Genomic DNA, 110420 nt, shown 5'->3' on the forward strand with positions numbered 1-110420 from the left:
CATTATTAAGACCATTATATATCTTGTTTAATGTTTTTTTGAGATAGTCATTGGCTTCAGCAATAGTTAGTCCGTTCAGGTTGACAGGACCTATTTTCTGAATGTTGATCGTGCCGTCAGGAGAAATCTGTTGGCGGATAGTATTCTGGCTGGCTCCCCAGATATCAATAATCACTTCATCACCGGGACCCAGACGATAGTTCAAGGGAGTGGCGATGTTGACGCTGGGTTCAAAAGTCAGGTTACGGGTGTTGAAGATATTTCGTCCGAAAACCTGATTGCCACGTGCGAGGTCTTGAGTGCTCGGGTGGTCTTCCAGCATATCGGAAGTGTTTTCTTTCATTTCCTCACGAAGTCGTGATTCATTGACATCGGTACCCGTTGCATTGGAAGCATTGACATTGTTTTGTTGTTCATATAGTTGCTTCACACGAGTTGCCTGTTCTTTGGTCACACCTCTACGTGCCAGTTCAGAAGCTAGTTGTTTCTGTTCTTTACCCTGGCGGATGCCATCCTTTACATATTCAAGAACTTGGAAGTCACTCATATTTTGAGCCATTAAGGGAGAAAAAACTCCCAGCACAAAGAATATAAGAAAAGTACGAAAAAGCGTTTGTATTTTCATCGATCAATTCAAATTTGAAAAATTAGCCCACATGAATGTCTGCAGATTCAACATATCCAATAGGCATATCTACACAGGCACAACCGAGCATATTCAACCGGACTGCAATTTTACTTTTACCATCGACATTGACCAGTTCACCAACCAGTCCGGTCAAAGGTCCTTTCACCACACGAACTTTTTCGCCACGTGCCAAAGGAGAGCTGTTCATACAAATAGCGTCTTCTGAATAGTCAAGCATAAAACGGAAACGAGCCATTTGTTCATCAGGAATCACTGCCGGAGAGCTTTCTCCACGCATCACCATATAACGGCTCACTGTAGAAAAGGTTAAGACCTCTTTACGTTCAGAAGGATCAGCATGAACAAATACCATCATTGGAAGAAGAACGGATTCAACCATCTTACGACGGTCACTCCATTGATGAATTTCCTGCTGAACGGGAACGAAATTTTCGATTCCCATTTTGTCTAAACGCTCGGCTACTTTCTTCTCGTGGTGCATTCGAACGAGTGCTACATACCAGCGTTTTGAGTGTGCTACGCCTTCCCCTGTCCCATTGCTAGGCCCAGCACTAATTGATTTTGGTTTCGTTAAAATCATGTTTTTTTACCCCATGTTTATCCGTTACTTCTTAGGTAACGGACAATACATACACGAAACATACACTACTGGAAAAATAGAAATCACACACATGACAAAGGCGTAAAATATGGAAAAGCCTAATACTCAACAGGAAAAAGTTGAGATCAGGCAATAAAAAGCATAGAGCATGAAAATAAAATTATTTCATGTTCGGATAGTTTTTTGCCCTATGTTTCAGATAAAACGAAAAAAAGTGGAGGAATATTTGTTTTCTATTTGTGTTTTTGTCTATCTTTGCGTCAAATTTAAATCCGTTACCTAAGAAGTAACACACATACTTTACTTCTAATTATCAATACTTTAAATACAAATCAGTTACTAATATAGCAGTTTCTTACGTAAGATAAATTCCCTTTATTTACCTCTGTACGTTCTTTAAGCCCGAAGCCTTTCAAATAGATTTGTGTAGTTTTTATAGATTTGTGTCCCAATGATTCACTAATCATTTCAATCGATACTCCCCGATACTTCGCTGTCGTTGCCCAAGAATGGCGAAGTGTGTAAGAAGTGACAGGAGACTTCAAACGTAAAGCTCTCGCTAAGTCCTTTAAACGGTTGTTGAATCGACGAAGGGCAGACTGGTATTCCCGATAAGCCCTTTCATCCGTCCGTTTCTTATCACTACGAAGAATATCAAACAGATAATCCGGAGAATCAGGATGAGAATTCTGGTTACTACGAAGCCGGTTAATCATTTCCTTTGCAGTATCAAGTATTTCCACACTCATCGGAGTTTTAGTCTTGATACGGTTATATCGCAACACATTCTGATCTAAAGCTGATTTCTCCAGATGAGCTAAATCCGCGAATGACATTCCACAGAATTGAAACATCAGGGCAGCAATAGCCTGCGTACGACGCAAACGCTCCGATTTGGGATCCTCATACAGAAGTCTACGTAATTCACCGATAGGCAAAGCTTTCTTTTGGCGAACATCTACTCCCGTATAAACATCATGAAACAACCGAGGCACATAAGGTGCACTACCTGCTTCCACTCCTCGATTATAAATACAACGAAGCATACGCATATACGTAGAAATCGTATTAGGCTTCAAACCACACTCATAAAGATACTGCCCGTAACGTCGTAAACGCTCGCGGGTGACCTGTCTGAACGACACATGGGACGTGCCACAAAATTTGCTAAAAGAAAAAATAGCATTCTTATAGACATGCGCTGTAGAATGCCTCCCTTCCTTCCGCAAACGACCGATGTAGAACTCTGCACACCGGCTAAATCCATTTTTGTTCATCATTTGCATCACTAGTTATTTTATATATATACCATTTGGCAAGCGGCAAAAAAACAAATCTTTTTGCATACCTGGCACACGCTTACCAAATGTAGACTTATTTTTCAGTATTATTAACTTTATTAAAATTAGCAAATCATGGCTAGTAAAAAAACAACTCACAGAGAGTCTAAAACACAAGTAGAAAACAGTGCTCAAAAGCTAAAAAAAGAGGGAAGAGCACATCAGAAAGGGGAAATCATCAGTAGGGATGAACTGGAAAAAAGAGGCGGGCTCACCGGAGACCCAACAGCTTTACTGGCGGTATACCTACACAAGTTTGAGGAAGGAGAAGCTCATGTCAACTACTCCAAAAAGCTCAAAGATTTAGCTGAACATATCTATGAGAAAGAAATACTATACATACCCAAGCACGGAGGTTATAAGCTAATGGAAATCAGCAGTATAGAAACAGAATTATCTGTTATCAGAAGAGCCAAACGGGAACAGTTGGAAGAGGAAGAAAGACAGGAGAAAGAGAAAGTATCAAACAGGTATTGACAAAAATAATTGTGCAGGTAAAATGCAAGCTCTACTTTTGACGCCGTTTTAAACCGGCTAAAAACAGAGAATTATATCCCAGAAAAATAGTGACGCTATCCGGTTGAGATGGCGTCACTATAAGCAGAGGATAGCGTCACTATATCCCCCATATAGCGTCACTATCTTTCAGGGAGTATTCTCGCTTCACTAAACACGCATTTTTAATTTTAATTATTTTTCAATGAAAAGAAAAATCGACAAAAGCAAGATCGCATCTTGCAAATTAGTATGGAAAAAACGTATTGTATCCGAAAAAGGATTCTCGGAAAAATATGCTGAAAGAATAGTGCAAAAGTGCATAGAATTGATAGAACGCATGCAGTATGGAAATGCCATGATAGCTTTTTATAAACAAGACGGCACATTCTGCATGGAACAAGGCACGTTGGTAGGATACGAAAAATTCTTTCATCGAGAGTATCAAAACACGCCAAGACAAGAGTCCATCGTCTATTGGAGTACAGAACAACATGCATGGAGAAGATTTATGATTGGAAACCTGCTCGAATGGAAAGCGATTGTGTAATTTACAATAAAAAAGATTGAATAATGAGTATGATTAACAAAGGTATACCTTATTTCCCGACACCTGCAAACTTTTTCGATGAAGAAGTCATGGAATTATTAGAAGCCAAATATGGAATGTTAGCCTCTTACATCGTATTGAGATTACTTTGCAAAATCTATAAAGAAGGGTATTATATCTCTTGGGGAAAAGAACAAAGTCTGATTTTTATCCGTAAAATTGGTGGAGGAATTAAAGAGGATACGATGGAAAAAATTGTTGAACTATTGCTGGAAAAAGGATTCTTTCATAAAGAGACTTACGACCGATATGGAGTTTTGACCTCGAAACAAATTCAAAAAGTCTGGCTGGAAGCTACGGTACGCAGGAAAATTGATTTCTCTCAATTACCTTATTTATTAGATAGCAAACCCAAAAACGGGAAACAAAAAGAGGATACGAACCCGGAAAATGTAGACATTTTATCGACTCAAGAAGAGTTGAGTTCAGAAAATGCAGACATTTCCCGACAAACTAAACTAAACCAAACTAAACTAAATCATGAAGAAGAAGAAAACAACGTTGTTTCGATTGAAATTCCGGGGTATGCCTACAATCTGGCTACACACAACATAGCAGGATTGATGGAGAGCCTGGACAACCATAAAGTGACTGACCAGAAAGAGAAACAAACGATTCTCCGGCTATCGGATTATGGCAGAAAAGGCACGCAGATATGGAAACTACTTTCAAATACATCATGGAGTAAAATTGGAGCACCAGGAAAGTATATCATTGCTGCGCTGACAAATAAACGGTAAAAGAACTAAAAAAATATCCGGATGCTCACAAAAAGAACATCCGGATATCACTCTCTTTTTATCTTCTGACTAATTACCTTTCTGAATAGTTTGTCAGATTGTAACATACCGGCTTAGTGCTATTACCTACACGGTAAATACCGAACTTGAAGTAATAACCATCATCGTCGTTACGTCCAATCATGATTTTTTCATTGTCTACAATGTGTTTACTAACCTTTTTCCCCTTTTCCTGATAGTCCATCTGCACATCGAGCATACCCGGTTTTACAATCGTTTCCGCCTCTTTGCCATAGACTGTCCAGTCGATATGAATGCGGAATGTAATCCAGCAGTCTTTCGGAAAATCGGCATAAGGCATTTTGTAAGCAATGGTCGATGCTTTATAGTCTGATGTTACAGGTTTCATAATCGGTGTTTTTTCGGGATTTGCGTTGCAACGGTCGTCTTTATCCGTCAGCCACTTACGATCGGAATTTGCTTTGATATAGAACCATCCGCCAGAGAACCCGAACGCCAATGGAGGATAGCCTCCTTGTTCCACGAGCCATCCGTTGGCCTTTCCGGCCTGATATACAGGATTTCCTTGTTTGTCTTTCACCGGATTACCTTGTTTATCCAGTTTGGCTACTTTCTCGTGCCCTTCATTCTTTTTAAAGATCGTAGTCTTTTCCAGTTCAACGAACTCGTCAATCGTCAGTTTCTTCACTTCGCCCTGTGGAGTTTGTACCAATGTACGATCCGGCATCCCATGCCATTGGGCAAAAATTGTCGAGACATCGCTACCCAATGAAGAAGGAATATATACGGAAAACTCATAGTCGCGGGAAGCTCCTTGCGGACAAATACCTTTCCCATGATGATATACAGTTTTGGTAATCTGCGCTTTCTGATAAACATCGGCAGGCAGGCCTTTGAAATCATCGGAAGTTGCATAACAATAAGAAAATTCCGCACGCCCTTTTGTTTCCCCTTTGGCATATCCTGACAGGGTGTTATCATCTTCCTTCAATTCAAAACGATAGGAAGGCTTACCGTTGAACATACGTGTGAAGTCGCGTTGAATTGCATGAGGCTTTTTAGTCCCTACTGCTACCCAGCAATCGTCTATAATTTGATTGACGCGTGCCGAATCCGCCTGCACGTTTACCCGTTCCGTAAGCGGAACCAACGTTTGTGTATCTTGGGTTTGAGCGGTCAGTGCCGTACATCCTACTGCTACCACACAGATAGCAAAAATGTTTTTCTTCATTCTATTCGGTATTAAGTTTGTTGACGGTGCAAAAATACGAAAGGCAACCTCATTGGCTGCCTTTCTTTTGTCTCAAATGTTTTCACATTTGTGTAATTTTACTGTCAACACCCGCCTACAAGCTTAATTGGGTGCTTCATCGTCATAATCTTCTTCAAGCATATCCACTTTCTGTATGCTCATTTTTCCATCAGCGGTAATCGTTATGGAAAGCGGCATATACAAATCTGTCTGCGGATAACAAACACTCGCTGCATACACAATTCCCTGCGGAGTAGTCTTGTCATATACAATGCCTTCCAATATAGACTTAGATAGGAAGTTCGCATCGACTACCGATGAAAAATCATTCTTGGTAAAGGTCTTGTTCAACACGGTTTCGTTACCACGCGTCAGGTGCAACACTATTTTATTGTCGACATAGGTATCTCCCATCTCGTTTGTCACATGGGGCAGATTTTCATCCGGAGTACGCGAAACGAGGGAATGGTAATCTTTCCCCTTAAACTTAAAGTCGGTTTCGCTCTTAGACGTCTGCATACGCTGCAATCCGTGAGCATCCACACTGTCTATCATCGCCAATGTCGACGTATTATCTGAAGATCCTTTTTTACCGCCACATGCACTCACAGCCACTGCCAACGGCAATAAAAGCCAATAAATTAGTTTTCTCATACGTAAGTTTTCTGTTTATAAATAGATAGCAAAGGAACAAAAAGAGCGGGATATTTACAAGTGTAACCGACATTTTTCCTACATTTGCAGGAAAGAAGGAATACTTTTACAACAATTACAGATTTAGAAACCTGCAAACCTAACACCATGCGCGAACGAATGACAACAATTCTTTTTCTCATCCTTGCCTACTGTAGCAGTGGCAATGTGTATGGGCAAAAAGTAAATTATCAGCAATTCGACAACATCTATCTCGGAGCCGAAGCTTCGGTGATTAGTTGCTTCCTGCAAGATAGCGAGGGACTGATATGGGTAGGTTCCAACAAGGGTTTATTCAGTTATGACGGTTATTCCACACAACAGCATTTCACGTATGGAGAACGTACTAACACACGTATCTACTGCGGTATTATAGCAGATAACACTTATTTATATCTGGGAACAGATAACGGGATTCTTGTTTATAACTATCGAACAGACAAATATGAGCAACCGGATACTGATTTCCCAACGGATGTCCGTACCATGGCACTCCAGGGAGATACATTGTGGATAGGTTCGTTGAACGGATTATATATTTATCAGTTAAAAAGTCGTCAACTGAATCATTTCGATAGCAAACAGACCGGATTGCCTCATAACACCATCTATTCCATCATTCATACAAAAGATAATCAAATTTATATAGGTACTTACAACGGATTATGCCGCTATGTACAGGCAAGTGGAAAATTTGAAAACATCCTTTTGCCAGTTAACCGGGGAGGCAGCAATTTGTTTGTCAATTCTCTGTTGGAAGATACCGCCCGACAATGTATCTGGATCGGGATGGAAGGTTATCTCTTCCAATACAATCCCACTACAGGAGAGATGAAGGCGATAGAGGTATTTCATAACAACTCCATCAAATCACTGGCACTGGACGGAGATGAAAATTTGCTGGCAGGTACAGACAACGGGCTTTATGTGTACCAGAATGACAAAGAACCTTTGCAGCATATCATTCACGATTCACGCAATATCCAGTCACTAACCAACAATATTATCTGGAACATATTCTCGGATCAGGAACATAATATCTGGCTGGGAACAGATTATGGCATTTCCCTGTCACGCTATAACAGTGCGCTGCAATTTGTACCGATTTCTCAAATCACAGGCACAGGAGACGGAAATCAGTTCTATTCCCTGTTCCGGGATTCCAAAGGATTCTATTGGTTCGGAGGTACAAACGGAGTGATCCGGTTCACCCATCCGGCAGGCAATAAACACGATGCTATCTGGTATAGAATGGGGGATAAAAAACATCCGTTATCCCACAACCGGATACGGCACATCTACGAGGATAGAGAACAGCAGTTATGGATAGCCACAGACGGAAGTATCAACCGCTATGACTATAATACCCATCAATTTGTACACTACAACATCGTAGACAGTACAGGAACTTATAATACCAACTGGGCTTATTACCTGTTTGAAGATACTGACGGGAAGCTTTGGATCGCCACCTGTCTCGGAGGTATCTTTGTTGTGGACAAACATAAACTGATACAATCTGCCGGAAGATCGTATGTGGCCGATCAAAATTATTCCATTCATAATGGGCTGTCGGGGATGTTCATTAATCAGATTGTCCCTGATGCGGAAGGTAATGTATGGGTATTGTTATACAACAGCAAAGGGATAGACAAAATCAATGCCCGTACGCGACAAGTGACAAAGCTGTTTGCCGATGAATTAAGTGGCGAGAAGAGCCCGAACTACCTTTTACGGGATGAAGACGGCATGCTTTGGGTAGGATTTCACGGAGGAGTGATGCGTATCAATCCCAAAGACTCGAGTCAGCAAAGTATCTCTTTCGGCAATTTCAGCAATAACGAGATTCTGTCTATGACCTCTGTAAAAGAACATATCTGGGTTTCCACCACTAACGGACTTTGGATCATCGACCGGAGAACAATGGATGCCCGCCAGCAAAGCCTGACGGATAAACGTTTCACCAGTCTCATGTTTGATTCGGAAGATGGAAATATCTATCTGGGAGGTGCAGACGGGTTCGGCATATCCCGTCCCGAAATACAAGCCATGAATCAGCCGGAGCACTCCATTTTACTGACTGCCTTATATATCAACAATCAACTGATGTCTCCGCATACCGGAGAGAATATTCCCAACATCCGCTATACCGATGCTATCGAACTAAAATACGACCAGAACAACCTGGCTTTCGAACTTTCAGACCTCCCCTACTCGCTAGAAGAAAAACATGAATTCGTCTACCGGCTGGAAGGTATGGACAAAGAATGGAATTTCCTGCAATCCAACACGAATCGCATTACGTACAGTAATCTGGGTTATGGGGATTATCAGCTGGTAATCAGCAAAGTAGAAAAGAGCGGTTCTCCTTCCGAGCATCCATATATCCTGAATATTAAAATTCTCCCTCCATGGTATTACACACTTTGGGCAAAGATAGTCTACATTCTTTTATTCTTGAGCCTCATTGCCTGGGTTATCAACTTTTTCCGTGTCAAGAACCGTCTGAAAATGGAACGGATGGAAAAAGAGAAGATTCTGGAGCAATCACGCCAGAAAATGGCTTTCTTTACCAATTTGTCTAATGAATTAAAGACACCGCTTAGCCGGATTATCGCTCCTGTCAGTCAATTGCTCCCCGTTGCAGAAGAAGTGCATGAGAAACAGACACTGGAGGAGGTGCAACGTAATGCAATGAAAATAAACTCATTGATTCATCAGGTATTAAACTTCAACCGGATAGAGGATAATAAAGATTCACTGCTGATTTTGTCGCGCATCGAACTTGTGTCATTCAGCCGTAGCCTGTTTTCTGTCTATGAGGAAAACAAACAGATCACATTCCATTTCGAGACAAATAAAGCCAAGATTTATGCTGATATGGATGCCATCAAACTTGGAGTGATTTTAGATAATCTGCTTTCAAATGCCGTCAAATTCACCCCGGATGGCGGAAGCGTCCGTCTGTCTCTTTTCTATCGTGAAGAAACGGGATTGTTGGATATCTGTGTTTCAGATACAGGAAGCGGAATCCCGCAACAAGATATTCCATATATCTTCCAGCGCTTTTTCCAGTCTCCACATTCCGGCAATAAGGAAGGTACGGGTATCGGACTTTATCTGGTCAAGACTTATACGGAACTTCATGGCGGTCACATCAACGGAGTCACCTCGAACGAAGGAAAAGGAACTTCCATTGGCCTGAATATCCCTGTCATCGCCGTAGAGAAAGAAGAGATTCCGGCGACACAGGTGAAAAAGCAGTTGGAATCGTTGCCTGTTCTTAAACCAATCGAAGCAGAATCTCAAGATGAGAAATTTCTGTCGAACATTATCCGCCTGATTGAGGACCATCTTTCTGAATCGGAATTGAATGTAAATGCACTTTGTGAATTATCCGGTATCAGCAATAAGCAGATTTACCGGAAAATCAAACAGCTGACCGGAATGTCTCCAGTGGAATATATCAAATCGATCCGGATGAAAAAGGCGGCCATGTTGTTGCAACAAAAGAAATTTACCGTTGCCGAAGTGATGTACATGGTAGGCTTTTCCAATCATTCTTACTTCTCCAAATGTTTTCAGGCAGAATTCGGAAAAACGCCACGTCAGTACCTTAATGAAGACCTGTAGAGGCATTTTGGGGCATTTCGTCCTATTTTTATCCTTATATGTCCAATCTGTGCTTTTATTGAAATGACCAATAAATTACTTTTGTTGCTGTCAATAAACCGATAAATTTGATAGCATGAAAAGACTGTTGATCCTTACCTTTATTTGTTTGATATCTGCCTTTGTCAAAGTGCAGGGCAAATCATCCTCTACACCTATTATATATATAGATGGAAATGGGGTGATGCGTTGGAGTGACACCCGCCGGGAGGCTTCCTTTTTCGGTGTTAATTATACGCTGCCTTTCGCCCATGCTTACCGTGCCATTGGATATTTGGGACTGGACCTCAAAGCTGCCATAGATAAAGATGTATATCATATCTCCCGTCTGGGACTGAATGCTTACCGTATTCATTTATGGGATGTGGAACTGACAGACGGACAGGGAAATCTCCTCGAAAACGAGCATCTCGACTTGATGGACTACCTGATTGCCAAACTCAAAGAACGCAATATTCATATTGTGATTACCGCACAGACCAACTTCGGGAACGGATATCCCGAACGAAACATACAGACGGGCGGCTTCTCCTATAAATATGATAAATGCGATATGCACTCCCACCCGGAAGCTATCGCTGCACAAGAAACCTATCTTCATGGTTTGGTGAAGCACGTCAATCCATATACGGGGTTAGCTTATAAAGATGATCCCTCCGTTGTTGGGTTCGAAATCAATAATGAACCTTGTCATTCCGGTACGAAGAAAGAGGTGAAAGCCTATATCAACCGGATGCTGAAAGCGATCAATAAAACAGGAAACCGCAAACCTGTATTCTATAATGTAAGCCACAACGGATATGTAGTAGAGGCTTATTACGAAACTGCCATTCAGGGAACTACTTATCAATGGTATCCCATCGGACTGGTATCCGGACAGACACAGCAGGGAAATTTCCTTCCCTATATAGACCGCTATGATATTCCCTTTTCCGATAAAGTGAAAGGATTCGATAAGAAAACACGGATGGTATATGAGTTCGATCCGGCAGATATCATGTATTCTTATATGTATCCGGCCATGGTACGTACTTTCCGTACAGCAGGTTTTCAATGGATTACCCAGTTTGCGTATGATCCGATGGATATTGCTTATGCCAATACGGAATATCAGACTCATTTCTTGAATCTTGCCTATACGCCTCATAAAGCTATCAGTATGAAGATAGCCGCCGAAGCTGCACGCAGTCTGAAAAGAGGTGAATCATACGGCAGTTATCCACAGGACACTTTATTTGGTGACGGTTTTCGTGTCAGTTATACAGAGGACTTGAGCGAATTAAATAATGGAAAGAAATTCTATTATTCCAATCATACCAACACCCAGCCCAAAGATGCGTCACAACTTGTTTCCATTGCCGGTTGTGGCAGTTCTCCGATTATTCGTTATGAGGGAACAGGTACTTATTTCATGGATTGCCTCGAACCGGGAGTCTGGAGACTGGAAGTGATGCCGGACGCGGTAGTGGTGAACGATCCGTTTGCCAAACCGTCACTCGATAAAGAAGTGGTTACCATTGCTTATGGTGCTTGGGACATGGCTCTGCAAATACCTGATTTAGGGATGGAATTTACCTTTACGGCCCTCAATCAAGGAAATCAGCAGAAAGGAGATGTGACAGACGGGATTATCCGCGGACTTCGTCCGGGTACCTATCTGCTGAAACGTAAAAACTGTACGCCCAAACAGAACTGGCAGGCAGACTCTCAATGGAATTCCATCCGCATCGGAGAATATGTGGCTCCTGCTCCACGTGTGACGGATTATAAAGTCGTTCATACTCCATCGGCAACCACTGAAGCAAATAAGGATTTAACGATTAGTGCACAGGTGGTAGGAACCGAATTCCCGGATTCAGTGATTATCTACACCGATAAGATATCTTTTTGGAATGAGCATAATCCATATATTAAGATGAAACGTACAAGCGGATATACCTATCAGGCAACGATACCCGCTACAGAAATAAAGGATGATTGTTTCAGGTATAACATCATCGTATGCCGGGGCAACAGCACTCGCACTTATCCCACAGGAAATTCCGGTTACAGGAATTCATCATCGGGAATAAAGGGAAATCCACTGGAGTGGAATTATACTTCCGGAACCTATTGGACTACTCGTGTTGTTGCCCCAGACAGTGCGATACCACTATTGACTATTACGGACGCAGATAGCCGGATAGAAGCATACACGCTTCCCGAATGGAATGATCTCCAACGTACTTTGGTTGATTCTTCTCCGGTGGAAAAACCTTTGCTCCGGTTCCGGTTTACTCCTAAAGGAGAAAATCCGCACTATTTCCTCCGCACGTTCGTAAAGAACCTGATTGAAGAAAGAAAAGAAAGAGTAAAGGATTGTAGCGTTCTCTGTATCCGGGTAAATCGCACGAAAGCACTTCCGGAAGGATTCAGTGCCGGTTTCGTAACTTCAGACGGATATACTTATAAAAGCCCTTGTCCTGCTCCATCATCGGAGGGAATCATACGGATACCGTTGAAAGATTTACGCCAGACAGACACGGCACTGCTGCCGATAGCTTATCCGACATTCTTGAAACAGTATTTCCATCCGGAAACGGAAATCGCATTTTTACCGGAAAAGATTGAAAAGCTGGAGTTATCAATGTCAGGTCATTCGCAATCAACTGTCGAGATTGAATTAGGGGAAATCTGGCTGGAATAAACAGGAACAAATAAAAAGTAAAAATAAATCTATTATCAATAACACAGTAATTATGAACAGGAATATCTTAAATCTACGCCATCTGACTGTACTACTTATGTTGTGTACAGCCTTTTTAGGAGGCATCATTCCTGCCTTCGCCCAACAAGGAGGCAAGAAAATCACCGGACAAGTGATTGACGAGAACAAGGAACCGATGATCGGAGTAAGTATCCTCATTGTCGGTACTTCTACCGGAACAGTGACCGATTTCGACGGTAATTATACACTCAATGTGCCACAGGGCAGCAAAGAGTTGCAATTCTCTTATGTAGGATATGAAACAAAGGTAGTACCTGTTCCTGCCAACAGTACTACTTTGAATGTCCAGTTGAAAAGTGATTCACAGGTGTTGAGCGACGTTGTAGTAATCGGCTATGGTACGCAGCGTAAAAGTGACCTGACAGGTTCGGTAACTAACGTCAGCAGCAAGGACTTCAACATGGGATTGGTCAGCTCTCCCGAGCAACTGATTAATGGTAAGATTTCCGGTGTGCAAATCATGTCCAACAGTGGTTCTCCCACTGCGGGAAGCACGATCCGTGTGCGTGGTGGTGCTTCACTGAACGCTAGTAATGACCCTCTGATCGTACTGGACGGCGTTCCTTTGGAACAGGGAGGCATCAGCGGTAATGACGGAAATTTCCTTAGCCTCATCAACCCGAACGATATTGAAAGTATGACCATTCTGAAAGATGCTTCTTCGACTGCCATTTACGGTTCGCGTGCATCCAACGGGGTTATTCTGATTACTACCAAGAAAGGAAGTTCGGATAAACTGAAATTTACTTTCAGTACGACAAATTCCATCCAGACACGTACCAAGCTGGCTGATATGCTAAGTTATGACCAATTTGTCAACACCATCCGTACGCAAGGAACGACTGCCCAACAATCTCTACTCGGCACAGCCCATACGGACTGGAATGATGAAATCTATCAGAATGCTTTCGGTACGGATAATAATCTTAGTATTTCCGGAAAAATTGCTAAAAACTGGCCATTTCGTATATCAGTAGGTTATTACAATCAAAGTGGTTTGTTACGCACAGACAACGCGGAACGCTACACGGGAAGCATCATGGTGACCCCCTCTTTCTTCAAAGACCACTTGAAACTGAATATTAATGCGAAAGGGTCTATTAATAACAATACATTTGGTAACACAAATGCTATCTGGGCAGCTTCTACAATGAACCCAACCATCCCCGTTTATTCAGGACTGGATACTTTTGGAGGATACACGGAAGCAATAGACAATACAGGTGCACCAGCCAACGGTGCTGTAATGAACCCGGTGGGACTTATCAAAATGAATGATTCCCAAAGTAACGTAAGACGTTTCATCGGAAATATCGATGCAGACTATCGTGTTCATTTCTTCCCCGATTTAAAACTGCACGCTACATTAGGTTACGACTATGCACAAGGTAAGGGAAGTGTATATGTTCCGGCAGAAGCTGCACAGAATTACACCACTTCCGGTCTGGATTACAGCTACGGCCCACAGAAGAAAGAAAATCGCCTGCTGACTTTGTATGCCAACTACAACAAATTGGTAGAATCGATTAAAAGTAGTTTTGACGTAACAGCCGGTTACGATTATCAGTATTGGAAAGCTACGACTCCGCTTTACTACGAAATGAACACGCTGGGAGAAATACAAAAGACTTCAAAGGCTAAAGACGAACGCCATGTACTACTTTCATACTACGGTCGTCTGAATTATTCGTTCGATTCACGTTATATGCTAACTACCACCATCCGCCGGGACGCTACTTCACGCTTTGCCAAGAATGTACGTTGGGGTACGTTCCCGTCAGTGGCATTAGGATGGAGAGTGACAGAAGAATCATTCCTGAAAGATAATAAAGTATTGAGCAATCTGAAAATTCGTGCCAGTTACGGTGTGACCGGACAACAGGACGGTATTGGTAACTACAATTATCTACCTATCTATACTCAAAGCCAAAATGGTGCGGAAGGTATCATGGGAAATGAATATATTCATACCTACCGTCCCAGCTCTTACGTCCCTGACTTGAAATGGGAAACCACTACTTCATGGAATATAGGATTCGACTTCGGCTTTCTGGAAGACCGTATTACCGGTAGCTTTGACTACTACACTCGCCAAACTAAAGATTTGATTGCAACAGTTCCCGCCGCAGCAGGTACCACCTTCGACCGTAACATCACCACCAATGTGGGAAATGTGGACAGTCAGGGTATTGAATTCAGCGTGAATGCAACTCCTATCCAGACAGAAGACTGGAACTGGGATGTCAGCTTCAACATGACTTGGCAAAAGATGAAGGTAAAAAATCTGTCTTTATCTGCCGGAACTGTCGCTACAAATACCTCAGTAGGTCCATATATCGACAGTTACCAAGTACAAACGTTAAGTGAGGGATACGCCCCTTATATGTTCTACGTTTATCATCAACTCTATGATGAAAAAACAGGAAAACCGGTAGAAGGTGCCTATCTTGATGTGAATGGAGACGGACAAATCAACTCTTCCGATTTATATCGTTACCACTCTCCCGCTCCGGATTACATTCTCGGTTTCAGTACTTCACTGCGCTGGAAAAAATGGACTTTGAGTACAAGCTTGCGTGCAAACATCGGCAACTATGTCTATAATGCCATGGCTATGAATGCCGGAGCCTGGGAAACAGTAAGCTACAACTCCTATCAATTGAATAACCTGTCTACAAGTTATCTGAAAACTGGATTCCAGACCCGTCAGTACTTGTCCGACTATTATGTAGAAAATGCTTCTTTCCTGAAAATGGATAATCTATCGTTGAACTATAATTTCGGTCAAATCTGCAAAGGATGTAGCCTGAATGTGAGTGCTATGGTTCAGAACGTATTCTGTATCACCAAGTACAGCGGTGTCGACCCGGAGGTTCCTAATGGTGTGGATAATTCCTTCTATCCACGTCCGCGCACCTTCTCACTGAATGTAGGTTTCAACTTCTAACTATTTAAAAACAAGCGAATCATGAAAAAGATATTATATACAGCCTTCTATTTTTGCAGTGCATTATTGCTGAACTCCTGCATAGGCGACTTAGACCAATATCCGCATGAAGACGAAACATCTTCTACGATATATACCAATGCTGAAAACTATAAAGCCGTTTTAGGTAAGATATATGCTGCCATGGTGACCACCGGACAGGAAAAAGGGGGTGATCCAGACTTGAGCAGTAATAGTGGACAGGATTACATGCGTTGCTTCTTCAACCTGCAGGAATGTGGAACAGACGAGGTGGCCTCTACCTGGTTGTCAGGTGATAATGTGAGTGGATTGACTTATTTAAGTTGGGATACTAATGATCCTTGGGTATCGGACATGTACTATCGGATTTATTATAACATAGCATTGTGCAATGAATTTCTCCGTAACGCAACCGATGAAAAGCTGGCAGAATTTAGCGAACAGGATCAAGCTGAAATCCGCCATTACCGGGCTGAAGCTCGTTTCATGCGTGCTTTATTCTACTACCATGCAATGGACTTATTCCGCAACATCCCGTTCATAACAGAGAATGACCCGACTGTCGGCTATCTGCCTCCACGTTATACGTCTGCACAAATTTTCAGTTATATAGAATCTGAATTAAATGCCATTACAAATGATATGCTTAGCAAAGGTGATTGTCCTTATGGACGTGCTTCACAAGGAGCCGCCTATACATTGCTTGCCAAACTTTATCTGAACGCAGAGGTGTATATTGAAACGTCGAAGTATACAGAATGTATCGCTGCCTGTCAACAGGCCATCGCACAGGGATATTCATTGGAAGATGACTACAGCAAACTATTCAATGCGGATAATGATAAGCGTACTGCCAACGAAATTATATTCACCTTACCTGTGGACGCTACACATACCGTATCTTGGGGTTCTTCCACCTACATCGTCTGTGGTGCCGTAAGTAATACTTCCGACAAACAGATTCCTGAAAATTATGGTGTGAAAAGCGGTTGGGGAATGTTCCGTGTACGTGGAGAAATTCCGGCCTTATTTAGTGGAACTGATGATAAGCGCTATATGTTCTTCACTGACGGACAAACACAATATCTGGATGTGATAGATAACCAGTCAAACGGATATTTTGTAGAAAAATGGACTAACCTGACAGATGCCGGAGCAACTGCTTCCAACACTGCAGATGGTGGTGTAAATACAGATTATCCTTTATTCCGTTTGGCAGACGTATATCTGATGATGGCGGAAGCTGTGGTACGTGGCGGAACGGGTAGTGATAAAGGAACCGTATTGGGATATATCAATAAACTGCAAGAACGTGCTTATGGCGACGACTCTCATAATAAAGCGGAAGCCGACCTGACACTGGACTTTATCCTGAAAGAACGTGCCCGTGAACTTTATTGGGAAGGGTACCGTCGTACCGACTTAATCCGTTTCGGAATGTTCACTACCGACAAATATCTGTGGCAATGGAAAGGTGGTGAAAAAGGTGGCGTAGCTGTAAATAGCAAGTATAATATCTATCCGATACCGGCTACCGAACTGACGGCTAATCCCAATTTATATAATGAAAATTATTAATCATCCTCTAATACAAACGATATATGAAAACAATAAATAGTCTGTTCCTTTCATTGGCGGCTCTCTTTATATTGAGTGCCTGTGAAGATGACGCAGATAAATATTATTTATCGAGCCTGACAGAAAATGAATTGATAGCTTCTACAAACAACATTGTATTGACGGAAGATATCGCACAAAAGAATGTTCTATCACTGGCATGGACCGACCGGACACTGGCTATCAGCAATCCGGATTTCAAACCGACCAACTTATTGAAAACAAGTATACAGGTTGCATTAAACGAAGATTTCTCCGGAACGATCGTAGAGTCTACCGAAACCTCTCTTTCCAAGACTTACAATGGAGCCGAATTGAATATTGTTACCAATAATCTGGGGGTTGAAGCCAATGTAGCCACTAAATTCTATTTCAGACTGAAAGGAACAACGGGGAACAACATCGAACCGGCATATAGCAATGTGGAAGTAATCACCATCACTCCTTATGAACTGGATATGCGTTTCGCCAGCATGCTGGATCAAAACGGCACAGACACCGGTATGAGTTTATTTTCAGTAAATACAGATGGTGTATACAAAGGATTTGTAGGAGTAAATGCCTGGTACAACTTCCTGATTAAAGAAGCCAACGGAACGATCTGGAGAAATGACAACGAAACCGGAATGCCGTTCTTACTAACTACAGCAGGGGATTGGAAATGCTGGTTCCCAGGAGTTGGAGGTTGCTATTATATCACATTTGACACAAATAATAAGCAATGGAACGGAATACAAATACCAACATTGAACGTCAGTGGAGATATCGATGCAACAATGGAATTTAACCAAACAAACAGAAAATGGACAGCTACATTCAATGCTAATGCAGCCGGAAGTATGACTATCCAAATCAGTGGAACGGGTAAATTATATGACCATACATGTGCCAATCCGAATGATAATGGGGGATACGACATTGATGACACGAAAGCTAAAGATACTCCTATGGCATTCAGCGGCAGTAGCACAGCGTTAAATCTCGGAGAAACAGCTGGAAACATAACAGTTAATGTGCCACAGGCAGGAGAGTGTACGCTTTCTATCGATCTAAGTAACCCTCAACAATGGACTGTATCAGTAGAAGAAGGTTCTATAGAACCGGAGCCGGAACCGGAAGAGGGACAATATTTGTATTTGCCGGGAATCGGCCAAGGTAGCGACTGGACATACGATCATAAAATTGAAGTGTACTATAAGGAAGAACAAAAATATGCAGGTATAGTGGATGTCAACTCACAATACGGAAATTATGCGATGACCCTGTTCTCATCAGGAGATGCATGGGACACCGGCAAAATGTACACCATTGCCAATGATGACTCGGAAAGTACGGCAGAAGCTGGAACTCTTGTAAATGGACAAGCAAAGAATATTCCTGCACCTGCTGCCGGTCTTTATCTGTTTGACGTTTCATTAAAAGAGTTGACCTATAAAACTTATGCAGTTGGAAATAACATCTATTGTTATTATGGAATAGAGGGGGATAACAATTTATACCCTATCGCCACAACAGGAACTACCGGAGAATATTCGGGAACGATTACGTTATCACAAGATTCTAACTGGGGAATCAAATTTTATATAAAAGATGACTGGACCGGAGCGTATGGAGGAAGCAATGGAAAACTATATTATAACAGTAACGACGGTATTCCATTGACTGCCGGAACTTATACTATCACAGTCAATCTGATAGACGGTACTTATTCCGCTTCTAATAAATAACCTTTAGATAACAGTATATAATTATGAAACGATTCAAAAATATATTGATGGCTTCCGCACTACTGTGCGGAGCCTTCTTCACAGCCTGTGACGACAATGATGATAAACCGGTATTTCCGGAAAATCAAGATCAAGCCTATGACATGTCTGGTTTTGCCAAAGGAGCCGATGTCAGTTGGTTGACAGAAATGGAAAAGGAAGGTTACAAATTCTATGATGCTGAAGGAAACGGACATGAATGTATGTCACTACTCCGGAATTTGGGCATGAATGCCATCCGTCTACGTGTATGGGTAAATCCCGATCAGGGATGGTCGGAAGAGGAAGGTTTCTTTAATCCGGAAGGATGGTGTGATAAAGACGATGTAGTGACCAAGGCGTGGCGCGCTCACAACTTAGGCTACCGTATTATGATTGATTTCCATTATAGTGATATTTGGGCGGATCCGGGACGGCAAGAGAAACCGGCAGCTTGGGCCGACCTATCCTTTGATGAATTAAAACAAGCAGTAGCCGACCATACCACTGAAGTATTAAGTGCAATCAAAGCAAGAGGTATCGATGTGGAATGGGTGCAGGTAGGTAATGAGACACGTACAGGCATGTTAAAACCAGACGGAGCTGCTAGCAGCGGAAAAACCGCCAACTTCGCTCAACTGGTAACAGCGGGATACGATGCCGTTAAAACAATCTACCCGGAAGCTAAAGTTATCGTACATATCGATCAGGGCAATAATCCCAATCGATATATCTGGCTGTTTGACGGTCTGAAAGCTGATGGGGGAAAATGGGATGTAATCGGCATGTCTCTTTATCCGGAACCGGATACCCAAGACTGGAGACAATTAAACAATGATTGTATTGCCAATATGAAAAGTCTGATTGAACGATATAATACACCTGTCATGATGTGTGAGCTTGGTATTTACTGGAATTATGAAGAAGCAGAAGAGTTTTTTACCGATTTCATGACTAAAGCTAAAGAAATAGATCAATGCCTCGGTGTTTTCACTTGGGAACCTCAAAGTTACGGTGGTTGGAAAGGCTATCACAAAGGCTTGTTTGACGATACTGGTAAACCTACTAACGCATTTAATGCTTTCAAGAGATAAGATTATTGAATCATTTTTTATAACTTTACCCCAAATCCAAAATATTTTATACCTGAAAAGCAAAAATGAACATGAAACACCCAAAACAGTTATTAGCTGTACTTTTGATGGGCGCCGCTTGCACATTGCAAGCGCAACGCAGTGAGACGCTGCTCGAGAAAAACTGGAAATTCAGTAAAGGAGATTTTAAAGAGGCTAGCCAGCCGGAGTTTAATGACACTAAATGGGAATCGGTTGTTATTCCGCACGACTGGGCGATTTTCGGTCCATTCGATATGAATAACGACCTGCAGAATGTAGCTGTAACACAGAACTTCGAGAAAAAGGCTTCCTTGAAAACAGGACGTACCGGTGGGCTCCCTTATGTAGGCACCGGATGGTATCGAACCAGTTTTGATGCTCCTGCCGATAAGGAGGTGACGCTGCTCTTTGATGGCGCCATGAGTGAGGCACGTGTCTATGTAAATGGAAAAGAAGCTTGTTTCTGGCCTTTCGGCTACAACTCTTTCCACTGTAACGTGACGTCTTTATTAAACAAAGACGGAAAGAATAATACGCTGGCCGTACGTTTGGAAAATCGTCCGCAGTCCTCGCGTTGGTATCCGGGAGCAGGTTTGTATCGTAATGTGCATCTGATCGTGACTGATAAAGTGCACGTGCCTGTATGGGGAACACAAATCACAACTCCTCATGTCAGCAAGGACTTTGCAGCCGTACGTCTTCAAACGAAGATTGATAATGCCGGTGAGAAAACACAAATCCGTATAGAGACAGAGATTCTTTCTCCGAACGGAAAAGTGGTTACCAGCAAAGAGAATACGAGCCGCATTAATCACGGACAACCATTCGAACAAAACTTTATTGTAAATGCGCCCGAACTCTGGTCACCGGAAAGTCCGTCGCTCTACAAGGCTGTTTCCAAAATTTACGCAGATGATAAACTGGTGGATACTTACACGACCCGTTTCGGTATCCGCAGCATTGAATATATCGCTGATAAGGGTTTCTATCTAAACGGAAAACATCGCAAATTCCAAGGGGTATGTAATCATCATGATTTAGGTCCGCTGGGTGCCGCTATTAATGTGGCAGCGCTTCGCCATCAACTTACATTGCTGAAAGATATGGGATGTGACGCTATCCGTACTTCTCATAATATGCCGACTCCCGAACTCGTAGCATTGTGTGACGAAATGGGATTCATGATGATGATTGAACCGTTCGATGAATGGGACATCGCCAAGTGCGAAAACGGTTATCACCGTTATTTCAATGAATGGGCGGAACGTGATATGGTAAATATGCTCCATAATTATCGGAATAACCCGTGTGTGATTATGTGGAGTATCGGTAATGAAGTGCCAACCCAATGTAGCCCTGTCGGCTATAAAGTGGCTAAATTCCTACAAGATATTTGCCACCGAGAAGATCCGACACGTCCTGTCACCTGCGGAATGGATCAGGTTACTTGTGTACTTGCGAACGGATTTGCAGCCATGATTGACATTCCGGGACTTAATTACCGTACCCAACGCTATAAAGAATCTTATGACCAACTCCCGCAGAATCTGATTCTGGGTAGTGAGACTGCTTCTACTGTCAGTTCACGTGGGGTATACAAATTCCCGGTAGAGGATAAGAAAAGTACCAAATATGAAGACCATCAATGTTCCTCTTATGATGTGGAAGCCTGTTCATGGTCAAATATTCCGGATGAGGACTTTGCACTGGCCGATGATAACCATTGGACAATCGGACAATTTGTATGGACAGGATTTGACTATCTGGGTGAACCATCACCTTATGATACGGATGCATGGCCCAATCACAGTTCCATGTTTGGTATTATCGACCTTGCCAGTCTGCCTAAAGACCGCTATTACTTGTATCGCAGTGTATGGAATAAGGATGCAGAAACCTTGCATATTCTGCCTCACTGGACATGGCCGGGACGTGAAGGCGAAGTGACTCCTATATTTGTATATACCAACTATCCTACAGCCGAACTGTTTATCAACGGTAAAAGTTATGGTAAACAAAGCAAAAATAATAGTTCGTTGAAGAACCGCTATCGTCTGATGTGGATGAATGCTGTATATGAACCGGGAGAAGTAAAAGTAGTAGCCTATAACAAAGATGGAAAAGCTGTAGCGGAAAAAGTGGTTCGCACTGCCGGAAAACCTCATCACATCGAATTGGTCAGCAACCGTAACGAATTGACTGCAGACGGAAAAGACTTAGCGTATGTGACTGTGAAAGTTGTAGACAAAGATGGTAACCTATGCCCTACTGATAATCGTCAGATAAACTTCTCTGCAAAGGGAGCCGGTAAATATCGTGCTGCTGCCAATGGCGATCCGACGAACCTGGAACAATTCCATCTTCCGAAGATGCATGCTTTCAACGGAATGTTGACAGCTATCATACAAGCTGGTGAAACTGCCGGAGAAATTGTATTTACAGCCAAAGCAAATGGAGTGAAAGCCGGAAATATTCGTATTCAAACGAAATAAGGCATACGCTTTATAAAATCTGATAAGCCACCGGATTTCTTAACTAAAGAGAAGTCCGGTGGTTTTCATATATAATATACTGGACTTTTCACTTTTACGAGAAAAGAAGCAGGTAAATACAGGTTAATATCTATCTTTGCCAAAGAAAACGTTACAGATATGTCGCACAGGATTCACTTCCTTATTTTTACAGGTCTTTTACTGATGTTCTGTTCATGCCGGAAAGAAAACAGGTTTGAATGGCAAGTAAATCAAAGACACATGGAAGTATCTCTGAACAAAGAATCTGATTCGCTCTATGTCATTCATTTGAATACAGACCAACCCTCCCACTCTGTTTGGAAATTGCCTTACCCTGTCTATCAATTTGATTATGGAGATGTTACAGGAGACGGGATGCCGGAAATTATTGTGGGGGTTATCAAACCTACCCGATTCGATCCCAAACCTGACAAGCGGTTATTCATTTACCGGATTGCAGATGAAGCGTATATCCGCCCACTTTGGTTAGGTTCGAGGGTAGCACAACCTTTGGAAGATTTTAAAGTGATTCGTGAACATACTCCTGTATTGATACGCACCATGGAACGGGAACGAAGTGGAAAATTTCTGATAGCGGAATATGCATGGAGAGGTTTTGGTCTGGATTTTAAGGGATATCTGAAACGCGAGACAGAAGAAAAGGAGGCCAAACGCATTCTTGAACGTTAACGTTAGATACTATCATTTATATATGGCAATTTATAGAATAATGAAAAACATGAGACGACTATTATTACTGTCCTGTACACTAATTCTTATTCTCTGCGGATGCAAGAACAAGAACAAAAACACCTCAACGGCATCGGCACAAGATACTGTTATGACTGCCACCTCATTATTGACCGATACTGTTCTACCTCAATCTATTGATTTGAAGCAGGATATCAGTCGTTACTCTTTTCAGGAGTTGCGTTTATTACGTAGTTATCCATACGCTATACATGGTTATCATTTTATGGAAGCGGACATCAATGCTTTCTTCTCGGCCAATACGAAATGGTATAATGATCTTGTCTGGAAGTTATGGGATGAATCGGAGGCAGACGGAGAGAATAAATTTCCGGAAAACTATGATGAAGTCAAACTGACGGCTGAAGAGAAGGCTTTCGTAGAACGCATCGATGCTCGCATGGCAGAAATGCGTCAGCAACAGTTTACTCAACGAGACTCTTATTATTTAGGAAATGCAAATAATATAGTCAACCTGTTCCAATTCAAAGATATAGACGAGGCATTACTAGCCAAGTTGCAACAGAACAACTTTGCCATTACAGAAGGAAGTAACTTACAGTTGTTTCATGCTTACGAAGAAAATGATTATCGCCAAGTGCCCAATTTCATCACCACTGACTTATATTTACAGGCATTTCACATGTATTTCTCTTATGTACTGAAAAGTCTGGAGAAACAACACATCATTCCTACTTTGGAAAGACTATGTCTATCACTCAACGCAACTTGCATAAGCATCTCCCGCCAGACAGAAGACGAATCTCTGAAAGATATAGCAGAATATGCCGCTACTTTTTATGCTATCCCTTATTATTTGCTGACAAAGGAAACACCCAATCTCCCTGCTAAGTATCAAAAAGCATATCAACAGGAAATAGAACATATCAATGCACAAGAAGATGATTTCTCGGAATTTCTTTCATACAAAGATGCATACTTCCCATACAGTCTTTTCAAGCCACGCGGACATTATACCCGTGAACCCCAATTACAGGCATACTTTCAGGCTATGATGTGGCTTCAAACTGCCTGTTTTTGCAGAGAACAACAAGAACAGCTCAAACAAGCAATCTTTCAGGCTACCCTACTATCTACTTATAAGGATATGACCAGGACACCACTAATGGAACTATACCAACGCGTCTATACACCACTTACTTTCCTGATGGGTGAGACTGATAATCTTTCTCTTCTCGATATTGCACAGATTCTGAAGAAAAATAAAGCAGAATATACTGAAGATGCATTGACTCCGGTTCAAATAGAAAAGGTGAATCAAGCGCTCATTGAACTGGCAAAAAGCAAGAACAGGATCAAACCTAAAATAGAAATCTCCTGCCGGGACAAAATCAATTTTATGCCACAAAGATATCTGGCAGATAATGAAGTACTTCAGGAATTGGTAGATGTCACCCCAAACAGCAAACGTGCTTATCCGAAAGGATTGGATGTCTTTGCCGCTTTCGGAGTAAACTCCGCCGAGACTTTACTGACTGATTTTTACAAAGAAGCGGACAACTGGAACCAGTATACCGGAGAATTACAAAAACTGAAAGATAAATTCAAAGCTTCCCAGCCTGCACAAGTATCTGTCTACGAATTATGGATGAAAAGTCTGTTCACCATGCAGAAAACGGACAAGAGCCAGCCGGGATTTATGCAAACACCCGAATGGGGATACAAGAACCTGAATACAGCTCTGGCATCTTGGGCTGAATTAAAGCATGACGCGATCCTTTACGGAGAACAGCCCATGGCTGCAGAATGTGGAGGTGCCGGACCTCCTGATCCGATCGTAGTGGGATATGTAGAACCGAATCTTCCTTTCTGGAAGAAAATGTCAGGGATTCTGCAAGCCACCCAACTGGTTCTGCAACAAAGCAATTGCCTGACGGATGACTTGAAAGGAAAGACAGAGCAGTTGCAGGACTATGTCAGCTTTCTGATTCAAGTAACAGAAAAGGAACTGCGGGGAGAAAAACTGACCGAACAGGAATATCGCACTCTTGAGTATATGGGAAGTAGTATAGAATATTTCACTCTGTCTGTGCTCGATCCTGATTTACATCTGGATAACTGGTCATTAGTGCAAGGTCCGGACAAGTCGATAGCTGTAGTGGCTGATATTTATACCCGCAACGTGAGTGGATGTGATAAGAATGGAGTACTGCATGTGGCAACAGGAAATGCCAACAATATCTATGTGGTAGTAGAAATAGAGGGTAATCTCTATCTTACCCGTGGTGCCACATTTAGTTACTACGAGTTTGTCCAGCCACTGGATACCCGGCTCACGGACGAAGAGTGGCAGAAAATGCTGGAAGAAAAGAAAGCACCTGCCGTCCCGGAATGGATGAAAAATATCCTACTGGAGAAAGAACCTAAAGTAGATGACAGAGTTTTTTATAGTTCAGGATGCTAATATCCTTTTCCCGAATTAACCGGATTATAGGTAGTATAGGTCTGTTATTGCTTACTGCCTGCCAGCACCCGTCAGAAGAATGTCTCTCTATCGCTTTCACCGGAGATGTTCTTCTGGACAGAGGGGTACGCCAACAGATTCAACGGGGAGGTGTCGAAGATTTATTTGCGTCGGTAGCTCCTCTCTTTCATCAAATGGACGCTACGGTAATCAACCTGGAATGTCCCGTCACTTCGGTTCGTTCGCCACTACACAAGAAATATATCTTTCGCGCGGAACCGATATGGATGGAAGAATTGGTTAAAGCCGGCATCAGTCATGCGGCTTTAGCGAATAATCATACTATGGATCAGGGACGAAGCGGATTGACAGATACTTATCAGCATCTCTTATCGGCAGGAATCACTCCGATAGGATATGGTAATACTTCTTCCGAGAGTTGCCAACCCGTAGTGATAAAGAAAGGAAAAATTAAAGTAGCACTCTTCAATTCAGTTACACTTCCTTTGGAGAATTGGGTATATTTAGAAAATGATCCCGGTATTTGCCAGCAAACCACGGAAGAAATAGATGAGGAAATCAGGAACTTCAAGCAAGAGAATCCCGAAAGTTATGTGGTCGTTATTCTCCATTGGGGAATTGAGTACCAATCCTCTCCTACTCTAAACCAAAGAAAGGGAGCACACCGACTCGTTCGTGCAGGTGCGGATGCTATCATCGGACATCATCCGCACGTCATTCAGAAAGAGGAATATTTCAATGGTAAGCCCATCTTTTATAGTCTGGGCAACTTTGTATTCGACCAACGAAAACCGGAAACATCACAAAGCCAGATTGTGCAGCTTGATTTCACATCTACGGCATGCAAAGTTAAAGTACATCCCGTAACGATCCATCAATGCAAACCGGAAATGCAATAAATCCGGTATGCATTCTTCTGCTGAAATCGGATTATTTACTTCCAAAAGTCACCAACAATCCTTTATGATCCGTAGGCCATACATCAAGCGGTAACAAGAACTTATCCTTAGATGTTTCCTGCACACGCTGCGCGCGTACGATAGAGCCTTTCGGACCGAATATGATTGCCTTCTTTGCATCCAGACCATCACCTTTATAGAAAACAAAATCAATCCGGTCACGCTCGTCGGCTTTTGGAGCCCATGTTATTTTCTCTGGAATTTTTGCCGGATTATCCGATGGATAAGTAAAACCGGGATGCGTCAAAGGGTTGGGATAAATCTTACGATAGCTATCTACAAATCCTGCTTCTTCGAGCAAGGTTGTCACCGTCCAAGGTACGACAAAGCCGTTATGGTCATATAAGTTCTTATTTTTTTCTATCCAGTCACGATGAGAGGGTTCATTAAAATCTCCGCCAACAATTACTGCATAACCATTAGCCAGGTCTTTCTCTGCCTGGGTGATAAACAAACGAATTGCGTCGTCCCGTTGAGAAGCGACATTGATTTTGAGAATTTCCTCCACTGAAGTGGGCAAAGGGATTTCTTTCCAAGTGGAGCCATCATATCCACGAGCATTGTAATATGCACAATCCAGATAATCCAGATGCGCTGTATAAACCGCTACTTTACGTCCATTCACAGAGCTAGTTAATCGGTAGATACTTCCATGGTCCCCATTTTCCGGGAAAACTGTCAAAGAATCTGTGATAGGATATTTACTTAGCAAACCGGTATCATAGCTGTAAAAAGAGTAATATTGAAGTCCCTTTTCCTGAAGTGAAACACAGACACGGGCAGTGAAGTTAGTGTGATTATAATTTCTCACTTCACTGAAAGTTACAAAATCTGGTTTCAAACGAACAATCTCATTGACAATGGCATTATAACCTCCCGGTATCATTGTTCCCTCCTGCCATACATTCCATTGCAATACTGTAAATTCGTTGCCTTTCTGGCTTTTTGCACAAACAGAGACCAGTAGTAAAAGTGTTATCAATAGTAATTTGGTTAATCGCATTTTATTTAGTTTTAAGTTCAACTGTTACATTTTAAATAGCTTTCCAGAAAGTTTGGAAATCTCGGTATCTGCCGTAACAAACCAGTTCATCTCCTTCTTCCACTTTCTCATTCCCCGGTAATTCATTCTTCACATGAAGTTCAGTCAAAGAAATACCCAGGCAATTGGTTATCTTATTTGCCCGTTTCAAGCCTATCATTTTTAAATGAAACTCTTCATCCAGATTTAACTCATTCACAAAATACCCTACAAATTTCTTCGGAACCGTGAACTTCACAACATAATAATCCTGATCGATGCGGAACCCTTCCATGTTTGTGCCGAAGTCGAGCAGTTGCACCAGACTACGGGCTGCGTCTTCTTCCGGAGTCAGGATTCTTTCAAGATCAAAGGCCTCAAGCACCGCTTTATGCACGGCATCAATAGCACGGGCAAAGATGCGGGGAACCTTTTTCTGCTTCAACAAAGCAACAACACGTATCGATGCACCAAAATTCTCACCAATCGCTACAATTACTATATCCACACTATTTAATGGCAACACTGATAATGATTGTTCGTCAGTGGCATCAATGACAAAAGCCGTAGCAACCTTATCTTTGATTGAATCTACACGACTTTCACTAATATCCGCACCAATAATCTCGTGTCCTAACGCAGACAATTCCTCGGCCAGCACATGACCGTAATTTCCTAAACCGATAATAATATACTTCATATCTTTAGTTTATTATAATGTTATCACTCGGATAACGGTATTTTGTATTCTTTTTCTGTTTGACAATTCCCAACATCAATGTTATCAATCCCACACGTCCGATAAACATCAACAAGGATACCAACAACTTACTGGCATCACACAAATGAGGAGTCAGATTCAAACTGGATCCCACAGTACTAAGTGCAGAGACACATTCGAAAGTCAATGCCATGATGGAAACACCCGGTTCGAGTATGCTCAATGTGAAAATAAAAATGAATAACACTCCCAATGACATGACTACTGTTGCATTGGAACGCCGGATTGAATCGTAAGACAATTCTCTGCCGAACACTTCTACCCGTTCAGTACCACGCAATACGGCTACAAGATTCAGAACCACGACCGCAAAAGCATTCACTTTCACACCACCTGCCGTAGACTGTGAACCACCACCAATCCACATCAAGAATAGATAAACCAATAAAGTCTGCACGCTCAACGATGCCAGATCGACACTACTGAAACCGGCTGTTCGCGGACAAGTGGCATTAAAGAAGGCTTGAGTCCATTTGTCTGCCAAAGGCATACCGGCAAAAGAAGCATTCCACTCAAAAGCAGCAATAGCTAATGTACCGATTAATAAAAGCAGGAAAGTCATGATTAACACAATCTTCGTATTCAGGTTATAAAGATGCTGCATTTTGTGACGATCCAGTTTACGTGTACGGACCAATTTCCAGAAACGACGCAGGTGATATAATACAATATCCTTGAAATTGACAAGAATGGGGAAGCCGATACCACCGAAGATTATCAGCAAAGAAACAGAAATAAACAGTCCATTATGATTGGTCATCACCATCGGATTCCCTAAATTACCGGAAAGCGTAGAAAAACCCGCATTACAAAAAGCTGATATAGAATGGAAAGCTGCAAAACCTAGCTCACCTTCCAAAGTCATTCCCAGCGTACCGTGTATACTAAACCAAATCGCAATCATGCCAATCCCTTCAATGACTAAGGTAAAACCCAATATATATAATAAGGTGGACAGTAATGAACCTAACGAATTGGAACTAACCATATCACGCACAACAAGCTGATTATAAATGGAGGTGTTCCCCATGAAGAACATGGCAAAGAAACTGGTTAATGTCATCACTCCTAACCCTCCAATCTGAATCAATAGAATAATGACAACTAATCCGGAAGTGGTGAATGTAGTGGATACATCTACCGGAACCAAACCTGTAACACATACGGCACTGGTAGCCGTAAATAAAGAGTCTACCCAGGTAATACCATTCACCGTGCAGCGCGGAAGCATCAGCAAACCTGTACCAATCAGGATAATAGCCATAAAACTGACTGCCAATATCAAAGACGGATTGGTACGCCGTCCCAACAGGCGCACCAGCCCATTGGACAAGTTGAGGAAAGAAAGGACTAGTAATAACAGGAGATGATAAAACTTCCCATGCAGGAATTCCCAAATCTGCAAAATAGCTCCTTCTTCTTCCGGACGGTGAAAAATGACGGGTACTAGAGTAAGATATAATAACCCGCTTAATATCCAGGCTAATCGCCGGTATTGTTTTTTAGTATTCCGGTATTCCAGTGAAATATGTAAAGTAACATCAATCAGAAAGATAATCCAGACTGTTTTATACAATGTCTGCAAATTAGCCACTTCATCTACGGATAAGGGAAAACCGTGTTCATATACTACTCCGACAATCAACAACAGAGATGCCAGATAGGTGAGTGCTTCTACCAGTCCTAACAGGATACGTACATAGGGTTTTAGCAGTTTATTTTGATACAATAAAAACTTATGATAAATCTTCATATCATCTTTTTTAACAGGGTCGTGCAAACTTAAGTAAAATAACAATTAGAACCGATTCTTTGTTGACAAAATTTTCTGAATATTAAAAAATTGAGTACTTTTGGCAACAAGAAACTAAAAAACTACAATATTATGAGTGAAAAAAGAAAACGGTATATTTTACCCGAAGAAGAAATTCCACACTACTGGTACAACATTCAGGCTGATATGGTAAACAAACCTATGCCTCCGTTACATCCGGGAACCAAACAACCACTGAAAGCGGAAGACTTGTATCCGATTTTCGCTAAGGAACTGTGTCATCAGGAACTGAATCAGACCGATGCATGGATCGAAATACCGGAAGAAGTGCGCGAAATGTATAAGTACTATCGCAGTACTCCGCTGGTTCGTGCTTATGGATTGGAAAAAGCACTCGGTACTCCGGCTCATATCTATTTTAAGAATGAAAGTGTCAGCCCTATCGGTTCACATAAGTTGAACTCTGCATTGGCACAGGCTTATTATTGCAAAGAAGAAGGAGTTACCAACATCACCACTGAAACCGGTGCCGGACAATGGGGAGCCGCTCTTTCTTATGCAGCTAAGGTTTTCGGTTTGGAAGCTGCTGTTTATCAGGTAAAAATCAGCTATGAACAAAAGCCATACCGCCGCAGCATCATGCAGACTTTCGGAGCACAGGTGACCCCTTCTCCATCGATGTCTACCCGCGCCGGTAAGGATATTCTGACTAAACACCCTACTTACCAGGGTTCATTGGGAACAGCCATTTCTGAAGCTATCGAACTGGCACAAATGACTCCCAACTGCAAATATACGCTCGGTTCTGTACTTAGCCATGTTACTCTTCACCAGACTATTATCGGACTGGAAGCCGAAAAACAAATGGAAATGGCAGGCGAATACCCGGATATCGTAATCGGTTGTTTCGGAGGTGGTTCCAACTTCGGAGGTATCTCTTTCCCATTCATGCGTCACACGATACAGGAAGGAAAAAAGACTCGTTTCGTTGCTGCCGAACCTGCATCTTGTCCGAAACTGACACGTGGTAAGTTCCAGTATGACTTCGGTGATGAAGCCGGATATACTCCGTTGCTACCGATGTTTACTTTAGGACACAATTTTGCTCCGGCCCATATCCATGCCGGCGGTCTTCGCTATCATGGTGCAGGTGTCATCGTTTCACAGTTGCTCAAGGACAATCTGATGGAAGCAGTAGATATACAGCAATTGGAATCTTTCGAAGCAGGTTGTCTGTTTGCACAGTCTGAAGGTATTATTCCGGCTCCTGAATCCAGCCACGCTATTGCAGCAGCTATCCGCGAAGCTAACAAATGCAAGGAGACAGGAGAAGAAAAAGTGATTCTGTTCAACCTTTCCGGACATGGACTGATTGATATGACTTCTTATGATAAGTATTTGGCCGGTGACTTGGTAAACTATTCATTGACTGATGATGATATTCAGAAGAATTTAGACGAAATAGGAGATTTAGCTAAATAAATAACCTGTTAGTTTCAAGTTTCACCACAGATTACATAAAAGAAACATTGATTCTGCATTGATAATCTTTGAATTACAATCAAATCCGTGCTAATTCTATGATCTGTGGTGATTCTTTTCCCACACCCCTTATTAATTTTCTCTATTGAGCATCTCCATATATTCACTGGGAGACATTTTTTCCACACTCGCAAAATAACGGTAAAAACTGGAGCGGGAGGTAAAGCCGCTCAAAAACATTAATTCCTTTACTGTAAGCTCCCTTTTCAACTGTGCCTGTTCTTTAAAATACTGCAAACGGTAGAAATTAATATAATCCCTGAAACCGGAAAAACCATCATAATGAAGAGCTTTATTGAGCCTGTTTTCATTCGTATTCAAATCATTCAGAAATTCCTGCAAGGAATATTGAGGATTAGTAAACGATTTACTATGTTTCATGAGACTTTGCATCTGGTTGGATAGTTCAAGAACGACAGGCGAAACCGCAATTTCCCGGATGGCTTCTATTTCTTCCATCTCCAGCTCTTCTACAGGCTGGGGAGGTAAAGAAAGCGGATTCTCATTACGCAAATATAGTATATTCAAAAAAAGGACGGGAAGGATTACAATATAGCCGAATACGTTAAAACATAATCCACTAGTGCCCAGCATCAGCCAAATATAGCCGGACATGATGATAGCAAAACACATCATATAAATCGACATTGCCTGGCTCTGTTTACGCCGGACGGGAATCCATCGTCTCATATATGGAAAAAGGAAATTTACGGAAGGAGTAATTACACTGATTACAAACAGCATCAGCCTTACCCGTACATCCTGTTCACCAATATTCTCCCGAATGGAGGCAAAAGATTTTAGAGTAGTATAGTGACCGTTGAAAAACTCATAGCAACAAGCTATACATGTAATCAGCAAAATAGGGATACATAAACTGACGACTCTTGAAAAAGTCATCCATCCCGGCTTCAATGAAGCTATAGGAAAAATAGAAAAGAACTGAAAAAAGACAATCACCCGGACAATATGCCATATCGAAAGATGATTCATCGGAACTTCAGTAAAACGCGGAATCGTCTCCTCACCTCCTCTACTGAAAATCCACATCCATTCCAGATTATCACACAAAAGAAGAAGGGACAGAGTGATAGCCAATACTCCCCATGCTTTTGTCAGTCCATTATTATCTGAAGAACGTGAATAAACAAGTATTCCCAATACCAAGCCCACAATATCCAACAACAATTCAATGCAGAGAACAATTACGTTTACCATGTTTTTTTTGTTTTGAGCGACAAAAGTAGTCTTTTCGCGAAAAGAACGGGAGCATCCCACTCGTAAAAAGCGTCCCAATATAGGGATATTTGCTAAAATGGGAACCATTTGAGGGTAATATATTTCAGACTTTTCACCTTTACTAATACTTTTGTGGCAGCATTCACCCCAAACAAGAATAAATTATAATATGACGCGCTACTTAAAGAATATGGAAAAGGAAATCACTATCGAAAATCAGGTAGAGGAAATTGCAATAATTGCCCAATTCATCGAAGAATTAGGCATGTCATTACATTTACCTTCCGGCATAACAATGAGTCTCAATCTGGCTATTGAAGAAGCAATAAGCAATATTATCCATCACGGTTATCCTCAAAATCAAAAAGGTGAAATTACATTGAGAACTTCCGTGGCCCCCGGCCTACTGATTGCCCAGATTATTGACGATGGTATTTCATTCGATCCTACAAAATCTGAAAATGAAGCATCAGGAAATGCACTATCTTTGGAACAGCAACTGACACAAGGTTTGGGCCTCTTCCTGATTCGCCGAACAATGGATAAAGTAGAATATCATTCGACGGACAGCCAAAACGAACTAATCCTGACTAAAAATATAGAAATGGATTTCAAACCGGAAGCAACTCTTAAAACGAATTTATGTAAAATAGAGGAAGTAATCATACTCACTGTTGAAGGACGATTAGATACTGCCAATACTAATGAATTCAATGCTCTCATCCAACCTTTATTAAGCGTTCAAAATCCTAATATAATAATCAATTGCGAAGGATTGCTATATATCAGCAGTTCCGGTTTAAGAAGCCTGATAACCCTCCAAAAAAGTGTAAAACAACACAATGGACAACTTGTTTTGGAAGCTATGCGTGCGGAAATACGGAAAATATTCGATATGACAGGCTGTTCCGGCCTTTTTATCATTCGTTAATCCCATTGATAATGAGAAAAGCATCTATTATTTGCAGTATCTTGCTATCTCTGTTCTTTCTGACAGAACCGGTGAATGCACAATCCATTAATCTCACACCCAAATGGACGGCACAAGCACAATTTGCAGGCTATTACGTAGCCGACAAACTGGGATTCTACAAGGAAGAGGGACTTGACGTACATGTGGTACATCCTTCGCTTTCGGCAAGCTCTTTTTCTTTTCTGCAGAAAGGGTATTCGCAAGCGGTAGTTATGAACCTATCGTATGCCTTGACTGAATATTTTGCAGGTGCACAGGTAGTTAATATCTTGCAAACCTCACAGGAAAACAGTCTGATGCTTGTCAGTCGTTCGCCACTCAAGGGTATTTCATCTTTGCAACATAAGAAAATAGGGGTATGGAATCATCTTAGTCAAGAACTACTGGATCAAATAGCCAACAAATATCAACTCCAGGTGGAATGGATACGTTTCAATGGAGGAGTCAACATTTTCCTATCGAAAGCTGTAGATATTTGTCTCGTAGGAAGTTACAATGAGTTTCTACAACTGATTGAAGCCGGTGTAAAGACTGATTCAATTCATATCATGCATTTCTCAGATTATGGATACAATCTGCCAGAAGATGGGCTTTATGTTACCAGAGAATTCTATCAGAAATATCCTCAAGCAGTACAGAAACTAGCCCGTGCCAGCATACGTGGGTGGGAATGGGCAAACGAACACCGCGAACAAACATTGGACATTATAATGGAACAAGTGCATCAACACAACATAGGAACCAACAGATATCACCAGCGTAAAATGTTGGATGAAATCTTACGGCTACAAACAAACAAGAAGAGCGGGCAACGTCCCTATCGGCTAAGCCGAGAAGTATTTGATCTGGCAACTAGTATTTTGTTGCCAGATCAAATCAAAAACACCAGCGACATTCGTTATGAAAATTTCGTAAAATAATCACATTCATTCATGAAACACACTTTTTCCCGTTCCTTTGCAACCCGGCTAAGTATCTACGTACTTTCCTTTACGTTGATTATCTTTGCTACTATTATGGCGCTATTTTATTATTATAGCCACCAGAAAGTAACGGACTTTGCCATTGAACGTACTCATGGACTATTAAGTAACATTGCAACTGAAATCAGCGGTCAGCTATTGTCGGTAGAGACTACCATAGAGCAGTCCGTTTGGGTATTGGAAAAAAATATAGACCACCCGGATTCTTTACACAATATTATTGAATCCGTTGTTAGAAACAATCAGTTCATTGTAGGAAGTGGCATCGCTTTCGTTCCCGATTATTACAAAGAAAAAGGGAAATATTTCATGCCTTATGCTTCCTTCAAAGATGAAATAAACGGCGAGATCACTTACCAAGTATTGGGTAGCCAGAATTATGACTATCCATGCATGGACTGGTATCTCATCCCCCAACTGCTTAAACAACCTTACTGGAGCGAACCTTATTATGATGACGGAGGGGGAAATTTCATCATGAGTACTTATGCCAAACCGCTGTTTGACAGCGATGGGAAATTAGTCGCAGTCTTTACAGCCAATATATCTCTGACACAATTCACTGATACAATTAGCTTGCTGAAGCCATATCCTTCCAGCTACACCTATTTAATCAGTCGCAACGGAAGTTTCCTGACCCACATGGACAGGAATAAGATCATGAACGAAACGATATTCTCTGAAGCTTTTGCCAAAGAGAATCTTGCACAGGAACAGATCGGACATGAAATGCTGGCAGGACATACCGGAACCATGCGTTTCGATAACAAAGGAGTAGATTCGTATGCATTTTACACAACTATTCCCCAGATTGGATGGTCAGTATGTACCGTTTGTCCAAGCCAGATTATTCTTCAGGAACTAGACAGTACATCCCGAACAATCATCTATACTTTTATAGTGGGGATGATAGCCTTATTCCTGATTGTGTACAGCATCATCCGACGCCTTGTCCGCCCACTGGAGAAATTCTCCGAGTCAGCCCGCGAAATTGCGACCGGACGATTTGATGTTACCATACCAGAAGTGCATTCCAACGATGAAATCAGGGATCTATATGATTCGCTTATCTTCATGCAGCACTCTTTATCTACTTACGTAGTTGAACTAAAAGACACGACTGCCAGCAAAGAACGGATTGAAAGCGAGCTTTCTATAGCCCGGGAAATACAAATGGGAATGCTTCCCAAGATATTCCCTCCCTACCCCGAACGCAGTGATGTAGATTTGCACGCCATACTTCACCCTGCGAAAGAAGTAGGCGGAGATCTTTATGACTTCTATATGGATGGTAACCGCCTCTACTTCCTAATCGGCGATGTATCAGGAAAAGGCGTACCCGCTTCTCTGTTTATGGCAATCACCCGCAGTCTGTTCCGCACTTTATCTCAGCAGGTGCTTTCACCGGCCAAGATTGTGACGGATATGAACAATTCGATTTCTGATAATAATGAATCCAACATGTTTGTTACACTTATTGTCGGAATCCTTGATTTGGAAACGGGGAAACTGAAACTGTGTAATGCCGGACATAATCCTCCCATACTGATTTGTCCGGACGGCCAGGTTTCTTTCCTGGAATTCAAGACCCAGATATTTGTTGGCGTCATTGAAGAATTTGCCTATACCGAAGATGAAACGACATTGGAAAAAGGAAGTAAACTGTTCCTTTACACCGATGGAGTGACAGAAGCTGAAAATACAGAGAAAGAGCTATATGGAGACGAGAAATTATTGGAAACATTGTCTGATAATACCACGTCTGACGTACGTACCACTGTAAATGGTATAGTGGACTCTATAGCAGAGCATGTCAAGGAAGCCGAAGCCAGCGATGACTTGACTATTTTACTTATTCAATATGAACCCGGGACAACAAACAATTAAGCACATATCATTATGGAAAGAGAAATTAAGATCTCAAACGATTTAAATGAAATTTCAGTTTTAGCCAGTTTCATCGAAGAACTGGGAGAGGAACTTTCTTTGTCATTTGAAACGACAATGAATATCAATCTGGCATTGGAAGAGGCCGTAGCCAATATTATTATGTACGCCTATCCAACTCAAGAGCAACACACCATCCTATTAAGAGTAACTTACAGCGAAAAACAACTTGTTTTCCTATTAACGGACAAAGGAGCCTCTTTTGATCCGACACAAGTAGATGAAGTAGATGTTACACTTTCTTTGGAGGAACGTCCAATCGGAGGTCTGGGAATATTCCTCATACGAAGCATTATGAACGAAATATCTTACCAACGTATCGACAATGAGAATCACCTCATTATGAAAAAAGACATTTGACGCGGGGCGGAAAGATTGTATAGTTTTCCAGCCAATTCATGGGGTATATCAAAGATTTCACTATCTTTGATGCCATTATTAATCTTATGAACTAATAATGAGCAGCCTTAACAAAATAGCAATCTGTCTACTTTTTCTATGCACAGGGGTTAATTATGCTTTTTCTGATATTCCGGAGCAAATCAACTTCTCCTATATCTCTATTAATGAAGGATTGTCACAAAGTACTGTATTCTCTATCGATCAGGACCAACGAGGCAATATGTGGTTCGCAACTTATGACGGAGTTAACAAGTACGATGGGTATTCATTTACAGTTTATCAGCACAATGAAGATGATCCGAACAGCATCGCTAATGACATTTCGCGAATCGTAAAGACTGACAGTCAGGGACGGGTTTGGATCGGCACGCGGGATGGTTTGTCATATTATGATGAGGAGAAGGATAAGTTCAGAAATTTCTTCTACGAAAAGAAGGGGAAGAAGCTACAAATCAACGGTATTGCGGAGATCTCACCGGAACAACTGCTCATAAGTACACAGGAAGGTCTGACTATGTTCGATATTAAAGAATCACGATTCGTTGATGATTCTTTTAGTACGGCTATGCATAAGATAGTGGCTTCTGCTCTTTACAGGCAAGGCGATATTATCTATATCGGCACCCCGGTTGACGGGCTTTACAGCTACTCCATTCCTCAAAAGAAACTGGAAAGAATTACTCCGATAACGGGCACTAAACAGATTCAAGCCATTTTGCAACAATCTCCTACCCGCATCTGGATAGCTACCGAAGGAGCCGGTCTACTTCTATTTAACCCGAAAACACAAGAAGTCAAGGCCTATCATCATTCTTCTTCCAATCCTAAAAGTATCAGTTCCAATTATATCCGTTCTCTGGCATTGGATTCGCAAAATCGCCTATGGATAGGAACATTCAATGATCTAAACATTTATCATGAAGGAAACGATTCTTTCGTTTCTTACAGCAGTAGTCCGGTAGAAAGCGGCAGTCTGTCACAGCGTTCGGTCCGCAGTATCTTTATGGATTCGCAGGGCGGAATGTGGCTTGGAACATATTTCGGAGGACTAAACTATTATCATCCGATCCGCAACAGATTCAAGAATATCCAACGTATTCCATATAAGAATTCTTTAAGTGACAACGTAGTCAGTTGCATTACCGAAGATAAGAATAAGAACTTATGGATAGGAACAAATGATGGTGGATTGAATTTATATAATCCAAATACACAACAGTTTACACACTATATCCTGCAGGAAAACGAACGGGAAATCGGTATTGGTTCCAACAATATCAAAGCCGTATATGTAGACGAACAAAAATCATTAGTATATATAGGAACACATGCCGGTGGTCTGACTGTTCTCCACCGCAACAGTGGACAAATGGAAAGTTTCAATCAGCTGAATAGCCAGTTGGTCAATGAAAATGTGTATGCCATTCTTCCTGACAAGGAAGGTAGTATCTTATTAGGAACTTTAAGTGCACTGGTTAGTTTTAATCCGGAGAAACGGAGCTTCACCACCATAGATAAAGAAAAAGACGGTACGCCATTTACTTCACAACGAATCACAATCCTGTTCAGAGATTCTCGTAAACGTCTTTGGATTGGTGGTGAAGAAGGTATATCAGTCTTTCAGCAGGAAGGGATCGAAATAGAAAAAACTCCTATCCTTCCGGAATCATCTGTAACAAAGATGTTTACCAATTGCATTTATGAAGCTGCCAATGGCATCATTTGGGTAGGTACGCGTGAAGGTTTCTACAGTTTTAATGAAAAAGAAAAGAAAATCAAACGATATACAACAGCTAACGGTTTACCCAATAATGTGGTCTACGGTATTCTGGAAGATACTTTCGGACGTCTCTGGGTGAGCACCAACCGTGGTATCTCCTGTTTCAATCCGGAGACAGAGAAGTTCCGCAATTTTACAGAATCCGACGGGTTGCAAAGTAATCAGTTTAATACATCTTCATTCTGCCGCACCTCTAACGGGCAAATGTACTTCGGAGGTATCAACGGGATCACAACTTTCCGCCCGGAACTCCTACTGGACAACCCTTACACTCCTCCGGTAGTTATCACTAAACTTCAACTGTTTAACAAAACAGTCCGTCCGGATGATGAAACCGGTATCTTGACTAAGAATATCAATGAAACAAAAAGTATCACGCTAAAATCATGGCAAACGGCTTTTACACTTGAATTTGTGGTATCCAACTATATTTCAGGTCAACACAATACTTTCGCTTATAAATTGGAAGGATATGATAAAGAGTGGTATTATCTGACAGACAAACGTGCTGTCTCCTATTCCAACTTGCCGCAAGGCACTTATCATTTTCTGGTAAAAGCTGCTAATAGTGACGGGAAATGGAACACTGTACCTACGATGTTAGAAATCATTGTTCTCCCTATATGGTACAAGACCTGGTGGGCAATCGTGCTTTTCCTCGCTATTTTTATCGGCTTTATCACTTTCGTCTTCCGCTTCTTCTGGATGCGTAAAAGCATGGAGGCAGAGTTGGAGATTGAACGCAGGGATAAGGAACATCAAGAAGAAATCAACCAGATGAAGATGCGTTTCTTCATCAATATTTCCCATGAGCTTCGCACGCCGTTGACTCTTATCTTAGCTCCTCTACAAGAAATAATCAATAAGATCAGTGACCGCTGGACTCGTAATCAGTTGGAATATATCCAACGCAACGCTAATCGCCTGCTGCATCTTGTCAATCAATTGATGGATTATCGCCGTGCCGAATTGGGAGTTTTCGAGCTGAAAGTAAAGAAAGAGAATGCGCATCAACTAATACAAGATAACTTCTTGTTCTATGATAAACTGGCACGCCACAAAAAGATTACTTATACTCTCCATTCCGAATTGGAAGATAAAGAGGAACTTTTTGATCCTAATTATCTGGAACTGATTGTTAATAACCTGCTTTCAAATGCTTTCAAATATACGGAAAGCGGTCAAAGCATCACTGTGACATTGAAAGAGGAAAATAATTGGCTGGTACTGCAAGTTAGTGACACTGGTATTGGCATTCCTATCAACAAACAGGGAAAAATATTCGAACGTTTTTATCAGATAGAGAGTGAACACGTAGGAAGTGGTATCGGTCTTTCACTGGTACAACGTTTGGTAGAATTGCACCATGGTCGTATCGAACTGGATAGTGAAGAGGGTAAAGGCAGTACTTTCTCTGTCTATCTGCCACAAGACATAAATACCTATAAATCCTCCGAATTGGCTTCTAATGACACTCTGAATGAGGAAGGTCAGGTATATTCCACCAACTCGAAAGAAATGTATTTCATTGATACGGAAAAGGTCGAAAACGAAACGATCGAAGCCGGCGACAAGAAGCGTGGCACTATTCTTATTGTAGAAGACAATAATGAAATCCGCCATTATCTTAGTAGCGGACTTGCAGAACTCTTCAATACGCTGGAAGCCGGGAATGGTGAAGAAGCCTTGGAAAAACTGAAAGACAATGAAGTTGACATCATTGTAACTGATGTCATGATGCCTGTGATGGATGGTATCAAACTGTGTAAGAATGTGAAGCAAAATATCCGTACCTGTCATATTCCCGTGATTATCCTGTCTGCTAAAAGCGAAGTCAAAGACCAGATGGAAGGTCTGCAAATGGGTGCGGATGATTACATCCCGAAACCATTCTCACTTGCTATCCTGACTACGAAGATACAGAATATGATGCGTACCCGTAGACGTATGCTTGAACGGTATTCCAAATCCCTGGAAGTGGAACCGGAAAAGATTACGTTTAACGCCATGGATGAAGCTTTACTGAAACGTGCCGTAGCTATTGTAGAAAAAAACATGGATAATATTGAATTCTCTACTGACGAATTTGCCAGAGAAATGAATATGAGTCGTTCTAACCTGCATCTTAAATTGAAAGCTATCACAGGCGAATCGACTATCGATTTTATACGAAAGATCCGTTTCAACGAAGCAGCAAAGTTACTCAAGGATGGTCGCTACACGATAGCAGAGGTCAGCACAATGGTAGGATTCAATACACCATCTTATTTTGCTACGAGTTTCAAGAAGTATTTCGGATGTTTACCCACGGAGTATATTAAGAAAATAAAAGGATAAATCATTGAATTCCGAATATGAATCTGCTGACTTGAGATTTATGTTCATTTCGGTTCGGAAAAGAACATAAAATGCTATTACTGACAATAATACATTACTATGCAGCTTTCAATTTATTCTCTTATTAGCATTATTTATCTTATTACTAAGCGAGCTTTCGTTTGACAGTTGTTGAACGAACGCTTGACTTTAGTTAAACTATCGTTCGACTTAAGTCAAACGAAAACTCATTAGGCAATGAAATAAATATCAATAGGGAAGCTATTACTTAAAAGTAGCCAATAAGATCATTATTGTATCTAAAAGGAGTAATATTCTACATAACGAATACTGAAAGCTAATTCCCGAAAATCTTCAACCTTTAAAGAAGAAATACATTCTTTACCTCATACAAACAAAAACATTAGACAAAAATGAAAGACTATTCAACAATACCAATAGTCGTAAAATTGTCATACTCTATATATTTGCAGAGAGAGCATTATTAATTAATAGATGAAAAAGCATACTATGAATTCTTTAAACAAACTGTATTCTTACCTACTTTTATCATTAATCAGCATTCTTTTTGTGAATGCTCACCCGGCAACTATAAAACAAGATATTGACTGGCCCCAATTTATGAGTCAACAAGATATGATATGGGAAAAGTTACCCGAATATTGGTATGATTCCGCCTTTTTAGGTAACGGAAAGCTTGGGCTAATGATTTATAAAGAACCTGGAAAGAACTACTTGCGCTTAGAAACAGCCAACTGCGATGTACATGATCACCGCACTAAAAGAGATGTATTCGGAATCCCCAGACTACTTACCGGACATTTTGCCCTACATCCTAAGGGCAAAATAATCAATGGAACGATGCATCTTGACCTTTGGAATGCCGAAGTTTCAACAGATATTACGACAACTAAAGGAGTCATCCACTTGCGAAGTTTTGTCCATGCGGATGAAATGATGATAATAGTAAAAGCAACAACAGAAGGAGACGAACATGACTTCCAATGGGAATGGATAGCAGCTGAAGCTAATAGTCCTCGTTATTTGATTTTCAAAAGACAAGGAAAAGCCAATAAAATACCAAAAGATTACGAACTCAATCCGACAGCAAAAATCAGTAATGAGAAAGAAGTCAATCTATCTGTCCAGAAATTATTGGCAGGAGGAGAAACGAGCATTGGATGGCAAGAAACACATAATCCCGAAACAGAACGCACCTTATGGATAAACCTAACACATACATATCCTCAAAACAATTCGAGTGAAATATGCAAAGCTGAAATCCGAAAAGCTATACGTAAAGGTTATCAATCCATGCAAAAAACACATCGTAAATGGTGGAATACTTTTTATCCTAGTAGTTTCATAACACTGCCGGAAGCACAAAAAGAAAACTTCTACTGGATACAGATGTATAAATTAGCCTCTGCAACACGTGGTGATCGTGCTCTAATAGATAACACAGGCCCGTGGCTAACCGAAACCCCATGGCCGAATGTCTGGTGGAATCTCAATGTTCAACTTACCTATTGGGCACTGAATACTTCCGACCATCTAGATCTGGCAGCTTCTTTAGAAAATGCCCTCTACAATCATATAGATCAGTTACGCCTCAACATTCCCAAAGCTTACCGCCATAACTCATTAGGAATAGGGGTTGCTTCCAATTTGGAATGTATGACTACAGAAGTAGGAATTCCAGGAAAAGGCAAAGCTCAAGTAGGACTACTTCCATGGGCCTGTCACAACCTATGGCTTATCTACCGTCATAAAATGGATGATGATATTCTACGAAATAAATTATTTCCTTTATTAAAAGAATCAATCAACTACTATTTACATTTCCTGAAAGAAGGAGACGATGGAAAACTTCATCTCCCAGCAACTTACTCCCCCGAATATGACACCGTGGAAGATTGCAATTTCGACCTCGCTCTGCTACGTTGGGGATGCCAAACACTACTAGAATCAGCCCATCGTCTGAATATCCAAGATTCATTGATTGAGACATGGAAAAATGTGCTTCTTAAACTTACTCCTTACCCCACAGACGAGAATGGATTACTTATCGGAAAAGATATGCCGTATGCTTTCTCACACAGACATTATTCACATTTACTTGCTATTTATCCTCTATACTTAATTAATAAAGAACAACCGAATGATATTGAAATGATTGAGAAATCATTGTCTTTTTGGCAAAGCAAGCCCAAAGCTCTCCTAGGTTACTCATGCACAGGAGCATCTTCCATTTCCTCTGCTATCGGAAAGGGAGACGATGCACTAACCTATCTAAATAAATTATTTGGTAAATTTCTTAGTTCGACGACTATGTATAAAGAAAGTGGGCCAGTTATTGAGACACCTTTATCTGCCGCCCAAAGCATTCACGATATGTTATTACAGAGTTGGGGGGGAAAGATTCGCATTTTCCCAGCTATTCCCGCTACATGGAAAGACATTGCTTATTCAGGTCTGCGCACGGAAGGGGCATTTAAAGTATCTGCCAGTAGAAAGCAAGGAAAGACACAATTTATCCATATTAAAAGTCTGGCAGGAGAGCCTTGCATTATAACGACTGATATAGTTAACCCTATTTTTGAAGGAAAAAGAAACTTCACTATACAATCATTCCCTAACAACACCTTCCAAATTGATTTAAAGAAAGGAGAAGAGGTCTTCATTTCCCCCCAAGGAGAAAAGCCAGATTTTATCATTTCTCCGATTCCTCATACTTCTAAAAATCATTATGGATTAAAAATCATTCACCAGAGGAGGTAAAAATGTACAAAACCAACCTTGTAAACATTGGTAGATTAGATTACATTATGATACATAAAAAGCCTGCTATCAGATCCGTAACAGGCTTTTTAGACAGAAATAATATATGATTCAACAAATTTAATATCAAAAAAATCATTTTTGAACAAAGTGTGAACAAGCTAAGCCAGTTTCTATAATTTAATAATCTATTTTTGCAAACAGTAAAATATACTTTTAATAATTAAAAACCTAATAAAGTATGAAGAACATCTTCTTTATTTGTTTATGTGCGCTTTTCGCTTTTACAGGATGCGCAGACGATGACGACGATCTATTAACCGGAGGAAATGTAGATATAGATCTACTCCCCGATTCTAAGCCCAATGATGTTGTAAATACCAACGTATTCGACATTATCAACCTTAATTATCCCGGATTAGAAAAAGTGAAAGAATTCTATGAAACAGGGGAATATTATTACGCGGCCAATGCTTTATTGGAATACTACAGAACAAGAACCAATGTTACTAATCCCAATTTGTCCTTAATTAATGTAACAATCTCGGAAGCAGATCAAGCAAAAGCGGATTATGCATTGGAGGACTATCGCTTTCATGTAAACAATTTCTATGAAGATCAAGAAACATTGAAACCATATTCTTTAAAGAAAGATGGAACGATTAATTGGACATTTTCTCCAGAAGGCGCCTCTGATGAGTATCAGAAACAGCTCCATCGCCATCAATGGTTTATTCCACAGGCTAAAGCCTATCGAATTAGCGGAAATGAAAAATACATTCAATCATGGATTGAGGTATATAATAATTGGATAAACCAAAATCCTAAACCGGAAAGCGGTACAAACACAACGTCTTGGTGGCAATTGCAAGTAGCAACTCGTATCAATGATCAAGTACAATTACTGGAATATTTCAAAAACTCTATTAATTTCACACCAGAATGGCTTACTACTTTTTTAGTAGAGTTTGCAGAACAAGCGGACTTTCTTGTTGATTATCCTTATGAATCAGGAGGTAATATTCTGATATCACAAGCTAATGCACTGGCAACTGCTGGAACACTAATGCCGGAATTCAAAAATGCTGAAAAATGGATGGGAACTGGTTACCAAATACTTAGTGAAGAAGTGCAAAATCAGATAATGAGTGATGGATGGCATAAAGAAATGTCTCTTCATTATCATATAGGTATTGTAGCAGATTTCTATGAGGCTATGAAATTAGCAGAGGCAAACCAACTTTCCAGTAAGTTGCCTAGTAATTTTACAGAACCGCTTCGCAAAGCAGCTGAAGTAGTAATGCATTTCACTTATCCCAACTATTTTAGCAAAGGCTCTGATAATGTAGTCCCCATGTTTAATGATTCATGGAGCCGAACACGTAATGTACTTAAAAATACAAATTTCAAACAATATGTAGAAATGTTCCCTGACAGTGAGGAACTTAAATACATGCAAACTGCAGGTAACGGCGGTACTCCCCAAGGACATACGCCTAATAACGATATGAAATTATTTGACCAGGCAGGATATTACATATTACGTAACGGCTGGACATATGGCTCTACTGTCATGATTTTAAGTAATAATAAAAGTAATGACGCCTCCAATTCTATCAGTGCATACAGCCATAATCAACCTGATAATGGAACATTTGAACTTTATCACAATGGGCGTAATTTTTTCCCCGATTCAGGAGTATGCACCTATTACAGTACTGGTGGCGACAACACACTACGTTATTGGTTTCGCGGTATTGACAAGCATAATACATTATCATTAGGGAAGCAAAACATAAAAAAGGCCGAGGGCAAACTTTTAAAATCTGAAGAAGGTGCAACAGAACTTGTTGTATTTGAGAATCAAGGATATGACAACTTAAAACACCGTCGTGCTGTATTTTATGTAAATAAAGAATTTTTCGTACTGGTAGACGAAGGTATTGGGAGTGCTGAAGGTACTGTAAATCTAAGTTTTAATCTTTGCGAAGGTAGTAGTACCGAGGTAGTTATGGACAAGGAAGAAAACGGCGTTCACACAGCATTTAGCAATGACAATAATATCATTGTACGCACTTTTGCCAATAAGGAGATAACCTGTTCACCTTTTACAGGACGCATAGCATATCTTGTTGACGGTAACTTTAATGACCGGCAATCATATACTATAGATATGAATAAAGAATCTAATGAAACAGCACGTTATATCACAGTTATCATACCAGTTAAAAAAAGCACTGATATAAATAACATATCTGCTCATTTCACAGATAATGGATATAGTGAAAATAGCGTATCTATAGAAGTAAATGTAGGAGGAACTATATACCCATTATCATATACCTTATAAACTAATAACTCTTAAAATATGAGATCTAAATTACTAAACATTACTTCAAGATTACTAGGAACACTCATAGTAATCATATTGACAGTAGTCAATAGTTCTTGTACTGATACGGAAACCACTGACTTCACGAAGTTTACTATTTACTACACAGGCATGACTGATATCGGACCTTCCATGACAGGAATTATCAGTAGTCCGACTTACAAAGGTAGTACTCCATACGATTTTAGTATTACCAAAATAACACTTGATGGAGAAGCCTTTTCTGGCAATATCTTTACCATTGATTCAGAAACAGGAAAAATTACATTAAATAGTACAGGTAATACTCCAGTAGGCTTGTACAAATTATCTATCTCTTGCTATTCTAATGGTAACAGATACGAATATGCAGATATTGTAGAAATCAATATGATGAAACCTGTGCCAGATGGCATCAAAGCCATTCCTGAAAAACTTCAGGTAGAATATGCAGATATTATTGATACAGAAAGCAGTCAAGAATTACCGACCTCACAAATAACAACGGAAGGCAATCATATTTCCATTACAAACTACACAATTGCTTCCGTTGTATGGAATGAAACTATAATAGAAGACCCAGATACTTATTTTACAGTTTCGGAAACCGGCGAAATATCAATAATCAAAGGTAACCAGAATATCCAACCTGGCAAATACATCTTATCATTTAAATTAACAACAGCAGCGACTGGAGAAGATCCTGAAATGGGTATTTTTGAAAATGCATTGGAAATTAATATCACTTCCAGGCCCCTGTCTCTAACATATACTCCCAATGAAGGTAAAATAGAAGAAGAGGGAGAGCTTAGTCCGGAAACAACTTTCCAGAGCAACCCACCGGTACTGAAGGGTTCTACAGAAGGGTTGGTTTACAGCATCAGCTCAATAAGCCCAAGTACAGACAAAATTACTATAGATCCAACAACTGGAGTATTGTCTGTGGCTGCGCATCATGGTTTCAAAGATGGAGAAAAATACGAAATCAGTGTCAAAGTTATAAACGAATACTCTACAGAAGGGGTTGTATTTGAAAATGTACTCACATTAAATGCAGTCGAATTTATAGAGCCGATTGCCAATTTCGGATATACTAATGTAGAAGAAGTTCAAGCTGTAGAAATTGATATTCAGAAGAATGACAACTTCAAAGGTGATGAAGTGAAATATGAGTTCATAGACCTCGCAACTGAACTTCAAGGACAATTAAATCTTGATCTGGATGGCAACATCACTATAAAAAGAGGTAATACTATTCCTGTTGGACAGTATACTATTCAAGTGATGGCAACAAATACGAAAGGTTCAGAAATTGCGACATTTACATTGAAGATTATAGAAAATCCGAATTATTTCACCTTCTTCCGTTATGGAAACAATCTAAACTTACAGCCAATAGAAAACTATGCTGATCAATTTAGAATTGCAGCTGGTGCTAAACTCAACACAGTGAAGCCTACACCAGTCTCAACAGATGCATCGGGTGGATTAGAATCATTAAAATGGGAAGTAGAATTGAAACATAACCCCAAAAATACAAATGCTACTATTGATGCCACTACCGGACAAATCACTATCACAGGTTTAAAAGCCGGACAATGTGGTATGGTTATAGTTACAGCTACAGCTGGAGAGGGAAAAACTGCAGTTTCTGTGAGTCAACCAGTATTCTTTCATTTCTCTATTGTATCAGATAATAATGTACAATTAGAATATACTCCATTTGTCTTCCAAGTTAATCCGATGAAAGGTGGCGTATCTGAAGCTCCAAGTTTAGGAAGCGGTGTAGACAAATTAACCTTCAGATTAGACTATAGACGCGATTTCTTCTACTATAACATAGCAGGTCCTGATTCACACATAAGTGGTCAATTAGAACAAGGTGTTGACAATTTCTTATCTACATTATGGAATTCATATAGCATATCGGCAGGTGTATCCAGACAGCCAGTCTCATATTTCGAGAATATAGCAGATTTGAGCAAACCATTAGGATACATAGATCAGACCGACTTTAAGGTACATATTAATCCTAACATGTGGCGTACAAAAGATGGCAATGCTAATGGAGCAATGATTGGTCAGATGACTTACAGCGTCAAAGGAGAAGATCCTCAAGGAGCTACTAATGGAGCACGAGTTTCTCCTATGTTTATCTGGTTTGATACTAAATTCTAATAAATACATGCAAAAATAATCGTTATGTACAATATAAATTTTATAAAATCAATTAGCATAAGAGGGTGGTTCACCCTCTTGACACTGATCCTAACGATCAGCCTATATGCCCAAAATGCTACTTTAAAAGGTGTTATTGTAGACGAAACAGATACTCCTCTCATCGGAGCTACTGTACAAGTAAAAGGAACTTCAACAGGAAGTATAACTGACTTTGATGGTAATTATACAATTAAAGCCAATAAAGGTGCTGTTATTACATTCTCATATATTGGATACAAAACACAGGAAATCAAATTTACCGGCCAACCTACCGTCAACATTAAAATGGTTCCTGACAACCAAACTCTGGATGAAGTAGTTGTAGTTGGCTATGGCACAATGAAACGCAGTGACTTGACTGGTTCCGTAGCTTCTATAGCAGCCAAAGATGTAGAAGGATTTAAAACCAGTTCAGTGGCAGGCGCATTAGGAGGACAAATCGCAGGTGTGCAAATCACATCAACAGATGGTACTCCAGGTGCAGGTTTCAGTATTAATATCCGTGGTGTCGGAACTCTGACGGGAGATTCATCTCCACTCTATATTGTCGATGGCTTTGAAGTAGATGATATTGACTATCTGTCTAATTCTGACATTGAATCTATTGAAATTCTGAAAGATGCATCTTCTTCAGCTATTTATGGTGCACGTGCAGCAAATGGAGTCGTATTGATTAGCACTAAATCTGGAAAAGTAGGGAAACCTATTATTAACTATAATGGTTCAGCTAGTTATCGTAAAATATCAAAGAAATTAGATGTCCTGTCTCCATATGAATTCGTTAAATTACAAGGAGAGGTAAACTCTAAATACTCCGACAGTTACTTTAAAACAGGAAATGATGATGATGGAAACCCTTATCGTTATCAATCTCTAGATGACTATATTGGTGTAAACGGTGTAAACTGGCAAGATGAAACATTCAATCCGACGTGGTCACAAGATCATAGTTTATCAATCATGGGAGGTACGGAAGATACTAAATATAATGCATCATTCTCACGCTATATTGAAAATGGTATTTTCAAAAATAGTGGTTTTAATAAAACAACAGGTAAATTCCGTCTTGATCAGAAATTAAATAAAAGTCTTTCTTTTAATTTTACTGTCAACTATGCATTAACAAACCGTGAAGGTGTAGGTACATCCGGTGATTCTGGACGCTTCAATATGCTCGCACAAATTTTAAGTGCCCGTCCCACCGGTGGACTAAAACTGACAGACGAAGAACTCCTTGCTTCAGCCATTGACCCTGAGATGCTCGAATCTGGTGAAAGTTTAGCTCAAGTGAACCCAGTTAAGCAAACCGAGTCAGTAACAAATAACAAACGTGCAGAAATGTGGTCAGGAAATGCTTCGGCAACATGGCAAATTATTAAAGGACTGACATTCAAGACTTCAGGAACCTACAATACAACCAATAATCGCACAGACATATTCTACAAAGATGGTTCAAAAGAAGCATACCGTAACGGTCAAAAACCTTATGGACGCACACAAATGGGTCGTGACGTGCGATGGACAAACTCCAACAACCTTACTTGGAAACAGAAAGTAAAAAAGCACAACTATGACATTATGCTAGGTCATGAAGTTTCTTTTAAAAGCACAGAATATTTACTAGGTGAAGCAATGGATTTCCCTTTTGACAATTTAGGCAATGACTATCTGGGACTGGGAGCTACTCCGAGTAGAGTTGAAAGTAGTTACAGCGAAAAAACGCTTCTATCATTCTTTGCACGTGGAAACTACAACTATGATAATCGGTATTTATTTACAGCTACAGTACGTGCCGATGGTTCAACTGTATTCTCTAATAAAAATAAGTGGGGATTCTTCCCATCATTTTCAGCCGCATGGCGTGTTTCGGAAGAAGCTTTCATGAAAGATGTTGAATGGGTATCAAATTTTAAAGTCCGTCTAGGTTGGGGTATCGTAGGAAATGACCGTATTTCCAATTACCTTTCCATGGATTTATATGAAGCAAACAAATATGGGATTGGTAACAACACGGTTACTGTCCTGACTCCCAAACAATTGAAAAATGCTAATTTAAAATGGGAAGGTGCAAGCAGTGTTAACCTAGGAGTCGATTTAGGATTCTTTGACAACAGATTAAATGTTACAGCTGATTTCTTTATCAAAGATACAAAAGATCTACTATTAGCACAGTCATTAGCACATGTCACTGGATTCGATTCACAAATGCAAAATATTGGTAAAATCCAGAATAAAGGAATTGAGTTAAGTCTTAACTCTACTAATATCCAGACACGTAACTTTACTTGGCAGACCAACTTCAACATTTCATTTATCAAAAATACGTTGAAGGGATTAGCTTCAGGAGTAGAGTCGATGTATGCACGCTCCGGATTCGATAGTAACTTTACTGCATATGACTATATTGCCACAGTCGGACAGTCACTTGGTCTTATTTACGGATATGAATTTGACGGTATTTATCAAAGTTCTGATTTTTATACAACTCCTGATAATCAGTTGATTCTGAAAGAAGGAATCACGAATAATGCACGATATGGTACTGTTAAGCCAGGTGTTGTGAAATATAAAGATCAGGATGGCGACGGCATTATTACTACTAATGACCGTACCGTTATTGGTAATGCTATGCCTAAATGGTATGGTGGTATTACAAATACATTTAATTACAAAGGTATAGACTTCAGTTTCATGTTCCAGTTCAATTATGGAAATGACATATATAATGCTACCCGTTTGTATGCTACACAATCCAGAAGTGGTCGTAGAAATATGTTGGCTGAAGTTGCTGATCGTTGGAGCCCGACAAATGCATCAAATAAAGTTCCTTCACAGGATGGATATATTGTAAATGATGTATATTCCCGTTTTATAGAGGATGGCTCATTCCTACGCTTAAAAAATATAACTTTAGGATATACACTGCCACACAAATGGACTCGTAAATTCCATGCATCTAAGCTTCGCATATACGCAACAGGTCAGAATTTGTTCTGCATAAGCGGATACAGCGGTTATGATCCGGAAGTTAATAGTGCAAGCAGCAATCCTATGACTCCAGGACTAGACTGGGGTGCCTACCCGAAAAGTAGAGTATTTACATTTGGCATTGATCTTCAATTCTAATCCACAAAAAATATAATATGAAAAAGATAATATACTATATAGCCATATCAGTAATGTGTTTACTTCCTTTTTCTTGTTCATTGGAAGAAGAAACCAGAACTGAAGTAGAGAAGAAAAACTATATGAACAATGCGGATGAAGCAAAGGATGTATTACTTGGCGTATACCGTACAACTATTGAGGATGCTATGTATGGTTATCATTTATCCATACTATTCAATTTAGGAACAGACATCTCACAGGTAGAAGGAAGTGGAAATGAGAACTTTCGTATAATTCCTACAAACTCATTCCCTACAACACAGTCAGAAGTACAGCAAACATGGGCTGCACTTTATGCAGGTATTTACAGGGCTAATGATTTTTTAGAACGTATTTCTAACAAAATTGAATCCTATACTAGCACTGATAAGAAACTGGCCACCATATACATTGCAGAGGCCAGAGCATTAAGAGCTATGTTTTATTTTGAGTTAGTAAGACGATTTGGGAATGTAGTTTTGATGACCAGTACAGAAATGTCTAATCAGGATCCAGCAACATATGTACAATCAGCTCCAGAAAAAGTATATGAGTACATTGAAGATGATTTGTTATATGCATCTGATATATTACCATATGCAATTGATGACCAATATCGTGAAAGTAATGAATACCGTTTTTCAAAAGGAGCCGCATTAGGATTACTTACTAAAGTCTATGCTACTTGGGCAGGAGATCCTGTGAAAAATACATCCAAATGGGAGGCTGCAGCCAAAACTGCACGTATCCTAATCGAATCTGGAAAGCATGGACTACTAACAGATTATGAGCAATTATGGAAAAATACTTGTAATGGGGTTTGGGATCCTACTGAAAGTTTAATTGAAATTTCGTTTTACTCACCAACCGTATCTGGTAATAGTGATCCAGTAGGACGTATCGGTAAATGGAATGGGGTAAAAACTACTGCAATTGCTGGTGTTCGTGGAAGTTGTGCTGCTAACGTAAAGGTAGTTCATACATTTGTGCTTGACTGGAGAGAGAATGTAGCTGATATTCGTCGTGATTTATCCGTAGCCAACTACCAATATACTGACACAAAGAAAACTCTTTGGGCAGCCAGTGCTAGTGACACGGAAGAAAGTGCAGCTGCAAAAGATGCAGATCCGACAAAAGCACAAAAAAACAAACAGAATTATACCCCGGCCAAATGGGATATTGAGAAATATGTAACAACCAACAGTTTCATTAACAATGATAAATCAAATGTAAATTGGTACTTCTTACGGTATGCTGATGTATTGTTGCTATATGCTGAAGCATTGAATGAATGGAAACATGGTCCTACAACCGATGCATACAATGCTATTAATGCAGTACGTCGTCGTGGTTATGGTAACCCGAGCAATACAAGTACATGTGATTTAACAGAAGGGCTTGATGAAAAAGGATTCCGTGAAGCAGTTCGTAAAGAACGTAGTTATGAATTATCATTCGAAGGTCATCGACGTATGGACTTAGTTCGTTGGGGTATTTATTATAATACTATACAAGAGACCGCAAAAGAATTAGGTTATTGGTGGGAAAGTGCTGGCTCTCCTAATTATTCTGTGGCAACATATACAGTTAATGGCAAACATGAGTTATTCCCTATTCCACAACGAGATATGGACTTATGTATTTTATTCAATCAAAATCCTAAGTGGTAATTTAAATAAAGTATTCTCCAATATGCCCCAATCAAGCATATTGGAGATATTTAAAACCTTTTTCAACAAAATCAAAACTTGAAAAGCTCTATTTAAACGCCTTTTCGACAATCCTGTAACACAAAATTAGGTCTTTCGCCTACTTTTGCATCAGTTACAAAACTTCTAAAAACAATCACTTAAAATGAATAACATGAAAAAGAAACTTGTTCTCTTTGCTTCGGTTAGTATTGCACTCGCGTCGTGCCAGACAACCCCAAAGGAAGACTACAGTTGGATAAAAAAAGGACTGGATGTAGCTTCTGCCCAATTACAACTTTCTGCTGAAGAGGTTAGTGGTACAGGGATGTTGCCACGTTCCATCCGTACCGGCTATGACATGGATTTCCTTTGCCGTCAGTTGGAAAGAGATTCATTAACATTTAAAGATTCCCTACGTGCACAACCTACTGCCGAGCAATTAGGCAAACGTCGCCTCTGCAACGTTTATGACTGGACGAGCGGTTTCTTCCCCGGTTCATTATGGTATGCATACGAACTGACAGGAAACGATACACTGAAAACTCAAGCAATCGAATATACCAATCTTCTGAATCCGGTACGCTATTATAAAGGTACACATGATTTGGGATTTATGGTCAACTGTAGCTACGGCAATGCAGAACGTCTCTCACCTAACGATACCATCGCTGCTGTGATGAGAGAAACTGCCGATAACCTCTGCGGTCGTTTCAATGATTCTATCGGTGCTATCCGTTCATGGGATTTCGGAACATGGAACTTCCCGGTTATCATCGACAATATGATGAACCTTGATCTTCTGTTCAATGTAGCAAAAGCAACAGGCGACAATAGATATAAAGACATCGCTATCAAACATGCCATGACAACGATGCATAATCACTTCCGCCCGGATTATACTTGCTGGCATGTAGTAAGCTATAACAGCGATGGTACAGTAGAACGAAAACAAACCCACCAAGGCAAGAACGATGATTCTTCATGGGCACGCGGACAGGCATGGGCTGTGTACGGATATACCGCTTGTTTCCGCGAAACAAATGATAGTATCTTCCTGAACTTTGCAAAGGACATAGCTGATATGATTATGGATCGCGTAAAAACAGACGACGCTATTCCTTATTGGGATTATGATGCTCCTGTAACCAAAGAAACTCCACGCGATGTATCTGCTGCTTCTGTCACTGCTTCTGCAATGATCGAACTAAGCACAATGGTTCCCGATGGACAGAAATATCTGGATTATGCGGAAAAGATTCTGAAAAGTCTGTCAAGTGATGCATATCTTGCAAAAGTGGGTGACAATCAAGGATTCATTTTGATGCATTCCGTAGGTTCACTGCCCAATGGTTCTGAAATCGACACTCCGCTGAACTATGCTGACTACTATTATCTGGAAGCATTGAAGAGATTCATGGATCTGAAAGGTATCAACTACAAAGATATCTAATACATAAAATTATAACACCTATTATATCATGAATAAAACTTTAAAATACATCGTTCTGCTTGCAATCGCATGTTTCGTAAGCAAGGGTTATGCCCAAGAACTGAAAAGCGAAGTCTTTTCTCTTCTTAACCTGGACTATCCGGGACTGGAGAAAGTAAAAGCTTTGCATCAGGAGGGTAAAGATGAGGATGCTGCCAAAGCATTACTGGACTATTACCGTGCACGTACCAACGTAAAAACTCCGGATATCAATCTGAACAAGGTGACTATCAGCAAAGAAGAACAGCAATGGGCGGATGACGGATTGAAACATACATTCTTCGTACATAAAGGTTATCAACCTTCTTACAATTATGGAGAAGATATCAACTGGCAATACTGGCCGGTAAAAGATAATGAGCTCCGCTGGCAGTTGCACCGTCACAAATGGTTCACTCCAATGGGTAAAGCTTACCGTATATCTGGTGATGAAAAATATGCTAAGGAATGGGCACACCAGTATATCGACTGGATTAAAAAGAATCCGTTGGTGAAGATGGACAAGAAAGAATATGAGCTGGTAAGTGATGGAAAAATCAAAGGCGAAGTAGAAAACGTACGTTTTGCATGGCGTCCTCTGGAAGTGAGTAATCGTCTGCAAGACCAGACTTCGCAATTCCAGTTATTTCTTCCCTCACCTTCTTTCACTCCGGACTTCCTGACAGAATTCCTGGTGAACTATTACAAACATGCTGTACATATCCTTGCTAATTACTCGGATCAAGGCAACCATTTACTGTTTGAAGCTCAACGCATGATTTATGCAGGTGCCTTTTTCCCTGAATTCAAAGAGGCTCCGGCTTGGAGAAAAAGTGGCATCGACATTCTGAACCGTGAAATTCACGTACAGGTATACGAAGATGGCGGACAGTTCGAACTTGACCCACATTATCATCTGGCAGCTATTAACATTTTCTGTAAAGCCTTAGGTATCGCAGATGCTAATGGATTCCGTAAGGAATTCCCTCAAGATTATTTGGATACCATTGAAAACATGATTATGTTCTATGCAAACATTTCTTTCCCTGATTACACCAATCCATGTTTCAGCGACGCCAAGTTGACAACCAAGAAAGAAATGGTGAACAACTACAAGTCATGGAGCAAACTGTTCCCGAAGAACCAGGCAATCAAATACTTTGCCACAGAAGGAAAAGAAGGCGCATTGCCGGATTATATGTCTAAAGGTTTCCTGAAATCAGGCTTCTTTGTATTCCGTAATTCATGGGGAATGGATGCTACCCAAATGGTAGTAAAGGCAGGTCCGAAAGCATTCTGGCACTGTCAGCCGGATAATGGTACATTTGAACTTTGGTTCAACGGCAAGAATTTGTTCCCGGATTCTGGTTCGTATGTATACGCCGGTGAAGGCGAAGTAATGGAACAACGCAACTGGCATCGTCAGACTTGTGTTCACAACACAGTAACCCTGGACAACAAGAATCTCGATACAACAGAATCTGTTACTAAGTTATGGCAACCAGAAGGTGCTATCCAGACTTTAGTGACCGAAAATCCGAGTTATAAGAATCTGAAACACCGTCGTTCTGTTTTCTTCGTTGATAACACTTACTTTGTCATTGTAGATGAAATGGCAGGTAGCGGTAAAGGTTCTATCAATCTTCACTATCAAATGCCGAAAGGAGAAATCGCCAACAGCCGCGAAGACATGACGTTCCTGACACAGTTTGAGGATGGAAGCAACATGAAACTGCAATGTTTCGGCCCTGCCGGAATGAGCATGAAGAAAGAACCAGGATGGTGCTCAACAGCTTATCGCAAACGCTACAAACGTATGAATGTATCATTCAACGTGAGAAAAGACGGTGAAGAAGCTGTACGTTACATCACTGTTATCTACCCGGTTAAGAAAAGCGCAGATGCCCCTAAATTTGACGCTAAATTCAAGAACAAAGCGTTCGATGAAAACGGTCTGGAAGTAGAAGTGAAAGTAAACGGAAAGAAACAGTCATTAAAATACAAACTATAAAAAGCCTCAAAGCCTCTCCCTGCCCCTTTTCTTGGGAGAGGCTTCTTATCATTATGGAAAACTATTACACCTCCTCTACCCTACTCCTCCCATTGGCAGCACTAAGCCTCGTTTCTTGCAACAGCCAAAAGAAAGAAGAAGTCAGACAGCCAAACATCATCTTCATGATGACGGATGATCACACCACTCAAGCAATGTCCTGTTATGGAGGAAATCTGATCCAAACTCCTAATATGGATCGGATTGCCAATGAAGGTATTCGCTTTGATAATTGTTACGCTGTCAATGCTCTTTCGGGACCTTCACGCGCTTGCATCCTCACCGGCAAGTTCAGTCACGAGAATGGTTTTACCGATAATGCAAGTACATTCAACGGCGATCAGCAGACATTCCCCAAACTCCTTCAGCAAGCCGGATACCAGACTGCCATGATCGGCAAATGGCACCTCATCAGCGAACCGCAAGGTTTCGACCATTGGAGTATCCTTAGCGGCCAACATGAGCAAGGTGACTATTACGATCCTGATTTCTGGGAAGACGGAAAACATATCGTAGAAAAAGGATATGCTACGGATATTATTACCGACAAAGCAATTAAATTCCTTGAAGGACGGGACAAGAACAAACCGTTCTGCATGATGTATCACCAGAAAGCCCCACACCGTAACTGGATGCCCGCTCCCCGTCATTTAGGCATATTTAATAATACAACTTTCCCGGAACCGGCTAATCTGTTCGACGACTACGAAGGTCGTGGAAGAGCTGCTCGCAAGCAGGATATGTCTATCGAGCACACGTTGACAAACGACTGGGATCTCAAATTGATGACTCGTGAAGAGATGCTGAAAGATACAACCAACCGTCTTTATAGTGTATATAAACGTATGCCTATTGAAGTTCAGGATAAATGGGATTCTGTATACGCCGGGCGCATTGCCGAATACCGCAAAGGTGACTTGAAAGGCAAATCTTTAATCAGCTGGAAATATCAACAATATATGCGCGATTATCTGGCTACGGTTCTGGCAGTAGACGAAAATATCGGCCGACTACTGAATTATCTCGAAAAGATTGGTGAACTGGACAATACAATCATTGTCTACACCTCCGACCAGGGTTTCTTCCTTGGCGAACATGGCTGGTTTGACAAACGCTTCATGTATGAAGAATGTCAGCGCATGCCTCTTATCATCCGTTACCCGAAAGCAATCAAAGCAGGAAGTACCAGTAATGCAATCAGCATGAATGTAGACTTTGCTCCTACCTTCCTCGACTTTGCCGGAGTAGATATCCCGTCAGATATTCAAGGAGCTTCTTTGAAACCGATATTGGTCAACGAAGGCAAAACCCCGGCCGACTGGCGTAAAGCTGCTTATTACCATTATTACGAGTACCCTGCAGAACACTCTGTAAAACGTCACTATGGTATCCGTACACAAGATTTCAAACTGATTCATTTCTACAACGATATTGACGAATGGGAAATGTATGACATGAAAGCTGATCCGAGAGAGATGAACAACGTCTTCGGCAAACCGGAGTATGCTAAAGTACAAAAAGAGCTGATGGAGCTACTTCAGGACACTCAAAAACAGTACAAAGATACTGACCCGGACGAAAAGGAAAAAGTTCTCTTTAAAGGTGATCGCCGACTGATGAAGAATCGCTAAATGATAATTTATGTGTCCTCCGTGTCCTCTGTGGTGAAATATTAATCCCCATTTATATAAATAAAGATTAACCAAAAACAATTATATCATGGATAGAAGAAAGTTTTTAAAAAACACAGGCTGGTCTTTCCTCGGATTGGCAGCTTCAGGCAGCTTGCTGGGTTCTTGCGCAGCTGGAAGCAAAGAAGCAAAAAAGATTATGCCGTCAGCCAGTAACCTCAAAATGTACTGGGGCGACTTACACAACCATTGCAACATCACATACGGACACGGCGACATGCGCGACGCTTTTGAAGCAGCGAAAGGACAATTGGATTTTGTCAGTGTCACTCCTCATGCTATGTGGCCGGATATTCCCGGAGCAGATGATCCCCGTCTGAAATGGGTGATTGATTATCATACAGGAGCTTTCAAACGTTTGCGTGAAGGCGGTTATGAGAAGTACGTAAAAATGACGAATGAATACAATAAAGAAGGTGAATTCCTTACTTTTGTCGGATACGAGGCCCACAGCATGGAACATGGTGACCATGTTGCATTGAATTATGATCTCGACGCACCGCTTGTAGAATGTACTTCTATCGAAGACTGGAAACAGAAGGCAAAAGGACACAAAGTATTTATCACTCCACATCACATGGGTTACCAGGGCGGTTATCGTGGTTACAACTGGAAATGCTTTACCGAAGGAGATATTACCCCATTCGTAGAAATGTATTCCCGTCACGGTCTGGCAGAAAGTGACCAGGGAGATTATCCTTATTTACACGATATGGGTCCGCGCCAATGGGAAGGAACCATTCAATATGGTCTTGAATTAGGCAACAAATTCGGTATCATGGCTTCTACCGACCAACATTCCGGTTATCCGGGAAGCTATGGCGACGGTCGTATTGGTGTCATGGCTCCATCATTGACTCGCGACGCTATTTGGGAAGCTCTCCGCACCCGCCACGTATGTGCCGCAACCGGTGATAAAATTATTATCGACTTCCGCCTCAACGACGCTTTCATGGGAGACGTGGTTCGTGGTAACAGCCGCCGTATCTATCTGAATGTCACAGGTGAAAGCTGTATCGACTATGTAGATATTGTCAAGAACGGACAGATTTTAGCTCGTATGAACGGCCCGCTGACTCCGATTGCTCCGGAAGGTGATACGGCACGTTGCAAAGTTAAAGTTGATTTTGGTTGGAATCGTGAAGAGAAATACGTACATTGGCAGGGCAAACTGTCAGTAGACAAAGGACAGATCCATAGTGTAACTCCTTGTTTCCGTGGCGCAGCGTTCACTTCTCCGCAAGAAGGTGAAACTGAATTCCACACGCATGTCAACCGTATTGTATCCGTTGGCGACAAGGAAACGGAATTGGATATGTACAGCAGCAAGAATCCGAATACGACTACAGCAGCCATGCAAGCCGTCATTCTGGATGTGGAAATGCCCAAAGACGGTAAGATCATTGCCGAATTCAATGGCAAGAAGTTTGAACACACATTGGGCGAATTGCTCGAAGGTTCACGTTCACACTTCATGATCGGTTGGTTGAGCGAGGCAATCCTCTTCAATCGCGCTATGCCGGAAAGCTGCTTCACTTTGGAACACTTCATGGAAGATAAAGAGCCGCAACGTGATACGGATTACTATTATGTACGCGTCCGCCAACGTGACGGACAATGGGCTTGGAGTTCACCGATTTGGGCAGAAAGAGTGTGATCTTTTTAAGTATTATGTATTAAGTATTACTTGGTGATATGGAAAAAGAATACGCTATAGGAATTGATCTTGGCGGAACTTCTGTAAAATACGCCCTAATTGATAATGAAGGCGTATTTTACTTTCAAGGGAAGTTACCGTCGAAAGCCGATGTATCAGCAGAAGCTGTCATCGGACAGTTGGTTACTGCTATCAATGAAGTGAAAGCCTTTGCACAAGAACAAGGCTACAAAATCAATGGGATAGGAATCGGTACACCGGGCATCGTAGATTCTACAAACCGCATAGTTCTGGGAGGTGCGGAAAACATCAACGGTTGGGAAAACATACATCTGGCAGACCGCATTGAAAAGGAAACCGGACTCCCGGCTTTATTGGGAAATGATGCCAATCTGATGGGATTGGGAGAAACCATGTATGGAGCCGGACAGGGAGCCACTCATGTTGTTTTCTTAACAGTAGGAACAGGCATTGGCGGTGCAGTAGTCATCGATGGCAAATTGTTCAACGGTTATGTCAACCGGGGGACAGAACTGGGGCACGTGCCTCTCATTGCCAATGGCGAACCTTGTGCCTGTGGTTCCGTCGGCTGTCTGGAACATTATGCTTCCACTTCTGCCTTGGTACGCCGTTTCAGTCAACGAATAATAGACGCAGGTATCTCCTACCCGAATGAGGAGATTAATGGAGAACTGATCGTCCGCCTTTACAAACAAGGAGATAAGATTGCACAACTATCGCTGGAAGAACACTGCGATTTTCTGGGACACGGAATTGCAGGGTTTATCAATATCTTCAGCCCTCAAAAGATTGTGATCGGTGGAGGACTTTCCGAAGCCGGAGACTTTTATATTCAGAAAGTAAGCGAAAAAGCCCGCAGTTACGCCATCCCCGACTGTGCCGTGAATACTCAAATCATAGCTGCCGCTCTTGGAAACAAGGCCGGAAGTATTGGAGCCGCTTCACTCTTTTTCAAATGAAAACAAAATAAATGATAGTTGATAGTTGATAAATGATAGTTAGTAAATGAAAGTTATCCAACATACAAATATTCAATCACTATTAATTATCAACTTTCATCTATCAGTTATCATTTATCAACTATCAACTATTTAAGATTATGAGAAAAAATTTAGGGATGCTGGCGCTGATTATGGCGTTCTGGTTTACCATCTCGTTTATCACCAATATTCTAGGCCCACTCATTCCGGATATTATCCACAACTTCAATCTAAGTGACCTGGCAATGGCGGGATTTATCCCGACTTCTTTCTTCCTGGCCTATGCCATCATGTCTATCCCTGCCGGATTGCTCATCGACCGTTTCGGTGAAAAGCCGGTATTATTCGGTGGATTTCTGATGCCGTTCATCGGCACCATCTTATTTGCCTGCATGCACACGTATCCGATGTTATTGGCTTCTTCTTTCATCATCGGACTGGGAATGGCCATGTTACAAACGGTATTGAATCCACTCCAACGTACCGTAGGAGGAGAAGAAAACTATGCATTTATCGCCGAACTGGCACAGTTCATGTTTGGCATTGCTTCTTTCCTAAGTCCTCTGGTATATACTTATCTGATTCGTGAACTTGATCCGGCAACATATACAGCAGGTAAGGGGTTCTTTATCGACCTGTTGGCCGATGTCACTCCACGGGAAATGCCGTGGGTATCTCTTTATTGGGTATTTACAATCCTGCTATTGGTCATGCTGATCGCTGTCGGTGTATCCCGTTTTCCCAAGATCGAGTTGAAAGAAGACGAGAAAAGCGGGTCTAAAGATTCATATCTGGCTTTATTCAAACAGAAATATGTATGGCTGTTTTTCCTGGGAATTTTCTGCTATGTAAGTACGGAACAGGGAACTTCAATCTTCATGAGTACCTTCTTGGAACAATATCATGGAGTTAATCCAAAAACAGACGGTGCACAGGCCGTAAGCTATTTCTGGGGATTGATGACAGCCGGTTGTCTGGTAGGTATGATTCTGCTCAAGTTAATTGACAGTAAACGATTGTTGCAAATTTCCGGAATTCTGACGATCATCCTATTATTATCGGCATTATTCGGAAGTAAGGAAGTATCCATGCTTGCTTTCCCTGCTGTTGGATTCAGCATCTCCATGATGTATTCCATCGTATTCTCATTGGCACTGAACTCTGCGTCACAGCACCACGGTTCATTCGCAGGTATACTATGCTCGGCAATTGTAGGTGGTGCCGGTGGTCCGATGATTGTAAGTACACTGGCAGATGCAACATCACTCCGTACGGGTATGCTCTTTATCCTTGTTTTTGTAGGATATATCACCTTTATCGGTTTCTGGGCACGTCCACTGATTAATAACAAGACTGTTCGTCTGAAAGATTTGTTCAAACAACGCTGAATAACAAAGCGATGAATAATAAAAGCAAAGTTATATGATGAAACAACGAATATCTATTTTTCTCTTGTTCACCCTTCTGCTATTCGCCAATGGATATGCACAAAAAGGAATCATGCGTCTGACTCAACAGACCTTGATGCATGAAGTCCGCGAAACGCCTTCGCCCCTGGACGGACAGCATATTACTGTCAATCCCCCACGTTTTATGTGGCCGGATAAGTACCCGCACCTCGGTGCTGTATTGGACGGAGTTGAAGAAAAGGACTACAAACCCGAAGTAACCTACCGCATCCGTATTGCACGCGACCCCGAATTCAAATCGGAAGTGATTACCGCCGAAAGAAAATGGGCCTTTTTCAACCCATTCAAACTCTTTGAAAAAGGGAAATGGTATTGGCAACATGCCTACATTGACAAAGAAGGAAAAGAAGAATGGTCACCTGTATCTCATTTTTATATAGACGAACACATACGTACATTCAACCCTCCTTCTCTACAGGAAGTATTAGCCAAATTGCCCAAGACTCATCCCCGCATCTTGCTTGATGCCGAAGATTGGGATAATATCATCGAACGGAATAAAAACAATCCGGAGGCACAGGCTTATATCCGAAAAGCCGATAAATGCCTGAACCACCCGCTGAAACATCTGGAAGAAGAAATTGATACAACCCAGGTTGTCAAGTTGACAAACATTGTTCAATATCGTTCTGCCCTGATTCGAGAAAGTCGTAAGATTGTAGACCGTGAAGAAGCAAATATCGAAGCCATGGTACGCGCTTACTTGCTAACGAAAGACGAGGTATACTACAAAGAAGGCATTAAGCGTCTTTCCGAAATTCTTTCCTGGAAAAACAGTAAGTACTTTGCTGGAGATTTCAATCGTTCTACTATTCTGTCCATGAGCACTTCAGCGTATGATGCATGGTACAATCTGTTGACTCCGAATGAGAGAAAACTACTCCTAAGGACGATTCGTGACAATGGAAAGAAGTTCTATCATGAATATGTCAATCACTTGGAAAACCGCATTGCTGATAATCATGTCTGGCAAATGACTTTCCGTATCTTGAATATGGCGGCATTTGCTACGTATGGCGAACTCCCGATGGCTTCCACCTGGGTGGATTATTGCTACAATGAATGGGTATCCCGTCTGCCGGGCCTCAACGCGGATGGAGGATGGCACAATGGTGATTCTTATTTCCAGGTCAATCTTCGCACATTGATTGAAGTTCCCGCTTTCTACTCGCGTATCAGCGGATTCGATTTCTTTGCTGATCCGTGGTATAACAACAATGCATTTTACGTCATCTACCAGCAGCCTCCATTCTCAAAATCTGCCGGACAAGGTAATTCACATGAAAGCAAGATGAAGCCGAACGGTACACGAGTAGGTTATGCGGATGCCTTGGCACGTGAATGTAATAATCCGTGGGCGGCTGCCTATGTACGTACCATTCTGCAAAAGGAACCGGATATCATGGAAAAAACTTTCCTCGGAAAATCCGGAGACTTGACCTGGTATCGTTGTACAACCAAGAAAGCTCTCCCCAAAGAAGGACATACTCTTGCCGAACTACCCATAGCGAAAGTATTCAATGAAACGGGAATCGGTACGATGAATACCTCTTTGGGAGATATAGATAAGAATGCCATGTTATCGTTCCGTTCCAGTTCTTATGGTTCCACTTCTCATGCACTGGCCAATCAAAATGCTTTTAATACATTCTATGGAGGTAAAGCCATTTTTTACAGCAGCGGACATCGTACAGGTTTTACGGACGATCATTGTATGTATTCTTACCGTAACACCCGTGCACACAACAGCATTTTGGTAAATGGAATGACTCAAAAGATTGGAACGGAAGGATATGGCTGGATTCCGCGTTGGTATGAAGGAGAAAAAATCGCTTATATGGTAGGAGATGCTTCCAATGCTTATGGTAAAGTGACTTCTCCCCTATGGCTGAAACGTGGCGAACTATCCGGTACGCAATATACGCCTGAAAAAGGATGGGATGAGAATAAACTGAATATGTTCCGCCGTCATATCATCCAACTGGGAAGTACCGGAGTTTTCGTGATTTATGATGAACTGGAAGGAAAGGAGGCTGTTACATGGGGTTACCTTTTACATACTGTAGAATTACCGATGGAAATACAGGAACTGCCCAATGAGGTGAAAGTAACCGGAAGGAATAAAGCCGGTGGTATCTCTGTTGCCCATCTTTTCAGTTCGGCAAAAACGGAACAGGCAATGGTAGATACTTTCTTCTGTGCTCCGACCAACTGGAAAAATGTGACGAATGCACAAGGAAAAGCAGTAAAATATCCTAATCACTGGCATTTCTCTTCTACAACTGTTCCTTGCAAAACCGCCCGTTTCCTGACTGTGATGGATACACATGGAGACAACCGTCCGGATATGCAGGTAGTTCGCAAAGGCAATATCATTCAAGTAGGTGACTGGACTATCACTTGCAACCTTACGGAAAAAGGAAAAGCTGCTATCCACGTTAGTAATAAAGTGGAGAAAGTTTCCTTAAACTACGATGCCGGTAAAAAGGAAGGTGCAACGACGGTAACAGATCAGGTAAAAGGGAAACAGATTAATAAAGTCCTGACAGACTATTTACCGGATTTTGAGATTTAATCTCTCCCCCCAAAAAAACTGTCCCGTTATTCAATCTTCTATAAATTGAATAGCGGGATATTTTTTATAGAGAATAAAAGATAAAGAACAGAGTATAAAGTACATGATCCTATGAATTGTAACCAAGAAGAGTTCTCTCTACAAACATATACTCCTTTAAAAACGTTATATTTGCAGAGTAAAATAAATTAAGAAAGAACAATGAAATATATCGGAGCACACGTTAGCGCCTCTGGTGGCGTAGAGTTCGCACCCATTAATGCGCACGAAATAGGAGCAAATGCTTTTGCGTTATTCACCAAGAATCAACGTCAATGGGTAAGTAAACCTCTAACAGAAGAAAGTATCAGCCTCTTCAAAGAGAATTGTGAGAAATATGGTTTCCAACCGGAATATATCCTTCCACATGACAGTTACCTTATCAATCTGGGACATCCGGAGGAAGAGGGACTTCAAAAAAGCCGTGCCGCTTTTCTGGATGAAATGCAACGTTGTGAGCAACTTGGATTGAAGCTTTTAAATTTCCACCCCGGTAGCTCTCTCAATAAAATATCAACAGAAGATTGCCTGTCACTTATTGCAGAAAGCATTAATCTCGCTTTAGAAAAAACAAAAGGAGTAACAGCTGTTATTGAAAACACAGCCGGGCAAGGCAGTAATTTAGGAAGCGAATTCTGGCAATTGAAATATATCATTGATCGGGTAAACGATAAGAACCGGGTAGGTGTTTGTCTCGATACCTGCCATACCTATACCGCTGGTTACGATATTGTCAATGAATATGATAAAGTATTTGGTGAATTTGATAAAGAAGTCGGATTCAACTACCTCCGTGGTATGCACTTGAATGATTCTAAAAAAGCATTAGGCACCCATGTTGACCGCCACGACAGCATTGGTGAAGGATTGATTGGCAAAGCTTTTTTTGAAAGATTAATGCAAGATTCCAGATTTGATAATATACCGTTAATACTCGAAACTCCGGATGAAAGTAAATGGAAAGAAGAAATTGCATGGTTAAGAAGTATGGAATAAAAGATTAGAAAATACAAGTTATAGAACATATTTTGAAAAAATATTCAACTATTTTATGGTTGTGTTGAATATTATATATATCTTTGTACCCGTAAGCCTTTGAACTTCAAAGAACTTACGGGTTTCTTTTAAAAACAAAACGAACTAAAGTATCGCATAAACAAAAACTATTAGATATGAGAAGATTTTGGTTAGCATGCACAATGGTAATTGTAGTGGGTATAAGCAGTTGTGTGGATAGTGATAAAGACTTATACCAAGAAGCTCCAGGGGCAGAAATTAACACCTCTAATTTTTCTACTATACAAAAAGTACAAGTAGAAATTGATTATTCCGATTCCGAATCAAGAGTTCCTTTTTCCATTTATGATGGAAATCCATTGATTGAAGGTGAAAACACCACCATTCTAAAAGAAAACGTTCAGGCATTAGATGGTGCATGGACAGATGAACAAGGTAAATTCACCGCAACGGTTGAATTGCCGGCTTATGTATCTAATGTGTATATCGTTTCTACATCACCTTTTGCCAGACAGGCAATCCCTGGAAAAATAGTTAACGGTGTTTTGAAAGTATCAGACACAGATGAACAGCTTACTACCAGAGCATCCTACAGAGAGTCAACCCGGTTTGATAGAAATCGGTTTAATAATCTAGGTTGGAATACTAATCTCGGTTCATTCGACGATCGCAGTGGAGTTATTGATTATGCTTATAAAGGTAATGATCCTAAGCTCACTTTAAGTAAATCTGAAATGAACGAATTACGTACTACTGTAAGCAAGGTATTGAATACATTAGGAAGTTGTCCAGAGGAATATCGTACTCAAGCCGACTTATATGTAGAGGAAGATGAAACAGCCGTAGTACTAACTGCATTAAGAGGATGGACCTGTTGGAACAGCTCATTAGGCTACTACTATTACAGATACGATCAAGCTCCTGCCAGTCTGAAAGACGTAAAAGTATATGCTGTATTCCCCAATACTCAAATGACCTGGAATAATGGAAGCCTTCAAGCCTCTCCCCAAGGTATAAAAGAAGGTACAGCTGTACAACTAAAATATTTTGATGATCCGGAATATCCAAAAGGCAAGAACTTCCCCAAAGGATACTACATTGGTTTTATTCTCGCTTGCAACGCATGGAACACCTATTTTACAGGTTTCAACAGTTATACTCTAACCGAAGGATTTTATGCCAGTTCCACAAAAGGATTTAGTACTAAAGTTAATAGCGGTATAGATGTACGTACAGCTATGTTTAAAGATAAAAACAGTAACATTGCTATCGCCTTTGAAGATTTCATGGATGATCAGAATTTTACAGATGTTGTATTCTCATTAAAAGCCAATCCTGAAATCACTAATGTTCCTCCTGTAGATGAAGACTTAAATACAACTATTGAAAAGACAGGTGTATACGCATTTGAAGATGAATGGCCTAAAGCTGGTGATTACGATATGAATGACGTATTGGTTCAGTATACTTATCAAAAAGTATTCAATATATTCAATGAAATCTTAAGCGAGTCATTTACATTTAAAACTTTATATAATAAATCGACTGTATTTACTAACGGATTAGGTTTCATTCTTTCAAATGAGGGAAATGCACAGTCAACTGAATACTTTATTAGAAAAGAAAATGAAAAGGACTTTACTGTAGCTTCGGGAACTGACAAATTTACTCGTGAAAGCAATGCAATCATATTGACAGATAATGTTAAAACAAACCCGAATGCCGAATATAAAGTAACATTCAAATACGGAGATAAAAACTCGAATAAAAAGCAGGAAACATCAATCGATGCATTCATATACCGTCCTAGTAAAGAAGGTAATCGCTTGGAAGTTCATTGTCCTATGAAGAAACCAACTTCTAAAGTCGATACTTCTCTCTTCGGACAATATGAAGACTGTTCTAAACCTAATGAAGGCATTTACTATGTATCGAATCAAGAGAATATTTATCCTTTTGCATTCTATTTGTCAAATGCCAATGCTAATGATATTGCAGAACTAAAGAACTTCGATAAAAACGAGAAGAAGCCTATCAGCGAAATCTATCCTAAATTTATAGACTGGGCTAAATATGGTACAAACGCCGATTGGTATAAGAAAAAATAAGTACTTAATATACTGAAACAAGAATAGCTGGAAGAATCTCTCTTTCAGCTATTCTTGTATATATCAAAGGATAAGAGCCAGACACTTAATAAATATTCGCCATACTGACTAAAGGTTCATACAGTTTCTCTATATCCTGCGAATCCATCTCTATTTGCACCTGATCGCCGGGCATTAATGTCTGCCCTTTAGGAGGCAAATTCTTCCGGTCACGATGAACATTAATTATCACACAACGCTCCGGTAAACGAAGTTCATCTACTATTTTCCCGTCTAAATAAGAGCCGCTCATTATTTCTACAGACAATGTGTAACGCGGTTCTTCCTTAAATGCAGGCGAATGAATCATATCGTCATACAAAATAACATTGAACGGTTTGATTTGAAGCATTTCCGTAAAATAATAAGTTAATCCTCCTACAACAATAGAAGGATAAAAGACTTCCAAATGCCCCGTAATCTCGGTTATTAGTACAATAGCTGTCAAAGGGGTACGGATTACTGCAACAAGGAATGCAGACATACAAATCAACATGATATAACTAATATTCTCATAAGCAATAACACCCTGTTGAACCATAATTAATCCCACTATTTGTCCAAGAAGTCCTCCCGTCACCAGCGTCGGGATAAAACTTCCTCCCGGTAAACCCGAAGAAAAAGAAAAAGTGCTAAAAACAAAATGCAACAACATCATGCCGACAATCCAGAGAATATGCGTGTCCGGATGCATAGCTTGTGATAACAAGAACTGTTCCCCTCCTCCGGTCAGATTAAACTCAGCCATAGAAATCAGAAAAGCTATAAAAAGCAAATACAACATCTTCACGTATTCCGGATGCTTAATAGCAGGGTAAATACGTTTCACCTGAAGAGTGGTGACAGAAAAGAACTTTCCAAAGACAGAAACCACTGCTGCCAGCAAAAGAAACAATTTCACTTGCCCCCAGAAAGTCATCCCCGGTACAATAGCATCAATATGAAAATAAGGATTGATCGGGAAAATCCAACTGGCAACTCCACCTGCCACTACTCCTGCCAAAAGAGTGGTAATAGCTGTTTTAGGTGCATCGAACCGCTCGATAGATTCGATCACCAACAATGATGAAGCCAATGGGGCAGCAAAAGCAGCAGCTAACCCGGCACCGGCGCCGGCAGACAATAGTTGTTTCCGTTCACCACTAAGCACCCTCCCCCATTTGGATACCAAATATCCAACATACGAACCTATTTGTACGGAGGGACCTTCACGCCCCAAAGACAACCCGGTACTTAATGCAAGTATTCCACCTACAAACTTTGCCACCAATTCCAGAAAAGGATGTTTATAATCAACCCTGCCATTGATAACTCCACGTGTTTGCGGAATACCCCCACCGGTAATAAGCGGCATTTTCTTTACCAACCAGGATACGAATACAAGTATTCCCCACATCAAAAGAAAAAGAGGTATGTACCAATACCATTTGGGACGAGAATCAAAGAAATCGTGACGGAGATTAAAGAAAAACTGTAATAGGTAATGATAAGGCACAGCCACAAGTCCTGTCAGTAATCCTACGAAGATACTGACAAAGTACAGTCGGGCATCAATCAACTTCAGTTTAAAAATGCGCCAACGACCTTTATCTTTTATCTTTTTTATCAGTCGAAACATTCAGCCAGCCTTACATTGTTTTTATACGTAGGACATACAACAATCAAAACCCTGCTGTGGTTTTCAAACTAATGAAGATTTAATTTCTAATTATTTTCCCATCATATTCAAACGAAGGATAGCATGCACCATAAAGTAAGAACCCAGTGCATTATAATCAGTGTCACGAATGGCAGTAGCGGTTATCGTGCGTATCATAGAAATGTCCTGATGAAGAATATCATATATTTTAAAGCGGATTAGTAACTGTTTCCTCTTCAAAAAGGCTTTTGACAGCTGACAGTTCCACATGAAATTTGCTTTGGCATAACCCTCATAACCATATCCGGTACGAAGGAAATAAGTCAGGTCATTATATAACTCCATCCCCCAAGGAAGATAAAGCTGCAATTCAGTTCCTACCTGATAATCAAAAGTTTCAGTACGTTTCTCCCGTACGTCATTATAAGAATTGTTATAAGTCAGACCAACAAGCCCTGTAAGTTCCATTTGGCGGGTACGATAAGTAATCCGTAGACGTTCACGTCCCGTTAAATGCTGTACGGAAGTTTTCACCGGTTCTTCTTTGTTCAAGGTTGTATAGCCATTCTGATTCCGGTATTGCAGATAGGAGTAAGTACGAAATATCCAGTTACGATTCTTAAAAGGGGTATTGAGAGAAAAAGAACCCATGGCCCGCCAATTACCATTCATATTGACCGAGGATGTAGTTCGTACACCGGTTTCACTATCATAAGTCACCTGATTGGTTACATTGTTAATGGTATTCTCGAACAAAGCGGTAGCTACCATATTTCGCTGATGTTTGGTATTATAAGAATTGAAATTCAGCGTAAAAGTATTCATATATGAAGGTTTCAACAAAGGGTTTCCGACACGGATATTCAAAGGGTTGGTACGGTCGGTCACAGGTTGGAGATCACGTATATTAGGCTGTTTCCCTTTTCCCCTATACACAATTTGCAAACGGGTGCGTTTTGAAAACTTATAGCGGAAATTGACCGTAGGCGAAAAATTCATGACCGATCTTTCCAACTGATTTTCGGGAGCATCACTCAATAATGAATGGCTAACAGACTTTTGAGGTTCAAAATCAACACCAATATTATAATTGTACTTTTTTTGCGAGGTACGTATCGCAAGATTTACTAGATGATTAGTATATTGATTCTCAAAACGGTTACTGGATTCTTCATCAAAATCAGGAGCAAACTCTTCCAATTCCTTATCCCAGTCATAGACAAAGCGATCGGAATTATTCACTCTATACTGATAACTGTAACGCAGTTGCAGGAAATGCCGCCACGGTAATGGCTCTACATACACCAACTGCACCCGGTAATTGAATCCGTCAACATCATCCTCTATTTTCTGATTCTGAATCTTCTTCGTATTATTTTTGAAGTACCGGGTAGTAGAAAGGTTCGTCCGATCCGTAGCTGAAGCATTAGTACCATAATCTACCTTCAAAGCAACATTTCTCCCTAAACGACTCAATTTCCGACTAAGCTGCAACATCAGTGCCAGATTATACCGGGAATTATGATTAGTGCCGGAGGACTCTCTCTCATTCAGCAACACATCATTCCCCCACCCTTCCTGAAAACCATTATTCTCTCTGTCATTGGCTGCGAAACGATATTGAGGACGGAAAATCAATGTAGTAACAGAATCCATTTTCCATTCAAGAGAAGCATTGGCTACCAGTTCGTGATTCTGTTGCCGGCTATGACTCGTGCCAAGATTGATTGATTTATCTTCCCGGAGAAAGTTATCGACTGTGGTACGGCTATCTTCCAAACGATCGGTGCCAACATATTGAACATTCGAACGTAATTTAACGCGCTTCCAGTCATAAGTTGCATTAAGCCCCAATGAGCGGGAGGTAGTCAGTCCCATCCGGCTACGGATATTGCCTGTTGAACTGGAAGATTCATTCTGTAATTCCGAGAATCCCTGGTTATTGGTATTATTCAGATTCCCGATAATGGTTAATTGAGAGTTTTCACGAAAACGGTTCAAGGTATTGGCTAATTCATAACGGTCTTTACTTCCATATCCTCCCATAAAATTCTCCATCCAGCCCCGTTTCATATTTTTTTTCACAGACAAGTCCAGAATCATCTCTTCCTCTCCGTCATCTATTCCCGTAAGACGTGCCAAATCCGATTGGCGTTCATACGCTTTTAACTTCTCCACCATCTCCACAGGAAGATTTTTAAGAGCGGCTTTCGGATCATCAGAGAAAAACTCTTTACCGTCCACCAAAATCTTTTTTACTTCCTTGCCATGTATCAGCAACTTACCGTCTGCATCTATTTCACCTCCCGGAAGCTGTTTTACCAATTCTTCAAGCATTGAACCTTCGGGAGTACGATAGGCAGAAGCGTTGAATACCGTTGTATCGCCCTCTGTCACCGCCATTGGAGCCTGCCCCACTACCACTGCTTCATCTAAAGCATAACTTTCCGGAGTCAGATTTATATCCCCCAATTCATAAGAAGAACTTTTGCTGGAAATGGAAACGGGATGAAAAACCTGCTTATATCCGATATATGAAACCTGTAATAATAAAGGCTTCGCTTTAGTTGCATGATTAGGAATGGAAACGGAAAGTTGAAATTTACCGATAGCATCCGTAGCGCCGCCGCCCAACAATGTACTATCCGGTAAAGCTAAAAGCCGGACCGTAGCAAACGGTACCGGCTGATAGGTTTCAGTATCAATCACACGACCGGAAAAACGCTCTTTGCCGGACTGAGCAAAAACAGTCAAACTAATCAGTAACAAGACATAACAAGTAATCAAACGGTACTGAAAAGAATAAATATGGCTGTCTATGTTCAAATTGTGTTGATTTAGTAAAATAAAACTATAATAAAATAAACCTAATCTTTATTTCTGATCCGGACGTGGAGCGCGAGGTCTTTGTCCCTGGTGATGTCCCTGTCCCGGTTTCTGTCCTTTTCTGCGGTCAAACTCTTTCTTAAACTTATTAGCATTCATCTTCTCCTGCTGATAAATCTTCAGAATCTGCTTCTGCGAAAGTATCTTGCTGAATTCATTGTAATACTTTTCACGAACATCCAGCATTTTACGGCTTTGAGTAAACTGATTCCGCAACATGGTCGCAATCTCGTCATCAGTCATGGACGGCCGTTCTTTTTTAGCATTAGCATCTGTTGCCTTAGCTTTTTCTGTTCTCGGCTTGTGATTCATCATACGGCATTCACGCAATTCTTTGAGATATTTCTCATAAACCGGAGTAAACTTAGCAGCTGTTGCATCATCCAGCATCAATGTTTTCACCATCTGGTCCACCTGCATTTGCATCATTTGCTGCTGTGTAGGACGCTGTTTTCTCTCTTTGTTATCTGAATTCTGTGCAGACAAAGTCATCTGGCTTCCCATCAAAAGAACAGCCAAAATTACATAAATAAATTTAGTCTTCATAATCTTCACGTTTAAAATAATGATTGAGTTACTTAATTCAAAAATATATCATTTTCAGAGAAGCTGACGAGCTCTTCCAACTCCTCATCCGATAGTTCTTTAATCCATTTATCTACAGGTTCCGTACCATTGGCTAATACTTTCGAAGAAGGTGTTTTAACCTCATCTGCCTGTCTCAAAGATGGAACAAACAGAAATCCGACCCATACTGCTGCTATGGTAATCACCGTAGAAATAATCAGCTTCATGTGAGATTTCCGCTGTTGCTTCACTCCGGCGCGCTCCATCACCTTTCGCTGCACATCCTCGAAGAATCCTTCAGGAGTACGGTAGGGTGTCCGTTTACCAATATCGTCAAAATCAAAATCCTTTTTCATCATTCTATCTGTTTAATATATATTCCTTAATCTTCTCTTTCGCATAGTGGTAATTCACTTTTAGTGTATCCACTTTGCTATCCAGTACACGGGCAATCTCTTCATATTCAAGTTCATCGTAATAACGTAAGTTGAATACAAGCCGTTGCTTTTCAGGCAAACTTAGAATGGCCTCCTGAAACTTCACTGCCAGCTCATTTTCATAATCAATATAATCGGAAGCCTTCAACTTGCCCATCAACTCTTCCTGAACATCTTCTGCAGAAACAACTCCCTCATCTTTACGACCGTTCAGCAAGCGTAAACTCTCATTCGTGGCAATCCGGTAAATCCAGGTTGACAGTGAACTTTCTTCGCGAAACTGATCGATATGCCGGAACACCCGGATAAAGACTTCCTGAAGCACATCCTCCGCATCTTCATGAGATACGACCAGTCTACGGATATAATTATATATCGGTACCTGAAAAGAGTCCATCAACATCTTGAATCCCCGTTCGCGATTCGAGGCACAAGCTTTACGAATTTTATTCTCGTTTATCATCAATTCTTTTTCTGAGCTTTATTAGTTAGAACGAGGAAGAACGAGGAAGTTAAATACAGGAATTCGCATTTTGCATTTATTAACAGTTACGAATAAAAAAGTCGAAATAGGATATAACCTATTCCGACTCTTACATTTCTCTCCCTATTTTAATATTATACTTATCATTCAATATCCAAAAGAACCTTCAATTCATCTTTTAAGCGCTTACGAATAAAGAATAAACGATTCTTCACTGTTCCTATAGGCAAATCCAATTTTTCTGCAATTTCTCTATATTTAAATCCGGCTACATACATCTGAAATGGTACTCTCAATTCATCAGGCACAGAATATATCACACGATAGAGCTGCTTGATGTCATAAGATAACTCAAAACGATCACTATCTTCATCTTCGATTAAACTTTGCTGAAAAACAGTATAGGTCTTATCAATAATATTCATTTCACGCACCATACGCCGATAGTTACTTATAAAAATATTACGCATGATAGTATACATCCAGCCTTTCAAATTATCAGCATACATAAACTTCTCTGAATTATTTAGTGCTTGCAGTATACAATCTTGCACTAAGTCATTGGCAGAATCATAGTCAGAAGTCAGCTTGTATGCAAAGTGATAAAGATCCCGTTCCATCTCCACTATATTCTGAGTAAAATCCACTTTCTTCATTGCCGGATATGCAGTGTCGGTAATTACTTTACTCAACGACCCAGATATTTCTAAATTCATAAGCAGTCCCATGCTCTTGGAGATAAATAGGTCCTAATGGTCCCAAAGGTGTACGTCCTCCAGCTGCTCCCTTAATAAGATCAAGTTCATAATCCTCGTAAATCGGCATACCATTCATACTCATTGATACACGTGCATTAGCTATTTTCTCACCTTGATCATTAAAACGTGCTGCTTTGTACTGAATATCCATCGTCTGCCATACCATTGGAGGTAATGCATAATTAAATTCAGGTTCTTTCGAATTTACTAAATTACCAAAAGTACCACACGGAGCCCCTTTGCCCTGTCCCCATGAATCTTTAATATTAAATTCATAACGACTTTGCATATACACACCTCCATTCGTCACTTCTCCCAATAACCGGAATTCCAAATGTAAGTGTTTAATATCTCCATAATCTTTCTTCGTAATAATGGACTGTTTGCCTGGAATCATGCGAATATTACCAGCGGGGGTCAATTCTACTGACTGATCTGCGTCAAAACTCCACTTCAACCACTCTTTTTTAGCCAATCCTCCCCAAGCTTTCACATCATTGCCATCAAATAAAATCTCTGCATCCTCTGGAGCAGGCATGTTCAAAGTAGGAGACTTACGAACAACCAGTCTTCCGGAAAACTCCAATCCTTCACCTTTAACTTTCAATACTCCTTTCTCCATAGTAGCAATATATCCCTGTTCATTAGAGTAAGTTATGTGATTTTCACTAACAGTTCCTGTTAATACAACGAAAGGTTCAGCATTTGCATAAGGTATTTTGGAAATATTCAATTTATATTCTTTTGTAGTCTTGTCTATATAAGACTGGGCTAAATAATTGGTTCGATCATCTTTCCACTCACCGATAAACCTATCTAAAGTTTCTCCTGTTCCCACTGGGTTCAATCCCAAATCCTGAATACGTATATTCCTGAAACGCACTTCCATCTTCTTATAATCTTTCAGCCAATGTACTTGTAAACCAATAAAACCATTTGGCGTCATATAGTCAACCAATGAAGATGCGAGTACTCCATTTATATAAGTCCGTATTCCATCCTTATGGGCTTCGATCCGTCCTTTATTCCAACTATTCGGTCTGAAAGCAGCGCGTGCTTCAGGATTCTCTGTCAAATCATTCAGCCAGCCTCTACGCTTCTCGTCATAAACTCCTCCTGTCCAACTTCTTGGTTCTTTTCCCGAAGGTATTATTTGCCCCTTTACGTCCTGATTAAAAGGTCGTGCCGTATACTTAGTAGTCTTATCCGGATCTATTTCAAATTGATATCCACGTACCAAACCATCAGAAAACAAACCTCTAAACTGTACTCCACTATTCAAACCCTCATCGACCAAAAATTCAAATTCTAAATTGAAATTACCATATTCCTTTTCTGTACAAAGAAATGTATTATAATTCTCGCCACCGGTCGAAGTGGTTCCAACAATCACCCCTTTCTCTACTCTAAATGTAGCCTTACCTCCTAATACTCTCCACCCATTTAATGTTTTTCCATCAAATAGGTTAATCCATTTACCTTCTTCTGCCTTCAATGCAGAAAACATCGCAGTAAATAAAAATATAAATAATAAAACTTTTCTCATGACTTATTTTTATAATGTATACATTAAAATGATCCTTTCTCGTTTGGACATCATCAAAGATATATCATTCTTTTATAACTCCTTATTTATCCATAGGAATATATTTCATCAATTTGCCTTTGGAAGATGGAGCGGGAATCCCATCAAAAGGCTGTTCTTCCATTATTTCTATCCGCGTATCATCAATCAAGTAATAATTAATCTGACGCTTTTTGTTAAAACCGGCTTTAGGCGGAGTTGGTGCACGCACCCCCTTCGGCTGTACTCTACCTGCTAATGTGGCTTCAGCAGCATATATATCTTTCACTTCCAAACAGATATGGTTCATAGAGCCCATACGTTCCCAAGTAGGTTCTTTATCATAAAGCATCAGTTCAATCGTCTCATCTCCTTCGGGTACTCGAAGATGCACCCATTTGACTTTATCCGGATCACTACCTCCCCGCCAAACTTCTTTAAAACCTAATACACCACAGTAGAATTCGATAGCTTTATCGACATCAGCCACCATAAAACCAACATGACTCATACGGGGTGAAATTCTATTTTCTGATAAATCTTTACCTTTTTTAGCTGCCATCATCCCGTCTGTACCATATTGAACGATTTCACATATTGTACCATTCGGATCTGTTACAAAATAATTCAGATTACCTGTTCTACCTTTCGGAGTATGATCGGGGACTTTATACCCTTTCGATTTCAAATAAATCCTCATTGCTTCCGCATCAGTCGTTTCTACAGCAAAATGATACATACGGTTAGATTTTTCCTTGCGTTCGGGGAAAACTTCTATAAATTGTCTTTCATTAATCTTAAAAACAGATAATGAAACTTTACCTTCCGCATTCTTTAGAGTTATCGTTTCATCATATCCCAAGAAATTTTTTAAATAATTACGGGTATGTTCCAAATCTTTCGTAAAAAAAGCGGCATGGGCTACTCCAGTAATAGATGGACGCTGCGGTGTCTGTCCTTCAACTTTTACCGTTCCACATATTCCTAACAAAGCACATAACAATACAATTAATCTACTTTTCTTCATAATATTATCAATTTGCAAATTCTTCTTCAATAACTTTACGAACTTTTCCAACAAATTCCGGAACCAGCTTAAATGGTTCATATGGACGTCCCGGCACAGACAACGTTTCAACAGGCAGATAACCGCGATAGCCAACTTTACGAATCATCTTCATGACTTTTTTCAAATCAAGAGGCTGCATACTTTCCCTCCCCAAAGCACTCTCCTTTATCTGCCAATTAATAGCATAATCCAGACACATCTCCATATCCCGGTATGGATCTTCCGTATGGAAATAGCCAGTATCAAGGATCAAACCAAACCAAGGGTGCTTTACTGCCTTCAATACTTTTACAGTTTGTTCTCCGGTAGCCATCATGTCTCCATGATTTTGCACACCCACCATCACACCTTTACTCTCTCCATACTTTGCCACTTCCTTGAAACAAGGAATCATCCAAGAAACAACTTCATCCCATCTATCTTCGTACCCCTTAGGCACAGGTCCTGAAAATATCCGAAGGACAGGAGCGCCCAGTTTTGCTGCGACATCAATCCAATCTTTTACACGCTGTACGTCTTTTGCACGAGCCGTTGCATCTGGATTAGCAAAGTTATTCATTATTCCTGTACCCGAAATATCAACTCCTTTACAAAAAGCATATTTCTTCACTTCATAAATATATTTATCTGTCGGTACATCAGGGTAACCGACAAAGAAATATCCTGTAGCATCCAAGGCATCGATCTTATTAACTGCACAAAAATCAATTAAATCAAAAAGTGTCATAGGATCATTCGAACGCCCTTTAATATAATCATTTAAATTCTTAGTAAATGAATATGCATTCAAAGCAACTTTCACATAAGGAGCAGATGTATCAAATTTCTTAAAATGTTCGATAGGCGCACCTGTTGGCCTGTTTGTATTGACTGTTTTATTAGATTGACGTCTACCTTGTGCAAAAATGCAGCCTATTGACAGTATAAGTAGAGTAGCAATCAGCAATAATCTTTTTTTTATCATGACATTACAATTATTTATTTAGTATTTCCACTGGCATTACTAAAGATTTTCTTTCCAATATTTTTTATAGTATTCATTAAATATAATACATCCTACATTTATCTGTTTCAGCATCATTTTTGAACACCCTGAACAAGCCATACAGAAGTTTACCTTTTCCCCATTTTGTAGTTTCCGAGGTGTCAAAGGATCAGCCAGCGTTTGTCTTCCCCAACCGATAAAATCTGTGTAGTGCTTCTCCAACATTTCATCTGCTACAGAAAAAGCACGTTCGCGCAAGATAGAATAGGCAGAACCTATTACTTTCATTGGAGAATTTTTCAAGATGTTCTTCACTTCTTTAGTATAACGCAAATGATTCAAATACATTAATTCAGCATTTTGAACAGGACGAGTTAAATTCGGAGTTTTTGCAGGAATGCCTGCGGATACATTCACATAATCCATATGCAACGAATCCATCAAACGAACAAGTCGAAGTGATTCTGTTAAGTCTTCAACCAACTCATTCGGAGCGGAGGTTCCACAACATCCTTTCAGTCCCTCATATACGGAAATGCGACTGCCTAATATAAAATTAGAAGTTTTGCGCCGGGCTATAATCTCTTCTATACCTTCGCGAAGGAAACGCGTGCGATTTTCCCAAGATCCTCCCCATTTATCTGTACGAACATTTGCCGGACGCAATATTTCGGCACCCAAATAGCCATGACAACATTTATAATCAATCCCATCCGCACCAGCTTCTTCCGATAGCAACGAACAAGTTATAAAATCATCTTTAATCTGCTCTATTTCATCAGAGCTAAGTAACCTCCCTTCCGAAAGCGGAGAGATAGATACCTGCTCCGAAAAAACAGGATTACTAATAGAGCCGGAATGAGTAATTTGAAATAAGAGAGTCACATCCGGATTTATAGCCTTTATCTGGTCAACAAGCTTTTTGAATCCATCTAAGTTTCTATAATTCATCACCAAAGCATTTTTTCTCGCCAATGAGCCTGAAGTCACAGATACTGCTTCTACAATAATAACTCCCCATCCACCTGTTGCCAGCTTTTTATACTTATCTATTGTAAGCTCTGATACAGTTCCTCCCGGCCCGCTGGAATTACCTTCCATGGGCTGGGAAACCCACCTGTTTTGAATAATCCGATTACCTATTATTCCTTTTTTAAATAAATTTTCCATATCTGTTATTATCTACAAGAAAGCCCAATCCGACAACCCAACGCACAGCACTTCTTTTCAAAAAGCAGAAGCAATAGCCTGCCTTACCTCATTAATAAATCGGGGAACCTGTTCATAAGGATCATACTTACAAATTCCGGTATTCAATGTTTCTACCGGCAAATAACCACGATAATTATGTTTGCGTATAATTTGCATAATTTTTTTCAAATCAGTTCTCACAGATAAGTTCCACCCAAACACACTCTCCTTCAACTGCCAACTAATTACATAAGGTATCAATTTATCCATATCAGCATAAGGATCCTCACTAATTAAATTACCTGTATCAAGAATTACAGCTACCCATGGAGAATCTATCTTTTTTATCATCTCAATAGTCTCATCAGCAGTCTTTAGCATATCCGCATGGTGCTGTAAACCTATCATAATCCCATATTTACCAGCATGAACAGCACATTCTTTCAAACATTCGACTATTTGCCTTACAATTTCTGGACGTTTTTCTTCCGTATATCCTTCCGGTGGAACTCCCGAAAATACTCGGATAACTTCAATTCCCATTTTGGACGAAGCTTCAATCCAGTTTTTTATCAACTGGACATAATATTTTCTTCTTTGTGGATCCGGATCTGCAAAATCATTCCAAACACCAGTTCCGGATAAATGAATATTACGTTTGCGAGCATATCTTTTAATTTCAAATAGATAGTTATCAGCAGGAACATCCGGATAACCGATTAAATAATAAGCCGTTAAGTCTAGTGCTTTAATATTGTGCAAAGCACAAAAATCGATTAGATCAAAAACAGATAATCCGCCACCTAATCCTTTTGCATAGTCTATCAACTCATCATTAAATGAAAATGCATTCAGTCCTACTTCTACCTGTGGTTGATCTACCTTATAATCTTTTTGTAAATCGAACCGTGGAACTATTTTTTTTCGAGCCGGAATATTCTCAATTCTCCGTTCTATCTTAGCATCTGTCTCTATACGCATACTATATTATATTTATTACAAAAGGCTTTTACATTTTCCAATGCAGCTTTCAGCTGTTCCGGCTTTGTCTCTCCACCAAATTGTCCTCCAGAACTCATATGAGGTTCTAAAGTCACAAAACCTGCATATTTCATAAGGGACAATTCCTTTATCAACTGTTCGATCTGTCCATCTCCCTCACCCGGAAGACTACCAATGTCTTTACTGCCCAATTTCCAATCTTTAATATGTATATGAGTAGTATACGGCTTCATCAATGGCCAACATACCTCCACATTGTTCACAATGTCACTTCCCCATACAAAATTGGCCGGGTCGTACGCAAGAGACAGATGTTCAGAATTAACAGTAGATGCAATATCGACACAGTTTTGCGCACAGTATCCGTAAATATGAGATTCATTTTCATGTACCATATTCACTCCGCCACCTCTTAAATATTCAGCCTTTGCTGTCATACGCTCCATCACTTCATCCCGATACCGGTTTACATCTTCTCTCTCGGGTGCATAATAACTAAAGACCCGAATCAACTCAGTATCTAAAAATGAAGCAACATCGACAGCATGCTTAAACTTATCAAAATGGGGAGAGAAAGGCTGATCCAAACCATACTTGCCAATCGGTGAGGCAATGGCGCTAACGCCAATGCCACTATCCGATAACATCTGTCTAACCTCTGTCAACTTTTCCTTCGAAATATCCAATATATTGATTCCATCTAAAAAGCGCAATTCAATATACTTGAGTCCCACCGAATGAAAAAAATCCAATTGCTGCTTAAAGTTCACATAAACTTCGTCTGCAAATCCACTTAACTGAACCATAGTATTAGAGTTTTGTAAAATATGTAGGTGCAACTTTCACTAAATAATAAACGACACTGATCAATGTTATAGAAATAGCTATAATCATACCAGTATTCCACCAAAAACGTCTGCCACCACGAGGCATATCGGAACGCATGTACTTTTCACTATTATTCAATAAGAAAAAGCCGATATATGCCACAGGCAATAAAATCAATGCAATGGCTGATGTAGGAATAGCAATCCATGTACCCATTTTACTCCAAAGTATAGCACCCAAAAATCCCGGTACGGGAACTAATGTAGCCAATTTGTACTTCCAGCCAGTTTCGGGTAATTTAAATATCTCGCAAATTGCAAAACCACAAACTACCATATGAATTATTATAGCATTCAGAGACATACCAATAATCCCCAAACCAAAAATCAAACGGGATACTAATGCCGGAAGACCGGCTGCTTCCAACATACTCGCAGCTTTAATCGGTGAAATAGAGGTTTCACCCGGCGCCAGAGTGATCGTAGCTCCTGCAGCTATTATCATCAAAGAGGTTGCAATGGTGTATGGAATCAACATTCCTGTTATCAAATCAAACTTTGCCAATCCGGAATACTCTTTTGTCCAACCTTTTTTCAGGAAAGAATATCCAAATAAAAAAGTCATATTGATACCGACAGCTGCACTCAACGATGCTATAAAAATCTGAATGCCTTGTGTATCTCCTGGAATATTTAAATGAAATCCACCTTCCATAGAAAAAGGTAAAAATCCTCTTCCCACAGCAGACCAGTCTATTCCATTGCCACTGAAACTGCAAACTACAACGACTATCAAAAATGAAAGAATAATAAACCAAACAATACTCTTGATTATATTCTCAAAAACCTTGATTCCTTTACTTCCTTTATTATAATTCCATACAATACGGCATGCCACACACAAAACTATCGCCGCAATTCCCAGTAACGCAGCAGTTTGTCCTGCTGAACCATCTTCCAGTTGGAACCCTCCGAATGCCTGTATCAAATCAAGAGTCATTCCTGAAGCTAGAGAATATTGTGGAAAATGCCAGATCATGGTCGCAACGATCGTACACAAAGCCCATGCCCACGCAATAACCGGACTCACATATTTCTTCATTGCATAGAAAGGGCGTTCTCCCCTGCACATGGTCTGATGAGCCAAAGCCGATAGCATAATAACCCCAATTCCCATAGCAACAGGTTGTACCCACAATAACTGGTATTGTGCATGTGCGCCTGAAAACAAAGAAGCCATGGCACTACCTCCTCCAAGAGTCATAGCGCTTTGCATCCACCCTGGACCCGATTTTGAAAAATACCATTTAGTACGTTTCCAAAAGCCCTCATTTTTTAATCCACGCAATTCCGCTACTTCTTTCTTCACCAATTCTGACTTCCCTTCCAGAGAATTATAGGCAGCAGAAATTTCATCACTCGACATCGATTCGTATATACGTTTATTATCTTCCATGGTTTATATTATTAAAGAATAGATATTTCGACTTCAGCACCATTTTTCTCTGCTGAAACATAACTTGCATATAGTGTAGACATAGTATCCGCAGCCAACTTGCTATTACTTTCTATCGGTGTTCCATAAGCAGCAGCATTATAAAACGCATTTAATTCGTGTTGATACCCCAAAAACCAGCCTTCGTCCGGAGATATTTGCGACCATCCCTGTTTTGTCTCTGTCTTTTCCACTACGTAAATGTCATCAAAATATTTCTCATCGGGAGTGTATGTTTCCATAGTATTGTTATGACTCATATTACACAATGTACGATGATTGTTTGCATTGACACGAATCCAATTATTAGTACCACCCAAACTTAGTTCATTTGCTATAACATCGGCAATCGTACCATCCTCAAATACAATATGGACAATTGCGAAATCTTCCACATCTTTATAATGAGTTTTCAAATATCCCTGATCATCGAAATTAGGTAAACGGGTAATGGAATGCACGCGGGCAGAAACTGTTTTCGGACGTATAGGTTCGCCAAACCGGGTTCTTCCTTCCACATGTTTGAAATAAATAACAGCAGTCAACGGATGACAACCTTTTCCTATCAAAGAACCGCCACCGGAAAATTTCCATTCACCATAAGCCAAAGAATGTGAACCCGAATGAGATTGTTCCCCATTCATCCACAAAATCTGCGCTTTTGATTTTTCAATTATCTCACGTTCCTTTTGTACGGGAGGAGCATACACCCAGTTTTCAGCATACATAATCCGCCCAGTACTATTTTTTTCAGCATCCAACATTCTTTTGATACTTTCTACTGTTTTCTGAAGTCCTTCTTCACGCGAAAAATTTTCCCCGCTAAAATCCTCTGTACCATCGCCAAAATAACCCGTGAATGGTTTTTCTACAATCACATTCTTATTCTTGGCTAATGCAGCGACTACAATTTCTTCATGTGTCACCGGTGGAGTACACACATGAATAACATCAGAAGCATCAATCAATTCTTCAAGTGTATCAAAAATCACCATATTTCCATGAGTGGCAAATTGCTCTGCTTCTTCTCTGGCCACAGAGAATACACCAGCAATTTCTACTTTTGCACTAAACACATGTTGTAACGCGTTGTAATGGAAGCGTGCTGCAAATCCAGAACCAACAAACCCTGCTTTTAAAATCTTTTTTTCCATCGTATCTCTTTTTATTGTTTTTAAATATATCACATCCAAATCTGTGTACGTCCACAAATATATTTAGTTTTTTTTTTGAAACACAAACAATATCGATAAAAAACTATGTATTTTTTCCATTTTATATTTTACTATTACCTTATAATAGTTATCTTTGCAGTATTAAAAAAGTTTTAAAGAAGAGAGTAATTCATATGGCAAAGAAAATTAGAATTAAAGATATTGCTGATTTAGCAGGAGTTTCAGCCGGAACAGTTGACCGTGTTTTGCACAATCGAGGTAATGTCACCGAAGATAAGCGAATTAGGATAGAAGAAGCCTTGCAAAAAATGAATTACACGCCCAACATTCATGTTTCTGCCATTTCTCTTCGGAAAAGTTACAAATTCGTTATTGCCATTCCTAAATCCAGCGCAGGAGAATATTGGTCTTTTGCCGAAAAAGGAATTAATGCAGCTTTAGAAACCTATTCTGCAATAGATATTCAATGCGAATTCTGTTATTACAACCATTTCGACCTTTTTTCATGCAGAACCTCTTTTGAGCAAGTTATTCAGCACGAACCAGATGCCGTAATTATCGGCCCTACCTTCAGAGATGAGACAATCTACCTGGCCAACCAACTTTCAGACATGAATATTCCATATATATTTGTTGACTCCACAGTAGAAGGAGCCAGCCCGTTGGCGTTTTACACAGCCAACCCATACACATGCGGATATCTCATTGCGAAATTAATCACCCAGATTACTCCTAAAGACGCAGATATCGCTCTTTTTCAAGCCATACGAGTTGGAGATGAAAGCGCCAATACCACTATCCTAAGAAAAGCAGGATTTATGGCCTACTATGCAGAACATAAGTTACAGAATAAATTGTGTCGCGTTAATTATTCAGCACAGGATAACGAAAAAAATGAAGATTTACTGAAAGACTATTTTATCACAAACCATAATATTAAAGGAGCGGTCATATTCAACTCCAGAGCACATGTTATCACTAATTATTTCAAAAGACATAAAATCCGCGATGTTAAATTTGTCGGAATAGACTTAACGGAAAAAAATGCAAAAGCACTGGACGAAGGTTATCTTGATTTTCTCGTAGAACAAAGAGCCGGACAACAAGCCTACATGGCAGTAGAAACACTTATACAATATTTAGTTTTTGGAAAAAGTGTGCAAAACAACAACTACATGCCAATGGATATTATCGTAAAAGAGAATGCTGATTTATATAAAGAATCCAGCGCGGCAACTTTATTTTTCAATACACAACGATAATAATGCAATTACGGGACTTTAGCATTCCCGCAATTCACAATTACGCAATCATTTACGATCACTAAAACTTCTCAACCATTCTCACCGTTATGAGAAAAGATTCTCACCATGATGAGAAAAAGTTCTCATTACGATAAGAATTTATTCTCATTGTAGTGAGAATAATTCTACTATATACTTTCCTGCTAATGGTTGACTAGTTTATTTCTTATCTCTACTCTGGGTTGACTTGAAAGATAACTACCCCTATCTGCAGCTAACCTTGTTATTGATAATTTCTACATCAGGCTGACTTGTTCCGAGTTTTCTCTATTCCCAGTTCCCCCTTTGAAAGCAGACAAAGGGAGGGATTCCTTACTTTTTCCTCTTTCTGTAACAACCTACTAATAGTTGACTACCTTTTCTTAATCTCCAGCCTTATTTATTCTTCCCCCAGAAATCATTTGAAACAAGAAAATATGAATAAGGTGTGAATTAACACAACCCACACCTTATCCAAAACCTCTAAAACACCAAAGCTTTCCATCTATATAAAGCCCAAGAAAGCTCTTCTCTATGAAATTTAAACTCAATCTTCAAAAAAAGCATCATTTAGTCTTTTCTTTACTCTTATTACCACCTTTCTTCTCTTGTTTATCTCCTGTTTTCCCTTCACCTTTCTTCGCTTTTTCTACAGCTTTATTATCCTGATATTTTTTATACTGCTCCACCGTCAAAATTTCTTTCAGCTGAGCATCCACCTTACCACGTTGATCTTTAGGCTTCGAGTATATCACCAGAATTTTATCCTTTTGTTCTTGAGTTAGCCCCAATAAAGCATCCAACTTCTCTACCATTTTCTGCGCCTTTTCTTCAGCACTTTTTGTCTTCTGTGCAAATGTAAATACACATGCAGAAGATGCAAACAATAGGCACAACGCCAAAATAATACTTCTCATCATTTTTCTAATTTTTTAATACATAATTTATTTAAAACCAAGTCTCATAATTCTATCATTCACTCGCTGATGTATAACCCGGATTTTGCGGCATATACAAAGTACGATTAGCATCAATAACAGTTTGCGGTATCGGGAAGATAGTATCTCTTAAAGCAAAGTTTGTTCCATCAACAGGATTATACGCCTTAATTCGAGGATACATAAAATCCTTACCTCCCATACGAAGCAATGTATATCTGCGATGTTCTTCCAATAACAGTTCTCTACTACGCTCATCCAATATAAAATTCAACCGTTCTTCCAAAGAAGACCCCAAATCCGCTACAGTAACTGCTTTTGCATTAGCCCTATCCCTCAACTCATTTATATCACTAACCGCCGATACCAAATCACCTAATCTAATAGAAGCCTCCGCCCTTAACAACAACGTCTCCGCCAACCGCATATAAATTTGAGAAAAATGAGATTCCGTATTCTCCGGATACCCAACATCACAAAAAGCAAATTTCAATGGATATGGATGATTATTAGACGTAACCTTAGTATCACTCAAGTTATTATAGTCATATCCACCACTTGTCGTTTTAATTGATGCATCTTTCGACGCTCCAATCCAAAGTTTATCTCCTATTTTCCACGGACGTCCTTCCGCAGTATTCATAATATCATTACCATTACTATCCGTCAGTTTATCGGCATCCGTCAGTACAAAGTATTGACCAATTGCATATTCATTTCCACGTTCATCAATCTGCCCGTTAGCAGGATTCGCGTCTTTACTTGAACTGTAATATAACAATAACGTATTTTTCAATATACTCATCCGATGCCATCCACGTCCACCGCGCTCCTCTGTATAACCCAGTGTTAACCCATCCGCACCTTTCCATTTTGTGTTTCCATAACGCAACGTAGATTCATGACGCATAATATTCTCACCACCGCCAACAATTCCTCTTGCCCACTTCAACTCCCACAAAATTTCCGGATTAGAACTATTTATATTTTCAGGTTGAAACATACCCATAAAAACAGACTTATCCGTACTATGCTTACTCCTCTGAATAGCATATGGACCTTCTGTAATACATTTATTTGCCCATTTGTATGCAGTTTCCGCATCGCCAAGCGCCAAATACATCTCCGCCAAATAGGTCATCGCCACCCCTTTTGTCATTGTACCTGTCCGAGAAGGGGTCCACGGTAAGTATTCTGCCGCAAACTCCAAATCTTCAATAATAAAACGGCGTACTTTCTCAACTGGCTCCCGTACAAAATCCGTACGAATAGCATCAGTAGATTCCGTAGTAACAATTGGAACTGGCCCCCATAAATAACTCAAATGCCTATATGCCCACGCCCTGAACAACTTAGCTTCAGCCATCACTCTATAATATTGGCTGTTACCACTTTTATCATCCCAATCAATATCAGAATAGGGAGCCCTGTCCAAAATAGCATTAGCTGCATTTATCGTTTCATAGAACCACAAAAAATACTTATCAAAATCTTTGTAAGAAGGGTGATTTGCTACTCCCCAACTATTCAACATCCTATGTACATTTCCTTTATTTCCTCCTGTCGCCATATTATCCGTACCAATAGTGAACAGCACATTACGCAAATCAACCGTACCAAAATTGGCCGTATAACTCATTCCTTCAAACTCTTTTCTTACCTCCGCATACAGCCCGTTCAAACCATTCTCGTACCCTTCCAGACTCGTATAAAGTCGGTCCGCCGTATACAAATGTTTTGGCTCTTCATTCAAAAGATCATTTTGACAAGAAGAAAATCCTAACACAACAATCATTCCCCCAAATAGGGTATATTTTCCTTTTTTCATATTGCCAGTATTTAAAATGCCAGATTAATACCAAATGAATACTCACGACTAACCGGAATTGCACGTTGACTATCAAATTCCGGATCCATACCTTCCCATCCCGTCACCGTCAACAGATTCTTTCCAGTAAAATAGACCGCCAATTTACTCAACCCCATTTTAGTCACAATACGTGTTGGAAGCGTATAAGTCAGTGTTATATCCTTAATCCTCATAAAGTCTGCATTCTCATAACTACTAGGGCTTATAGATTTATTTGCAATATACTTATTTGCATTTTTCTCTGTACTCCAATATTCATTAGTAGGATTATCCACAGTCCAGAAATTATGATTAATCAAATAGGTCTTATCTCTAAATGGATTAGCCTTAGTTGCCCCTGTAACTCCATACAGCAATACAAACAAAGAGAAATCTTTGTATTTCAGCGTATTCGACAGACTCCAAGTAAAGTCCGGCTCAGAAGAACCCAATATTTGTCGATCATCCGGATCTATCTCACCATTCTTATTAAGATCTTCATACTTCGCATAACCAGACTTAGCACCATATTTAGCAGCCTCTTCCTCTTCACCTAATTGCCAGGTTCCAATAATTTTATAATCAAAATTACTTAATACCGGATGTCCTATAAATCATTTATTAGTAATATCCGATAAACCATCCCCATACAGTTCCTTTATTTTATTATCATTCCACGCCAAACTAAGCCCTGTATGCCAGGAAAAATTTTTCAACGTAATATTATTCGAACTTAAAGACAACTCCACTCCGCGATTTTCCGTTCTACCAATATTCTGCATGACCTCACTAATACCATGTACAGAAGATATCGTACGCTTCAAGAGCAAATCCTTATTCATATTTTTATAAAGATTAAATTCACCGGTAATTCTGGAACGCAAAAAACCAAAGTCTAACCCTACATTATAGGAAGTCATGACTTCCCAACCCAAATTAGGAGAACCAATAGTGCCGGGAATATAACCAGGAAGAGGAGAACTTCCATTCGTATATCCATTATCCGACATAATAGGGAGAGTAGAGTAAGGCGACAATCCGCTTTGCCCATTCTTACCAACCGACAACCGAAGTTTTAAAGTACTCATAACCTCTTTTATGGGAGCATAAAATTTCTCATTATGAATATTCCATCCCAAAGCCATAGAAGGAAATGTACCCCAATGTTTATATTGCCCCAATGTAGAAGACGCATCTCGTCTTACAGTAGCCGTAAATAAATAACGACTATCATACGCATAGTTAACACGGGCCATATATGAATGCAAACGGGTTTTATCATTCACAAACGGTTCCACCTTAACCTCCTGAGCATCATGAATACCATAATAAGAACGATCATCTCCGCTGAATCCCTTAGCTGTAATTGCCGTCCCTTCTTTATGACTCTCCTCAAAGCTAAAAAGTCCGGTTAGAAACAATTCATGCTTTTGAGCAAACGTATGTTGATAACTCACAATATTTTCTACCAAATAAGAATATTTCATGGTATTAGCCATTTCTCCCTCTCCACCAAAAGCACCGCTCTTCTTCGTATTAGAACCCCGATACCAATATTGTTTTCCAGCGCCATATTGAACATTCGTATTCAATTTATACGAAAGCCCTTTCACGCCCGGAATCTTAATCTCCAGATAGTTAGTAGCTGTGAGAGCATAATTTATATTCAAATCATCATATAAATAACATTCCAAAGGATTGATTTTAGTATCCTCACCCGTTGGATTTATGTTAACTGTTCCATCATCATTGAATGGTTTTGCAAGCGGAGATTTATTAAATACATCCACAAAAGGTGGCTTAGCACCACTCCTGTCAATATAAGTCCAACCAACACTATTCCCCATACGAATCCATTTGTTAATATCCGTCGTGACATTCAGCCTGGTATTCAACCGTTTGTATTCATCATTTATCACAATACCATCCGTACCCAAATAGGAAGCATTAAAATTAAAACGTGTATAATCTCCACCACCGGAAACACCCAATTTAAAATTCTTGGTATGACCAGTTTTCACAATCAAATCTTTCCACGACCAATCCTTATAAGAACCACTCTGATAAACTGCCTTTTCAAAATCAGTCAACGCAGCATCTTCATCATTAGCATCATCATTTGCCCATCCATTTTTATAATTCAGATATTGTTCACCATTCATCAAATCCGGATAATTGGCAACCTTCTGTATTCCATAAAAGCCATCAAAGGAAACCTTAATCTTCCCCTTAACTCCCTTCTTTGTTTCAATCAAAATAACCCCCGCTGCCGCACGTGCACCATATATAGCAGCCGAAGAAGCATCTTTCAACACATTAATACTCTCTATTTCATTAGTTCCAATCTCAGAAAGGCTCCCGTAATAAGGTGCACCATCCAATATTATCAATGGCTCATTATTAGCACTAATAGAATTTCGGCCACGAACCAGCATAACAGTTCCACTGCCCGGATCCGCTCCTGCAGCCTGCGACATCACATTCAATCCAGGAACCGCACCTTGCAACAATTGGGAGATATCCGTAGTTATAGTATTTTCAATACGATCTTTAGAAACCGTAGCTACCGACCCCGTTACATCACTTTTTTTCTGAACGCCGTAACCAACCACAACAACCTGATCCAACGCTTGAGCCTGCTGAGACAGTTTCACAATCAATGGTTCATTTCCCGCACAAGCTATTTCCTTTGTTTGATATCCAATGTAAGAAAAGACGAGATTATACACTTTTCTCTGCTTATCTATAGGCAAAGAAAAATTTCCATCAACGTCCGTTATAGTTCCTGTCTTTATTTCCTTGTATGTTATATTCACTCCAATCAGAGGTTCATTCGTGTCACTATCCAAAACAACCCCTTTTATAGCCCGCTCCACCTTTTTCTGTTGAGCACCAGCCTCCACATTCGCCCATGATATCAAAATTGCCACACACAGCAATCGAATCAGCAGACAATCTGTTTTCCATAAGTGTATTAGCCTGTTTTCCATTAAATAAAGATTCTTAATGTTTTAATAAAATATTCATTTCCTATACAAATCCAAAACTCTCACCTTCGAATCACTAACCATCATTAAGCCCTCTGGCTGCATTTTTAAGTTACAATCTCTTGATTACGCCTGAATAGTGTGCACGAACACACACAAACAAAAGCAAAAGTTGTGTATTTGTGTTGCAAATATATGATTTTATTTGAAACCAACTATGTTTTTGCTATTATTTTTTTTCACCAGATTAATTAAAGCGCAGAAACAAACAGTATAACATACTATATATCAACAAACTAAATAAATATATTTTTCTTTAAACAAATATGTGCACGAACACAACACACAATAAATATAGCAGTACATAAGACAGCAAGAATCAATTCAAGCATACAAGTTATAAAAAGAATAAGAAGAAATAAAAAAAGATCCGAAAGATTTGGCTTTTAAATATTTATCCATATCTTTGCAGTGCCTGAATATAATACACAGTAATACACAGTCGCAGTGTTGTTGCATTACTCCTATTATAAAAACCATTCATTAAGCCTTTTGGTATTATAATCATTATAAGAGTTATAGCCATGAGGAAGACAACTTATTTATTAAATTTTCTATTTTTTGTTTGCATTGCAACTTTAATAAGTTGTAATGAAGATCCTGCGGATTCTTCTAAAGAAGATGATAAAGTAATATGGATTAAAGCTGATGATATACAAGGAAGCACTCTCAACCTCGAACGAAATACCAGTTTCACAATTCGACTGAACTTATACCCCGAGGGTGCTATAGACAAAGAAGAATACACCTTCCAATACAAATCATCAAACGAGGCTATAGCAACAGTCAGCGAAGAAGGCGTCATCACTGCCATTAAAGTAGGTGAAACAACAATCAATGTGATTCCTTCACATAATTCCAAATTAGGGTTTGCATTTACCGTAAATGTAGTAGCAGGAAAAGTTTCTGTAGAAAACATCACTCTTTCTGAAGACATAAAGAATGGTATTGTCATTGAGAGCCCCGGACAAACATTCAATTTATCAGAGCATGTGATTGTTACCCCCGAAGATGCGACAAACCCCAATGTTACCTATTCGATAGATAAAGAAGAGGTTGCAGAAATAGATGAATTTGGTATCATTAAAGCACTTGCGCCAGGAACAGCGACAATCACGATAACAAGCTCGGAAAATCCGATTATCACAATATTCGCAGCACTTGAAGTCAAAGACATTCCGATCAAAGTACCTGTAACACTAAATAGAGAAAACTGGGTAGTAACAGAGTCCTACGAATACTTAACCCTGTCAGGAGACGAAACTGCAGAGATTGTGAGAAATAGGGTAGTTGACGGAGATGTAACATCAACAATCAAATTCGATAAACCCGGAAAAGGAAATAGACCGCTAGATGATACAAATAATTCATATTTTGTAATTGACAGAAATAGCCAAAATGAATTCCTTTCATTCAGAGTTATCCAACCTGAAGGTAAAAACTCACGAGCATGCGTTACAGCTGTTACAATATATGGAAAAGACTCTGATAGTGGAGCTTGGGAAGTGATTAAAGAAAATGTTTCAATACCCAACTCCGACACAGCCGGTTCTGATTCCGGAGAAATAGATTTAAAAGGAAGCACAGCTCATACCTACCGATATATAAAAGTTGAAATAACAAGCTGGAACACACAAAGCAGTTCAACAACAGAAATGGCAGAATTTTATTTAATTGGCTATGAAGAGTAAAGGCGCTTGCATTTTGAAAATAAATAACTAATTTCACAACATAATGAAGAAAAAAATAATCGGCTCTGCACTTGCATTGTTATTCGCGGTAGCATTATCAGCTGCTTATGTCAACAAGACATTTAGCATTCCGGACTTTATAACTGAAACAATAAAGTCCACATCAGACAAATTAGTTCTTACCGACAAATCTTTGTCGGGTGGAAAATTGCAATCCAAAATAAACGCTAAATTTGGAAACAATTACAGCCAACTAAGAACATTAATTATCCAAGCCGGAGAATTAACCCCGGATGATTGCAAGTTCATAAAGAAAAGTTTAACTGGACTGGAAGAGCTAACGATTGAAGGAACAGCCAATTTCACTAATGGTATCATCCCCAAAGGAGCTTTTGACGGGATGCCCAATCTAAAAAGAGTAAAGGCAACTCTGGCAAAAGAAATAGGACTTAAAGCTTTCAGTGGTTGTGAGAAACTCGAAATTATTGATTTTCCAAATGTAGAAAAGACAGGTGTACAAGCATTCGCACAGCTAAAAGGTTCAAACAACAGTCAGCTAAGAGTTGCAAGATTCCCTAAACTGAAACATGCTGATCCACGAATGTTCTATTACTGTACTAATTTATCAGAACTATATCTCAATGCTCCTCCAACTTTAAAAAGACCCGAAGGAAAAGAAGGACTTTGGTTCGAGCGAGTAACCAAAATGATCATTCATATACCGAGTCGCAAAGTATATGACGAATTCATGAAAGTGGAAAACTGTGGGTCTGTAGACTGGAGTGCTTTCAACTTCGTTGCCGATAATGGAGATAAATTACCTGCCATTCAACAGGCTGCTGAATACAATGATTCGGTTTACGACCCATTACGCGATCAACTTCTGCCACATTTTGACCGTACAGATAAAGATTACTCGGGAGATTATTACTCGGGAGATTATAAACTGAGCTTGAATATGTATACATTTAATACAAACATCAACGCTTGGATGAACAACTCCACAGTAGCTCCGCAGTTAAGTACACTGGATGCTATTAAATGGGCAGCAAAGGTTGGTTTTGATGCAGTAGATGTCACCTGTTACTATATTCTGGGATATAGCAATACAGCAATGCCTACCCGACCGGACACTGAAATAATCAAATACGCAAGGAACATTAAGAATCTCTGTTCTGAATTAAACATAGCCATTAGTGGTACAGGCATTCAAAACAACTTTGCCGATCCTAATGAGGCACGTCGAAAAATGGATGTTGAAAGAATTAAATACTGGATTAAAATTGCTCACGAAATGGGAGCTCCCGTACTACGCATTTTCGCTGGTCCGCCTCCGGCAGATATTCGTCGTGAAGGATGGGAGAAAATTGCAAGGGAACGAATAGCGCCACATATCCGTGAGGTTGCCATGTACGCCCAAAAGAATTACCCGGACGTACGTATCGGCGTACAAAATCACGGAGACATGCTCGCTACCGCAAACCAGGTAATACAATTATTAAAATGGATCGATTGTGACAATGTCGGTATTGTAAATGATACAGGGTTCTATCGTGATTTTCTAAACACTGATGCTACCAAGTACGATTGGTACAGAGACATTGCCCTAATACTTCCTTACTCCAACAATTTTCAGATAAAGAAAAAACCGGCAGGAGCAGAAACGCAGGAGTTAATGGACTTAAACCGTTTGATAAGAGATATTCGTAAAAGCCCATATAGAGGATACATTCCCATAGAGTTATTGTGGATTAGCAAGGATGCCGGTTCCCCGACTTCTTTAAAAACCCCTCCTTACGAAGAAACGATTGAGTTTATCAAAAAGTTAAAGCAAGCAATGGAAGATACTAAATCTTTCAAAGAAATAAGTAAAGAGAAGCCACTCGGTGTAAAAATGGCTCCTCCCGAAAGAACAATGGTACAAACCAACCTCCAAAGCGGGGGTGGTTTGTCTTTTGTTTTAAAAGATTCGCATCCTAATATTCTGGAATTCAATGATAAGACGAAGACTCTTACTCTATTAACGAATACCAGTCCTTATCAACTGAATGAGCAAATCAATATCTCTCAAGGGCTATCTATGAGAGTAACAGATTCGAATGGAGTTCCCAGAACGGATATAGAAGAGATACAGAATAAAGATCTGTTAATCATAAGTAATGGTAAAACAAAAGAAACTTATTCCATCAATGTCAAAAGATACGAACTGATTAATCTTGCTCTTAATCCTGATCCGCAAAAGATTAAGGTCAGTACTTACCGCAAGAACTGTACGGTCGAAAAAGCTTTCGACGGCAACTCTACAGGAACATCAGGAAGTGGTTATCAAGTAGATGGCTCGCAAGCAAACAGTGAAGGAAAAGAGACTTTTTGGCTGGCATTAGACTTGGGAGAAGAAAAAGACATTCATTCCATCGGAGTGGCTTGGGGAACTTCTGTTGCTAATCTAAAGAAACGATTAATAGATGGAGTTTATCAGATTGCCTATACAAATGACTTAAATAAATGGAATAAACTTTCTAATGCTAAGGAAAGCGGTTCTGATGGGTTGAACGGATATAGTGCTCCTAAAGGATGGACAATCATACATTCGCAAAATGTAGATGAACTGCCTGATGCCAATGGAAACAAAGTTTTCATTCACTCATTCCCAGAAGTGATAAAAGCAAGGTATGTGATGGTAAGTGGCAAACTGGCCAACCGTTTTATTGAGATTTACAATCTATTTGTGTTCCAAAAACAATTAGCTGATGGCGCACTCCCGCAACCATCTTATCCCACTTTTGATGCAGCCAGAATAAAGCCCGATTATGACAAAATGAATATAATGGTGGGACGACCGGCAGTTATTCTACAAGGAACTCATGTGCCATCTTATCATATTATAGCACAAAAGGATATTTCTGTAACAGGAACTCTGATGGCTCCTGACGGTAAAGTAATATATACTTCAAAACCGATTCATATAAAGAAAGGAGATACTTACAAAATTGACATTGATAAGGTAGCCGATGCATTGGGAACATATCATATGGAATTTGCCATAACCAGCGATAAAACCATTTATGACTCATATTACTTTACTTCCATAAAAGAAGATATTTCCTCATATACCTATGAAAACCCCTACCCTGCTATTTATATGCAGGAAGGTCGGCTTGTCTATACACCGGATTACAGAGGAAATACAGTAATAGATTACTCCAATGTAGGTTACAAAGGTGGTGGTGTGGAAATTCCGAACGTCCCTGTTCGTGTCATCCTGGAACCTTCCGCTGACCAGAATACAGATGATACGGAACGTATTCAAAATGCTATCAATATGTTAGGACGCCTTCAACCAGACAAAAACGGATTTAGAGGAGCTATCTTGCTAAAAGCAGGAACATTCCGCGTCAGCCAGTCTATCAGAATAGACAAAAGTGGCATTATCATTAAAGGAGAAGGTGATGGACACGAAAATATAAAACCTCATTCCAAACCGCTTAGTCCCAATAATTGGTTTGATTATGGACAATCGGAAAAAGCAGAAAAGAATATTACCAAAGTAGTAGCTACATGGGTAGCCGACTCATACAATAAAAATGTTGCCGTATTCAATTTTGCCGGTGGAAATATCAACACTGAAAAGACAATAGAAATAGCAGATCAATATGTTCCTTCAGGTACACGTACTATCAGATTGCAAACTGTTGAGGGATTAAAAGCAGGAGATAATATACGTGTCAACCGAATTATTAACGCATCATGGGCACAAGATTTAAAAATGGATGTCATTACAGACGCTCCATCCGTACCTTCTGCAAATCAATGGGCAGTGAATGGGAAACTAGAGAGTTCTTATATGGATGTTTATCAGGAACGCACCATTCTCTCTGTCAATTCTCAAACCAATACGATTACATTGGTAGAACCCATTGTCGATCCATTGAGTATGAAATATGGCATATCAACCGTTACCCGTTTTACATCCGACAACAGAGTACAAAATGCAGGTATTGAAAACATTCAAATTCTTTCCCGCTTCGATAAATCAACTACCGCAGAAAACTCTGCCTTCGGAATCAATTACAAATCATATGATGATGAATATCATGCACAAGTAGCAGTACGTATCGGCAATGCTGAAAATATATGGGTAAGAAGAATCACCAATTACCACATCGACGTGGCAGTTAATATATCAGACGGAGCCAGATGGGTAACCGTACAGGATGTCAATTGCCTCGAACCTGTCAGCGGTACAGGTGGAGAGCGCCGGTATAGTTTCACGAACTCCGGTGGGTCACTCATTCTAAATCAGCGCAACTATGCCCGATATACTCGCCACGGTTTTATTATCATGGGACAAGTGATGGGACCAAACGTATTTTATAACGATCGGAGTGATTATCAGTTCGATGCAAACGAGCCACATCTCCGATGGTCAACTGGCGGATTATTCGATAATATCAAAGGACGTATCTATGTGCAAAACCGTTGGAATAACGGAACGGCTCATGGCTGGTCGGGAGCAAACTACACCTTGTATAACAATGAAGGCAAGTTCATCATCAGCCAGAACCAGCTGGCAGCCAACTATTTGTTCGGACAATCAGATGCGAATGATCGTCTACCGTTTATCATGGCGGAAGTAGATCCGGGCAACGTTCCTAACTTTAAAGCATACGAATACAGTGTTGGTAAAAAGATGAATCCAGGCAGCTTATACCTGCAACAGCTAAAGGACAGAATGGGACAACAAGCCGTCGACAATACAAATTCATCCAACATTCCAGCCTACAAAGATGAGTCCGGCAGTTTCAATGACATGTTTGCTTATTTAAGTGAAATCAGTATCAATGGGGTAAAACTTGAAACATTCAAAAAAGAAGTGTTGAACTATACTATCCCCATCGCTTTAGATTACAAGGCATTACCTCAAGTGACAGCTAAAGGAGAAAAAGGAACTAGTATACAAAAAGATGAAAATAGTAGAGGTATTACTTTTACAGTCACTAAAGATGGAAAGATAACAAGCGTCTATACGATTGCTTATGGATTTGTATCAAAAGAAAAAATTTCATCCAATGGAAGCAGTAAGCAATTGGATAAACTGACTGATGGCAATTACAAAACTCTATGGAGTCAATCAGGTTCTCCATACGTACAATTTTATCTGGGAGATACCCCGGTTGAAATAGAAAAGGTATCACTCGGCTATGGTAGAAACACACAAATCAGAAGACAATATTATTTTGATTTTGAAATTTCAAATGATGGCTATACCTGGAAGAAGGTCAAAAATTCATCATGGCAATCCGACAATTTAGGTCGTGGACACATTATGGGTATGCAAGTTATGCCGGGAGTAGGCAGTAGTAAATCTGATTATGAAACATTCATATTTCCAAAGAATATAAAAGCCAGACTACTACGTATACAGATGTTTGGTGCACGAAACGGACAAGGCGTCGGCTCCACTAATGCCAATGCCTATTGGGCGATAGACGTAGATACTAAGTAGTTTTCACACAATACCTGTAATATAAGAAAAGCCTCTATCGATTTATTATCTATAGAGGCTTTTCTTATATTTTTAAGATAAATAGAACCAATACATTACCAGAACTTATTGTGTTCCACACTATATTCAAAGCCCACGGCTTTCAACTGATTCACTAATTCATCCTTGTCCACATTCATATCTTCACAAAGTTCGTCAAGTGAAGAATAACAATCACGTAACTTCATATTGATGACGCTGAACAACATCATCGGATCTTTTGGTAATTCCATAACATACAATCTTTTAAACCGGATGCAAAGGTACAGCAATCTCATTGAATGACAAAACAAATCAATCACCTATTTCTTCTATCTTCAAAGAGATCTTTTCTATCAGTTTACTGATTTCCTCTTCCAATGGGATCACGTTGAAGTCCTTCCAAAAGTTCTCATCATATTTGAAATAGGTGTCAGAGAAGATGGTACGGGTGGGCAATCTGTCTGTACGGGGAAATACGACCACTTGTTCGGTATCCACCTTACAAGTAATCATCTCAAACCAGATATGAAGATCCCGGCTGCCGAACAGCATTTTTGCCCGTTTCACTTTGAAATGAAGATCTCCACGGATATGGTGTATGTAATAAGTCCCTTGCCACGGTTTATAAGAAATAGTATATACCACCTTTTGAGGAATCATTCGCACGTTACGCGTACGCCTTTCGACAAACATACCTGCCGCATTCTTCACATATACAGGATGAACTTCCAGACGGGCTTGCAATAGAGCACTTGTCTCGGAATCAAGAAATAGCTCTCCACAAAAAAGAGGTTCGCTGATTCCCTTTTTCTGCTCAAAATGCACCACATTTACAAATCGGTCCTCTAAAAATGTTACTCCTTCTGAAGTATAGTCATAAATACCCTTCTCTACACTAGGAGTCAGGAACTCGGGCATATCTTTGATGATATCCATCTGGATACAAGCCTGAATTCCGGATTTTACTTTTACAAGCAAGCTGTCTTTTGCTTCTACATTACTTAGCCGACTCATCTTCAACAGCTTCACCTGATCCGGTACAGAAGAATATGAGGATGTCTTATAAACCTTAAACACAGCTTCCGACAAGTTTTGAAATTTGTTTTTCAACTGAACTCCTTCACGATAAAAAGTAGTCAGATATACCGGAGTATGCGAATAATTCTTATTCCGCCGCTCAATCATTTCACGCAAAAGTTTCTTTGGATCACTTCGACGAATCACCACTTCCTGCAAAGGGACAACTTTAGGTTCGAGACTAAGTATATTGTGCCGTCCAATCAGCAAAGCAAACTCTATGTCCTGTGAAAGATAACCTATATGAGAAAAAGTAATCGAATCATTTTTCAAAGAATCGGGTAAAGACAGTTTAAAATCTCCATTCTGATTCGTTATACTGCCAATAGATGTTCCTCGCACTCCAACAGTAGCAGAAGAGATAGGTATTCCTGTCTCCTTATCCAGCAAAGTACCGATAATGACAAAGTTTGTTATCTGTTCCGGAACAAAATCTTGTTGCACACGTACCTTTTTCTCCGAAGGGAGAGTAATCAGGATGTGAGTGCCCATCACTTGAAACTCCAGACTGGTATTTCCTACGATGTCATACACTGCCTGACGAATGGAACGTTCGCCTCCCTTTATCTTCACTACTGCATCATTATCAATGACTTTACTATCATAAATAAACATATATCCCGACTGTTGAGAGACATCACTCAACAATGAATAAACAGTACCTTTTATCTTGGGAAGTCTGACTATACGTTCCAGCACATCACTTCCATCCGCTCTCATCATATCGACGAAGAAGAAGAGTATCAGCAGAACGGACAGATAATGATAAGACTGTTTCATTTTTCCCAACTTTAATGAGTTCTATTCCGATAATAAAAGAATATCTCCTTGCCGGATACATTGCAGACTGAGCGCATTAGCTATCAGATTAGCTATAACTTCAGAAGATTCGTCAGAGAATTCGACAGTCAGCCGACGTTCCTCCAATGCCGGTGAGACAACTTGTATTTGCAAACTATCCGAATTCAAATTCATGACTTTCAGAATGTTCGCTAACGATTCATCTTTAAATCGTATATGCTTAAAGAAGCTCCCCCACTCTTCATTCTCCTTATCTGTATCCAAAACGACTAATCGTTGTGATCGCACTACTACCATTTCCCCCGCTTTTACATAACACTCCTGATTTCCTTTTTTTAGAGTAACCTTCACTATCCCTCTTTGTACGGATAAACGGAACGGAGCATTTTCATCACTTTGCACACTAAAAGCAGTACCTAGCACTTCAATCTTAGCTTGCTCCGTGTCAATCCAAAAGGGTTGTCCCTGCTTCTTTGCTACGTCAAAGAACGCATTTCCCTGTAGACTCACTTCCCGTTTATCAGCAATAAAATGTTTCGGATATAACAGGGAAGTTTCTTTTGCCAAGAGTACGACAGAACCGTCTTCGAGAGTCGTTGCCAAAGTGGAAACACCTTGATTTTCCTGTGTAAGAAGATGCTGTGCCAGTTCTTTATCAGAACCGGTCACCCAATACAAAGTTCCCCAAATGACGCCTATCAAAACGGCGGCAACTGCTCCGTACCTGATCCATTGTGAATATTTGCGTGTATGGTGGCCTTCATCCACTTTCGCAAGTAAACGGTCATTGTCCAAGCGATTATACAATCGATTCCACGCCTGATCTGTCTTTATTTTATAAATATCTGTTTTCATCACTTCATGTGAATATAAATTTCTACTTCTTCTCGTAATGTCCGGAGGGCTTTTGTCATTTCAGCCTCTACTGTCTTAACAGAAAGCGAAAGCTGCGTCGCTATCTCGACATATTTCCGCCCTTCCAGACGATGCATCTCGAAAATCCTCCGTCTGCGAACCGGCAGCTTTTCAAGGGTTCCATTTATGAATCTCTCCAATTCCTCATACTCCATCTGTTGATGAGGATCTGTTGACTGCTCTGGGTTGGAAGTAGTCAATACAGTTTCACGGTATCTGTTCCGAACTTCCTCGTGTTCGCAATACTGCAAAGATTGATTACGAGTCGCTCTATACAAGTAACTTTTAACGGACTGAAAGATCTGTAAGCGCTCCCTTTCTTTCCAAAGTACATAAAAAAGTTCCTCCACAATCTCTTCAGCCACTTCCATTTGCCCGGTAATGCCTGCCGCATAACAGCAAAGAGGAAAATAGTAACGGCGAAAGAGTTCCTCAAACGCTTTTATGTCACCTCCCTTTATCTTTTTTAGTATGAGCAGTTCATCCAGCATACTTGCTTTTCTTTATGATTGACTTCAAATATAAGAAAACTATCCCTGTTTCAATTCGATTGCTTTTTTAATTTATCCACTGCGTGCTCCAAAGATTCCGTAGGTTCGATGATATTGTAGTTTCCCCAAAAGTCCGGACTCCAATATTCGTCTACTTTATCATAGAATATTTGATTCAAGCTGAAGGCTTCTTTGTTGGGAATAGTCTCCAACATTCCTTCTCTCTTGTCGGTCACGACCATTTCGGAAGCTACTGTATAGCTTGTGGAAAACAGTTTCTTCTTCCAGTCACATTTGAAACGGATTGTGTTGCTAATGTAATTCAGATAAGTTTTTCCATCCACATCTTTATAAGTGACCAGGTAGGACAGCTCTTGCGGCTTGAATCTTAAACCGAGAGGCTTTTTATATAAAATGGCAGTGGTTGCCTTCGATTTATCCTGCATGTCCAGACTCATCTCTATACGGGTAAATGACAAGCGTTCACGATCGATATATAATTTGCCATACAAGAGAGCATACATAAGGATTACCTTGGGGCGGAAATTAATAACATACTGCATACGGTTATCTATAAGCATGGATTCCGCCATCCAGAACTCATAATTATTCAATTCTTCCATATCGAGTAATGCTCCCTTGTTCTTCACAACATCCAAAGTGATGCTCAAGTTAGGGCCGCCAACAACCTTGACAGCTAATGTATCACTCGCTTTCTGGCTAAGCAGGCGACGTCCCTTCACCACCCTTACTTTGTCATAATTAGTATTTCTATTAGTGTAGGCAGTTTTGGACACATCGATCACAGCCTCCGATATACCAATATACCGACGACCTTTCTGTACAGTCTCCCGATAAAATCCCGTCAGCATATCACGCTTATCACTATAATTTAGAGGAATCTTACTAATTGCCTTCTCTACAATCATACGTGGATTTTCAGCAAACACCACCACTTCATTCAGCAGGTTGGCATGAGGTGTCAGCCAAACCGTCAACTTAGAGGGTGTTTCTTTCTCCAGAGAGATATGATTATTTACATAACCTATATGTGAAATCTCCAGTTCGCGCGGCGCTTCTGTTTTTTTGATTTTCAAAGCAAATTCTCCTTCCGCATTCGTCACAGTGCCGATATTACTGCCATGCACAGATACATTTACGTTCTCCAGAGCTTTTTTATTTTGCTTGTCTTTCACCATACCAACGATTGTTAGATAATCTCCGGCATCTCCTTGCGCCCACACAGGAAAGCTACAAAGCAGCAAACAAACTGACAGCCATCCAACCAAGTGTTTTTCTACATTCTTCATACTGATGCTTTTTAAAGGTAAATAAATTACGTTTCTATTTATTAAGAGCGCTCAGACTGGAAATACCCTACAGCTTTTACAAAAAAAAGAAAAAGAAATCATATTCCAATGTTATATCCGGGAATTAATAGTAAATTTCCCGGCAGATTAATGATAAAAGCAATCGCCATGATACGCAAATTAGACAAGACCGAATATGACCGGGCTACCTCATTAGCATTGGAAGTATATATACAATGTGGAGCGGAAGACTTCGATGAAGAAGGTTTGAATTCATTCAAAAGTTTTATCTTTAGTGAGCAACTTATGAATGAATTAGTGATTTACGGGGCTTTTGACAATGAAAATCTAGTAGGCATTATGGGAACGAAGAATGAAGGGAAGCATCTATCCCTGTTCTTCATCGGAAAAGAACACCACCGTAAAGGCATCGGCAAACAATTATTCAATTTTGCAATCAAGCATTGCCCGGTAAATGAAATGACGGTTAATTCATCCACATACGCTATTCCTTTTTATCAAAGTCTGGGCTTCGATAAAATTGCCGGGAAACAATGTACCAATGGGATGACATATACTCCGATGAAATTTACGATAAGCAACTTCAAAGAATAATTCCCGGTAATCACTGATATAATTGTTAATTATGCTTGTGAATATGTATTTCATATAAAAATAGTTTCTACCTTTGCGGCCGTTATGATGAAGTACATATTTTGTATACTATTAGGCGTATTTCTGTGTTGGGGATTCCATCTGATTTCCGACGAAGCACAAGAGGCATACCGGTTAGAAGCCGGTAGTAACGGCATACAAACCTATTCCAATTCATATACCTCTAAAGCTAGCATTATACAACTGGATCAAGAACAGAAATTAGTCAAGACAAAAGAATACGCCGGAAAGCAAAATTACAATAACGATAACGGCGTTTTAAATCCATTTTCCTTCCGCCACCTCTCTCCCTTAAAAATACTAAGATTCAATATTCCTTCTGTCACTATCCGCATACTAAGCTCGCTAAAGATTCAACTTCCTCAAAATCAATGGACAGGTTTTTCATATTATACCAATCTTTTTAAATATTCCGATAGATATCATATCTATTCATTAGGACACATACTCATTTAGCCATTTTATATCTTTTTTCGGCATAGGACAATTCAAGTCTTTTATGCCCCACTTTCTGTTTGCATCCACCATTTGAGTGAAAAAAGAATTCACTATGGTCTGGAAGCCTATAACATTCTTTCATTACAATAATAACCAAAGTATATAAAATGGACTTTTTATTGGATTTTATACTTCATATCGATCAATATATGGTGATGATTGTGCGTGATTATCATGCCTGGACATACGCCATCTTGTTTTTTATCATCTTCTGTGAAACCGGATTAGTGGTCACTCCTTTTCTTCCCGGTGATTCTTTACTCTTCGTTGCAGGAGCCATTTCAGCATTACCAGATATGCCCATCAGCGTGCATATACTTGTCATTATCTTATTTGCCGCTGCCGTATTAGGCGATTCCTGCAATTACATGATAGGACATTTCTTCGGTCGAAAGCTGTTTAATAATCCCAACTCCAGGATATTCAAACAAAGTTATCTGGAGAAAACACACGAGTTCTATAAAAAGTATGGTGGGAAAACAATTATTCTAGCCAGATTTGTCCCGATAGTACGCACATTTGCACCTTTCGTAGCAGGAATGGGAAAGATGAATTACTACTATTTTATGATGTATAATTTAGTTGGTGGTGCACTCTGGGTTGCCGTATTCTGTTATGCTGGTTATTTCTTCGGCGACCTTCCGTTTGTGCAGGAAAACCTGAAGTTACTGATTGTAGCCATCATATTTATCTCTGTATTGCCTGCCATTATAGAGGTAGTACGTGCCAAACTAAAATCTTAAAAACAGCAAACTATAATCTGTATTCATTTGTTACTAATATAAATAGAGAAGAAAAAACAATTTAAAGTTTTTACACTTATGAAAAATTCTTTTTTTAGCCGGTTTACTCCTAAGGAGCCCAAATTTTTCCCTTTACTGAAACAGCTATCAGAAGTGCTCTGCGAAGCATCAGTTGTTTTAATAGAAAGCTTGCAACATGACTCACCTACAGAACGTTCGGACTACTACAAAAAAATCAAAGACCTGGAACGGGAAGGCGATAGACTGACACACCTGATTTTCGATGAATTAGGTACTACCTTTATCACTCCTTTCGACCGCGAAGATATTCATGACTTAGCTTCCTGCATGGATGACGTCATTGACGGAATAAACAGTTGTGCCAAACGAATCTCTATTTACAATCCCCGTCCTATTTCAGAGAATGGCAAAGAGTTGAGCCGTTTGATTCAGGAGGAAGCGATCTATATATGCAAAGCCATGGACGAACTCGAAACATTCCGTAAGAAACCAACTCTTCTCCGTGAATACTGCTCCAAACTGCATGAAATCGAGAACCAGGCGGATGATGTATACGAATTCTTTATCACCAAACTTTTCGAAGAGGAAAAAGATTGCATTGAACTTATCAAAATAAAGGAGATCATGCATGAACTGGAAAAAACGACCGATGCTGCAGAGCATGTAGGTAAGATTCTCAAAAACCTGATTGTAAAGTACGCATAAAGCAAGCCGGAACACATGGAATTATTAGTGACTATCATCATTCTGGCTCTGATATTCGATTATATCAACGGCTTTCACGATGCAGCAAACTCAATAGCTACCATCGTATCTACCAGGGTGCTTACTCCCTTTCAAGCTGTAATATGGGCTGCTTTCTTCAACTTCGTAGCCTTTTTCATTGCCAAATATATAATAGGTGGATTCGGTATCGCCAATACAGTATCCAAGACTGTGGTAGAGCAATATATCACCCTGCCCATTATATTAGCAGGAGTTATAGCGGCTATCACCTGGAATCTGGTTACCTGGTGGAAAGGGATTCCGTCTTCTTCCTCACACACCCTTATCGGAGGTTTTGCAGGAGCTGCCATTATGGCAAACGGATTTGAAGCAATTCAGCTTAACATCATTCTTAAAATTGCAGCCTTTATCTTTCTGGCTCCTTTTATCGGAATGGTCATTGCTTTCGGTTTCACCCTGTTTGTCCTCTACATCTGCCGACGCGCACATCCCCACACAGCCGAGCAATGGTTCAAGAGGTTACAACTCGTATCCTCCGCCCTCTTCAGCGTCGGACATGGCTTGAACGATTCACAGAAAGTAATGGGTATTATTGCCGCTGCCATGATAGCCGGCCATTCAATGGGATTGGGCATGGGTATCAACAGCATCAATGACCTTCCCGACTGGGTTGCTTTTTCGTGCTTCACAGCAATTTCACTCGGTACGATGTCCGGTGGCTGGAAGATAGTGAAAACAATGGGAACAAAAATTACCAAGGTAACCCCACTGGAAGGAGTGATTGCCGAAACAGCAGGTGCTTTCACTCTCTACATTACGGAAATGTTGAAAATCCCCGTTAGTACCACACATACTATCACAGGAGCGATTATCGGAGTAGGTGCAACTAAACGCCTCTCTGCCGTTCGTTGGGGAGTAACCAAAAGCCTCATGACTGCCTGGATTCTTACAATTCCAGTCAGTGGACTCTTAGCTGCAGCTATTTATTATATTGTTTCCATCTTTTTATAGATGGAAACATATTATCTATCAGGAATGTTATAATAAATAAACCCACACCTAATGTCACACTTGCCAACTTTGATTGCCGACCTTGCGCTGATATTAATATCGGCCAGTATTATAACCTTGTTGTTCAAATGGCTAAAACAGCCTTTAGTCTTAGGTTACATTATTGCCGGATTGCTGGCAGGTCCTTATATTAATATTTTCCCTACAGTAGGAGATATTGAGAATATCAATATATGGGCAGAAATAGGTGTTATATTCCTGCTCTTTGCACTCGGACTGGAGTTTAGTTTTAAGAAGCTCATGAATGTAGGTTCCACAGCTTTTATTACGGCTATCACCGAAGTAATCAGCATGTTACTCATTGGGTATTTGGTGGGACAATTATTAGGATGGGGCACCATGAATTCCATTTTCCTGGGGGGAATGTTGTCTATGTCATCCACTACAATCATTATCAAAGCCTTCAATGATCTGGAATTGCGTAACCAACGTTTTACCGGTATCGTATTCGGTACTCTGGTAGTGGAAGACCTGATTGCTATCTTAATGATGGTGCTTCTTTCCACAATGGCAGTGAGTCAGGACTTTGTGGGTGAAGATTTGCTGATAAGTGTGCTCAAGGTCGTTTTCTTTTTAATCTTGTGGTTTCTCATAGGTATCTTCGTTATTCCGGCTTTTCTCAAAAAAGCAAAGAAGTTGATGAATAACGAGACTCTTCTGATTGTTTCTCTCGGTCTTTGTCTGGGAATGGTAGTATTGGCTACTTATACAGGGTTTTCAACAGCACTAGGAGCATTTATCATGGGATCTATCCTTGCCGAAACTATCGAGGCCGAACACATCGAACATATCATACAACCGGTAAAAGACCTCTTCGGAGCTATCTTTTTCGTTTCGGTCGGTATGCTGGTGAATCCGGCTGTATTGGTAGAATACGCCTGGCCTGTCATCATCATTACACTGGTTACCATTATCGGCAAAGCCATTTTCTCTTCGTTTGGCGTACTCTTATCCGGAGAACCACTGAATACTTCCATCAAATCCGGATTCAGCCTGGCACAAATCGGAGAGTTTGCTTTCATCATTGCCGGACTGGGTGTTTCGCTCAAAGTGCTTGATCCGTTTATTTCACCTATCATTGTGGCTGTATCTGTCATCACCACTTTCACGACTCCTTACTTTATCCGTTTAGCCAATCCTTTTGCCGAATGGCTTTACAAAATATTGCCTACTAAAGTACAGAAGACATTAGATCGTTATGCTTCCGGCAAGAAGACCATGAACCACGATAGTGACTGGAAGAAATTACTAAAAAACATGATTGGGAGAGTTGTTATCTATAGCGTACTGCTCACTGCTATTTGGCTGCTGTCGATACAAATCATTTATCCCGCCATCAGCGAAATGTTTGCTCCTGTCACTGTATGGATCAACCTGGTGATGTGTCTAGGTACTCTTCTACTTATGACTCCTTTTTTATGGGCGCTCATCTCCAACAAATACAACTCTTCGGAATTATTCCTGAAGCTATGGAGAGACGAGAATTACAATCACGGACGCCTGGTTTCCCTGGTCCTGGGACGTGTATCTGTTGCTCTTTTCTTTATCACTAGTGTAGTCATCAGCTACTTTAAACTAAACTGGGGAATAAGTGTGATTATTGCCATAGCCGTGGTAGCATTGATTCTTATTCTTAGGGAAGACCTCACGCAATATTCACGATTGGAAACAAGATTCCTTGCCAATCTTAACCGACGGGAAGAGGTAGCTAAAAAACGGCACCCGCTAAAAACAAGTTTCAATAGCGAATTCAATGATAAAGACCTTGATTTGACATCTATCCTCGTATCGCCTTATTCCGATTACATCGGCAAGTCTTTAGGAGAACTTTCATTCAGGCAAAATTTTGGAGTAAATGTCGTCGCAATCACTCGTGGCGATCTGAACATATATATACCGAAAAGCTCTGAACACATCTATCCGCAGGATAAATTGACAGTAGTTGGTACAGATACGCAATTACAGGAATTCAGAAATAGAATAGAAGATGTAAAAAATACATCAGATATGGATGCAGTGGATAAAAAGATAACTCTCCACTCTTTCACGGTAGACGAAGAATTCCGCTTTTTAAATCAGACCATCGCTCAGTCTCATTTAGGAGAGAAGCATGACAGTATTGTTGTAGCTATTGAACGAAATGACGAACTGATTCCCCTGGATAAAGACACAACTTTCCAATTAGGAGATCTCGTTTGGATTGTGGGCAACCGGGAAAAGATTAGAAAAATACTGTACTTAACGTAATTGGTATCTAAGCCAGAATGGAATACATCTGCTTTACTTATCTAACATTCTATTTACAAAGTGAGGACGTGTGAATGGCTTACTTGGTCCTACAGTTGATTTAGCACTGCGCGTTTGTGATTTATTCTGCAAATCAAATACGGCAAACTCCTCATAAGACATTTGTTTACCCAAACTTCTTTCCATTATTTTATCTTATATCGCTTTACGAGGAGGAGTATTAAAAGATAAGCTACATTTTCATTACCAGAAAAATTATTCGACGAATCGCCCTAAAAAAAGACGTATAGACTTTTTTGAACTTTCCGATATAGAATAATAGTCATTCAAAAGGTTCTTCGTCAAATTTGGTGGTAATCTCTTTTTTATTTCACC

The 110420-nt window shown here is 40.1% G+C and carries 75 protein-coding genes; 42 read left to right on the plus strand and 33 right to left on the minus strand.

Annotated elements, in window-relative coordinates; all coding sequences use genetic code 11:
* The 3 genes from DXB58_RS28170 to DXB58_RS11500 form a co-directional block, all read right to left on the minus strand.
* On the minus strand, positions 1-625 hold a 625-nt coding region (locus DXB58_RS28170), incomplete at its 3' end, for a polysaccharide biosynthesis/export family protein (RefSeq protein ID WP_233527281.1).
* Positions 626-647: 22 nt separating this feature from the next.
* Entirely contained in the window at positions 648-1229 is a 582-nt protein-coding gene (locus DXB58_RS11495; RefSeq protein WP_122136795.1) for a UpxY family transcription antiterminator, read from the minus strand.
* 353 nt (positions 1230-1582) lie between these two features.
* Complete coding sequence (locus DXB58_RS11500; RefSeq protein WP_304650864.1) at positions 1583-2530, minus strand: tyrosine-type DNA invertase cluster 3b; 948 nt, start codon at positions 2528-2530, stop codon at positions 1583-1585.
* A 135-nt stretch (positions 2531-2665) separates the two neighbouring features.
* Here DXB58_RS11500 and DXB58_RS11505 point away from each other — a divergent pair, with 135 nt between their 5' ends.
* From DXB58_RS11505 to DXB58_RS11515, 3 genes are all read left to right on the plus strand, one after another.
* Positions 2666-3067 carry a DUF4119 family protein gene (locus DXB58_RS11505; protein WP_117932000.1) on the plus strand — a complete coding sequence of 134 codons (402 nt, stop codon included), beginning with the start codon at positions 2666-2668 and terminating at the stop codon, positions 3065-3067.
* Between the two features lie 223 nt (positions 3068-3290).
* A complete protein-coding gene (locus DXB58_RS11510) occupies positions 3291-3635 on the plus strand; it encodes an SH3 beta-barrel fold-containing protein (protein ID WP_117931998.1) in 345 nt (114 codons plus the stop codon).
* A 23-nt stretch (positions 3636-3658) separates the two neighbouring features.
* Complete coding sequence (locus tag DXB58_RS11515) at positions 3659-4435, plus strand: DUF4373 domain-containing protein (RefSeq protein WP_117931997.1); 777 nt, start codon at positions 3659-3661, stop codon at positions 4433-4435.
* Between the two features lie 73 nt (positions 4436-4508).
* Here the strand turns inward: DXB58_RS11515 and DXB58_RS11520 are convergent, their stop codons facing one another.
* Positions 4509-5687 carry a heparin lyase I family protein gene (locus DXB58_RS11520; RefSeq protein ID WP_122136797.1) on the minus strand — a complete coding sequence of 393 codons (1179 nt, stop codon included), beginning with the start codon at positions 5685-5687 and terminating at the stop codon, positions 4509-4511.
* Between the two features lie 123 nt (positions 5688-5810).
* Positions 5811-6362: a DUF4738 domain-containing protein gene (locus DXB58_RS11525; RefSeq protein WP_009000762.1), complete on the minus strand. Its 552-nt coding sequence runs from the start codon at positions 6360-6362 to the stop codon at positions 5811-5813.
* Positions 6363-6509: 147 nt separating this feature from the next.
* Here DXB58_RS11525 and DXB58_RS11535 point away from each other — a divergent pair, with 147 nt between their 5' ends.
* The 10 genes from DXB58_RS11535 to DXB58_RS11580 all read left to right on the plus strand — a co-directional run bounded on the left by DXB58_RS11535 (position 6510) and on the right by DXB58_RS11580 (position 26893).
* Positions 6510-10034 carry a two-component regulator propeller domain-containing protein gene (locus DXB58_RS11535; RefSeq protein WP_117931993.1) on the plus strand — a complete coding sequence of 1175 codons (3525 nt, stop codon included), beginning with the start codon at positions 6510-6512 and terminating at the stop codon, positions 10032-10034.
* A gap of 115 nt (positions 10035-10149) precedes the next feature.
* On the plus strand, positions 10150-12759 hold the full coding sequence (locus DXB58_RS11540) for a cellulase family glycosylhydrolase (RefSeq protein WP_122136798.1): 2610 nt from the start codon (positions 10150-10152) through the stop codon (positions 12757-12759).
* Positions 12760-12811: 52 nt separating this feature from the next.
* Positions 12812-15787, plus strand: coding sequence for a TonB-dependent receptor (locus tag DXB58_RS11545; protein WP_122136799.1), 2976 nt, complete (start codon positions 12812-12814; stop codon positions 15785-15787).
* A gap of 21 nt (positions 15788-15808) precedes the next feature.
* Positions 15809-17386, plus strand: coding sequence for a RagB/SusD family nutrient uptake outer membrane protein (locus tag DXB58_RS11550; protein ID WP_122136800.1), 1578 nt, complete (start codon positions 15809-15811; stop codon positions 17384-17386).
* A gap of 23 nt (positions 17387-17409) precedes the next feature.
* Positions 17410-19152 (plus strand): DUF5114 domain-containing protein, encoded by a 1743-nt coding sequence (locus tag DXB58_RS11555; RefSeq protein WP_122136801.1) that lies wholly within the window; start codon positions 17410-17412, stop codon positions 19150-19152.
* A 23-nt stretch (positions 19153-19175) separates the two neighbouring features.
* Entirely contained in the window at positions 19176-20264 is a 1089-nt protein-coding gene (locus DXB58_RS11560) for a glycosyl hydrolase 53 family protein (RefSeq protein ID WP_122136802.1), read from the plus strand.
* Positions 20265-20329: 65 nt separating this feature from the next.
* A complete protein-coding gene (gene galB / locus DXB58_RS11565) occupies positions 20330-22777 on the plus strand; it encodes a beta-galactosidase GalB (RefSeq protein WP_122136803.1) in 2448 nt (815 codons plus the stop codon).
* Between the two features lie 261 nt (positions 22778-23038).
* Positions 23039-23488, plus strand: a complete 450-nt coding sequence (locus DXB58_RS11570; protein ID WP_122136804.1) for a nuclear receptor-binding factor 2 — start codon at positions 23039-23041, stop codon at positions 23486-23488.
* Positions 23489-23537: 49 nt separating this feature from the next.
* Positions 23538-25973: a DUF3160 domain-containing protein gene (locus DXB58_RS11575; protein WP_122136805.1), complete on the plus strand. Its 2436-nt coding sequence runs from the start codon at positions 23538-23540 to the stop codon at positions 25971-25973.
* Positions 25967-26893: a CapA family protein gene (locus tag DXB58_RS11580; RefSeq protein ID WP_122136806.1), complete on the plus strand. Its 927-nt coding sequence runs from the start codon at positions 25967-25969 to the stop codon at positions 26891-26893. The genes DXB58_RS11575 and DXB58_RS11580 overlap by 7 nt, the downstream gene beginning before the upstream one ends.
* A 31-nt stretch (positions 26894-26924) precedes the next feature.
* Here DXB58_RS11580 and DXB58_RS11585 read toward each other — a convergent pair whose 3' ends face one another.
* From DXB58_RS11585 to DXB58_RS11595, 3 genes are read right to left on the minus strand one after another with little or no spacing between them, the layout of a single operon-like run.
* The gene (locus tag DXB58_RS11585; protein ID WP_122136807.1) at positions 26925-27956 is read right to left on the minus strand and encodes an endonuclease/exonuclease/phosphatase family protein; all 1032 of its coding nucleotides are present in this window, start codon (positions 27954-27956) and stop codon (positions 26925-26927) included.
* A gap of 31 nt (positions 27957-27987) precedes the next feature.
* Positions 27988-28674: a TrkA family potassium uptake protein gene (locus DXB58_RS11590; protein ID WP_009000751.1), complete on the minus strand. Its 687-nt coding sequence runs from the start codon at positions 28672-28674 to the stop codon at positions 27988-27990.
* A 4-nt stretch (positions 28675-28678) separates the two neighbouring features.
* Positions 28679-30508, minus strand: coding sequence for a TrkH family potassium uptake protein (locus DXB58_RS11595; RefSeq protein WP_122136808.1), 1830 nt, complete (start codon positions 30506-30508; stop codon positions 28679-28681).
* A 132-nt stretch (positions 30509-30640) separates the two neighbouring features.
* Between DXB58_RS11595 and DXB58_RS11600 the strand changes: the two genes are divergently transcribed.
* On the plus strand, positions 30641-32011 hold the full coding sequence (locus DXB58_RS11600; protein ID WP_004325359.1) for a TrpB-like pyridoxal phosphate-dependent enzyme: 1371 nt from the start codon (positions 30641-30643) through the stop codon (positions 32009-32011).
* Positions 32012-32143: 132 nt separating this feature from the next.
* On the opposite strand, the gene DXB58_RS11605 is transcribed toward DXB58_RS11600, so the two are convergent.
* The gene (locus DXB58_RS11605; RefSeq protein WP_122136844.1) at positions 32144-33289 is read right to left on the minus strand and encodes a helix-turn-helix domain-containing protein; all 1146 of its coding nucleotides are present in this window, start codon (positions 33287-33289) and stop codon (positions 32144-32146) included.
* A 211-nt stretch (positions 33290-33500) separates the two neighbouring features.
* Between DXB58_RS11605 and DXB58_RS11610 the strand changes: the two genes are divergently transcribed.
* The 19 genes from DXB58_RS11610 to DXB58_RS11700 all read left to right on the plus strand — a co-directional run bounded on the left by DXB58_RS11610 (position 33501) and on the right by DXB58_RS11700 (position 69017).
* Positions 33501-34241, plus strand: a complete 741-nt coding sequence (locus tag DXB58_RS11610) for an anti-sigma factor antagonist (protein ID WP_229096084.1) — start codon at positions 33501-33503, stop codon at positions 34239-34241.
* A gap of 11 nt (positions 34242-34252) precedes the next feature.
* Positions 34253-35203, plus strand: coding sequence for an ABC transporter substrate-binding protein (locus DXB58_RS11615; RefSeq protein ID WP_122136809.1), 951 nt, complete (start codon positions 34253-34255; stop codon positions 35201-35203).
* A 12-nt stretch (positions 35204-35215) separates the two neighbouring features.
* Positions 35216-37153, plus strand: coding sequence for a SpoIIE family protein phosphatase (locus DXB58_RS11620; RefSeq protein ID WP_122136810.1), 1938 nt, complete (start codon positions 35216-35218; stop codon positions 37151-37153).
* Between the two features lie 12 nt (positions 37154-37165).
* Positions 37166-37573 carry an ATP-binding protein gene (locus DXB58_RS11625; protein ID WP_004325354.1) on the plus strand — a complete coding sequence of 136 codons (408 nt, stop codon included), beginning with the start codon at positions 37166-37168 and terminating at the stop codon, positions 37571-37573.
* 97 nt (positions 37574-37670) lie between these two features.
* Complete coding sequence (locus tag DXB58_RS11630) at positions 37671-41732, plus strand: two-component regulator propeller domain-containing protein (protein WP_122136811.1); 4062 nt, start codon at positions 37671-37673, stop codon at positions 41730-41732.
* A gap of 510 nt (positions 41733-42242) precedes the next feature.
* A complete protein-coding gene (locus tag DXB58_RS11635) occupies positions 42243-44513 on the plus strand; it encodes a glycoside hydrolase family 95-like protein (protein WP_122136812.1) in 2271 nt (756 codons plus the stop codon).
* 241 nt (positions 44514-44754) lie between these two features.
* Positions 44755-46863 (plus strand): heparin-sulfate lyase HepC, encoded by a 2109-nt coding sequence (hepC, locus tag DXB58_RS11640; RefSeq protein ID WP_122136813.1) that lies wholly within the window; start codon positions 44755-44757, stop codon positions 46861-46863.
* 18 nt (positions 46864-46881) lie between these two features.
* Positions 46882-49062, plus strand: coding sequence for a surface glycan-binding family protein (locus tag DXB58_RS11645; RefSeq protein WP_122136814.1), 2181 nt, complete (start codon positions 46882-46884; stop codon positions 49060-49062).
* A gap of 24 nt (positions 49063-49086) precedes the next feature.
* Positions 49087-52230 (plus strand): TonB-dependent receptor, encoded by a 3144-nt coding sequence (locus DXB58_RS11650; protein ID WP_122136815.1) that lies wholly within the window; start codon positions 49087-49089, stop codon positions 52228-52230.
* A 17-nt stretch (positions 52231-52247) separates the two neighbouring features.
* Positions 52248-53921 (plus strand): RagB/SusD family nutrient uptake outer membrane protein, encoded by a 1674-nt coding sequence (locus DXB58_RS11655; protein ID WP_122136816.1) that lies wholly within the window; start codon positions 52248-52250, stop codon positions 53919-53921.
* A 184-nt stretch (positions 53922-54105) separates the two neighbouring features.
* Positions 54106-55392, plus strand: coding sequence for a DUF4995 domain-containing protein (locus tag DXB58_RS11660; RefSeq protein ID WP_004325347.1), 1287 nt, complete (start codon positions 54106-54108; stop codon positions 55390-55392).
* A gap of 28 nt (positions 55393-55420) precedes the next feature.
* The gene (gene hepC, locus DXB58_RS11665) at positions 55421-57421 is read left to right on the plus strand and encodes a heparin-sulfate lyase HepC (protein ID WP_122136817.1); all 2001 of its coding nucleotides are present in this window, start codon (positions 55421-55423) and stop codon (positions 57419-57421) included.
* Positions 57422-57474: 53 nt separating this feature from the next.
* A complete protein-coding gene (locus DXB58_RS11670) occupies positions 57475-59091 on the plus strand; it encodes a sulfatase (protein ID WP_158571565.1) in 1617 nt (538 codons plus the stop codon).
* Positions 59092-59179: 88 nt separating this feature from the next.
* Positions 59180-60808, plus strand: coding sequence for a Tat pathway signal sequence (locus DXB58_RS11675; protein ID WP_199487961.1), 1629 nt, complete (start codon positions 59180-59182; stop codon positions 60806-60808).
* A gap of 38 nt (positions 60809-60846) precedes the next feature.
* Positions 60847-61788: an ROK family protein gene (locus DXB58_RS11680; RefSeq protein ID WP_122136819.1), complete on the plus strand. Its 942-nt coding sequence runs from the start codon at positions 60847-60849 to the stop codon at positions 61786-61788.
* A gap of 140 nt (positions 61789-61928) precedes the next feature.
* Positions 61929-63197, plus strand: a complete 1269-nt coding sequence (locus DXB58_RS11685; protein ID WP_199487962.1) for a sugar MFS transporter — start codon at positions 61929-61931, stop codon at positions 63195-63197.
* A 34-nt stretch (positions 63198-63231) separates the two neighbouring features.
* Positions 63232-65853, plus strand: coding sequence for a DUF4962 domain-containing protein (locus DXB58_RS11690; RefSeq protein WP_199487963.1), 2622 nt, complete (start codon positions 63232-63234; stop codon positions 65851-65853).
* Between the two features lie 201 nt (positions 65854-66054).
* Complete coding sequence (gene nfo / locus DXB58_RS11695) at positions 66055-66888, plus strand: deoxyribonuclease IV (protein ID WP_122136821.1); 834 nt, start codon at positions 66055-66057, stop codon at positions 66886-66888.
* 176 nt (positions 66889-67064) lie between these two features.
* The gene (locus tag DXB58_RS11700) at positions 67065-69017 is read left to right on the plus strand and encodes an LruC domain-containing protein (protein ID WP_199487964.1); all 1953 of its coding nucleotides are present in this window, start codon (positions 67065-67067) and stop codon (positions 69015-69017) included.
* An 85-nt stretch (positions 69018-69102) separates the two neighbouring features.
* On the opposite strand, the gene DXB58_RS11705 is transcribed toward DXB58_RS11700, so the two are convergent.
* The 14 genes from DXB58_RS11705 to DXB58_RS11770 all read right to left on the minus strand — a co-directional run bounded on the left by DXB58_RS11705 (position 69103) and on the right by DXB58_RS11770 (position 85114).
* On the minus strand, positions 69103-70674 hold the full coding sequence (locus DXB58_RS11705; protein ID WP_122136823.1) for a ClC family H(+)/Cl(-) exchange transporter: 1572 nt from the start codon (positions 70672-70674) through the stop codon (positions 69103-69105).
* Between the two features lie 90 nt (positions 70675-70764).
* Positions 70765-73521: an outer membrane beta-barrel protein gene (locus DXB58_RS11710; RefSeq protein ID WP_122136824.1), complete on the minus strand. Its 2757-nt coding sequence runs from the start codon at positions 73519-73521 to the stop codon at positions 70765-70767.
* Between the two features lie 48 nt (positions 73522-73569).
* Positions 73570-74127 (minus strand): hypothetical protein, encoded by a 558-nt coding sequence (locus DXB58_RS11715; protein ID WP_117931943.1) that lies wholly within the window; start codon positions 74125-74127, stop codon positions 73570-73572.
* A gap of 32 nt (positions 74128-74159) precedes the next feature.
* On the minus strand, positions 74160-74504 hold the full coding sequence (locus tag DXB58_RS11720) for a hypothetical protein (protein WP_117932470.1): 345 nt from the start codon (positions 74502-74504) through the stop codon (positions 74160-74162).
* 4 nt (positions 74505-74508) lie between these two features.
* Positions 74509-75048: an RNA polymerase sigma factor gene (locus DXB58_RS11725; RefSeq protein WP_122136825.1), complete on the minus strand. Its 540-nt coding sequence runs from the start codon at positions 75046-75048 to the stop codon at positions 74509-74511.
* A 164-nt stretch (positions 75049-75212) separates the two neighbouring features.
* On the minus strand, positions 75213-75725 hold the full coding sequence (locus DXB58_RS11730; RefSeq protein ID WP_008651363.1) for an RNA polymerase sigma factor: 513 nt from the start codon (positions 75723-75725) through the stop codon (positions 75213-75215).
* A 28-nt stretch (positions 75726-75753) separates the two neighbouring features.
* A complete protein-coding gene (locus DXB58_RS11735; protein ID WP_122136826.1) occupies positions 75754-77373 on the minus strand; it encodes a DUF1080 domain-containing protein in 1620 nt (539 codons plus the stop codon).
* Between the two features lie 82 nt (positions 77374-77455).
* On the minus strand, positions 77456-78418 hold the full coding sequence (locus DXB58_RS11740; RefSeq protein ID WP_158571566.1) for a VOC family protein: 963 nt from the start codon (positions 78416-78418) through the stop codon (positions 77456-77458).
* A 7-nt stretch (positions 78419-78425) separates the two neighbouring features.
* Positions 78426-79424 (minus strand): sugar phosphate isomerase/epimerase, encoded by a 999-nt coding sequence (locus DXB58_RS11745; protein ID WP_233527282.1) that lies wholly within the window; start codon positions 79422-79424, stop codon positions 78426-78428.
* A 39-nt stretch (positions 79425-79463) separates the two neighbouring features.
* The gene (locus tag DXB58_RS11750; protein ID WP_122136828.1) at positions 79464-80615 is read right to left on the minus strand and encodes a hypothetical protein; all 1152 of its coding nucleotides are present in this window, start codon (positions 80613-80615) and stop codon (positions 79464-79466) included.
* Between the two features lie 57 nt (positions 80616-80672).
* The gene (locus tag DXB58_RS11755) at positions 80673-81617 is read right to left on the minus strand and encodes a sugar phosphate isomerase/epimerase (RefSeq protein ID WP_122136829.1); all 945 of its coding nucleotides are present in this window, start codon (positions 81615-81617) and stop codon (positions 80673-80675) included.
* The gene (locus DXB58_RS11760) at positions 81608-82444 is read right to left on the minus strand and encodes a sugar phosphate isomerase/epimerase (RefSeq protein ID WP_122136830.1); all 837 of its coding nucleotides are present in this window, start codon (positions 82442-82444) and stop codon (positions 81608-81610) included. Before DXB58_RS11760 ends, DXB58_RS11755 begins: the two co-directional genes overlap by 10 nt.
* A gap of 4 nt (positions 82445-82448) precedes the next feature.
* Complete coding sequence (locus tag DXB58_RS11765; protein ID WP_122136831.1) at positions 82449-83921, minus strand: divalent metal cation transporter; 1473 nt, start codon at positions 83919-83921, stop codon at positions 82449-82451.
* Positions 83922-83932: 11 nt separating this feature from the next.
* Positions 83933-85114, minus strand: coding sequence for a Gfo/Idh/MocA family protein (locus DXB58_RS11770; protein ID WP_122136832.1), 1182 nt, complete (start codon positions 85112-85114; stop codon positions 83933-83935).
* Positions 85115-85308: 194 nt separating this feature from the next.
* On the opposite strand from DXB58_RS11770, the gene DXB58_RS11775 reads away from it, so the two are divergent.
* Positions 85309-86397 carry a LacI family DNA-binding transcriptional regulator gene (locus DXB58_RS11775; protein WP_008651343.1) on the plus strand — a complete coding sequence of 363 codons (1089 nt, stop codon included), beginning with the start codon at positions 85309-85311 and terminating at the stop codon, positions 86395-86397.
* 587 nt (positions 86398-86984) lie between these two features.
* Here DXB58_RS11775 and DXB58_RS11780 read toward each other — a convergent pair.
* The 4 genes from DXB58_RS11780 to DXB58_RS11790 form a co-directional block, all read right to left on the minus strand.
* A complete protein-coding gene (locus DXB58_RS11780; RefSeq protein ID WP_147338726.1) occupies positions 86985-87338 on the minus strand; it encodes a hypothetical protein in 354 nt (117 codons plus the stop codon).
* Positions 87339-87390: 52 nt separating this feature from the next.
* Positions 87391-89184, minus strand: coding sequence for a RagB/SusD family nutrient uptake outer membrane protein (locus DXB58_RS11785; protein ID WP_122136834.1), 1794 nt, complete (start codon positions 89182-89184; stop codon positions 87391-87393).
* An 11-nt stretch (positions 89185-89195) separates the two neighbouring features.
* Entirely contained in the window at positions 89196-89657 is a 462-nt protein-coding gene (locus tag DXB58_RS27935; protein ID WP_199487965.1) for a hypothetical protein, read from the minus strand.
* 162 nt (positions 89658-89819) lie between these two features.
* Complete coding sequence (locus DXB58_RS11790; RefSeq protein ID WP_199487966.1) at positions 89820-92195, minus strand: SusC/RagA family TonB-linked outer membrane protein; 2376 nt, start codon at positions 92193-92195, stop codon at positions 89820-89822.
* 581 nt (positions 92196-92776) lie between these two features.
* Here DXB58_RS11790 and DXB58_RS11795 point away from each other — a divergent pair.
* The gene (locus DXB58_RS11795) at positions 92777-93943 is read left to right on the plus strand and encodes an Ig-like domain-containing protein (RefSeq protein ID WP_122136835.1); all 1167 of its coding nucleotides are present in this window, start codon (positions 92777-92779) and stop codon (positions 93941-93943) included.
* A 43-nt stretch (positions 93944-93986) separates the two neighbouring features.
* Positions 93987-99449: a TIM barrel protein gene (locus DXB58_RS11800; RefSeq protein WP_122136836.1), complete on the plus strand. Its 5463-nt coding sequence runs from the start codon at positions 93987-93989 to the stop codon at positions 99447-99449.
* A gap of 95 nt (positions 99450-99544) precedes the next feature.
* Here the strand turns inward: DXB58_RS11800 and DXB58_RS11805 are convergent, their stop codons facing one another.
* The 5 genes from DXB58_RS11805 to DXB58_RS11825 all read right to left on the minus strand — a co-directional run bounded on the left by DXB58_RS11805 (position 99545) and on the right by DXB58_RS11825 (position 104064).
* Entirely contained in the window at positions 99545-99721 is a 177-nt protein-coding gene (locus DXB58_RS11805; protein ID WP_004302174.1) for a DUF4250 domain-containing protein, read from the minus strand.
* Positions 99722-99782: 61 nt separating this feature from the next.
* A complete protein-coding gene (locus DXB58_RS11810; RefSeq protein ID WP_122136837.1) occupies positions 99783-101327 on the minus strand; it encodes a carboxypeptidase-like regulatory domain-containing protein in 1545 nt (514 codons plus the stop codon).
* A gap of 21 nt (positions 101328-101348) precedes the next feature.
* Positions 101349-102203, minus strand: a complete 855-nt coding sequence (locus tag DXB58_RS11815) for a FecR family protein (protein ID WP_122136838.1) — start codon at positions 102201-102203, stop codon at positions 101349-101351.
* Positions 102203-102754 (minus strand): RNA polymerase sigma-70 factor, encoded by a 552-nt coding sequence (locus tag DXB58_RS11820; RefSeq protein ID WP_004305689.1) that lies wholly within the window; start codon positions 102752-102754, stop codon positions 102203-102205. The genes DXB58_RS11815 and DXB58_RS11820 overlap by 1 nt, the downstream gene beginning before the upstream one ends.
* Positions 102755-102804: 50 nt before the next feature.
* Entirely contained in the window at positions 102805-104064 is a 1260-nt protein-coding gene (locus tag DXB58_RS11825; protein WP_032843197.1) for a carboxypeptidase-like regulatory domain-containing protein, read from the minus strand.
* A 168-nt stretch (positions 104065-104232) separates the two neighbouring features.
* On the opposite strand from DXB58_RS11825, the gene DXB58_RS11830 reads away from it, so the two are divergent.
* The 6 genes from DXB58_RS11830 to DXB58_RS11855 all read left to right on the plus strand — a co-directional run bounded on the left by DXB58_RS11830 (position 104233) and on the right by DXB58_RS11855 (position 110045).
* Positions 104233-104679 carry a GNAT family N-acetyltransferase gene (locus DXB58_RS11830; RefSeq protein WP_122136848.1) on the plus strand — a complete coding sequence of 149 codons (447 nt, stop codon included), beginning with the start codon at positions 104233-104235 and terminating at the stop codon, positions 104677-104679.
* Between the two features lie 84 nt (positions 104680-104763).
* Positions 104764-105195: a hypothetical protein gene (locus DXB58_RS11835; protein WP_122136839.1), complete on the plus strand. Its 432-nt coding sequence runs from the start codon at positions 104764-104766 to the stop codon at positions 105193-105195.
* Between the two features lie 149 nt (positions 105196-105344).
* A complete protein-coding gene (locus tag DXB58_RS11840) occupies positions 105345-105980 on the plus strand; it encodes a DedA family protein (RefSeq protein ID WP_004305686.1) in 636 nt (211 codons plus the stop codon).
* 78 nt (positions 105981-106058) lie between these two features.
* Positions 106059-106706, plus strand: a complete 648-nt coding sequence (locus DXB58_RS11845) for a DUF47 domain-containing protein (RefSeq protein WP_004325331.1) — start codon at positions 106059-106061, stop codon at positions 106704-106706.
* A gap of 15 nt (positions 106707-106721) precedes the next feature.
* Positions 106722-107738: an inorganic phosphate transporter gene (locus DXB58_RS11850; protein WP_004305685.1), complete on the plus strand. Its 1017-nt coding sequence runs from the start codon at positions 106722-106724 to the stop codon at positions 107736-107738.
* A 51-nt stretch (positions 107739-107789) separates the two neighbouring features.
* Entirely contained in the window at positions 107790-110045 is a 2256-nt protein-coding gene (locus DXB58_RS11855) for a cation:proton antiporter (RefSeq protein ID WP_122136840.1), read from the plus strand.
* Positions 110046-110078: 33 nt separating this feature from the next.
* Here the strand turns inward: DXB58_RS11855 and DXB58_RS11860 are convergent, their stop codons facing one another.
* The gene (locus DXB58_RS11860) at positions 110079-110231 is read right to left on the minus strand and encodes a hypothetical protein (protein ID WP_233527283.1); all 153 of its coding nucleotides are present in this window, start codon (positions 110229-110231) and stop codon (positions 110079-110081) included.
* Positions 110232-110420: the final 189 nt, after the last annotated feature.

Source organism: Bacteroides sp. OM05-10AA (genome assembly GCF_003439055.1).
GTDB lineage: Bacteria > Bacteroidota > Bacteroidia > Bacteroidales > Bacteroidaceae > Bacteroides > Bacteroides intestinigallinarum.

Coding starts and splice junctions, on each gene's coding strand:
- DXB58_RS11655 (WP_122136816.1), top strand. CDS start 52,248: ATGAAAAAGATAATATACTATATAGCCATATCAGTAATGTGTTTACTT.
- DXB58_RS11675 (WP_199487961.1), top strand. CDS start 59,180: ATGGATAGAAGAAAGTTTTTAAAAAACACAGGCTGGTCTTTCCTCGGA.
- DXB58_RS11670 (WP_158571565.1), top strand. CDS start 57,475: ATGGAAAACTATTACACCTCCTCTACCCTACTCCTCCCATTGGCAGCA.
- DXB58_RS11850 (WP_004305685.1), top strand. CDS start 106,722: ATGGAATTATTAGTGACTATCATCATTCTGGCTCTGATATTCGATTAT.
- DXB58_RS11615 (WP_122136809.1), top strand. CDS start 34,253: ATGAGAAAAGCATCTATTATTTGCAGTATCTTGCTATCTCTGTTCTTT.
- hepC (WP_122136813.1), top strand. CDS start 44,755: ATGAAGAACATCTTCTTTATTTGTTTATGTGCGCTTTTCGCTTTTACA.
- hepC (WP_122136817.1), top strand. CDS start 55,421: ATGAATAAAACTTTAAAATACATCGTTCTGCTTGCAATCGCATGTTTC.
- DXB58_RS11500 (WP_304650864.1), bottom strand. CDS start 2,530: ATGATGAACAAAAATGGATTTAGCCGGTGTGCAGAGTTCTACATCGGT.
- DXB58_RS11740 (WP_158571566.1), bottom strand. CDS start 78,418: ATGAAGAAAAGTAGATTAATTGTATTGTTATGTGCTTTGTTAGGAATA.
- DXB58_RS11625 (WP_004325354.1), top strand. CDS start 37,166: ATGGAAAGAGAAATTAAGATCTCAAACGATTTAAATGAAATTTCAGTT.
- DXB58_RS11770 (WP_122136832.1), bottom strand. CDS start 85,114: ATGGAAAAAAAGATTTTAAAAGCAGGGTTTGTTGGTTCTGGATTTGCA.
- DXB58_RS11535 (WP_117931993.1), top strand. CDS start 6,510: ATGCGCGAACGAATGACAACAATTCTTTTTCTCATCCTTGCCTACTGT.
- galB (WP_122136803.1), top strand. CDS start 20,330: ATGAACATGAAACACCCAAAACAGTTATTAGCTGTACTTTTGATGGGC.
- DXB58_RS11750 (WP_122136828.1), bottom strand. CDS start 80,615: ATGGAAAATTTATTTAAAAAAGGAATAATAGGTAATCGGATTATTCAA.
- DXB58_RS11570 (WP_122136804.1), top strand. CDS start 23,039: ATGGAAGTATCTCTGAACAAAGAATCTGATTCGCTCTATGTCATTCAT.
- DXB58_RS11650 (WP_122136815.1), top strand. CDS start 49,087: ATGTACAATATAAATTTTATAAAATCAATTAGCATAAGAGGGTGGTTC.
- DXB58_RS11790 (WP_199487966.1), bottom strand. CDS start 92,195: ATGGAAAACAGGCTAATACACTTATGGAAAACAGATTGTCTGCTGATT.
- DXB58_RS11495 (WP_122136795.1), bottom strand. CDS start 1,229: ATGATTTTAACGAAACCAAAATCAATTAGTGCTGGGCCTAGCAATGGG.
- DXB58_RS11560 (WP_122136802.1), top strand. CDS start 19,176: ATGAAACGATTCAAAAATATATTGATGGCTTCCGCACTACTGTGCGGA.
- DXB58_RS11585 (WP_122136807.1), bottom strand. CDS start 27,956: ATGCGATTAACCAAATTACTATTGATAACACTTTTACTACTGGTCTCT.
- DXB58_RS11730 (WP_008651363.1), bottom strand. CDS start 75,725: ATGAAGAAAGTGGATTTTACTCAGAATATAGTGGAGATGGAACGGGAT.
- DXB58_RS11825 (WP_032843197.1), bottom strand. CDS start 104,064: ATGAAGAATGTAGAAAAACACTTGGTTGGATGGCTGTCAGTTTGTTTG.
- nfo (WP_122136821.1), top strand. CDS start 66,055: ATGAAATATATCGGAGCACACGTTAGCGCCTCTGGTGGCGTAGAGTTC.
- DXB58_RS11690 (WP_199487963.1), top strand. CDS start 63,232: ATGATGAAACAACGAATATCTATTTTTCTCTTGTTCACCCTTCTGCTA.
- DXB58_RS11660 (WP_004325347.1), top strand. CDS start 54,106: ATGAATAACATGAAAAAGAAACTTGTTCTCTTTGCTTCGGTTAGTATT.
- DXB58_RS11630 (WP_122136811.1), top strand. CDS start 37,671: ATGAGCAGCCTTAACAAAATAGCAATCTGTCTACTTTTTCTATGCACA.
- DXB58_RS11590 (WP_009000751.1), bottom strand. CDS start 28,674: ATGAAGTATATTATTATCGGTTTAGGAAATTACGGTCATGTGCTGGCC.
- DXB58_RS11515 (WP_117931997.1), top strand. CDS start 3,659: ATGAGTATGATTAACAAAGGTATACCTTATTTCCCGACACCTGCAAAC.
- DXB58_RS11575 (WP_122136805.1), top strand. CDS start 23,538: ATGAGACGACTATTATTACTGTCCTGTACACTAATTCTTATTCTCTGC.
- DXB58_RS11860 (WP_233527283.1), bottom strand. CDS start 110,231: ATGGAAAGAAGTTTGGGTAAACAAATGTCTTATGAGGAGTTTGCCGTA.
- DXB58_RS11685 (WP_199487962.1), top strand. CDS start 61,929: ATGAGAAAAAATTTAGGGATGCTGGCGCTGATTATGGCGTTCTGGTTT.
- DXB58_RS11830 (WP_122136848.1), top strand. CDS start 104,233: ATGATACGCAAATTAGACAAGACCGAATATGACCGGGCTACCTCATTA.
- DXB58_RS11525 (WP_009000762.1), bottom strand. CDS start 6,362: ATGAGAAAACTAATTTATTGGCTTTTATTGCCGTTGGCAGTGGCTGTG.
- DXB58_RS11800 (WP_122136836.1), top strand. CDS start 93,987: ATGAAGAAAAAAATAATCGGCTCTGCACTTGCATTGTTATTCGCGGTA.
- DXB58_RS11580 (WP_122136806.1), top strand. CDS start 25,967: ATGCTAATATCCTTTTCCCGAATTAACCGGATTATAGGTAGTATAGGT.
- DXB58_RS11645 (WP_122136814.1), top strand. CDS start 46,882: ATGAGATCTAAATTACTAAACATTACTTCAAGATTACTAGGAACACTC.
- DXB58_RS11760 (WP_122136830.1), bottom strand. CDS start 82,444: ATGGTTCAGTTAAGTGGATTTGCAGACGAAGTTTATGTGAACTTTAAG.
- DXB58_RS11780 (WP_147338726.1), bottom strand. CDS start 87,338: ATGATGAGAAGTATTATTTTGGCGTTGTGCCTATTGTTTGCATCTTCT.
- DXB58_RS11550 (WP_122136800.1), top strand. CDS start 15,809: ATGAAAAAGATATTATATACAGCCTTCTATTTTTGCAGTGCATTATTG.
- DXB58_RS11840 (WP_004305686.1), top strand. CDS start 105,345: ATGGACTTTTTATTGGATTTTATACTTCATATCGATCAATATATGGTG.
- DXB58_RS11795 (WP_122136835.1), top strand. CDS start 92,777: ATGAGGAAGACAACTTATTTATTAAATTTTCTATTTTTTGTTTGCATT.
- DXB58_RS11635 (WP_122136812.1), top strand. CDS start 42,243: ATGAATTCTTTAAACAAACTGTATTCTTACCTACTTTTATCATTAATC.
- DXB58_RS11555 (WP_122136801.1), top strand. CDS start 17,410: ATGAAAACAATAAATAGTCTGTTCCTTTCATTGGCGGCTCTCTTTATA.
- DXB58_RS11545 (WP_122136799.1), top strand. CDS start 12,812: ATGAACAGGAATATCTTAAATCTACGCCATCTGACTGTACTACTTATG.
- DXB58_RS11510 (WP_117931998.1), top strand. CDS start 3,291: ATGAAAAGAAAAATCGACAAAAGCAAGATCGCATCTTGCAAATTAGTA.
- DXB58_RS11805 (WP_004302174.1), bottom strand. CDS start 99,721: ATGGAATTACCAAAAGATCCGATGATGTTGTTCAGCGTCATCAATATG.
- DXB58_RS11595 (WP_122136808.1), bottom strand. CDS start 30,508: ATGAAGATTTATCATAAGTTTTTATTGTATCAAAATAAACTGCTAAAA.
- DXB58_RS11820 (WP_004305689.1), bottom strand. CDS start 102,754: ATGCTGGATGAACTGCTCATACTAAAAAAGATAAAGGGAGGTGACATA.
- DXB58_RS11705 (WP_122136823.1), bottom strand. CDS start 70,674: ATGTTTCGACTGATAAAAAAGATAAAAGATAAAGGTCGTTGGCGCATT.
- DXB58_RS11835 (WP_122136839.1), top strand. CDS start 104,764: ATGATGAAGTACATATTTTGTATACTATTAGGCGTATTTCTGTGTTGG.
- DXB58_RS11745 (WP_233527282.1), bottom strand. CDS start 79,424: ATGATAAAAAAAAGATTATTGCTGATTGCTACTCTACTTATACTGTCA.
- DXB58_RS11855 (WP_122136840.1), top strand. CDS start 107,790: ATGTCACACTTGCCAACTTTGATTGCCGACCTTGCGCTGATATTAATA.
- DXB58_RS11715 (WP_117931943.1), bottom strand. CDS start 74,127: ATGAAGACTAAATTTATTTATGTAATTTTGGCTGTTCTTTTGATGGGA.
- DXB58_RS11735 (WP_122136826.1), bottom strand. CDS start 77,373: ATGAGAAAAGTTTTATTATTTATATTTTTATTTACTGCGATGTTTTCT.
- DXB58_RS11775 (WP_008651343.1), top strand. CDS start 85,309: ATGGCAAAGAAAATTAGAATTAAAGATATTGCTGATTTAGCAGGAGTT.
- DXB58_RS11620 (WP_122136810.1), top strand. CDS start 35,216: ATGAAACACACTTTTTCCCGTTCCTTTGCAACCCGGCTAAGTATCTAC.
- DXB58_RS11605 (WP_122136844.1), bottom strand. CDS start 33,289: ATGGTAAACGTAATTGTTCTCTGCATTGAATTGTTGTTGGATATTGTG.
- DXB58_RS11600 (WP_004325359.1), top strand. CDS start 30,641: ATGAGTGAAAAAAGAAAACGGTATATTTTACCCGAAGAAGAAATTCCA.
- DXB58_RS11765 (WP_122136831.1), bottom strand. CDS start 83,921: ATGGAAGATAATAAACGTATATACGAATCGATGTCGAGTGATGAAATT.
- DXB58_RS11810 (WP_122136837.1), bottom strand. CDS start 101,327: ATGAAACAGTCTTATCATTATCTGTCCGTTCTGCTGATACTCTTCTTC.
- DXB58_RS11610 (WP_229096084.1), top strand. CDS start 33,501: ATGGAAAAGGAAATCACTATCGAAAATCAGGTAGAGGAAATTGCAATA.
- DXB58_RS11700 (WP_199487964.1), top strand. CDS start 67,065: ATGAGAAGATTTTGGTTAGCATGCACAATGGTAATTGTAGTGGGTATA.
- DXB58_RS11720 (WP_117932470.1), bottom strand. CDS start 74,504: ATGAAAAAGGATTTTGATTTTGACGATATTGGTAAACGGACACCCTAC.
- DXB58_RS11815 (WP_122136838.1), bottom strand. CDS start 102,203: ATGAAAACAGATATTTATAAAATAAAGACAGATCAGGCGTGGAATCGA.
- DXB58_RS11785 (WP_122136834.1), bottom strand. CDS start 89,184: ATGAAAAAAGGAAAATATACCCTATTTGGGGGAATGATTGTTGTGTTA.
- DXB58_RS11520 (WP_122136797.1), bottom strand. CDS start 5,687: ATGAAGAAAAACATTTTTGCTATCTGTGTGGTAGCAGTAGGATGTACG.
- DXB58_RS11755 (WP_122136829.1), bottom strand. CDS start 81,617: ATGCGTATAGAGACAGATGCTAAGATAGAACGGAGAATTGAGAATATT.
- DXB58_RS11680 (WP_122136819.1), top strand. CDS start 60,847: ATGGAAAAAGAATACGCTATAGGAATTGATCTTGGCGGAACTTCTGTA.
- DXB58_RS11725 (WP_122136825.1), bottom strand. CDS start 75,048: ATGATAAACGAGAATAAAATTCGTAAAGCTTGTGCCTCGAATCGCGAA.
- DXB58_RS11540 (WP_122136798.1), top strand. CDS start 10,150: ATGAAAAGACTGTTGATCCTTACCTTTATTTGTTTGATATCTGCCTTT.
- DXB58_RS11845 (WP_004325331.1), top strand. CDS start 106,059: ATGAAAAATTCTTTTTTTAGCCGGTTTACTCCTAAGGAGCCCAAATTT.
- DXB58_RS11505 (WP_117932000.1), top strand. CDS start 2,666: ATGGCTAGTAAAAAAACAACTCACAGAGAGTCTAAAACACAAGTAGAA.